The 95949-nt window shown below is 37.9% G+C and carries 107 protein-coding genes, 3 pseudogenes and 3 riboswitches; of the genes and pseudogenes, 76 read left to right on the forward strand and 34 right to left on the reverse strand.

Features of this window, described 5'->3' with window-relative positions:
- Positions 1-167 precede the first annotated feature (167 nt).
- The gene (locus tag CWS20_RS01240) at positions 168-494 is read right to left on the reverse strand and encodes a hypothetical protein (RefSeq protein ID WP_066193576.1); all 327 of its coding nucleotides are present in this window, start codon (positions 492-494) and stop codon (positions 168-170) included.
- A gap of 268 nt (positions 495-762) precedes the next feature.
- On the opposite strand from CWS20_RS01240, the gene CWS20_RS01245 reads away from it, so the two are divergent.
- The 5 genes from CWS20_RS01245 (at position 763) to CWS20_RS01265 (ending at position 5052) form a co-directional block, all read left to right on the forward strand.
- Complete coding sequence (locus CWS20_RS01245) at positions 763-1596, forward strand: alpha/beta fold hydrolase (RefSeq protein ID WP_066193578.1); 834 nt, start codon at positions 763-765, stop codon at positions 1594-1596.
- Positions 1597-1791: 195 nt separating this feature from the next.
- Positions 1792-2505, forward strand: a complete 714-nt coding sequence (locus CWS20_RS01250) for a carboxymuconolactone decarboxylase family protein (protein ID WP_066193579.1) — start codon at positions 1792-1794, stop codon at positions 2503-2505.
- Positions 2506-2523: 18 nt separating this feature from the next.
- A complete protein-coding gene (locus tag CWS20_RS01255) occupies positions 2524-3216 on the forward strand; it encodes a CoA transferase subunit A (protein ID WP_066193581.1) in 693 nt (230 codons plus the stop codon).
- Positions 3203-3862 (forward strand): 3-oxoacid CoA-transferase subunit B, encoded by a 660-nt coding sequence (locus tag CWS20_RS01260; RefSeq protein WP_066193583.1) that lies wholly within the window; start codon positions 3203-3205, stop codon positions 3860-3862. Before CWS20_RS01255 ends, CWS20_RS01260 begins: the two co-directional genes overlap by 14 nt.
- A complete protein-coding gene (locus CWS20_RS01265; RefSeq protein ID WP_066193587.1) occupies positions 3859-5052 on the forward strand; it encodes a thiolase family protein in 1194 nt (397 codons plus the stop codon). Before CWS20_RS01260 ends, CWS20_RS01265 begins: the two co-directional genes overlap by 4 nt.
- A 215-nt stretch (positions 5053-5267) precedes the next feature.
- Here the strand turns inward: CWS20_RS01265 and CWS20_RS01270 are convergent, their stop codons facing one another.
- Positions 5268-5606: a DUF3870 domain-containing protein gene (locus tag CWS20_RS01270; RefSeq protein ID WP_066193589.1), complete on the reverse strand. Its 339-nt coding sequence runs from the start codon at positions 5604-5606 to the stop codon at positions 5268-5270.
- A gap of 329 nt (positions 5607-5935) precedes the next feature.
- On the opposite strand from CWS20_RS01270, the gene CWS20_RS01275 reads away from it, so the two are divergent.
- From CWS20_RS01275 to CWS20_RS01305, 7 genes are all read left to right on the forward strand, one after another.
- A complete protein-coding gene (locus CWS20_RS01275; RefSeq protein ID WP_066193591.1) occupies positions 5936-6868 on the forward strand; it encodes a 3-hydroxyacyl-CoA dehydrogenase NAD-binding domain-containing protein in 933 nt (310 codons plus the stop codon).
- Between the two features lie 17 nt (positions 6869-6885).
- Positions 6886-8211 (forward strand): short-chain fatty acid transporter, encoded by a 1326-nt coding sequence (locus CWS20_RS01280; protein ID WP_066193593.1) that lies wholly within the window; start codon positions 6886-6888, stop codon positions 8209-8211.
- A 22-nt stretch (positions 8212-8233) separates the two neighbouring features.
- The gene (locus CWS20_RS01285) at positions 8234-8911 is read left to right on the forward strand and encodes a cyclase family protein (protein WP_066193595.1); all 678 of its coding nucleotides are present in this window, start codon (positions 8234-8236) and stop codon (positions 8909-8911) included.
- A gap of 89 nt (positions 8912-9000) precedes the next feature.
- Positions 9001-10065 carry a zinc-dependent alcohol dehydrogenase gene (locus CWS20_RS01290; protein WP_066193597.1) on the forward strand — a complete coding sequence of 355 codons (1065 nt, stop codon included), beginning with the start codon at positions 9001-9003 and terminating at the stop codon, positions 10063-10065.
- Positions 10066-10079: 14 nt separating this feature from the next.
- Positions 10080-10766, forward strand: a complete 687-nt coding sequence (locus tag CWS20_RS01295) for a carboxymuconolactone decarboxylase family protein (RefSeq protein WP_066193601.1) — start codon at positions 10080-10082, stop codon at positions 10764-10766.
- 171 nt (positions 10767-10937) lie between these two features.
- Positions 10938-11156 carry a hypothetical protein gene (locus CWS20_RS01300; protein WP_066193602.1) on the forward strand — a complete coding sequence of 73 codons (219 nt, stop codon included), beginning with the start codon at positions 10938-10940 and terminating at the stop codon, positions 11154-11156.
- Positions 11157-11182: 26 nt separating this feature from the next.
- A complete protein-coding gene (locus tag CWS20_RS01305; protein WP_241198673.1) occupies positions 11183-11443 on the forward strand; it encodes a hypothetical protein in 261 nt (86 codons plus the stop codon).
- Positions 11444-11492: 49 nt separating this feature from the next.
- Here CWS20_RS01305 and CWS20_RS01310 read toward each other — a convergent pair whose 3' ends face one another.
- The 5 genes from CWS20_RS01310 to CWS20_RS01330 form a co-directional block, all read right to left on the reverse strand.
- Entirely contained in the window at positions 11493-12788 is a 1296-nt protein-coding gene (locus CWS20_RS01310) for a hemolysin family protein (protein ID WP_066193604.1), read from the reverse strand.
- Between the two features lie 159 nt (positions 12789-12947).
- The gene (locus CWS20_RS01315; protein ID WP_241504122.1) at positions 12948-13316 is read right to left on the reverse strand and encodes a MerR family transcriptional regulator; all 369 of its coding nucleotides are present in this window, start codon (positions 13314-13316) and stop codon (positions 12948-12950) included.
- Between the two features lie 328 nt (positions 13317-13644).
- Positions 13645-14673, reverse strand: a complete 1029-nt coding sequence (locus CWS20_RS01320; RefSeq protein ID WP_101226224.1) for a DUF2804 domain-containing protein — start codon at positions 14671-14673, stop codon at positions 13645-13647.
- Positions 14630-15529, reverse strand: coding sequence for an alpha/beta fold hydrolase (locus CWS20_RS01325; protein ID WP_066193608.1), 900 nt, complete (start codon positions 15527-15529; stop codon positions 14630-14632). Before CWS20_RS01325 ends, CWS20_RS01320 begins: the two co-directional genes overlap by 44 nt.
- Before the next feature lie 193 nt (positions 15530-15722).
- Positions 15723-16556: a lipid II flippase Amj family protein gene (locus CWS20_RS01330; protein WP_066193610.1), complete on the reverse strand. Its 834-nt coding sequence runs from the start codon at positions 16554-16556 to the stop codon at positions 15723-15725.
- Between the two features lie 371 nt (positions 16557-16927).
- Here CWS20_RS01330 and CWS20_RS01335 point away from each other — a divergent pair, with 371 nt between their 5' ends.
- From CWS20_RS01335 to CWS20_RS01345, 3 genes are read left to right on the forward strand one after another with little or no spacing between them, the layout of a single operon-like run.
- Positions 16928-17683, forward strand: coding sequence for a GTP pyrophosphokinase (locus CWS20_RS01335; RefSeq protein WP_066193615.1), 756 nt, complete (start codon positions 16928-16930; stop codon positions 17681-17683).
- Positions 17680-18114, forward strand: coding sequence for a DUF5392 family protein (locus CWS20_RS01340; RefSeq protein WP_066193617.1), 435 nt, complete (start codon positions 17680-17682; stop codon positions 18112-18114). The genes CWS20_RS01335 and CWS20_RS01340 overlap by 4 nt, the downstream gene beginning before the upstream one ends.
- Before the next feature lie 28 nt (positions 18115-18142).
- Positions 18143-18751 carry a TetR/AcrR family transcriptional regulator gene (locus tag CWS20_RS01345; protein WP_066193619.1) on the forward strand — a complete coding sequence of 203 codons (609 nt, stop codon included), beginning with the start codon at positions 18143-18145 and terminating at the stop codon, positions 18749-18751.
- 360 nt (positions 18752-19111) lie between these two features.
- Here CWS20_RS01345 and fosM read toward each other — a convergent pair whose 3' ends face one another.
- Both fosM and CWS20_RS01360 read right to left on the reverse strand, forming a co-directional pair.
- Positions 19112-19531, reverse strand: a complete 420-nt coding sequence (fosM, locus tag CWS20_RS01350) for a FosM family fosfomycin resistance protein (protein WP_066193620.1) — start codon at positions 19529-19531, stop codon at positions 19112-19114.
- Between the two features lie 430 nt (positions 19532-19961).
- Positions 19962-20639 carry a DUF1287 domain-containing protein gene (locus tag CWS20_RS01360; protein WP_066193623.1) on the reverse strand — a complete coding sequence of 226 codons (678 nt, stop codon included), beginning with the start codon at positions 20637-20639 and terminating at the stop codon, positions 19962-19964.
- A 344-nt stretch (positions 20640-20983) separates the two neighbouring features.
- Between CWS20_RS01360 and CWS20_RS01365 the strand changes: the two genes are divergently transcribed.
- From CWS20_RS01365 to CWS20_RS01385, 5 genes are read left to right on the forward strand one after another with little or no spacing between them, the layout of a single operon-like run.
- On the forward strand, positions 20984-21478 hold the full coding sequence (locus CWS20_RS01365) for a GNAT family N-acetyltransferase (protein ID WP_066193625.1): 495 nt from the start codon (positions 20984-20986) through the stop codon (positions 21476-21478).
- Between the two features lie 30 nt (positions 21479-21508).
- Positions 21509-21814 carry an antibiotic biosynthesis monooxygenase family protein gene (locus CWS20_RS01370; RefSeq protein WP_066193626.1) on the forward strand — a complete coding sequence of 102 codons (306 nt, stop codon included), beginning with the start codon at positions 21509-21511 and terminating at the stop codon, positions 21812-21814.
- On the forward strand, positions 21811-22185 hold the full coding sequence (locus tag CWS20_RS01375) for a hypothetical protein (protein ID WP_066193627.1): 375 nt from the start codon (positions 21811-21813) through the stop codon (positions 22183-22185). The genes CWS20_RS01370 and CWS20_RS01375 overlap by 4 nt, the downstream gene beginning before the upstream one ends.
- Positions 22178-22831, forward strand: coding sequence for a cobalamin B12-binding domain-containing protein (locus CWS20_RS01380; protein WP_066193629.1), 654 nt, complete (start codon positions 22178-22180; stop codon positions 22829-22831). Before CWS20_RS01375 ends, CWS20_RS01380 begins: the two co-directional genes overlap by 8 nt.
- On the forward strand, positions 22818-23579 hold the full coding sequence (locus tag CWS20_RS01385; protein ID WP_066193631.1) for an STAS domain-containing protein: 762 nt from the start codon (positions 22818-22820) through the stop codon (positions 23577-23579). Before CWS20_RS01380 ends, CWS20_RS01385 begins: the two co-directional genes overlap by 14 nt.
- Positions 23580-23636: 57 nt before the next feature.
- Here the strand turns inward: CWS20_RS01385 and CWS20_RS01390 are convergent, their stop codons facing one another.
- Positions 23637-24800: a pyridoxal phosphate-dependent aminotransferase gene (locus CWS20_RS01390; protein WP_066193633.1), complete on the reverse strand. Its 1164-nt coding sequence runs from the start codon at positions 24798-24800 to the stop codon at positions 23637-23639.
- A gap of 167 nt (positions 24801-24967) precedes the next feature.
- Positions 24968-25074: riboswitch (SAM riboswitch) on the forward strand.
- Between the two features lie 95 nt (positions 25075-25169).
- On the opposite strand from CWS20_RS01390, the gene CWS20_RS01395 reads away from it, so the two are divergent.
- Positions 25170-25997, forward strand: coding sequence for a MetQ/NlpA family ABC transporter substrate-binding protein (locus CWS20_RS01395; RefSeq protein WP_066193635.1), 828 nt, complete (start codon positions 25170-25172; stop codon positions 25995-25997).
- Positions 25998-26133: 136 nt separating this feature from the next.
- Here the strand turns inward: CWS20_RS01395 and CWS20_RS01400 are convergent, their stop codons facing one another.
- On the reverse strand, positions 26134-26364 hold the full coding sequence (locus tag CWS20_RS01400) for a hypothetical protein (RefSeq protein ID WP_066193637.1): 231 nt from the start codon (positions 26362-26364) through the stop codon (positions 26134-26136).
- Between the two features lie 165 nt (positions 26365-26529).
- Here CWS20_RS01400 and CWS20_RS01405 point away from each other — a divergent pair, with 165 nt between their 5' ends.
- Together CWS20_RS01405 and CWS20_RS01410 are read left to right on the forward strand one after the other, a co-directional pair.
- The gene (locus CWS20_RS01405; RefSeq protein WP_066193639.1) at positions 26530-27150 is read left to right on the forward strand and encodes a TetR/AcrR family transcriptional regulator; all 621 of its coding nucleotides are present in this window, start codon (positions 26530-26532) and stop codon (positions 27148-27150) included.
- A 1-nt stretch (position 27151) separates the two neighbouring features.
- Positions 27152-27820 carry an MBL fold metallo-hydrolase gene (locus tag CWS20_RS01410; protein WP_066193642.1) on the forward strand — a complete coding sequence of 223 codons (669 nt, stop codon included), beginning with the start codon at positions 27152-27154 and terminating at the stop codon, positions 27818-27820.
- Between the two features lie 26 nt (positions 27821-27846).
- On the opposite strand, the gene CWS20_RS01415 is transcribed toward CWS20_RS01410, so the two are convergent.
- Positions 27847-28719, reverse strand: a complete 873-nt coding sequence (locus CWS20_RS01415) for an aminoglycoside phosphotransferase family protein (RefSeq protein ID WP_066193644.1) — start codon at positions 28717-28719, stop codon at positions 27847-27849.
- Positions 28720-28850: 131 nt separating this feature from the next.
- Between CWS20_RS01415 and CWS20_RS01420 the strand changes: the two genes are divergently transcribed.
- Positions 28851-29036 (forward strand): hypothetical protein, encoded by a 186-nt coding sequence (locus tag CWS20_RS01420; protein ID WP_066193646.1) that lies wholly within the window; start codon positions 28851-28853, stop codon positions 29034-29036.
- Positions 29037-29088: 52 nt separating this feature from the next.
- Here CWS20_RS01420 and CWS20_RS01425 read toward each other — a convergent pair whose 3' ends face one another.
- The 4 genes and pseudogenes from CWS20_RS01425 to CWS20_RS01440 all read right to left on the reverse strand — a co-directional run bounded on the left by CWS20_RS01425 (position 29089) and on the right by CWS20_RS01440 (position 31900).
- Entirely contained in the window at positions 29089-29535 is a 447-nt protein-coding gene (locus CWS20_RS01425; RefSeq protein WP_066193648.1) for a PaaI family thioesterase, read from the reverse strand.
- Positions 29536-29584: 49 nt separating this feature from the next.
- On the reverse strand, positions 29585-30157 hold the full coding sequence (locus CWS20_RS01430; protein ID WP_066193649.1) for a TetR/AcrR family transcriptional regulator: 573 nt from the start codon (positions 30155-30157) through the stop codon (positions 29585-29587).
- A gap of 126 nt (positions 30158-30283) precedes the next feature.
- Positions 30284-31503: pseudogene (locus tag CWS20_RS01435) on the reverse strand (MFS transporter).
- Positions 31484-31900, reverse strand: coding sequence for a MarR family winged helix-turn-helix transcriptional regulator (locus CWS20_RS01440; protein WP_083957269.1), 417 nt, complete (start codon positions 31898-31900; stop codon positions 31484-31486). Before CWS20_RS01440 ends, CWS20_RS01435 begins: the two are co-directional and overlap by 20 nt.
- Before the next feature lie 436 nt (positions 31901-32336).
- Positions 32337-32532, forward strand: a riboswitch (cobalamin riboswitch).
- Positions 32533-32790: 258 nt separating this feature from the next.
- On the opposite strand from CWS20_RS01440, the gene CWS20_RS01445 reads away from it, so the two are divergent.
- From CWS20_RS01445 to CWS20_RS01485, 9 genes are all read left to right on the forward strand, one after another.
- Positions 32791-33024 (forward strand): hypothetical protein, encoded by a 234-nt coding sequence (locus CWS20_RS01445; RefSeq protein ID WP_066193655.1) that lies wholly within the window; start codon positions 32791-32793, stop codon positions 33022-33024.
- Entirely contained in the window at positions 33014-34132 is a 1119-nt protein-coding gene (gene mmgD, locus CWS20_RS01450; RefSeq protein WP_066193657.1) for a citrate synthase, read from the forward strand. The genes CWS20_RS01445 and mmgD overlap by 11 nt, the downstream gene beginning before the upstream one ends.
- Before the next feature lie 11 nt (positions 34133-34143).
- Positions 34144-35580, forward strand: a complete 1437-nt coding sequence (prpD, locus tag CWS20_RS01455; RefSeq protein ID WP_066193659.1) for a 2-methylcitrate dehydratase — start codon at positions 34144-34146, stop codon at positions 35578-35580.
- Positions 35581-35595: 15 nt separating this feature from the next.
- Positions 35596-36501: a methylisocitrate lyase gene (gene prpB / locus CWS20_RS01460; protein ID WP_066193661.1), complete on the forward strand. Its 906-nt coding sequence runs from the start codon at positions 35596-35598 to the stop codon at positions 36499-36501.
- Positions 36502-36587: 86 nt separating this feature from the next.
- Entirely contained in the window at positions 36588-36995 is a 408-nt protein-coding gene (locus tag CWS20_RS01465) for a MarR family transcriptional regulator (protein ID WP_066193663.1), read from the forward strand.
- A 441-nt stretch (positions 36996-37436) separates the two neighbouring features.
- Positions 37437-38396 (forward strand): NADP-dependent oxidoreductase, encoded by a 960-nt coding sequence (locus CWS20_RS01470; protein WP_066193665.1) that lies wholly within the window; start codon positions 37437-37439, stop codon positions 38394-38396.
- A 347-nt stretch (positions 38397-38743) separates the two neighbouring features.
- Entirely contained in the window at positions 38744-40018 is a 1275-nt protein-coding gene (locus CWS20_RS01475) for a histidine--tRNA ligase (protein ID WP_066193668.1), read from the forward strand.
- Positions 40019-40514: 496 nt separating this feature from the next.
- Positions 40515-41729 carry an MFS transporter gene (locus CWS20_RS01480; RefSeq protein ID WP_066194313.1) on the forward strand — a complete coding sequence of 405 codons (1215 nt, stop codon included), beginning with the start codon at positions 40515-40517 and terminating at the stop codon, positions 41727-41729.
- Between the two features lie 38 nt (positions 41730-41767).
- Positions 41768-42235, forward strand: coding sequence for a GNAT family N-acetyltransferase (locus tag CWS20_RS01485; protein WP_066193669.1), 468 nt, complete (start codon positions 41768-41770; stop codon positions 42233-42235).
- 41 nt (positions 42236-42276) lie between these two features.
- Here CWS20_RS01485 and CWS20_RS01490 read toward each other — a convergent pair whose 3' ends face one another.
- Positions 42277-43059 carry an SDR family oxidoreductase gene (locus CWS20_RS01490; protein ID WP_066193673.1) on the reverse strand — a complete coding sequence of 261 codons (783 nt, stop codon included), beginning with the start codon at positions 43057-43059 and terminating at the stop codon, positions 42277-42279.
- Between the two features lie 159 nt (positions 43060-43218).
- Between CWS20_RS01490 and CWS20_RS01495 the strand changes: the two genes are divergently transcribed.
- From CWS20_RS01495 to cyoE, 6 genes are all read left to right on the forward strand, one after another.
- Entirely contained in the window at positions 43219-43833 is a 615-nt protein-coding gene (locus CWS20_RS01495; protein ID WP_066193674.1) for a TetR/AcrR family transcriptional regulator, read from the forward strand.
- Between the two features lie 66 nt (positions 43834-43899).
- Positions 43900-44979, forward strand: a complete 1080-nt coding sequence (locus CWS20_RS01500; RefSeq protein ID WP_066193678.1) for a threonine aldolase family protein — start codon at positions 43900-43902, stop codon at positions 44977-44979.
- A gap of 6 nt (positions 44980-44985) precedes the next feature.
- A complete protein-coding gene (locus CWS20_RS01505) occupies positions 44986-45456 on the forward strand; it encodes a GNAT family N-acetyltransferase (protein ID WP_066193682.1) in 471 nt (156 codons plus the stop codon).
- A gap of 561 nt (positions 45457-46017) precedes the next feature.
- Positions 46018-47124, forward strand: coding sequence for an NAD(P)/FAD-dependent oxidoreductase (locus CWS20_RS01510; RefSeq protein ID WP_066193685.1), 1107 nt, complete (start codon positions 46018-46020; stop codon positions 47122-47124).
- Positions 47125-47644: 520 nt separating this feature from the next.
- Entirely contained in the window at positions 47645-48292 is a 648-nt protein-coding gene (gene catA, locus CWS20_RS01515) for a type A chloramphenicol O-acetyltransferase (protein WP_066193687.1), read from the forward strand.
- A gap of 481 nt (positions 48293-48773) precedes the next feature.
- A complete protein-coding gene (gene cyoE / locus CWS20_RS01520; RefSeq protein ID WP_066194314.1) occupies positions 48774-49685 on the forward strand; it encodes a heme o synthase in 912 nt (303 codons plus the stop codon).
- A 30-nt stretch (positions 49686-49715) separates the two neighbouring features.
- Here the strand turns inward: cyoE and CWS20_RS01525 are convergent, their stop codons facing one another.
- Positions 49716-50327, reverse strand: coding sequence for a TetR/AcrR family transcriptional regulator (locus CWS20_RS01525; RefSeq protein ID WP_066194318.1), 612 nt, complete (start codon positions 50325-50327; stop codon positions 49716-49718).
- A gap of 194 nt (positions 50328-50521) precedes the next feature.
- On the opposite strand from CWS20_RS01525, the gene CWS20_RS01530 reads away from it, so the two are divergent.
- The 4 genes from CWS20_RS01530 (at position 50522) to CWS20_RS01545 (ending at position 53785) form a co-directional block, all read left to right on the forward strand.
- Positions 50522-51283, forward strand: a complete 762-nt coding sequence (locus tag CWS20_RS01530; protein ID WP_066193689.1) for an SDR family oxidoreductase — start codon at positions 50522-50524, stop codon at positions 51281-51283.
- Positions 51284-51511: 228 nt separating this feature from the next.
- On the forward strand, positions 51512-52231 hold the full coding sequence (locus tag CWS20_RS01535) for an ABC transporter ATP-binding protein (protein ID WP_066193692.1): 720 nt from the start codon (positions 51512-51514) through the stop codon (positions 52229-52231).
- The gene (locus CWS20_RS01540) at positions 52228-52944 is read left to right on the forward strand and encodes an ABC transporter permease (RefSeq protein WP_066193694.1); all 717 of its coding nucleotides are present in this window, start codon (positions 52228-52230) and stop codon (positions 52942-52944) included. Before CWS20_RS01535 ends, CWS20_RS01540 begins: the two co-directional genes overlap by 4 nt.
- 43 nt (positions 52945-52987) lie before the next feature.
- Positions 52988-53785: a MerR family transcriptional regulator gene (locus CWS20_RS01545; RefSeq protein WP_066193697.1), complete on the forward strand. Its 798-nt coding sequence runs from the start codon at positions 52988-52990 to the stop codon at positions 53783-53785.
- A gap of 197 nt (positions 53786-53982) precedes the next feature.
- Here the strand turns inward: CWS20_RS01545 and CWS20_RS01550 are convergent, their stop codons facing one another.
- Together CWS20_RS01550 and CWS20_RS27850 are read right to left on the reverse strand one after the other, a co-directional pair.
- Complete coding sequence (locus CWS20_RS01550; protein ID WP_066193700.1) at positions 53983-54447, reverse strand: hypothetical protein; 465 nt, start codon at positions 54445-54447, stop codon at positions 53983-53985.
- A gap of 254 nt (positions 54448-54701) precedes the next feature.
- Positions 54702-54860, reverse strand: coding sequence for a hypothetical protein (locus tag CWS20_RS27850; protein WP_157090503.1), 159 nt, complete (start codon positions 54858-54860; stop codon positions 54702-54704).
- Positions 54861-55316: 456 nt separating this feature from the next.
- On the opposite strand from CWS20_RS27850, the gene CWS20_RS01555 reads away from it, so the two are divergent.
- The 5 genes from CWS20_RS01555 to CWS20_RS01575 all read left to right on the forward strand — a co-directional run bounded on the left by CWS20_RS01555 (position 55317) and on the right by CWS20_RS01575 (position 59236).
- On the forward strand, positions 55317-55946 hold the full coding sequence (locus CWS20_RS01555; protein WP_066193702.1) for a class I SAM-dependent methyltransferase: 630 nt from the start codon (positions 55317-55319) through the stop codon (positions 55944-55946).
- Between the two features lie 234 nt (positions 55947-56180).
- Positions 56181-57155: a zinc-dependent alcohol dehydrogenase family protein gene (locus CWS20_RS01560; protein ID WP_411814298.1), complete on the forward strand. Its 975-nt coding sequence runs from the start codon at positions 56181-56183 to the stop codon at positions 57153-57155.
- A gap of 303 nt (positions 57156-57458) precedes the next feature.
- The gene (locus tag CWS20_RS01565; RefSeq protein WP_066193708.1) at positions 57459-58313 is read left to right on the forward strand and encodes a putative RNA methyltransferase; all 855 of its coding nucleotides are present in this window, start codon (positions 57459-57461) and stop codon (positions 58311-58313) included.
- Between the two features lie 61 nt (positions 58314-58374).
- Complete coding sequence (locus CWS20_RS01570; RefSeq protein WP_066193709.1) at positions 58375-58860, forward strand: tetratricopeptide repeat protein; 486 nt, start codon at positions 58375-58377, stop codon at positions 58858-58860.
- 79 nt (positions 58861-58939) lie between these two features.
- Entirely contained in the window at positions 58940-59236 is a 297-nt protein-coding gene (locus tag CWS20_RS01575) for a MazG nucleotide pyrophosphohydrolase domain-containing protein (RefSeq protein WP_066193712.1), read from the forward strand.
- 65 nt (positions 59237-59301) lie between these two features.
- Here the strand turns inward: CWS20_RS01575 and CWS20_RS01580 are convergent, their stop codons facing one another.
- The gene (locus CWS20_RS01580) at positions 59302-60348 is read right to left on the reverse strand and encodes an ATP-binding protein (protein WP_066193714.1); all 1047 of its coding nucleotides are present in this window, start codon (positions 60346-60348) and stop codon (positions 59302-59304) included.
- A 192-nt stretch (positions 60349-60540) separates the two neighbouring features.
- On the reverse strand, positions 60541-62526 hold the full coding sequence (locus CWS20_RS01585; RefSeq protein ID WP_241504123.1) for a bifunctional 2',3'-cyclic-nucleotide 2'-phosphodiesterase/3'-nucleotidase: 1986 nt from the start codon (positions 62524-62526) through the stop codon (positions 60541-60543).
- Positions 62527-63179: 653 nt separating this feature from the next.
- Here CWS20_RS01585 and CWS20_RS01590 point away from each other — a divergent pair.
- The 5 genes from CWS20_RS01590 to CWS20_RS01610 all read left to right on the forward strand — a co-directional run bounded on the left by CWS20_RS01590 (position 63180) and on the right by CWS20_RS01610 (position 67192).
- Positions 63180-64079: an NAD(P)/FAD-dependent oxidoreductase gene (locus CWS20_RS01590; RefSeq protein WP_066193717.1), complete on the forward strand. Its 900-nt coding sequence runs from the start codon at positions 63180-63182 to the stop codon at positions 64077-64079.
- Positions 64080-64182: 103 nt separating this feature from the next.
- Positions 64183-64884, forward strand: a complete 702-nt coding sequence (locus CWS20_RS01595) for a Crp/Fnr family transcriptional regulator (RefSeq protein WP_066193719.1) — start codon at positions 64183-64185, stop codon at positions 64882-64884.
- A 30-nt stretch (positions 64885-64914) separates the two neighbouring features.
- Entirely contained in the window at positions 64915-65613 is a 699-nt protein-coding gene (locus CWS20_RS01600) for a YjjG family noncanonical pyrimidine nucleotidase (protein ID WP_066193723.1), read from the forward strand.
- On the forward strand, positions 65613-66818 hold the full coding sequence (locus tag CWS20_RS01605; protein WP_066193726.1) for a Bcr/CflA family efflux MFS transporter: 1206 nt from the start codon (positions 65613-65615) through the stop codon (positions 66816-66818). Before CWS20_RS01600 ends, CWS20_RS01605 begins: the two co-directional genes overlap by 1 nt.
- A 179-nt stretch (positions 66819-66997) precedes the next feature.
- A complete protein-coding gene (locus tag CWS20_RS01610) occupies positions 66998-67192 on the forward strand; it encodes a hypothetical protein (RefSeq protein WP_066193730.1) in 195 nt (64 codons plus the stop codon).
- A gap of 56 nt (positions 67193-67248) precedes the next feature.
- Here CWS20_RS01610 and CWS20_RS01615 read toward each other — a convergent pair whose 3' ends face one another.
- Positions 67249-68190 (reverse strand): LCP family protein, encoded by a 942-nt coding sequence (locus tag CWS20_RS01615; protein WP_066193733.1) that lies wholly within the window; start codon positions 68188-68190, stop codon positions 67249-67251.
- A gap of 485 nt (positions 68191-68675) precedes the next feature.
- Between CWS20_RS01615 and CWS20_RS29270 the strand changes: the two are divergent.
- A pseudogene (locus CWS20_RS29270) lies at positions 68676-68864 on the forward strand (YueH family protein); the annotation flags it as partial.
- 46 nt (positions 68865-68910) lie between these two features.
- On the opposite strand, the gene CWS20_RS27855 reads toward CWS20_RS29270, so the two are convergent.
- Positions 68911-69069, reverse strand: coding sequence for a hypothetical protein (locus CWS20_RS27855; protein ID WP_157090504.1), 159 nt, complete (start codon positions 69067-69069; stop codon positions 68911-68913).
- Between the two features lie 438 nt (positions 69070-69507).
- Here CWS20_RS27855 and CWS20_RS01625 point away from each other — a divergent pair, with 438 nt between their 5' ends.
- The 5 genes from CWS20_RS01625 to CWS20_RS01645 all read left to right on the forward strand — a co-directional run bounded on the left by CWS20_RS01625 (position 69508) and on the right by CWS20_RS01645 (position 72375).
- A complete protein-coding gene (locus CWS20_RS01625; protein WP_066193738.1) occupies positions 69508-69786 on the forward strand; it encodes an autorepressor SdpR family transcription factor in 279 nt (92 codons plus the stop codon).
- Entirely contained in the window at positions 69786-70391 is a 606-nt protein-coding gene (locus tag CWS20_RS01630; RefSeq protein ID WP_066193741.1) for an SdpI family protein, read from the forward strand. The genes CWS20_RS01625 and CWS20_RS01630 overlap by 1 nt, the downstream gene beginning before the upstream one ends.
- Before the next feature lie 129 nt (positions 70392-70520).
- The gene (locus CWS20_RS01635; RefSeq protein WP_066193745.1) at positions 70521-71324 is read left to right on the forward strand and encodes a class I SAM-dependent methyltransferase; all 804 of its coding nucleotides are present in this window, start codon (positions 70521-70523) and stop codon (positions 71322-71324) included.
- Positions 71325-71507: 183 nt separating this feature from the next.
- A complete protein-coding gene (locus CWS20_RS01640) occupies positions 71508-71945 on the forward strand; it encodes an SRPBCC family protein (RefSeq protein ID WP_066193747.1) in 438 nt (145 codons plus the stop codon).
- 25 nt (positions 71946-71970) lie between these two features.
- A complete protein-coding gene (locus CWS20_RS01645) occupies positions 71971-72375 on the forward strand; it encodes a VOC family protein (protein WP_066193754.1) in 405 nt (134 codons plus the stop codon).
- A 158-nt stretch (positions 72376-72533) separates the two neighbouring features.
- Here the strand turns inward: CWS20_RS01645 and CWS20_RS01650 are convergent, their stop codons facing one another.
- A complete protein-coding gene (locus CWS20_RS01650) occupies positions 72534-72719 on the reverse strand; it encodes a hypothetical protein (protein WP_066193759.1) in 186 nt (61 codons plus the stop codon).
- A 211-nt stretch (positions 72720-72930) separates the two neighbouring features.
- Here CWS20_RS01650 and CWS20_RS01655 point away from each other — a divergent pair, with 211 nt between their 5' ends.
- Together CWS20_RS01655 and CWS20_RS01660 are read left to right on the forward strand one after the other, a co-directional pair.
- Positions 72931-73476: a DUF3231 family protein gene (locus CWS20_RS01655; RefSeq protein WP_066193764.1), complete on the forward strand. Its 546-nt coding sequence runs from the start codon at positions 72931-72933 to the stop codon at positions 73474-73476.
- Positions 73477-73626: 150 nt separating this feature from the next.
- Positions 73627-73818, forward strand: coding sequence for a hypothetical protein (locus CWS20_RS01660; RefSeq protein WP_066193767.1), 192 nt, complete (start codon positions 73627-73629; stop codon positions 73816-73818).
- 235 nt (positions 73819-74053) lie between these two features.
- Here CWS20_RS01660 and pdxR read toward each other — a convergent pair whose 3' ends face one another.
- The gene (pdxR, locus tag CWS20_RS01665; RefSeq protein ID WP_066193772.1) at positions 74054-75484 is read right to left on the reverse strand and encodes a MocR-like pyridoxine biosynthesis transcription factor PdxR; all 1431 of its coding nucleotides are present in this window, start codon (positions 75482-75484) and stop codon (positions 74054-74056) included.
- A gap of 171 nt (positions 75485-75655) precedes the next feature.
- Here pdxR and CWS20_RS01670 point away from each other — a divergent pair, with 171 nt between their 5' ends.
- Positions 75656-76060: a GyrI-like domain-containing protein gene (locus tag CWS20_RS01670; protein WP_066193774.1), complete on the forward strand. Its 405-nt coding sequence runs from the start codon at positions 75656-75658 to the stop codon at positions 76058-76060.
- A gap of 233 nt (positions 76061-76293) precedes the next feature.
- Here CWS20_RS01670 and CWS20_RS01675 read toward each other — a convergent pair whose 3' ends face one another.
- Positions 76294-76638 carry a hydrolase gene (locus CWS20_RS01675; protein ID WP_162840967.1) on the reverse strand — a complete coding sequence of 115 codons (345 nt, stop codon included), beginning with the start codon at positions 76636-76638 and terminating at the stop codon, positions 76294-76296.
- Positions 76639-76873: 235 nt separating this feature from the next.
- Between CWS20_RS01675 and CWS20_RS01680 the strand changes: the two genes are divergently transcribed.
- On the forward strand, positions 76874-77353 hold the full coding sequence (locus CWS20_RS01680) for a hypothetical protein (RefSeq protein WP_066193780.1): 480 nt from the start codon (positions 76874-76876) through the stop codon (positions 77351-77353).
- Between the two features lie 141 nt (positions 77354-77494).
- On the opposite strand, the gene CWS20_RS01685 is transcribed toward CWS20_RS01680, so the two are convergent.
- Complete coding sequence (locus CWS20_RS01685) at positions 77495-78151, reverse strand: hypothetical protein (protein ID WP_066193783.1); 657 nt, start codon at positions 78149-78151, stop codon at positions 77495-77497.
- Positions 78152-78691: 540 nt separating this feature from the next.
- On the opposite strand from CWS20_RS01685, the pseudogene CWS20_RS01690 reads away from it, so the two are divergent.
- From CWS20_RS01690 to CWS20_RS01705, 4 genes and pseudogenes are all read left to right on the forward strand, one after another.
- Positions 78692-79776: pseudogene (locus tag CWS20_RS01690) on the forward strand (bifunctional transcriptional activator/DNA repair enzyme AdaA).
- A gap of 134 nt (positions 79777-79910) precedes the next feature.
- Positions 79911-80531, forward strand: a complete 621-nt coding sequence (locus tag CWS20_RS01695) for a histidine phosphatase family protein (protein ID WP_066193786.1) — start codon at positions 79911-79913, stop codon at positions 80529-80531.
- 498 nt (positions 80532-81029) lie between these two features.
- Positions 81030-82262 (forward strand): amidohydrolase family protein, encoded by a 1233-nt coding sequence (locus CWS20_RS01700; RefSeq protein WP_066193788.1) that lies wholly within the window; start codon positions 81030-81032, stop codon positions 82260-82262.
- Positions 82263-82289: 27 nt separating this feature from the next.
- Complete coding sequence (locus tag CWS20_RS01705; RefSeq protein WP_066193790.1) at positions 82290-83531, forward strand: amidohydrolase; 1242 nt, start codon at positions 82290-82292, stop codon at positions 83529-83531.
- Between the two features lie 199 nt (positions 83532-83730).
- Here CWS20_RS01705 and CWS20_RS01710 read toward each other — a convergent pair whose 3' ends face one another.
- The 3 genes from CWS20_RS01710 to CWS20_RS01720 all read right to left on the reverse strand — a co-directional run bounded on the left by CWS20_RS01710 (position 83731) and on the right by CWS20_RS01720 (position 87350).
- Positions 83731-83901 carry a serine protease gene (locus CWS20_RS01710; protein ID WP_066193792.1) on the reverse strand — a complete coding sequence of 57 codons (171 nt, stop codon included), beginning with the start codon at positions 83899-83901 and terminating at the stop codon, positions 83731-83733.
- A gap of 23 nt (positions 83902-83924) precedes the next feature.
- The gene (gene thiC / locus CWS20_RS01715; protein WP_066193794.1) at positions 83925-85715 is read right to left on the reverse strand and encodes a phosphomethylpyrimidine synthase ThiC; all 1791 of its coding nucleotides are present in this window, start codon (positions 85713-85715) and stop codon (positions 83925-83927) included.
- A gap of 150 nt (positions 85716-85865) precedes the next feature.
- Positions 85866-85980: riboswitch (TPP riboswitch) on the reverse strand.
- Positions 85981-86447: 467 nt separating this feature from the next.
- On the reverse strand, positions 86448-87350 hold the full coding sequence (locus tag CWS20_RS01720; protein ID WP_066193797.1) for a diacylglycerol/lipid kinase family protein: 903 nt from the start codon (positions 87348-87350) through the stop codon (positions 86448-86450).
- 188 nt (positions 87351-87538) lie between these two features.
- On the opposite strand from CWS20_RS01720, the gene CWS20_RS27680 reads away from it, so the two are divergent.
- From CWS20_RS27680 to CWS20_RS01755, 8 genes are all read left to right on the forward strand, one after another.
- Positions 87539-87682: a lmo0937 family membrane protein gene (locus CWS20_RS27680; protein WP_142385359.1), complete on the forward strand. Its 144-nt coding sequence runs from the start codon at positions 87539-87541 to the stop codon at positions 87680-87682.
- A gap of 189 nt (positions 87683-87871) precedes the next feature.
- Positions 87872-88315 carry a MarR family winged helix-turn-helix transcriptional regulator gene (locus CWS20_RS01725; protein WP_066193800.1) on the forward strand — a complete coding sequence of 148 codons (444 nt, stop codon included), beginning with the start codon at positions 87872-87874 and terminating at the stop codon, positions 88313-88315.
- A gap of 50 nt (positions 88316-88365) precedes the next feature.
- Positions 88366-89313, forward strand: coding sequence for a ring-cleaving dioxygenase (locus CWS20_RS01730; RefSeq protein ID WP_066193802.1), 948 nt, complete (start codon positions 88366-88368; stop codon positions 89311-89313).
- The gene (locus CWS20_RS01735; protein ID WP_066193805.1) at positions 89313-90368 is read left to right on the forward strand and encodes an LLM class flavin-dependent oxidoreductase; all 1056 of its coding nucleotides are present in this window, start codon (positions 89313-89315) and stop codon (positions 90366-90368) included. Before CWS20_RS01730 ends, CWS20_RS01735 begins: the two co-directional genes overlap by 1 nt.
- A gap of 15 nt (positions 90369-90383) precedes the next feature.
- The gene (locus CWS20_RS01740) at positions 90384-90950 is read left to right on the forward strand and encodes an NADPH-dependent FMN reductase (protein WP_066193808.1); all 567 of its coding nucleotides are present in this window, start codon (positions 90384-90386) and stop codon (positions 90948-90950) included.
- Positions 90951-91330: 380 nt separating this feature from the next.
- Complete coding sequence (locus CWS20_RS01745) at positions 91331-92107, forward strand: alpha/beta fold hydrolase (protein WP_066193809.1); 777 nt, start codon at positions 91331-91333, stop codon at positions 92105-92107.
- The gene (locus CWS20_RS01750; RefSeq protein WP_066193813.1) at positions 92091-92717 is read left to right on the forward strand and encodes a TetR/AcrR family transcriptional regulator; all 627 of its coding nucleotides are present in this window, start codon (positions 92091-92093) and stop codon (positions 92715-92717) included. Before CWS20_RS01745 ends, CWS20_RS01750 begins: the two co-directional genes overlap by 17 nt.
- Before the next feature lie 2 nt (positions 92718-92719).
- Positions 92720-93409, forward strand: a complete 690-nt coding sequence (locus CWS20_RS01755; protein WP_066193815.1) for an alpha/beta fold hydrolase — start codon at positions 92720-92722, stop codon at positions 93407-93409.
- A 105-nt stretch (positions 93410-93514) separates the two neighbouring features.
- Here the strand turns inward: CWS20_RS01755 and CWS20_RS01760 are convergent, their stop codons facing one another.
- Complete coding sequence (locus CWS20_RS01760; protein WP_066193818.1) at positions 93515-93862, reverse strand: YkgJ family cysteine cluster protein; 348 nt, start codon at positions 93860-93862, stop codon at positions 93515-93517.
- A 191-nt stretch (positions 93863-94053) separates the two neighbouring features.
- On the opposite strand from CWS20_RS01760, the gene CWS20_RS28535 reads away from it, so the two are divergent.
- Positions 94054-94371 (forward strand): hypothetical protein, encoded by a 318-nt coding sequence (locus CWS20_RS28535; protein ID WP_241504124.1) that lies wholly within the window; start codon positions 94054-94056, stop codon positions 94369-94371.
- On the opposite strand, the gene CWS20_RS28540 is transcribed toward CWS20_RS28535, so the two are convergent.
- Together CWS20_RS28540 and CWS20_RS01770 are read right to left on the reverse strand one after the other, a co-directional pair.
- Positions 94312-94833 (reverse strand): styrene monooxygenase/indole monooxygenase family protein, encoded by a 522-nt coding sequence (locus tag CWS20_RS28540; RefSeq protein WP_066193821.1) that lies wholly within the window; start codon positions 94831-94833, stop codon positions 94312-94314. The two genes, CWS20_RS28535 and CWS20_RS28540, sit on opposite strands and share 60 nt — an antisense overlap.
- Positions 94834-94985: 152 nt before the next feature.
- Positions 94986-95522, reverse strand: coding sequence for a hypothetical protein (locus tag CWS20_RS01770; RefSeq protein ID WP_066193824.1), 537 nt, complete (start codon positions 95520-95522; stop codon positions 94986-94988).
- Positions 95523-95949: the final 427 nt, after the last annotated feature.

The following is a 95949-nucleotide window of genomic DNA, read 5'->3' on the forward strand; positions in this document are numbered from 1 at the left end:
TCACACTGGTGGTTTTGATTTATTTTTGTTTGAAGTATTCAAAGAATGCTTGAAAAATCTCGATTCCTTGGAAAAAGAATAGAGTAGTAGCAGTAAATGAAAACATGCCAATCATTAGCATTTTAATCATCTTATATTCCTCCTTGTATTTGAAAAATAGCTCCAAATCAAGAAGTACTGCCCAAATAATTGGATTGATAAAATATTGGATGATAAAATTTTTCATTCCTTACTGTTATATAAGCCAGCTGACATATAAAAATGATGATGAGCGCAGCGCTCACTAAGGTGAATAAATCATTAGGCAGGAGCAATGGATGCTTCTTCAGATCATCTTTCAACAGGGAAGCATCAAGAGCCATATTGGCATTTAATACTGCCTGATGATTGTCGCCGGGCTGATTTGTCCTTGAATGATCTCCAGGATATTGGATGACTAGGCAAGATAAAAAGACAGTTAATAACAGATAAGGCAACGCTTTTTTGAATGTCATCCTCTCACCCTTTCTCTTCAAGTTATTATTCATTATACTCCGATTGAATTTTTTGTAAATAGGAATCTTCTAAGGAGATTTGTTGTTGGCATCAATTGTTATTGCTAGTATATTGACCGGCCTCACTTTACGTATTTTTCATATGAGTTCTCCTTAGGCTAGAAGAATGAAAGTCTAATATAAACATTTTGACATTTTTGAAAATAAGGCGTATAAATTATTTTAGCTGATTCGGCGGCATTCATTTTTAGGAATTGGAGATGTTTATATGGACTTCTATCAAAAAAATATTAACGGAAATACGATCCAAATTGCTGATTATCCGGGTACAAAAGGGACCATTATTGCCGTTCACGGATTGACCGGAAATCATAAGCAAATGCACTATTACGCTGAAAGCTTAAAAGGCGATTATCGCTTTGTAGCGATTGATATTCGCGGCAGGGGAAATAGCGGCGCGTGCGATGAAGAGACGAGCCTGTTTAAACACGCGGATGATGTCATTGGATTAATAAAAGAACTTAATATCGAAAATCCAATTTTAATGGGCTACAGCATGGGGGCATTTATTTGTGCGGTTGTTGCCAGCCGTTTGGATACTGTTAATGGGCTCATTTTACTGGATGGGGCTGCAGCATGCACAGAGCAGCAGCGCAATATTGTTCAGCCTTCATTAGGGAGATTAAGCAAAGAATATCCAACGCAAAATAGCTACTTGGATGAACTGGAAACAATCTATACAAGGCTTGGCGTAACATGGAATAATCATATTCGCAGTGTAGGAGAATATGAGATTCATGAAAAAGATGGACATTGGGAAAATAAATCTGAAGAATCCAGTATCTTAGCTGATTTCAATAGTTTTTATTCATTCGTTCCTAAGGATGTTTGCGCTCAGATTGATTGTCCTGTATTGCTCGTTCATGCCAGCGGTCATATTGGACCGATGGAGCCGTTATTTTATGCAGAAGCATATGGTGACACGAAAACATACACAAAAAATATAGAGACATTTACATCAACGTGCAATCACTACACGATGGTGTTTGAAAACAGGGAAGAAATTAATGAGACCATCCATGCATTTTTGAAAAAAATCTAAATCTTGAGTTGAAATTTTACAAAAATTATGTAGAATAAAATTATATATTGATATTGCCTATTCATTAGCAGTTAAAAAACGAACTTTTTTAATTTGAGCTATTGAACATACTGGCTGCTTTAAACAACCGATGTCCTAACAGGCGCATCTTGTTTAGAGCAGCCTTTTTATTTTATTAAAAGGGTGGTTGAAAGCATGAGTAAAGGATTAGAGTATTTCAAAAATGTATATGATGTCGTGCCTGGATGGGTACAGAAAATGCATAATTATAATCCGGATATATTAGATCATTATACAAATCTTCGCGGAGATATTATGAAACCTGGCGCGTTATCTGTGAAGGAAAAAGATATTCTGCTCGTCGGCATGAATGCAGCAAGACTGTATGAGCGCAGTATGGTCTATCATACGAAAGGGGCCATTGACGGCGGCGCTTCATTGCCTGAACTGGCTGAATACCTTCTCGTTTCTTACTTGTATTACGGAGCTCAAGCGCTAATAACAGGTGTGAAATCGCTGCAATATGCTTGTGAATTAAAGAAAGTCGAAGTGTCTGAATTTAAGGATACAGAGGAACCAGCAGATATATTAAATTATTATATTCAAGTCTTGGGTGAGGAAAATTCAAGCTATGTAAAGAAAGTACTGGAAGCTTTGCAATCTGGTGATCAGCGAGTATTGCAGGAAACGATATTAAGCAGCGGAGCCGTGTCAGCTAAATTAAAGCACATCCTTATGAGCGGTATTTATATTACCGTTTTGAATGGCGAAGAAGCAGGGGAATGGATGGAGAAAGCAAGAAATCATGGCGCAACTGAAAGCGAACTTGCAGAAACAGGTTATATATGTCTGCTTACGGCCGGAATTCCCGCATGGTTCGAAGCGAGCGATTCTTTAATAGAAAAATAAAGAAGTGGGGGACTTAGGATGAAGGTTTATAGTGATGCAGCAGAAGCTTTACAATCAGTTAAAAGCAATCAAACCATTATGGTCGGAGGATTTGGTTTAGTAGGAGCACCACTGACCTTGATTGATGAATTAACTAGAAAAGAGATTGATGGATTAACAGTGATTAGCAATAACTTAGGTGAAAAGGGAAAAGGACTTGGCATTCTTGTTAATCAGAAAAAAATAAAAAAAGGGATTGGGTCATATTTTACGAGTAATCGCGATGTGGGCGACGCCTATCAAAAAGGTGAACTCGAGCTCGAACTTTTACCGCAAGGAACATTGGCCGAGTCAATGAGAGCAGGTGGAGCTGGCCTTGGCGGATATTATACAAAAACTGGTGTAGGTACCGATTTAGCTAAAGGGAAAGAAGAGAGGGTCATAGACGGTATCACTTATGTATTCGAGCCAGCCATCAAAGCAGATGTCGCTTTGATTCGTGCTTGGAAAGCGGATACATTAGGCAATTTAGTTTATTACAAAACAGCGCAAAACTTTAATCCGCTGATGGCAACAGCAGCAGATGTCGTCATTGCTGAGGTAGATGAAATTGTTGAAGCTGGCGAACTATCCCCTGAGGAGATTGTCACACCGCATTTATTCGTTGATGGCATCATCCGGGCGGAGAAAATTTTGACAAAGGATGGTGTGGTTAGCAATGAACAAAAATGACATCCAGGAGTTAATCGCTAAACGTGCAGCACAGGAATTGAAAGGGCGCTGCGTCGTAAATTTAGGCATCGGCATTCCGACATTGGTTGCGAAATTTATCAATGACGACAATGTTTTTTTTCATACAGAAAATGGCCTTCTTGGCGTCAGTGATGTATCAGAGGAGGACATAGATCCGAATCTCGTCAATGCTGGGAAGCTGCCTGTTGGCGAGGCAGTAGGTGCATCGTATTTTAATAGCGCCGATTCATTCGGGATGATTAGAGGGGCACATGTAGATGTGGCAATATTAGGTGTGCTTCAGGCAGACCAGACGGGGTTAATTGCGAACTGGGCTGTTCCTGGAAAAAATATTATGGGTGTCGGAGGAGCGATGGATCTTCTTGTCGGTGCGAAAAAAGTGATTGTGACGACGACACACACGTCTAAAGATGGAAAAAGCAAGATTTTGAAAGAGTGCACATATCCAATTACTTCGACAAGAAGTGTAGATATGATTATTACTGAACTTGCTGTATTTGAAGTGATGGAAGGGCAGCTGCATTGTATCGAATTAATGCCTGGTGTATCAATGGACGAAGTTAGAGAAAAGACAGAAGCGGACTTTATTTCGGATGTTACTGTCGCTGGAGGGAACATGCTATGACCGGTGTTGTCATTATTGATGGGGTAAGAACCGCCATTGGAAAGCTCGGAGGAGCATTGGAAAATGAACCGGTTGATTTTCTGGCAAGTTCAGTCATTGAAGAAGTGATAAGAAGAGCGGATATTCCGAAAGAGCAAATTGAAGAGGTGATACTTGGTCAAGCGAAGCAAAGTGCAGATGCTTCTAACCTCGCAAGGGTGGCCTCGCTGCGTGCTGGATTGCCTGAGGAGATTCCTGGATACACCGTCCACCGTCAATGCGGTTCAGGTGTGCAGGCATTAAATTCTGCCAGTCAGCAAATTCAATGCGGCCTCGCAGACGCCATTATTGCAGGCGGAGCAGAATCGATGAGTACTGCGCCATATTACATGAGAAATATTCGCTTTGGACTAAAGTCAGGCAACGGCCTGCTGCTAGACCCGAATACGGAAAGTCAGCCGGGTTCACAGCCTGTTGAAGATTACGGCCTGCTGACAATGGGGATGACTGCAGAAAACCTTGCAGAAAAATATACTATTTCACGCACTGAGCAAGATGAATTTGCTTTAAGAAGTCAAGAAAATGCACAGAAAGCCATCTCAACTGGTCTTTTTGAAAAAGAAATTGTTCCGTATACTGTGAAAACGAGAAAAGGCAGTATTGAATTTAAACAAGATGAGCATCCACGCGAAACGAGTATAGAGAAATTGGCGAAATTGAAGCCTGTTTTTAAAGAAAATGGCACAGTTACAGCCGGAAACAGCAGTGGAAGAAATGACGGTGCAGCCGCTCTTCTTGTCATGTCAGAACATAAAGCAATGGAGCTCGGACTCAAGCCAAAAGCAAGAGTGATCGCCCAGGCAGCCGCAGGGGTAAATCCTAATTTCATGGGGATAGGTCCAGTCCCGGCAACATTAAAGGCATTAAAGATGGCCAATCTGCAGCTGGAAGATATCGATCTGATTGAATTGAATGAAGCTTTCTCTGCACAAGCTTTAGCGGTGATAAAAGAGCTGAACATGAATATAAAAAAAGTCAATCCGAACGGAGGCGCTATAGCAATGGGGCATCCAATCGGTGCAACAGGCGCCATCTTATTGACGAAAGCCGTCCATGAATTGGAGCGGACCGGGAAGAGGTATGGCCTCGTTACATTATGCATTGCCGGCGGTTTAGGGATTGCTACGATTATTGAAAATCTGCAAATATAAAGAGGGATGACCCCGTGTATTTATTTATGCGGGGCTTTTCTGTGGCCGTTATTTGTAAATGGTGTATCTGAATTGTAAAAGTAGGACTATAGAGAGCGGAAGCGGGGACTACATTAGGAAAGTAGTGCCTGTGCGCGTGCGAAAAAGCAGTACCCGAAAGAGCGTGAAAAAGGAAAAAGGGGAACTACTTTGAGAAAGTAGTTCCCTATATGGCGTTATTCTTCCTCTAGCTGCTTTAACTTTTCATGATACCGTTTATGTGCAGCTTTTAAAGCGACGATGACAGAAGTGGTTGATGGAGCAAAATAATGCTTTTCAATTCGCTTGACTAGAACTTCAAGGTTTGAGCTCATATCAAAGCCGATAATCATTCGTTTGAAGAAATCCTGTGCAAGTCCTGTTATGAAAGTAAATTCGGCATTGATGATTTTATGATTGTTTGAATTTATTTCCAGAACTATGCCGGCATGTTTATATACTTCGTACATTGCACTTCCTTGCGGTGCTTTTGCATAGGCAGTGACTAATACGGAATCTAATTGATTTTGTTCCATAGGAAGGCCTCCTTCGTTCTTTCGTTATCCTAAACAAGTATATATTATCATATTACTTGAAAGGTTTTTAGAATTGAAAAATTTCCATTGACTAAATATATTTTTTAAAATATTATTAATATAATAAAATTAAATGAACGTACCAATCTTTCTGACGAAAAGCGTCTTCTTAACGATGAAACGACCATTTCATTAAACTTAAGGATACCTAGCTTTTCCATTGAAGATAAGAGTCTGTATTATTTCTTATTTTCTATGGAGTAGCTAGGTTTTTTTAGTTATCAGAAAAGGCTGCGTACCTTCATGAACCGCTGTCGGAGGAGGAGCATATGAATACACATCATCTATCTATTGCTGTTATAGGTGGAGGAACAATGGGAGCGGGCATTACTCAGTTATTCGCAAGTAATGGCCATAGAGTAAAGCTGATAGATATTGATACTCAAGTTTTAAGCAAGGCGAAATTAAGAATAAGCGGTGAATTGGAACGATTGGGTTTCGAAAAGACGAATATTGAACAGGTTTTGTCAAATATAGAATGGACAAACAAAATTGAAGAAGCTAATTCGGTATCGATAATTATTGAGGCGGTACCGGAAAAAATAGATTTGAAAATGTCTGTGCTAAATGAATTGGAAAGTGTATGCAGTCCTGAAACGATTATTGCCACGAATACATCGGGTTTATCGATTGATCGATTGGCAAAAGAACTGGCACATCCGGAAAGGTTTATCGGCACTCACTTTTTTATGCCGGCAAATGTTATTCCATTAGTAGAGGTTGTGAAAGGTGCAGGCACTTCTGAAAAAACGATTGAGATTGTAATGACGTTATTGAAGGATAATAACAAAAAGCCTGTGTTAATTAAAAAGGATATCCCGGGATTTATCGGAAATCGAATTCAGCATGCGATGGCAAGGGAAGCCATCTCGTTATTGGAGCAAGGTGTAGCATCAGCAGAAGACATTGATACAGTTGTCCGCTATAGCTTGGGACCGAGATTATTGTTTACTGGACCATTAGAGCAGCGTGATTTGAATGGTTTGGATGTACATTATCATATCGCCTCATATCTATACGAAGAATTAGAAAACCGGACAGAGCCGGCGCAGCTTTTAACCGAAAAGGTGGAGGCTGGTGAACTAGGGATTAAAACAGGCAAAGGGTTTTATGATTGGAATAATCATGATGCACAATCTGTTTTAGAAAATAAAAATGCGGCTATTTTGCAATTAATGAAAGCGCTTAAAGCAATGGAATAAGACGGGGGGTTATTAAAATGGAGAAATTAACTAACTTTTTTACGAATTTAATGAGGAAATATCTTCCTGATGCGTTCGTTTTCGCGATTGGCCTAACGATATTAACGATGATTTTAGCGATGGTCATAGAAGGACAAGCTCCTAAAGATATGGTCCTTGCCTGGGGTGACGGATTCTGGGATTTGTTAGCGTTTACGACTCAGATGGCTGTTATTCTTGCAATGGGATATGTACTGGCAACTGCACCCATTACTGATAAACTGCTAAATAAAATTGCAGCTAAGGTTCATACTCCAAAAGGAGCGATTATGGTTGCCACACTTGTAGGAGCAGTTGGAAGTTATTTAAACTGGGGATTTGGTTTAGTCATTGGCGGCATTATTGCCAGAAAGCTTGCAATGAATGTCAAAGGCGTTCATTATCCACTAATCATTGCAGCTGCATATAGCGGCTTCACTTTTTACGGACTTGGTTTATCAGCGAGTATACCGGTGCTTATTTCAACACCAGGACATCCGCTGGAGGCTTCAATGGGCATTATTCCATTGGCTGAAACAATTTTCTCATTACCAATGATTATTACTGCAATTGTACTGCTCGTTACTTTGCCATTTGTTAATGCAGCCCTTCACCCAAAGAAAAATATTATCGAAATCAATCCTGCATTATATGAAGAAAAAACAGCAGCGGCGCCTAATGTACTTGATGATCATACGTTTGCAACAAGATTGAATAATAGCCGTTTCCTATCATACGCAATTGGAATGATCGGTCTTGTGTATGCAGTTTGGTATTTCGTGGATGGCAATACATTAAATTTAAATATTATTAACTTCATTATCTTGTTCTTAGGCATTATCCTACTTGGGACACCAGCGAAATATATGCAAAGCTTAAATAATGGAATTGGTACGATTTCAGGTATTATTCTCCAATTTCCGTTTTATGCGGGGATCATGGCTATTATGGCATCTTCAGGTTTAGTGGACACGATTGCAGCAGCTTTTGTCAATTTTTCCACAGCAGAAAGCTTGCCATTTTGGGGGATTATTAGTTCTTTCTTTATCAACTTCTTTGCACCATCAGCCGGCGGCCACTGGGTCGTTCAAGGTCCGTTTATGATTGATGCTGCGAAGGAATTGGGTGCATCAATCAGTCAAACGTCCATGTCCGTGATGCTCGGTAATGCATGGAATGATTTAGTGCAGCCGTTCTGGATTCTTCCAGCGCTTGCCTTATCTAAATTAAAGTTAAAAGACATCATGGGATATTTAGTCATGATTATGTTTTATGTTGGTATTATTTATATAGCAGCTTGTCTTATTTGGGGTTACTTCTTATAAAAAAATATCGGAGGGATAATCAATGAAAGTAGTCGATTTATCAGTCCTATTATATGATGGTCTCGTTTCTTTTCCATCACATCCAAAGGTTGTATTCATGGACCATATTACCCATGATTTTTCAAAACCGCGTTATCAAGCTCCTTGCGAAGGATATGCGAGTAAAACGATTATTATGTCAGACCATAGCGGCACACATATGGATGCACCGTATCACTTTTTTAAGGATGGGTTGACCATTGAGGACATACCTATTGATGCGACAATGGGGGATGCAGTACTTGTAGATGTATCACATAAAGATCCTGAACAGCCTGTGACAAGAGAAATGATTGAAGAGGTTGTTGAGAATGATCAATTAAAGATTAAAGAAAATGACATCATTCTCTTTAGATGCTGGCCAGGTGAGTGGAACGGCGAAGGCTTCCATCAATGTAAATCACTTGATCCATCCGTTGCGGGCTGGGTGATTGATCATAAAGTTAAAGCGATTGGCCTTGATTTGCCGAATGCGGACATTAACGAAAATATGCAACGGACCGTTCACCTTGAATTGCTGGGGAGAAATATAATGATTTTCGAAAATATCGTTAACCTAGAAAACCTTTCAAAAAAGCACTTTTATTTTATGGGAACGCCTCTAAATTTAAAAGGAATGACAGGCTCGCCAATTAGAGCGTTAGCCATTGAAGAGTGGTAATTCTATTTTATCGCAGCCAGCTATCCATCAATGAGGGTGAAACCTCCGCTGATGGAAGCTTCACTTTATATAGAGAGGAGCGAACTTAAATGAAAGCAATTGTAAAAAACAGCAGAGGATATGGAATAGAGGTGAAGGATATCCCTTCACCTGTGCTTCAGAAAGATGAAGTGCTTGTAAAAGTGGAGGCTGCAAGTATTTGCGGAAGTGATCTTCACATGTTTGAAGGAATGGCTGCATATGAATGGGTCTCAACGCCTGTCACATTAGGTCATGAATTCGCTGGAAAGGTTGTGGAAGTTGGAAATAGTGAACATGAGCATCTTCTCAATCAAACAGTAGTGATTAATCCATATATACCATGTGGACAATGTCAAAACTGTTTAAAGGGCAATACAAATCTTTGTGATTATGGGGAAGGATCGATGGGCAAGGTACCGGCAAAATCACTGCAATATGGGTTTAGAGAAAATGGCGGTATGGCAGAATACGCAGCGATTCATCACCGCAATGTACTGCCAATCCCTGAGTCTGTCCCCATTGAAGTAGCAGGCATGCTTGAAGCAATCGGGATTGGCGTGCGAGCCATCGAGAGAGCGAATATCCTGCCAGGCGATACAGCTGTCGTTATTGGACCTGGACCAATAGGGTTATCGATGATTGCCTCTTTATCTAATTATGGCTGCGACCGTTTGATTGTAACGGGCTTAACTAAGGATAAAGACCGTTTAAGCTTGGCGTTGGAACTGGGAGCAACAGATATCGTGTATGCGGATCAGGAAAATGTAATCGAGGCAGTGGCAGATCTAACTGGCGGTAACGGGGTCGATCATGTATTTGAAACAAGCGGATTTCATCAATCACTAGTTGACGCTGTACGTCTCTGTACAAAGGGCGGCGAAATTTTATTAATCGGCATTAGCCCGAAGGAAACAACACTTCCTACGAGTGAAATTGTTAGAGGTGAAATGACCGTTAAAGGCGTCTATGGTGTAACAGAGAAAACAATGAAGCGTACAATCTCAATGGCAGCTTCAAATAAATACCCTTATGATAAATTAGTTACACATATCTTCTCTTTAGAAGAAGCAGAAAAAGGTTTTGAAGCAGGCCTTGCCAAGGATGCAATAAAAGTCATATTAAAACCATCATAAGGAGAAGTGGTCTAATGATTTTAAACGGACTTAAAATTTTGGAACAGTACGCTCCGCAGGTGAACCAAGCAGTATCAGTCATCAAGGATGAGGTTTTTTCTGATGGCGAATTGAGCGCAATGGAAAAGCATTTGCTTCTTACAGGAGTATATGCTGCAAGAAGAATGGAAGACAGCATGCTTTATCATACAAAAGAAGCGATAGGATGCGGCGCATCAATTGAGGAAATAGCGGATATTCTGGCTACTTGTATCATTTCCCGCGGGATACCAGCATGGCTGACAGGGGTAGAGGCAATTAAACTAGCAATGGCGTTATGTGAAACTGGAGAAAAAGATTTACTGCAGAAGACAATCCGAGAATTTCAATCAGTTGAGGCATGCATTCGTTATTATGAAAAAGAATTCGATACACTGCCTGATTGGGTAGCACTGCTAAAGGAATATCAGCCCGATGTCCTTTACAAGTATACGAACTTAAGAAATACTTTATTAGTTGACCATCAAGTATCTAGAAAGCTAAAAGAACTGATGTTAACAGCTATTAATATTTGCGACCAATACCGCAAAGGAATCAACATCCATGTAGCGAATGCCCGTCATCTTGGTGCCAAAAATAAAGAGATTGCCGAGGTTTCGCTCCTATGTCTGACAGTTACAGGCATCTCCGGATGGATGACTGGAAGTTCATTAATTGAATAAAATAACAGCTCCGTATCCTTCCGAGGATGCGGAGCTGTTTTGGTTAAAATAGCAGTGACAGGCTGTAACAAAAGGTGCCTACAATATGATGATAGTATGATAGCAGCAAATTTGTTATGATAGTACCATATAAACAGAAAAATTATGAATTTTTAAAAAGAGGTGAAATGAATGACAGGACTTGTAGCAGTAGTGATGGTGTTTTCTATTCCGATTGTTGCAATTGTTTCAGACCATTTTTTAAAAGCGAAAAAAATTAAAGCGAAAATTGTTGAAGATCAAATTAAGCTTGAAAAAATTAAGCAGGAGAACTTCATGCTTGAAACAGAAAAAATGAGAATGGAGCTGGAAAGCCAGCTTAAAATACAAGAACATAAAAAGCTCATCTGAGGAACAATGCATAAGGAGGATGAAAATTGTTGGACCTGTTTACGATACCACTTACCATTCTACTGCTGATATTTATGGCGCTATCTATTATTACAACAGTCAAGAAAAGAAAGGCTGCTGGTGTAACAGGGATAAAATCAGCTTTAACACCGATTTGTTTTTATTCTGTAGCGGTTGTCGCAATCTTTACATTTTGGTTTGATATCATTGGCCTTGTCAGCTGGACACTCATTATCATATTAATGATTTTAGGTGCTTTTTTTACAAAGTATTTACCGGTCAATTAAAAGAGCTTGGAATGTATCCAAGCTCTTTGCTGTAGCGGCCCTCTCATAATTATAGCTTTTTAACTTCTAAATAATGTATTTGGTGGCCGTCTATTTCATTGACTGTAAATAAGTAGCCGTCCATCTCAATTTGGCTGCCCAGTTCAGCATCAAAATTAAGTGTTAAGAACCAACCGCCAATCGTGTCAATTTCGTCATCGGGTAAATCAATATCAAGTAAATGGTTTACATCGTCAATCAGTAATTTAGCATCTAAAATATAATGGCCATCTTTTATTTTACGAATTTCAGCAATTTCATCTTCATCAAATTCATCGCGAATTTCACCGACAATTTCCTCAACAATATCTTCAACAGTGACTAATCCAGAAGTTCCACCATATTCGTCCATAAGAATGGCAAGGTGGATTCTGTCCTTTTGCATTTTAATTAATAAGTCATTAATAGGCACAGTTTCAATGACCCTTATAACGGGGTTGATAAAGTCATGAATGGATGATTTTCTTGCTTCATCCGGTTGAAGATTTGCCGTTAAAAATTCTTTTACGTTAATAAAACCGATAATATTATCTTTATCTCCATCTACAACAGGATACCTTGTATATTGTTCTTCTTTAATGGTTTCCATTATTTCGTCGTATGAATCGTCTACTGAGAAGGTAACGATTTCCGTACGCGGCACCATAATTTCCTTCGCAATTCTTTCATCAAACTCGAATATATTATTCATATATTTTAATTCGTTTTTGTTAATTTCACCGCTTTTATAACTCTCTGACATTAGGATGCGTAGTTCTTCCTCCGAGTGGGCCATTTCCCCTTCAGAGGCAGGCTTAAATCCAAATAGGCCAACGAGGATACGAGCGGATCCATTCAATAACCAAATGAAAGGATACATCATGCGGTAGAACCAAATAATCGGCTTTGCGAACATAAGGGTAATAGCCTCAGCTTTATGAATCGCAATGGTTTTTGGTGCAAGCTCCCCAATTACAACATGCAGATAGGTGACAAGTGCAAAGGCAATACCGAATGAAAGAATATGTGTCAGTGACTCACTTAAATGTAGCATTTCAAACAATGGTTTAAGAAGCCTTTCAACAGTAGGCTCACCTAACCATCCGAGTCCTAACGCAGTAACAGTAATACCAAGCTGACAAGCGGATAAGTACTCATCAAGATGAGTAACAACCTTTTTGGCAGCAAGCGCTCCTTTTTTATTTTCTGCAATTAATTGGTCTATTTTAGACATACGAACCTTAACAATCGCAAACTCAGTAGAAACAAAAAATGCGGTTAAGGCAATAAGTATGAATAGTAAAATTAAGTTTAACGTCGTCGTCAAAATGCTGCAGTCTTACGGTGGTAAGACTTTCACCTCCTAAAGTGGTTGTTCCTGTGGATTACCTAAGCTGATATTCCAGGAAGTGACGAGTAATTAAAAAATGTCTTACATATAAATTGTTCAATTTATATGTAAGCAATGCCTATATCTATTCATTGTTCATTTTAAAAGTAAAAGCAGTGTCTGGATAAGGGACATACTCTCGGAGGAGACATTTTTTTTAATGTACTCTTGACTCCCAGCATCACTCTTATTAAGATGCGCCAATACCTCTGAAACATCTTCCTTTAATCCATTAATTTTTAAACGTAATTCACGTACATCAATCTCTTCTGCTTCATGAACGTCTTTATCTAATAGTTTCTTCTTAATATCGACCAATGACATCCCTTCGCTCTTCCACTGTTCAATTAAGTGGATTCTATCGATCGCGGAATGATCATAGTAGCGGTAATTTGAAGGAGAACGTTCCGCTTCAAGCAGGCCGAGATTTGTATAATGATCAATCGTTCTTTTCGTTAAATTCACCTTAATAGCTAATTCACCAATTTTCAGTTTCTCGTTCCCAACGTAATGCCTCCAAACTATAACGTGATGGTTAAATTATACTCCTGATTCGTTAAATTGACAATACATATGCAGCATCAACCGCTTTTGGATGCAGCAGGTAAACTAATGAGAATTTTACTTTAATAGGAAAACTGATATTTCAGAGCAAGAAACTGGTGCGCGAAAATGAATGAGAATAAAGCCGATATTCATAATAGGAATTTGACTACTAAAAAATGAGCAAAGCAGTCATCGGCAGTTCAGGTTTAGAAAGCTAAATCGTTGAGAGGTCAATCATCCCACTATGTCACCAGCGGTTATAAACCCTCTCTGCAAATCCAAGGAAATCTTTCAACTCGAGAATTGTGCCATCATCAAGCACAACTGTACCATTGAATTTTCCAAATACTTGATGCTGGTCACTGGCTATAATGCCAACCGAGGTATAGTCTGCACGATCTAGTATGGGGGTGAATGCCATTTCGAAACGGCGGTCATTTGAAGTGAAACGCCAAGGCTGAAGATAATGGTGTTTATCCCCACCCATAGGAATATGAAATTCAACTTGATCAAGCTTATGGGCTTTCTCTTCATAGAACAGCATGTTTTCACTAGCAGCCGATGTGTCTCCAAATCCATAGCCAATGTTAAAGCCAACTGTTTTGCCTTTTAGTAAACCTGAAGCAGATCCCCAATACCATGTGTTTTTATAAGTCCAAACACCTCTTCCCCAGTCAAGAGTAGCGAATGAGCCTTCATTAAAATGAAAGGTTTGCTCTCCTAATGAGGCAGTACCTGCGGAGCGGATGCAATTGATTTTTTGATTATAATAAAAAGCCTTTTTATTGTCGGGAAATGGAGTAGCGATGACAATTGAATCTTTAGGTTCATCAAATAATATGAAATCGCAAGAGAAGTCTTTCCCAGCACTAAACTTCTTCATCGAGCATGTTAATCTGCGTTTGTTTCCTTCATGCAAAAAAGCCATTGTTACTCTTTTATCTTTGTAGACAATATCACCTGATTTCGATGAGGCAGGAAGGCCGAGCTTGCCGAGCGTAAACGGTTTAATCACGCTCGTTGTTTTAAACCACGCGCTTTTAAAATCCAGCAAAGAAATACTTAAGAGCCCCATATATGAATTATCGGCGATGGTCAGTGCAACCGCATAGTCCTCATTCATCACCAAATAATAATCCCATTCTTTAATACGGAGGAAATTTGCCTTAATGTCCTTCCGGTTATAGTCTAATAAAAGTGCGGTCGCGTAGCCTTTCTCGGTTAATTCACCATTACTGTTCAGCAGATTTTTTCTCGTCGTTATTCTGTTCTGCAATAGATACGCCTCGCTTTCTTAATAAGGAAAAGGCAATCACCATTGCCTCGAATTTCTCTTGTTCTTCAAGATATGGCATATGGTTGCTTTCTTCAAATATGTATAATCTTGAATATGGAAGTAAAGATGTAATCTCCTCTGAAAAAGGCAGTGGACATTGGGCATCATGACGGCCGCAATAAACAAAAGCAGGCACTGAAGCTTCTCGCAATAACTCCCTGATATCATAATTCGGTAATTCCTGATAGGAATAATAATCCAATCGCTTCGGAACAACCTTGCCGCTGCTTAGCTTGGAAAAATAGCGGTCGAAGTTTTCAGGACGATATAATGACATTTCCGTCCATTCCCGATTGACCTTTACACGCAGTGAACGAGCTGACTGGGGTGACCCCAGAATGGCCATGATTTCTTTTATTCTTTTGTTAAGCGGACTTTCCCTGCAATACATGCTTTCTTGGTGATTCATATAATGCTTCGAAGCCGTCGAGCCGCCAATCATTACTTTTGTTAAGGACGTATTGAAGTAAACACTATAGACAAGCGCAAGCATACCGCCTGTAGAATGGCCCGCAAACCCCCATTGTTCAATCTCCAACGCTTCCCGTATTGCTTCTAAATCTTTGCAGCTTTCAAGCATGCTTAATTCATCATCTGTTTGAGCCTGACATGATGCCCCTGCTTCCTTCAGGTTGACCAAGTAAACTTTAAAATTGGTGGTAAATGGCTCAGCAAAATAATAACCAAGCTCATTAAATTCGCTGTATAAATGAGTGATGCATAGAGGTTCGCCAGCACCTTTTGTGAAAACCTCAAAAGGTCCACGCTTTGTATCAATGATTTCCTGTCTCCACATTGTTAGATTCCTCCAGTAAAAAGGATGGTAGTGATAACATCGATTTCTTCATAACTTGAATTGAATCTATGGTATTAAAGGGTGTAAGTTCCAAATTATTAAATTTTTCCTAAATCGTAATGGTGATCATGATTGTGATAATAATTAAACAAAAATTGTTCTTGTTTAGCCTTCATTTTGATCTCTCCCAAAGTTATTTCAGCATCACAACAAATTTAGCAGCCCAGGCTATATATATTGCGCCTGGAATGAAGAGTAGCTGTGCGAAGATGGTCCCGAATAATCTGGATGTGACCATTGTAACTGAGGCGCCTTTTAAATAATTATAGCTACCCTTACCATTGATGACTGCATCGGCCAATACAGAAATTTTCGGATCAACAAGAGTAGACAGTAGTATGGTGGCAACACCATTAATTAAGCCGGATGCCATAATGGCAGTCGTTTGATATTCTGGTGCGATAACGGAAGCATATAGTGCGGAAAGGACGCCAATCGTATAAATAGATGTGACAGCCATATTAATGAAAAACAAGCGCATTGGAATATGCTTTCTTTCTAATCCTTTAAGAAAACTAATATTGGGCTTCCTAAAAAGAGAAAATGTTCTTTTTATGTAATAAGGTGTGAAGCCTTTCTTGATGAGTGCAGGCACAGAGCCCATCTCCACAGAAAGCTGAATAATCGCCCGGGAAAAAATCGCGACAAATGTCGGAAGCAGCATCGCACCTATGAGTGTCCCGACAGTTGAAGCGCCTATCAGCACGCGATATTGATCGGCTAAAAACCCTTGGACAAATTCAACCGATCCTTCAGGGGCCGTGTCAACTAAGCTTCCGGTGAAAGGCTGTTGAATCATATTCGACATTCTCGATACAATGACAATCGTATTAAATAAAGACAGTGCGGAGGCCAGTAGCTTAACTCGGGCACCTGAAAGCCGAACTGCATAGGCGAGCGTTTCAACGCTATGAATGAGGAGGATAAATAGAGCAATAAGTATGAGTTTTAAAGTAATCAATTCCATTTTAAAAACCTTCTTAATTTTTTCCTCATTATACCAACTATTTCATATAAAAAACATATATTTGTGATAAAAATGTGACAAAGTGTCATATAGATATTGACTTGTGACAAGGTGTCATTTATGATGAAACTATAGCGAATATGACAAAGTGTCATATAGGGAGGCATCACTATTGTGAACAAGCAGTTAAGTGACCTTGTGAAAAAGTTACAATCTCAAGGAATTCGCGCATCCGTTTGTAAAAAGCCATCAAGTTTAAAGAAAAAAGCAAAGAAGCTACCGAATCTTGGATGAAACATTGGATTATTCCCATTGTCAGAAGGAACAATTACGGAAAAAATAAATGAGCAAACTAGAAATGGGGAGAAAAAATGGATCAAAATTTAGTGGACACAAATGAGATATTAAAGACATTAAAGAAAGAATTAATGCGCTTTATGCTTTCTTATAAATTTGCATTGGAAGAAATCAATACGAAAATAGATATATTAAAACAGGAATTTCAATATTTTCACGATTACAATCCAATCGAACATGTGAAATCCCGTTTAAAATCACCTGAAAGTATTTTGAGAAAAATTGAACGCAAAGGTGATGAATTCACGATTGAATCTATCCAAAAAAATATTCGTGATATTGCAGGAGTCAGAATCACATGTTCATTTATTTCAGATATTTATGCAATCAAGGATATGATTGCCAATCAAAAGGATGTAACTTTGGTCGAGTGCAAGGATTACATTAAAAATCCTAAACCGAACGGCTATCAAAGCATGCATTTAATTGTACAAGTCCCTGTTTTTATGTCCGACGGTGAACAGAAAGTATTTGTTGAAATACAAATCCGGACGATTGCGATGGACTTTTGGGCGAGTTTAGAACACAAAATTTATTATAAGTATGATAAAGAAATTCCAGCGTATATGAAAAAAGAATTAAGCGAAGCAGCTGAAACTGCAGCCCAGCTTGATCGGAAAATGGAAAGCATCCATTTAGAAATGAACAAACTGAAGGAGCTTAATCATGATGCAGGACATATAGAAGAGCTGCAAATTTTAAATGAACGTTTTCGTTTACCTGCCCAATTTCTCAATTTAAAAAGAAACACTGGAGGAGGAAAAACATGAATTTTAACCCATTTGCCGAAATGCCCGCCTTTGTACAAAAAGAAATGGAGAAATTGAATGAAAAAATTTCTCCATTTATGAAGAAGGCTTCACGATACGCTTTATTTTCGTTTCCTCTAATTGTTTTCTCAATCATGAATTTAGTTATTCTCATTTTTGCCGTTCCGTATGACGAGAATATGTGGATTACGGTAGGGATTTACGCAGTGTTAGGTGCGGTAGGGATGGCATTATCTAAAGAATCGAAAATCCGCCGCAAGGAAATAGAAAAAATGAGCATGGACTATATTATTGAACGAATTAATAAAAGTGAACATGCTTCAGAACAAATGAAAACAAAATATGTAACCTTAATTAAAGAAAAGCCGATTACTGCCTTGGCGCAATTTACAGCATTTCTGCAAGAGGAGAGAAGACGTTCATATTACTAAGTAAGAATTAGGTAGGAGGGGAGAAACCTTGCCAAAAATCACCTTTTTTAACTTGCCACACGAAAAACAAAAAAAATTAGTTCATGCGGCCAGGCAGGAATTTTCAAGAGTGCCATTATATCAGGCATCAATAACTAATATAGTTAAATCTGCACGGATTCCGAGAGGCAGTTTTTATCAGTATTTTGAAGATAAAGAAGACGCTTTCTTTTATTTGTTAAAAGAACGGGTGCAGGTGAATAAAAATTATTTATTTTCCTTAATAAAGCGGCATGAAGGGGATATTTTTCAAACATTGATTGATTTTTATAAATTAATTATTACCGAAGAGGAAGAAAACTTAAGCTTTCTAAGGAATATTTTTCTGAATATGAATCATCAAATTGAAACAGAATTCGAACGAAGCTTCAGTAATCATGAAGCAAATGAGGAGTTTAGTGAATTTAGCTCTCTCATTGATAAAGACAAATTGAACATTAAAAATGATGAAGAATTTGCGTGCATGATGAAAATTTTAATCTCAGTCATGATGAGAAGCGTCATTGATAAATTTTCCCGGGACCTCACAGAAGACGAGGCTATGCGCCATTTTAACATCGAAATGAACTTGCTGAAAAACGGATTATCAATGAACTAAAAAGAAATGCCTAGCAAGCATTCCTCAGGCTGTAAAAAAAAATGAAGAGCTTGAGTTTTTCCAGGCGCACCGCTCGCTTTCTATTGGTTTGAACGTTGAACATAACTAGCTTCAAATAATGAAAAAAGAGAAGTTGAGTGTGCTCAATTTCTCTTTTTCGTTATGATGCCTTGATTAAATTCACTGCCATTTATGGGAGGCCCGTTTCGTTTTCAACCTTCGATTTTCCTCGGACAGAAAATAGAGTGAAATGCAAATTAGCCTCCAATAATCTAAAAACTGGTTCCACGTCAATCTTGCTTTTTGGTTTTAGAGGAGGGTTTTATCCCAGCCACTTTTCTAAGAACAGAGGCACTCATATTAATAAAACTCCATATGTTTCTTCTCGTTTCGATAATAATTAAGGCGATCTTCCAGCGTACCTGTATGAAATTCAAACTTATGGCCATCCGGGTCAGTGAAATAAATTGATTTTTTATCCTTATCATCGCGTTCTCTGCCTTGAAGTATATGTACATTTAATTGAATAAGTTTATTAAGCATGACATCAAAGTCATCTTCTGCAATCGTAAAAGCAAGATGGGTATAGGATTGATGTATTTCATTTCGGGGGATGTCAGCTTCAAGATTCAAGGCCAACCACAGCCCGTTTAGGTCAAAATATGCGGTCGTCCGGCCTTTAACCAATAGTTTCGCATCAAATACTTTTTGATAAAACTCAATTGATTTCTCTAAATCAGATACTGAAAAAAGCAAATGATTTATTCCTTGAATTTGCATAAAAATTCTCCTTTAAAAAATTATTGTGAAAAAATCACAATATTCCAAATATATACATTCTAATGGTATAATTAATACAGCAATGGATTTGTTATGTCGAAGGCAGTCCGCCCATCCCCAAAGGAGAGGGGGTGCTGCTTTGACAGTTTTTGAGGCTTTGGTATTCGCTTGTACATTTACAAGTTTAATCATGGCTGTTCTGTCATTCAACCACAACGATAAAAAATAATCCACCTAAGCACGATGTGCGGTGGATTTAATCCGTATAGCTGGCTGCCTTAAAGGCTAACCATTCTATTGCAAGATCGGCTGGTGTTGCCCCACCACCGATCTTTTTTAATATATGCAACTCGTTTCCTTTATTATACAATAGATTTTATTTTCTGTGAACAAGCTGGTCTTGTCCGATTTCTAGTTTCAAACAATTTATTCAATATTTCCAACGATAATGACCTGCAATAGGTGTATTAAAAGACGAAAGCTTTACTTCTGCAGCAAATGGGCGGATATTATGGATAAAATAAGGGGTCCCATCCTTTGCTTTTTTGTCAGAAATAATGCCTACATGGTGGAAGTTCCTTTCCATAAAGACGACAATATCACCTGCTTGCCATTGTTGCAAGTTTTCATTATCTCCTGTTATAAGCTCAGTCGTTAAAGACTCAGCGTATCTTTCAAAATAGACGAATTGATTAGGCACACTGCGAAAATCAATATTAGGGTCAGGTTTGCCATCGACTCTCGGATACAAATGTGTGTGTTCAACAATATCAGCATCCATTAAGTCTTTTAAGGTGATATTCGCGCCAAGGAGACCTCTCCAAATCACATCTGTACATACACCTTCGTCACTAGGAGGATAGCCTCTCTGGTAATACCTGCTTTTATAAATTGTTTGCTGTCTGACTTCTTTCCGGGCGGCTTCAACAATATCAAGGGCATCGGGAATCCCATTCTGATTGGCATCAATGGTGGAGTAGTTATCTGATGTATGTATTTCCTCTAAATGAATACCAAGATGATCTAAAATAATCCCGCCTTTAAAGAAATACATAAAGATAAATAATATGAAAATAAAGAGCAAAACAATGACAATCAATTTCTTCATCTAAATCCTCCCATCCATTAAATTGACGTCCATTTCAATTAACAGGTTACAAATATTACTAAAGTTGCAAATGAAAAAATCGTTGTAATTGATAATGGTTCTCATTTACAATAAAGAAAAAGGAAGGGTGTTGAATATGTGCGAAAAAAGAGAGAATTCTTGTCATTCTTCATTCATTTGTTATGATTGTGGATATATAGAAGTTGGAATTTATGAGCCAGAACAATGCCCATGTTGTGGAGAATTGCGGGAAAGTATAAATAATGAATATCCACTCATAGATAAAAAGGAATTTTAATGGGAGAAGTTGAATTAAGCAAGAAAGTATTCCAGGGGGAGTGGAAATGCAACAAAGAATCCAAATACGTCAAATGAACATTTCAGATATACCGCAAATTCAAAGGGTGGCAAAAGAAAGCTGGAATGCAACCTATGAAGGGATCATCCCAATTGATGCGCAAGAAAGCTTTTTATTAGCTGCTTACAGCGAACAAATGCTAACAAGGCGTTTTGAGCAATCTATTCTATTTGTTGCTGAAGCTGATGGTAGAATTATAGGATTTGCAAATTACTCGCAAATGCGAGAATGTGGAGAGGTAGAATTAGGCGCCATTTATTTGCTGCCTGCTTATCAAGGAAAAGGAATCGGCTCAAGCTTATTGAAAACAGGGATAAAGCATTTTGAAGGTGTGAAGACCCTATTAATAAATGTTGCGAAAGAAAATAAATTAGGCAGAAGCTTCTATAATAGTAAAGGTTTTAAAGCGGTTGACGAGTTTGACGATCCATTCGAAGGAGTAATCGTAAAGACGGTTACAATGGTTTTGGAAATTAGATAAACATAGTATTTTTCTTGAGGAGGCTAATCTATGTATACAGTTTTTTCAACATTCGATGTGAATGAAGAAAAAGCAGAGGAAGTGATTGGGATTTATCAAAATCGTTCCCGTCTTGTCGACAGTGCGGAAGGTTTTGTTGACTTTTTTCTCCTGCAAAATGACAAACGGCCGGGAGAATTAACTGTTCAATTAATCTTTAATAATAAGAAGGATTATTTGCAATGGGTGAGAGGCGAGGATTTTAAAAGAATCCATGAGTTAGAAAAAAAATATCCAGATCAGGAATTGGCTGCAGTCATACCGAAAGTCTCACAGTATAAAGTTGTGGCACGATGAGCAGGTTTGAAACGATTGCCGAAGAGGTAACTATAAGAATATACAGAGAAGATTCAACTTTAATTGAGCGGTACGGAAAGCGTGGAAAAGAACAAACATTTACAGATAATCTCCATCATTTGGATTATTTGAAGGCTGCCAGTGATTTAAACAGCACGGCTATTTTTACAGACTATGCCATTTGGTTAAATGGTATATTAACAAAAATTGGGATGACTTCCCAAACTTTAATAGATAACTTTATATATCTTGATGAAGCACTCCAGAACAGTCCTTTTGTTGATCATGCTGAAGCAGCGGTTTATTCCAGATATTTGGCTGATGCTATTCAGGCGCTGCAAAGCATGAAAGGGGAAAATAAATATGTCTAAAGGCGAAGAATTAGCAGGCATTCTTCTAAAGGGATCTGTAACAGATGCGTGGGATTATATAGAGAAGTATAATCATCTGTCGAACCTGGAAATTTATCAAGATATTATAACACCAGCGATGATATATGTCGGGCAATTATGGGAGAACTTTGAAATTACAGTTGCCGATGAACATTTAGCTTCAGGTGTATGCGATTTTATACTTGCAAGACTTGCATCAAAATATAAGAGCAAGAGTGAAGACCATGACGCGCCGAAAGCAATGTTTTTATGTTTGGAAGGAGAACAGCATAATGTCGGTTTAAAGATGACCGCTAGTCTGTTTGAAGAGAAAAAATGGGACGTGAAATTTTTTGGTGCAAATTTGCCTGTGCAATATGCATTGAAAGCTGCAAAAGAATGGGAGCCGGATGTGATTGGTCTTTCAGTATCCATTGCGACACATCTGCCAAAGCTTAAAGAATATACAGAAGTTTTCACTTATCTCCCTAAAAAACCGACCATTCTTGTAGGCGGCAGACTTACAAGCATGTATAACCTGCAAACCTTTGCAGCAAATAATCCGCTGATTATAACAAATTTATATGAATTAAATGAGTGGATAAGCAACTATCAAATGGAGGGGAGGACAAATGCAATTAATTGATTTTGAATTGCCATTGCCATTTTTAAAAGCCAATAATACAGGTCAGATTATCAGCTATTCTTATCAAGCTGAAGAGATATTCGATTTATCACAAGGGGTTCTATTGAACCTTATTGATGAAGGAAGCATAAAGAAGTTTGAAAATGCTCGCGCCATAGCAGGGAAAAATATGTGTTTTGAAGCGAATTTGAAAACAAAAACTTCCCAGATTACCTTGTTTGATGTATATATTACTTGGGATCATGAGCACAATGCGTATATGCAATTTGCTGTAAAAGAAAAAGATAATGAACGATTGTTTGAAAAATTGCAGGAGCTACAAAACAGGCTGGCTGCGACAGACTTTGAACTTTATGAAAAAAAAGAGATGCTTGAACGGACCTTATTAAGACTGGATGAGCTGTCCGGTCCATTTATTCCATTATCTAATTCTATCGCCTATATTCCGTTATTTGGAGACATTACACAAGAGAAAATATCCATTATATCAGAAAGATGTTATCATGCTGTTTCAAACGGAGAGTATTCACTCAATTTAATTGATGTTACATCTGTAGGCTATATATACGATGATGGAGTATTGAAGCTGAAGGAAATGATTAAAGGTTTGCGATTAATTACCGGCGGAGAAGTAAAATTAATCGGAATGAGCCCGAAGCATACACCTATTTTTCATAAATACAATTTTGAATCAATTGTAGAGACAAACCACTCCTTGTCTAAGGTACTGAATATGTCAGTTTCTTAAAACATCTTAAAAGACTACAAAATGCTGATAACTCATGAGTTATCAGCATTTTAAGATTTAAAATAAGTTTAATTGTCCAATTCTATCTACTGCTTCCTCTAATCGTTCCTCGTCGACTAACAAACCTACCCGCACATAACCTTCGCCGAATTTACCGAATCCATTGCCTGCGGCGACCGCAACGTCGGCCTTATCAAGCAGATAATCGGCAAATGCCTCGCTTGTAAAACCTTCAGCTACAGGCATCCAGGCAAAGAATGACCCTGCAGGTGCTGTTGCTCTCCAGCCTATACTTTCGCAAGCTGCAATAAACCTGTTGCGACGTCGTTCATAAAGAGCAACAAGCTCTCTCACACTTGTCTGATCGCCTGTAAGTGCATCTGCTGCTGCCTGCTGTACAGCAGGAAATAGGCTGACATAAAGATGGTCTTGGATAAGATTGATTGCTGCGATAATGGTTGGATTGCCAACTGCAAAGCCCACTCTCCAGCCTGCCATATTATATGTTTTAGAAAGAGTGTACATTTCAATGCCAACCTCTTTTGCGCCTTCTATGCTCATAAAGCTTTGCGGCTTGTCTCCATCAAAGCCAATGGCACCATAAGCAAAGTCATGCAGGATGGCAATGTTATTTTCCTTGGCAAATGCGATTGTTTCTTCGAAAAACTCTTTGCTAGCAGTCGCACCTGTCGGGTTGTTCGGATAATTTAAGTACAATAGCTTTGCCTTTTCTTTTTGCTCGTCTGAAAAGGCAGAGTAGTCTGGCAGAAATTGATTTTCCTCTTTTAACGGGAAAGTATCAAATGTTACATTGGCAAGCACGGCTCCAGATTCATAATCGGGATATCCCGGATCTGGCAGGAGCATAAGGTCGCCCTCATTAAGCAGGCACATTGGCAATTCAACGAGACCGGCCTTGGCGCCAAAAAGAATGGCAACCTCTTTCTCAGGATCAACCTCGACGCCATACTCTCGTTGATAAAATTCTGCTGATGCACGATTTAATTCATTAATCCCGCGAAAAGGAGAATATTTATGTGTAATTGGATCCTCCGCCGCACTTTGCAGTGATCGAACAATATGGGCGGGTGTCGGCTGATCCGGATTACCTTGTCCTAAATTGATTACATCTCTGCCCTCAGCTTTAGCTTTAGCTACTTTACCGACGAGTGATGCAAAAAATTGCTGCGGCAATTGCTTTAAGCGATCAGAAAGTTCCATGCTGACTCCACCTTTGAATGTTATTAATCTTTATACGAACGAATTTTATATCGTAATGATAAAAATGTCCAGTTAAATTTAGGGAAGATTATTTTTAATTTAATAACTTAGAAGATTGACAAATAATCAATAGAGTAGTAATATCATAACATAAAAATTGAAGATAAAGCTTATCCAGAGTGACCGAGGGACTAGGCCCTATGACGTCCGGCAACCCCCAGCAATGGGAAGGTGCCAATTCCTGCAGAATGATTTCCATTCTGAAAGATAAGGCGAAATATAGATTTTAAAATGCCTCTTTCAGATATTGAAGAGGCATTTTTATGTGGTCAATTTCTGGATGAACGCTCTTAAAGGGGGAAAAATCAGATGAAAAAATGGTTAATTACTTTCATTTTAGTCGTAACAGCAGGTTTCCTTGCAGCCTGCGGCGGGTCAGGCACAAGCGGTGACCAGGTTGATGAAACAAAGGAATTAAAATTTGGTGCAACAGCAGGGCCATATAGCGATATGTTAAAGAAAGCTATTATTCCAGGATTAGAAGAGAAGGGCTATAAAGTAGAAATTGTAGAATTCAGCGATTATATTCAGCCAAATAAAGCACTTGACGAAGACGATATTCAAGCGAACTTATTCCAGCATACGATTTATCTCGAGAACTTTGAAAAAGAGAATAATATGGACTTAACGCCATTGGTCATCGTCCCTACTGCACCAATGGGCATTTATTCAAATCAGTATAATTCTCTAGAAGAAGTAAAGGATGGAGCTACCGTAGCCGTTCCGAATGACCCAACCAATGTGGCTCGTGCATTTAACACACTTCAAGATGAAGGATTAATTAAAATCGATGCAAACGCAGATCCACTAACCGTCTCAGAGAAAGACATTATTGAAAATGAAAAAAATCTTGTCTTCCAGCCAATTGAAGCAGGCCAGCTCCCTCGCTCTGTTGAAAGTGCAGACTTAGCCGCTGTCCCTGGTAACTTTGCCTTAGCTGCCAAAATGGATCTTTTAAGCGCACTTGCCTTAGAAGACATGCTTGATAATTACCGCAATATAGTTGCCGTAAAAGCAGAATTTGAAGATACCCAATATGCAAAAGACATAAAAGAAGTCGTTGAATCAGACGAATTTGAAAAAGTAATCGATGAACAATTCCAAGGCTTCGGCAAACCAGAGTGGATGAGCAAATAATAAAAAAAGACCAGGGGGTTCCTGGTCTTTTTTTCGTTTAAACGCTACAGAGGTTAGGCTTTCAGAGGAATAAAACGAGTTTATTCACCTGAAGAAGGTCATGGAATAGTTTTTCCGAGGAATAAAACGAGTTTATTCACCTGAAGAAGGTCAGCTTACATCTTGATGAACCTACTGGAGTTTCATTTTCGTAGCAGATGATGAATTGTTCTTCCCCATTTCTCCATGCATTGCGCAGTACATCAGCGGATTCAGTCATCGCACTTGATGGCACATCTAGAGTGCTGTATTCGGCAAACGCCTCCTGCATGAGCTGATGGGCAATGTAAACCTCTGACTCTTGTCCCAGTTTTATCAAGATGGCCATATTGCTATTTCCTCCTTTTAAAAAAGCTACTTAAAATAAAATAAACTCTTTCGATTAGAGAGAATTAAATTCCTGCAAAAATTATTTATTGTTGCAAAAACTAACCAACGGTTATAAACTAATTTTATAACCATTGGTTAGTTACTAAAAAAGGAGTCATTCAAAATGGGTAAACGATCAGAAGAAACTAGACAGGCCATCTTATTAGCAGCAACAAAGCTGTTTTCAAAAAAAGGATATGAGGCAGTGACAATGAGGGAAATTGCTAAAGAAGCAGGCTGTTCTCATACAACAATTTACTTATACTTCAAAGATAAAATCTCACTTTTACAGCAGCTTTCAATGCCTTCCCTTCAACATTTGTATCAACAACTGAAGGAGATTTCCAGCGATGAATCTATCGCATCCGCAGAAAAATTAAAAGCTATGAGCAGACAGTATCTTTCTTTTTGCTTGGAAAATCAAAATATGTATAGCGTCTTCATTAATGCACGATCTGGAAGAGTGGATGAAGAAAATCCTTCACTTGAGGTTAATCAAATAAGAAATATGATTTTTAAGGAGCTGATCAATGCAGTTAGTGAATGTCTTGAAATAAAGGATAGTGAAACCGCACTTGCTTATACAAGAATTTACTATTATAGTCTCAATGGTATTTTAACGACATACGCTTATATGCACGAGTCTGTAGAGGAGTTAATGGAGCGGCTTACACCTACTTTTGATTTGATGGCTGAAACGTTTATTTTAGGATGCATTGAAAAAATGAAGAAAGGGGAGAGTTAGGATGAAGGTTACGAAAGTTTCGGAACATATTTGGAGCATTAAAGCATGGATGGTGATTCCTGTACATGTTTGGCTGGTAAAGGATGAAGAGGGAATCACACTTGTCGATGCCGGCATGAATAGAATGGCCGGAAAGATTTCGAAAGTGATTAAAGACTTGAATGCAGGTCCGTTAAAAAGAGTGCTACTTACACATGGACATTCTGATCATACAGGCGCAATCAAAGCATTGGCGGAAGAGGACGAAGTGCCTGTATACGCACATTTGGAGGAAATCCCTTATATGGTTGGTGAACGCATTTATCCGCGCAGAAAAAAGCTTGAATTCAATGTTGATAAAAATATTGTTAAGCCGCTTATAACAAATGATCAAGGTGAATTATCTACAATTGGCGGCTTAACTCCGTATTTCACACCAGGCCATTCACCAGGCCATGTCATTTACTATCATGAGATGGATCAAGTAGTTTTAGCTGGAGATCTATTTACATCTAAGAAGGGGAAACTTAAGCCTCCAATGTCCATGTTTACGGCAGATATGGCACAGGCCGTACGGAGCAGTGAAATTGTGAGCGAGCTTAACCCAATCAGGCTGGAAGTTTGTCATGGAGATTCTGTGATAAATCCTGCCGAACAACTTCCAGCCTATCAAAGCAAAAATGCAGAATAAAGAAGACATCTCCTACAGCAGCTCAATTATAAGTTTTGCCGTTTGCTAATTTTCATCAGACCGTCGCTCGGATCGAGGTGTTTGCCCTTTTTAACCGTATAAATCCACTCATGAAACACCGGCTGCAAGCCATAAAATTGACCAACACGCTTTAAAATTAATTCTGTTGGAGCAGTTCCGCAATAGTTTTTCAGCACTTCCATTGTGAATGCTGCTCCGAAATCCCAGTATATCCCGGCAAAATCAAACGCCGGATCACTGATTTGGGCATCAGTAAAATCAATAATCCCTGTTATTTTTTTGCTCTCATCATCATAAATCATATTTGCCGCTGTTAAATCGCCATGAATTACGGTTTTATTTTCCGGATGAAAATCAGCATGTTCGAAAATAAAAGAAACGAGATGCTGTTCCTTTTTTGATAAGAAAGGGAATACGCATTTTTCAAGTGTTTGATATAGATTATTCCAATACTGCTCATTATGAATTTCCTTCAATCCAAACGCCCGCGCTTCACCGACTTCAATTTGGTGCAGTTTAGTCAAAAAATCTCCGAGAAGCTGTGCTGATGCTTTTAAATCCATACTTGAATCAATCAGCGTCAAATTCTTTCCATGAATATAGCGATGAGAGGTGCCGATTCGTTCGCCTTTCTCATTATATAGAAATTCATAGGCTGGAATGAGCATTTTGGGATTTTTGGCATGTAAAAGCTCAAGGAGCCTTTTTTCTATTTCAATGGTTTTTGTAAGCTCAGGCTTCTTTGGCAGCCTAAAGACATGCGCATCATTCACAATAAAAATATCGTTATCCCAACCCATTTGATTCACCGCTATGCTTTCAATTTTTAAATCAGGTATTTGCTCTTGAAGGAGTAATATCAGCTCTTGTTCATTCACCTAAACCTCATCCTTAATCAAACATTTGATTGCATTATTTTAACAATATTTCGTTTATTTATCTATGAAAGAATAATTAAGATTAGACAGGGAAATCTACAAAAAGATATTAAATAAAGGAGAGATGACAAATGAAGAAAGATCATGAAAATCAACTAGATGAAAAAATCATCGCCGCTCAAAATCAAGCACAGCAGTACAATCAAGTGGATGTAGAATTTTCAGAAGATGAAGATGTGCAAAGTGCTGTCGCTAAAAGCCAGCAATTTGAAGTTAAAAATCAACAGCCTACTTATGAGCCGAATAAGCCATTTTAATGTAAATCAGCCCATGTTTTGGGCTGATTTTTTTTATCGATGAAAGGTTACTTTATTTTGTCTGTTTCCGCGAACCAGAGGGATTCCCCTTTAAAATCATGCATGTGCTCGTTGAATGAGCAACAAGGCTGTTTTTTTCATCATATACATTGCATTCAAGCAGCCCGACTGAAGAGCCTTTTTTAATTAATTGGCCGATTGCGCGCAGTTTAGATTTCCATATAGGCTTAAGGAAATTTAGCTTTATTTCTACAGTTGTGAATAGCTCGTCGTCTGCGAGTGTGGTAGCGAATGCATAGCCCATGGCAGCGTCGGCGATATCGCACATGACGCCGCCATGAAGTGTGCCCATGGGGTTATACATGCGTTCAGATGTTTCCATTTCAATCACAACTTTGCCTACTTCGACTTCTGTCACATTCATGCCGAGCAGCTCAGCAATCGGTGCACTTGGGAGATCTCCTGCAGCCATCTTTTGTAAGCCTTCTAAATGTTTCATAACTATCACCTTTTCTTTTTTTTAGAATGAACATTCTTAAAATAATGTACTAATCCAGGCTATTTAGTGAGGAGTCTATGATATTTTCTAGCTTTTCTTTATCATCAGTAGTTTTTACTAAAACCCGAAAACCTGTGAAAGCATTGTGTAGAAATTGAGCGAGGTGTTTAATATCATGATGCGAGCCAATCTCTCCGGTTTGTTGTCCCTGTTCTAATAATTCATTTAGCAGCTTTTCTGTTTTAGAAAAACTGTTTGCCACAAAATCACTGCAGCTTGAATCATGAGGGAATTCCACTGCTGTATTGACGATGAAACAGCCTTTAGGTGTGTGGTCATCGCGGATCATTGCCATTTCAAATAGTCTTCTTATTCGCCTTTTTATGGTAGGCAATTGCTGAATCTCAGCATGGATATTTTTAGATGTGATTTTTTCATACTTTTCCAATGCTTTTAAAAATAGAGTATGCTTATCACCGAATGTATCGTAAATACTCCTTCGGTGGATGCCCATTACATCGACCAAATCCTGCATGCTAGTTTTCTCAAAACCTTGCGCCCAAAAAAGTTTCATCGCCTTTAATAAAACGGCCTCTTCATTAAATTCCTTGTTTCTTCCCATCACCATCCTCCTTAAAAATATCGTAGCATTATTGAGAATGAACAGTAAAGAATTTTCTGGTAACTTAATCTGAAAAGAAAGACTGTATTCTCGTAAAAGAAAAAATACAGTCTCAACTAAGTTGCTTTATACGGAAGCGGAGTGGTGGTTGACTGCGCCTTTTGTTCTGCGCGGATTCTCCTTTTTGCCATGGACAAAATAATAAAGAATGATGGCTACTAATACAATGCTCCCCATATAAACATATAAAAGACTATAGCCTGTATAAGGAATCATCAATCCGAGCAGATAAGGACCAAATCCAAGCCCCGCATCTAAAAAGATGAAAAAGGTTGATGTAGCCAAGCCCATTCGGTGTGTCGGTGTCAGTTTCACTGCAATCGCCTGTGTACAGGATTGCATATTACCAAAACCAAGCCCGATCAATGCGCCGGAGATTAACAGCGTTGCTGCACTGGAGGCAGTGCTTAAAAGCAGCAGTCCCCCGCCCATTAAGATGAAGGCTGGATACATGATAAAATTGGCGCCTTTTATGTCCATGAGCCGACCTGTGAATGGTCTTGAAATGAGTACAGCTACAGCATATACAAAAAAGAAGAAGCTCGCCGCATTTACGAGATCAGCCTCAATGGCATAAAAATTAATAAACGATAAAACGCTTGAATAACAGAAAGCAACCGTTAAGACGACAATCGCAATTGGAAATGCTTTAGGTTCAATAAATCCAGAAATTTTAAAGCCGGCGATATCTGCTTTTTCCAATTCAGCTTGAGTTAATTCCTGAACTTTAACAGTCATACCGATGAATAAAGAAATGATTCCTAAAACAAGGCAGAATGCAAATATCATTTGGAAGCTTGTATGCTGGCTCATGATAAGTCCAATAAATGGCCCAATAGCTGTTGCCAGCGTTGCGCTCATGCTGAAATAGCCGATTCCTTCACCTTTGCGAGAATGTGGAATAATAGATGCGACAATCGTTCCGGAAGCCGTGCTTGCCATTCCAAGTGTGAGGCCGTGTATAAAGCGTGTTATTAGTAAGAAGGTGATTCCGGCGTCAATAAAATATATGCTTGTTACAATGGTAAAAATAATGAGTCCAATCACTAAAGTTTTTTTCGTCCAATCTTATCAATCGAGCGCCCGATGAAAAGCCTGCCGATAAGGGTGCCGATGATAAAGATACCAGTAACAAGGCCGGCCTGACTTGGTGTGGCATCATAGGCTTCTACCGCATAAAGAGCCATGGTTACCATCAATAAATAAAAAATTAATGTTAGAAAAAAGTTGACGGAAGACACGATGATGAAGTCTTTCGTCCAAAGCTTAGCTTTTGACTGTGTCATGTTCTTCCCCCTGATTAATTAAATTTCCACGGATTAACTGCATAATTCGGATTGTATCTTGCTGTTCCTCTGCTGAAACTCCGTTTAAAATATCCATTTCAAATTCGTCAATCGTCACGCGAATCTTTAAGTAAATGTCTATTCCAGCTTGTGTCAGCTGCATTCTTTTTTCGCGTTTATCCGAGCTTGGGATTTTTTCCACAAACCCGAGCTCTTCCAGCCGGTTGATTGTCCGTGTAACAGTTGGTTTTTCAACCCCTTGATAGTTAGCAATTTCAACAAGCGTGGCTGGACCGAATGTATTCAAATAATAAAAGACCGTCCACTGTGCCCTTTGCAGTTGATGTTTGCTGAGCATCGCATTCAGTTTATTTTCAAATGGACGATAAAGCATCATAAAATGGTGAAAAAATCGTTGGCTGGCTTTAATAAGAAAACACCTCTTTAAAAATAGTTATCCTTGGTAACTAATATACTATAACAGATATCATTTCATCATGTCTATGGGTGAATGTAGTAAAAGTATTCAGTGAAATTATAGTAAGGGTTTACATTGTCTTTATATCAGTATTTCTATGTTTGTGAAAAAAACTTCTTGTTTTTAAACCAAAAGCTGTTCAAAATCGTCTAATCATTAGGTAAGGAGGGGAAAGGGTGAAAGAGCTTTATATTGAAGAGATTGGACAAGACAGCTTGTTATTACAGATAGACTGGGCATATCATGGCTAATAGAGTATAGAAAAATTCATACAAAGGATACACATATAAATAATGCACTTCAAAGAAAACAATTGTAAATTTTCTAAAATATTGATATATTGAACTTGTAAAATTAAATAGTTGTAGAAATAGGTGCAGATAGCCAATGCTATTTGCTTAAAAGGGAAGTCCGGTTAGAGACCGGCGCTGTCCCGCAACTGTAATTGTGAGCGATTCGAGTAACACCACTGTTTCCGTTAACATGGAAATGGGAAGGTTCGAAGAGCGATGACCATGAGCCAGGAGACCTGCCTGTTTTAGCAAACATCAATACCTACGCGGATAGGGGGTGTTAAGTGCGAGTTTGAGGTACATGCTATTAGGAAGCATGTTTATTTTGATATTCGTTTTTAACTTAACAACTTCTTTCTGGAAGTTGTTTTTTGTTTTCCAGAAGGGGTTGCAGTTTGTACGAAAATAAAATTTTACCGCAAAAGCGATGGAAGCAATGGACGCTCGTTTAATCAACATAAATTCAATACAAGCCAATGGCAACTTTTTTGCATTACACAATTGGAGGAAAAATAATTGTTTGGAACCGTTCAATATTTTATCAATTCATTGAAATCAACGATCATGATTAATCACAGTGCAGAAAGAGCGTGTTCATTACAAGAAGAATTTGAAAGCATAAAGTATGAGATTGCAGCACTTTCGATAGAAAAGGCAACAATTAATCATTATTTGAATAACGCTGAAAAGGCTTACAGCATCGTCAGGCAGGATGTAATTGGATGGGAGGAAAAGGAAGATGAGCATTGAGGAAAAGTATATTCCCGGTTTAGATGGTGTCATTGCTTCAGAAACGAAGATCTCATTTTTAGATACAGTCCAAGGCGAAATTGTCATAAAAGGGTACGATTTGATTAAGCTTTCTCAAACAAGGGAATATTTGGACATTGTGCATTTGCTTTTGGAAGATCGCTTGCCGAATGTTGAAGAAAAGGTAGCTGTTAATAATAAGCTGAAACAAGCCTATCAAATTCCTAATGGTGTTTTTGAAGTGTTTAGGAATTTGCCTCATGAAACGCATCCAATGGACGGTCTTAGAACAGGGATATCCTCTCTGGCGGGCTATGATGACAAATTAGAAGATCGATCGCTTAAGGTAAATAAGGAGCGGGCATATAATCTGTTGAGCAGTGTGCCAAATATTGTTGCGAATAGCTATCGGATCATAAGGAAAATGGAACCAGTTCAGCCAAAAGAAGAATTATCATATAGTGCCAATTTCTTTTATATGCTGACAGGAAAATATCCATCACCATTAGAGGAAAAAATATTTGATCTCTCACTCGTTCTATACAGTGAACATGAAATGCCGAATTCTACATTTACAGCAAGAGTGATTGCCTCAACCCAATCAGATTTATACGGCGCGCTGACAGGTGCAGTTGCAAGTTTAAAAGGCAGTCTTCATGGCGGAGCGAACGAAGCGGTCATGTATATGCTGAACAAAGCGGGAAGTGTCGCGGCATTTGAAGAGAATCTTTATAAAAAATTATATAACAAAGAAAAAATTATGGGCTTTGGTCACAGGGTCTACATGAAAAAGATGGATCCGAGAGCATTAATGATGAAAAATGCTTTAAAGGATCTATGTGAAAAAGAAGGCAATGACCTGCTTTTACAAATGTGTGAGGCAGGGGAAAAAATAATGGAGAGCGAAAAAGGTCTTTTTCCAAACCTTGATTATTATGCGGCACCGGTTTATTGGATGCTGGGCATTCCTATCTCTCTGTACACACCGATTTTCTTCAGTTCAAGAACAGTTGGATTATGTGCTCATGTTATCGAGCAGCATGAAAATAATCGTTTGTTTAGACCGAGGGTGCTCTATACAGGCGAACGTCATAGTCTACCAAATTAAGGAGTGTTTATATGCTGAAAACAAGTGATCAAAATAAAACGGATATTTTACTAGAAAACATTGCTGATTATGTATTAGAAAAAGAGATTGTTAGTGAAGAGGCTTACCAAACGGCGAGATATGTTCTGTTAGATACGCTTGGATGTGGCATATTGGCGCTTAATTACCCTGAATGCACTAAGTTATTAGGACCGGTTGTTCCAGGTACGGTTGTACCTAATGGCACAAGGGTGCCAGGCACTTCCTTTGTGCTTGATCCTGTGCGCGGAGCTTTTAACATTGGATGTATGATTCGCTGGCTTGATTATAATGATACTTGGCTTGCGGCTGAATGGGGACATCCTTCAGACAATCTTGGGGGCATTCTTGCAGTGGCGGATTACTTGAGCCAAGTCAGGCTATCAGAAGGCAAAGAGCCTTTAAAAGTGCGTGATGTGCTCGAAATGATGATTAAAGCACATGAAATTCAAGGGATACTTGCATTAGAAAACAGCTTAAACAGGGTTGGCTTAGATCATGTCTTATTTGTTAAAGTGGCAACAACAGCTGTGGCAGCGAAAATGCTGGGAGGAAGCAGAAAAGAGATTATTAATGCTGTTTCAAATGCATGGATAGATAATTCCAGCTTACGCACTTATCGTCATGCGCCAAATACAGGCTCGCGAAAGTCTTGGGCGGCAGGTGATGCTACGAGTAGAGGCGTTCAGCTTGCTTTAATGGCCATTAAAGGAGAAATGGGCTATCCGCAAGCGCTATCTGCGCCAGGCTGGGGGTTTCAAGATGTTTTGTTTAAGGAAAAAGAATTAAAGCTGGCACGTGAACTTGATTCCTATGTGATGGAAAATGTTCTTTTCAAAGTATCCTATGCAGCAGAGTTCCATGCGCAAACAGCAGCAGAGTGTGCGGTTAAACTGCACAAGCAAGTGTCAGGCAGATTAAATGAAATTGACCGTATTACTATTACAACTCATGAATCAGCGATAAGAATCATCGATAAGAAGGGGCCGCTTCATAATCCGGCCGATCGCGATCATTGCTTACAATACATTACGGCAATCGGTTTGTTAAAAGGGGATATCCGTGCAGAGTTTTATGAGGATGAGATAGCCAATGATAAAAGAATTGATGAGCTTCGAGACAAGATGGAGGTCATCGAGAATAAACAATATAGTGTTGACTATTTAGATCCGAACAAGCGCTCAATCGCAAATGCGGTTCAAGTCCATTATATTGATGGGACTTCCTCTGAATTCGTTGAATGCGAGTATCCGCTAGGCCATCGTTTCCGTAGAGATGAAGCGATACCAAAGATTATAGAGAAGTTTTCAAGCAACTTGAAAGCACAATTTCCTGCAGGCCAGCAGCGCAAAATTGAAGAAGCCGTTTCTAATCAGGAATCGCTTGAAAAAATGAATGTAAATGAGTTTGTCACCTTATTTTTAAAATAAGAGGAGGTATTTATAATGGCATGGATTGTTGACAAGGCGAAAACGCAATTAGAGCTTGCACAAAGGTTCAGTGAGCTTGTGTCCTCTCCACCAATTTTGCAAATTCCAGGTGCGCATGATGCGATGGCAGCACTAGTAGCCCAAAAAGCAGGGTTTTTAGCACTCTATTTATCTGGAGCAGCCTATACAGCGAGCAGGGGGCTGCCGGATTTAGGGATTGTTACATCCAGCGAATTGGCTGAGCGGGCAAAGGATATCGTAAGAGCAACCAATCTACCATTGTTAGTAGATATAGATACAGGGTTTGGCGGTGTATTAAATGCAGCCCGTACCGCTGTCGAGATGGAAGAGGCAAAAGTTGCGGCTGTTCAGGTGGAAGACCAGCAGCTGCCGAAAAAGTGTGGACATTTAAACGGAAAACAGCTTGTTACAATAGAAGAAATGGTACAAAAAATAAAAGTTATGAAGGAAGCAGCACCGACCTTATACATTGTGGCACGTACAGATGCCAGGGCAGTTGAAGGGTTGGAAGCATCGATTAAGAGAGCGGAAGCTTATCTTGAAGCAGGTGCTGATGCGATTTTTCCCGAAGCATTGCAGTCAGCTGAAGAATTTCGTCTTTTCTCCGAAAGGGTAGCTGTCCCATTGCTAGCCAATATGACCGAATTTGGAAAAACTCCCTATTATTCAGCAGAGGAATTTTCCGAAATGGGCTTTCAAATGGTCATTTACCCAGTTACATCATTAAGAGTTGCTGCCAAAGCGTATGAACAAGTATTTGATTTAATCAAAACCACAGGAACTCAAAAAGATGCGCTAGCTGCCATGCAGACACGGAAAGAATTATATGAGACAATCTCCTATTTTAAATTTGAAGATTTAGATCGGGAGCTGGCAAAAACGATTTTAGAGAAAGAATAATAGATTTTTTGTATTCGCTTGGGCAACCAAGCGTTTACTGCAGCAAAATATTTAAGCAGGTAAAATTTTTTGAGAGGAAGTATTTCATGGATGAAAATAAGGAAAGATCCATTCACCATTTTATTGTAGAAGTATTAAAGAACACTCGTCTCAACAGTCTGCTTATTCATGATGATGAGCTATCAGATAATCTCGTTCTCCTGCTTTACAGATTAAAGCTTGCCGGCTATATGAAGATAACTGATATTTCGGCGGCATTCCATCTCACGCCTGCAGCAGCGACAAATATGTGTGATAAGCTGGAGAGGATGGGACTTGTGGAACGAGTACGCTTAAATGAAGACAGGCGCGTCGTAAGAGTTACCTTGACTAAATTAGGTGCGGAAAAAATATACGCAATGTTTGCCGGGTTATCCATTAGTCAGCTGGAAGTCATTACGAGCAATATAGAGGCAATTAACAATTCAGTAAAGGCGATCGAGCAGATCATTTAGAGAATTTCTGCTTATGAATAGTCAAAAGTCCAAAATTTTATATAACTACCAAGGGGCATCCATTAGCCGAATAGTGACTAATTGGATTGCTCCTTTTTAGTCTGAAAAGTCAGAATGGCGAATGCTAAAAGAATGTAGATTTCATGTAATATAATAATGAATTTTTTCACATTCCTTCCATTATAGCGCTCATTTTTCGCTTTTGACTATATGACAATAATAGAGCAATAAATAATAAAATAAAAAAGATAAAAAGAGTTAAAAAAGCAGGTCTAAAAAGTATAAATGCCCCCATTAACAAAGCCTTCATATATATGCATCGTTAACCCCCTCCTTATTACAAAGACGAAATGAGGGTCACATTGGTTTTAGTCATAAAAATTTTGAAATGCGTTTTGGTTTTGATAATCTGTTTTTAAAGTACATCTGAGGAGGCCCTCTATGATCGGTTTTGGAATTGAACAATACGGTGATGAACAGCAAATTAAAGAGATACATGTGAATACTGGAAAATTAGGTCGCAATGACCTGCTAATATCTATAAAAGCGAGCGGTGTAAACCCCGTAGACTGGAAGGTTCGTAAAGGACTTCTGCAAAATGATTTTCCCTATCAGCTCCCACAGATTCTTGGCTGGGATGCAGCAGGGACAGTCAAAGAGGTTGGAGAAGCTGTGGCTAATTTTCAAGCAGGGAATGATGTCTTTTTTCGGCCAGAGATGGAAAAGCAAGGAACATATGCTGATGAAATCATCGTTCCTTCCAGCCTTGTCGCTCCTATGCCAAAAAATCTTACTCATATTGAAGCGGCATCCCTTCCATTAGTTGGACTTACTGTGTGGCAAGCACTAATAGAAGTGGGAAATGTAAAAGAAGGAGACCATGTATTAATTCTAGCTGGAAGCGGAGGCATCGGCTCATTTGCGATTCAATTAGCAAAAGCAAGAGGGGCATATGTTGCTGCTACGACAAGTAAGAAAAATGAGAACTTTGTAAAAGACCTAGGTGCAGACGAGGTATTATTATATGACAGTACTTTTTTTGATACAATCACCTCTTTTGACTTTATGCTTGATACCCTTGGCGGAGAGGCATATCGTGATGCCATTCGCTGGATGAGGCGCGGAGGAAAAGTAGCAACCATTATTAGTGAACGTGATGCAATTCGACCGGCAAATGTTGATGAATATGAAAAGGAAAAGCTGCTGAAAGTGGAGTTTGTATTTACTCGTCCAGATGGAGAAAGTATGAATCATATAAAAGTACTTGTTGAGGCTGGACATATTCGTCCAATCATTGCATCGGTTTTTCCTATGACAGTCGAAGGCGTTCGTAAAGCGCATCTGACCAGTCAAACAGGCAGAACTCGTGGGAAAATTGTTTTAAACCGGAGAGATGGATGAATTTCACTGTCGTTACTGGCCACTGCTTTTCCGAAGTATTGCCCGTATACCCAGGTTTCATACGATTACGGGCACTGATTTTTCAAAAAAGTTCCATTTTTATTGCTATTCATCAAAAGATATGATAAATTATGTAAAATCAGAGGTGGAAAGCATGAAAATATTCGCAAACGGTTCACAAAACCAACATCATCATATCAAGTAGCCTTGCTAGCCGATTTTAAAACAATCGATATAGGAAGGCTATTTCCCATTAAACCGCATGGATAAAGTGTTAACGCTTATATCTAATGCGGTTTTTTATTTTTTTGCAGAGCCATTCTTTAAAAAATAGGAGGTTTGTAGTTATGAAGAAAATGGATTATCAAAATGTAAAAGGTACACAGGATTACTTGCCAGAGGATGAAGTGATAAGAAGACAGGTGAGAAGGACATTGGAAGATGTGTTCATTTTATATGGATGCAGCCCTTTAGAAACGCCAATTCTAAATTATAGGGAATTACTTGCAAGTAAATATGGTGGAGGATCAGAAATTCTTGAAGAAATGTATACATTATCTGATCGTGGTGAGAGAGAACTTGCTCTCCGCTATGATTTAACGATTCCCTTTGCAAAAGCGGTCGCGATGAATCCGAAGCTGAAAAAACCGTTCAAAAGATATGAAATTGGGAAAGTGTTTAGAGACGGTCCGATAAAAACTGGGAGACTTCGTGAATTCACGCAATGTGATGTCGATATAGCCGGAGTAGATTCTCAAATAGCTGAAGCTGAATTAATGATGATGGCACTGGACGCATTTGAGAAGCTAAACTTGCGTGTAGAAATTCAATATAATAATCGCAAAATCCTAGCTGGCATATTAAATGTTTTTGAAGTACCAGCGGATCAAATAAATAAGGTGATTTTAATTTTAGATAAGCTTGAAAAGGTTGGTCGGGATGCTGTCTTGAAGGAGCTTTTAGATAATGGCTTAACAACAAAGACGATTAAGCAAGTTGAACAATTTTTAGTAGAAGCCGATCTTCGTTATATCGCGGAATATGCGGAGGACAATAATCAGCTGAAGGAAGGCTTGCACGAATTAAATGAGCTCCAAGGTTATTTGGCGTATTTAGGGGTTGACGCTCAATGTGTTTTCAACCCTTTTCTGGCAAGAGGGTTAGAAATATACACAGGTACAATCTATGAGATCTTTCTAGCTGACCGCTCAATTTCTTCCAGCATTGGTAGCGGAGGACGCTATGACCAGGCAATCGGCGGGTTCATTGGCTCAGGAGAAAATATATCTACAGTAGGAATCTCGTTTGGATTGGATGTTATTTTTACTGCAATAAAACAATTATTAAATGAAATGACACCGACTTCAAAAGTGCAATACTATATCGTTCCTCTTGGTAAAAAGAAGGAAGCTATGCTTATTGCGAAAGCATTGCGAGATAAAGGGTTTCCAGTAGAACTTGAAATGAGCGGCAAAAAAGTCGGAAAGGCTCTCGAAAAAGCTAACAAAGAACAAATTCCATATGTCATCATCGTTGGAGAAGATGAGGTAAAGGGCAATAAAATGAAAATTAAAGATATGGTCACTGGAAAAGAAAAAACGGAAGCTTTTTCATTTTCGTGAAATGAATGCAGCATTAATTAGTCATAAGTATCTTATGGCGCCAGAGTTTGAAAAAGTGAAAACAAGATCTTTAGTTGGATTTGTAGAGGTGTCCGCTCGACTCCTGCGGGAGAGAGGCGAGACAGTCGAGAACATGGAAATGCCGCAGTGAAATGACCCTAAAAAGCTAGACACATTATTTATGCAACCATGGACTGAGCCAGGTACTCTACTGTACTTAGTCCTTTTTATTTTTTTGCAGTAAAATGACGAATGGCTCAACTGTGGTGCTATTTGTCACTTTAAACCTCAGTTAAAGTGACGAATCGTTCTATTCAGATACGTAACTGGAACCCGAAATTATGCGTAGTCAGCAAAAAGTTCCTCTATAACATAAACCATAAGTTTCTTATGGCTTATGAAGAAAAATATTCAATAAAAATTGAATATAAAATTCTAAATATATTGAATAAAAGGTGACGAAACGATAAAATGAATGAAAAAGGAGGGAAACATAATCAATTCCATTTTTAAAAACCGTTCATTTCTATTTATTTGGTCAGGAAATGCAATATCTGAGCTAGGCGGCGCGTTTGGAACCTTTTGCAATTCAATACTAATCTATCAGATGACCGGTTCAACAGCTGCTTTAGGAAGCATGTGGCTGCTATATTTTATTCCGTCGCTATTATTGCAGTTGTTTATTGGCCCGTTTATTGATCGCTGGAGCAGGAAATGGCTTATGATCTGTACACAATGGGTTAGGGGATTCATCTTTTTGCTACCGCTCATTTTATTGATGCTGGAGAGTCTTACACCTCTGTCAATCTACATCGTCCAAATGATTATTGGACTAGTCACTCCTATTTATACCCCCGCAAATCAAGCAATGACACCAACGATAGTTACGAAAACGCAGCTTAGTCAAGCTAATTCAATCATCGATGGGACAGTAAGGATCATGACATTTTTAGCACCGTTATCAGGAGGATTTGTCATCGAATTTTTAGGTATTCAATTTACATTCATACTAATTATTAGTTTACTGCTAATTAGCGGCAGTTTGCTGTTATTTGTTTCTGAACCGAGAAGGAAAGAAAAACAGCGAGGCACATGGATGCAGCAATTTATGAAAGGAATCACTTTTTTCTTTAAAAATAGAATCATTGCCTGGCTGGGAGTATTTTTAGCTTTTGTTCAATTTGGCGTAGGAGTGACAATGGTCATTACACTTCCGTACATAACAAATGAATTGTCAGGGAGTTATTCAGACTACGGCATGTTCATGGCCAGCTTTCCGCTCGGGTATATAATCGGTTCGCTTCTTGTCGTGAAAATGAAGATAATTAATATGCGGACAGTCATGCTGTCTTCGCTAGCTATAGGGGGATTGACCTTTATATTTCTTGGGTTGAACAACAGCTTCTCCTTTGCCATTCTAACAGAGGTTTTAGCGGGAATTGCGATGGCAATCTTTAATATCCACAACCTCACCATTTTTCAGCAGGTCGTGCCAAACGAATTATTTGGAAAAGTATCGTCCGTACGCCTTCTTATCATTAGAGGTGTGATGCCGTTAGGTGTTTTATGCGGCGGCTTTGCGGGTGAATGGATAGGAATTCGCGGTTTATACATTATGATTGGAGGTGTCATTGTGATTGTTGCATTTGTAGCTCTATGTCATCCATATTTTAAATTTTTAGAAATAATTGATTTTAAAAGTGATAGATGATAGAATAGGAACAAACGTTCTTTGTGAGGGAGACATAAATGGAACTTATCATCTATGATCAATCGTATAATCCAATCATTCAAACGTATCAGCTGACTGAAGACCAGCTCATGTTTACTGGCACACCGGAAGAATCAATATTAAAAGCAGAGAAAGACTTAGGACGCTACCCCATACTTGCATTAGAAAATGATAAGCTGGTTACTTTTTTTGTTCTTCATATTAATGAGGGGGTTAAGCCATATACTAATAATGAAAAAGCCATTTTAATTCGCGCATTTTCGACAGATACCAGGGAACAGGGGAAAGGGTATGCTTCACAATCTTTGCAGCTTCTTCCACCCTTTATTAAAAGTCATTTCCCTGGAGTTAATGAAATTGTGTTAGCGGTAAATGTAAGGAATATAGCAGCACAAAGGTTGTATAAAAAGTGCGGGTTTGCAGATGAAGGCAAAAGGACGATGGGGCCAAGCGGAGAGCTCATCGTGATGAGCTATTATCTATAACATAATAAAAACGAGCGGCAAGGAGCCGCTCATAATCAAAATTAATATTTGTACGATTGTCCGCCGTCAATCGGTATAACCGTTGCGTTGATAAAGTCTGCATGATTTGATAGCAGAAATGCAACTAAGTATCCCACTTCTTCAGGTTTACCAAAGCGTTTCATAGGATTGACACTGACAAACTCTTTGCCCGCTTCTTCCCAGTTGTCCCCGCCAATTTGTTTAAGAGACCCTTCTACCATTGGCGTCATGATCGCACCTGGAGCAATGGCTTTAACGCTAATACCGTACTGACCGTATTCGATACCGGAGTTTCTCGTTAAACCAACAACGCCATGTTTACTTGCTGCGTATCCTGATTGATTTCCTACCCCGCGGATTCCTCCGACAGAAGCTGTATTGACGATAGAACCGAATCCTTGTTTTTTCATTTCTTTTAATACATGTTTCATGCCGTAGAATACACCATTTAAATTAATATTTACAACGCGATTGAATTCATCAATACCGAAGTCTTCTGTTAAATTTTGTTTTCCTTCAATACCTGCGTTATTAAAGAAGCCATCAATTTTACCGAATTTATCAATCGTAAAGTTCACAAACTTTTCTACTTCTTTTTCTTCAGCTACATTCGCTTCTACCAGTTCAACTACTGCTGAAGGAGTTTCAGAGAGAATGCCAGATTTGCTCTCTTCCAATGCAGCTTTATTCAAGTCTACAAGGACAAGCTTTGCTCCTTCTTTAGCAATTTGACTAGCAGATGCTCTCCCAAGGCCAGATCCACCGCCAGTAATAATAACAACTTTATCTTCAAAGCGTTTCATAATGTATACTACCCCTTTATTGTATATTATGATAAGGTTTTTTTAACCTCAAAATAAGTTTAATTGTATACATGAAGCCCTTCAATCAGTAAAAAAATTGAGAGTGTCGATACAATCAACATATTCTCATAAAGTGTTCATTTCAGGAGGAAAAAATACATGATTGAGCATTCAAGTAAAATATCCAAGCAAGGTGAACGAACAAAGAGCCATTTAAAACAAGCATTTATCGCTCTTGTGAATGAAAAAGGTTATAGTCATGTGACGGTTACCGATATGATTAAACGGGCGAAGTATAACCGCACAACTTTTTATTTGTATTATCATGATAAACAGTGCCTTGCCGAGGAATTGCAATTCGAAATGTTTGCACGCATTAAGGAAAAAAGCATAAGCAAATATGAAAAAGGCAAAACCATTAATATAACGGACATGGGACCGACATCTTTTGAATTAACTCATTTTATATTTGACAATCAGGCTTTTTTTAATTTGTATCTTAAAAATGATACTATTCCCGGCTTATATAAAGATTTGCCTTTGGCAATATATGAAGTTTTGGAAGAAAGCTTCATTCTTTCACCAGTTAATAAGAAGGATATAAACCATGCAGCACATAAATTATATATGGCCCATGGAACAGCTGGCTTGATTATGAATTGGATTAAAACCGGCTACTCCCTTTCAGCAGATGAAATGTCGCAACAATTAATTAATATTCTTCAATCCTTTGCAAAGGAATTTTCTGTTGTCAGCAAGCGTTCATTAAAATAATCTAATCTGCATCATATTTGTGTTATATTAATTACGAACATTCAGAAAAAGGATGAAGGTGAAAAAATGAAGCTTGCAGATTCTTATAAACAGACTCAATATCAATTAGCTGGTCATGGCAAACGCAATATTGAAGTTTTGAAAGAGGCTTTCGATCAAGTCGATGGGGAAATGGATAGCGATATTTATGGAGAAGGTCACGTGATAGAAAGTTTTGAAAGGAAGATAGCAGCATTATTAGGAAAAGAAAGAGCAGTCTTTTTCCCAAGCGGAACAATGGCTCAGCAAGCTGCCTTGCGCATTTGGTGCGATGAAAAGGGTTCGAGGAAAATTGCCTATCATCCTTTATGCCATCTGGAAATACATGAAGAAGATGGTCCGAGGAAGCTGCATCACTTTGAAGTGACTCATTTGGCAGATGAAACGAGAGTCATTGAAATGGATGATCTAATAAATATAGATGATGGTGTTTCTGCCGTATTATTAGAACTGCCGCAACGTGAGCTTGGCGGACGGCTGCCGAGCTTTGAAACGCTTCAGAAAATCTCTGCCTATTGCCGTGAGAAGGGAATTCGGTTACATCTAGATGGCGCCCGATTATTAGAGGTACTTCCATACTATAAGAAAACTGCTTCAGAAGTCAGTAAATTATTTGATAGTGTGTATCTTTCTTTCTATAAAGGAATTGGCGGAATCGCAGGCGCTATATTAGCCGGTGAAGAGTCTTTTGTCAATCAGGCAAGAGTATGGAAGCGCCGGCATGGAGGCGATCTCATTTGCCTTTATCCATATATCATTCCAGCTGACCATTTTTATGAAAAAAGGAAGGATAAAATGGCAGACTATTATGTCTCGGCAAAGGAATTGGCTAAATCATTCAATGCCTGTAATGGAGTGACTACCATCCCCGCAGAGCCCGTTTCAAATATGTTTCATGTTCATCTTCCCTTAAAGAAAGAGGAGGCTGAAGCCTTTATCGCAGAAATACACGAAGAAACCACCATTGGTCTCACTGCTAAAGTACAGGAAAGAGGCAATCAAGTGTATTTTGAGCTAAGCCTTGGGGATAATTATCAATCTATTCCAAAGGATGCATTGGGCCATTTATTCACAGTGTTAGAAAATAAAATGAAGACAAGCGTTTAAAAGGCGATGCGAATCCGAAATGTAATAGCAGAAGATTATTACTATATAGCACCAGTTATTAATGACTGGTGGGGCGGCAGGCAGATGATGGATATGCTGCCTAAGCTGTTTTTTGATCATTTTAATGATACGAGCTTTATTGCAGAAAAGGATGGAGAATACATTGGATTTTTAATTGGGTTCCTTTCCCAGTCAAAGCCCACAGAAGCTTATATCCATTTTGTTGGCGTTCATCCGGAATTTCGCAGCGCTAGCATTGGAAAAAAGCTTTATGAAACATTTTTCAAAGAGGTGCAATTGAGAGGGATAACAAGAGTAAGAGCTGTCACTTCGCCAATCAATCAAACATCCATCTCCTTTCATAATAAAATGGGATTTATGATAGAAACAGGGGATAAGGTCGTGGACGGCCTATCTGTCTATTCTAATTATGATGGGATTGGACAGGATAGAGTATTATTTTTAAAGGATTTATAAGAAAACCTGCACATGCGGCAGGTTTTCTTATTTTGTCTGGAGAAGGACTCAATCATTTGAATGTCCCTTGTATTTATCTGTATTTATAAAATAAAGGCAACAAGTCATTTTTATATAAGTAGAAAAATATGGTAAATTTAAAACGCTTATTAGCGGCGAATCTTGTATCAATGATCGGAACAGGCAATTTTATTTGGATATTTAACGATTTTCGTGATGATTCTGCTTAGCATCATACCTTACTTAGGAAGATTAATTGACAATCATTCTAGAAAAAACAGATTTTTTATATTGTGGTGATAGGTACAGACTAAATTCTATTAAACTGCTTATGCAATCTTTGCTTATTTTTATTATCACGACCTTTTTTGTCAGCAATGATGAAATGATATAAGGTTATATAACACGAACTGTGTTAACTTTGATTTCTTCTCTTTTGCTTATATTAGTGAGCTTAACAAACAACCAGATTAAGGCGTTCTTATTGTTGTTTGAAAATAGTGTATATTATAATTATTGTATGTATTACTCATTTTAAACAAATTAAGGGATTGATTTAATATGAAAATCATAGTTGTCGGTTCTGGAATCGTAGGTTCAAGCACAGCTTATCATCTTGCTAGAAAAGGAATAGAAGTCATAGTTGTGGATCAAGGCCATCAAGGTCAAGCAACTGCAGCAGGTGCCGGTATTGTTTGCCCATGGATCTCCAGTGTCGAAAATGAGGATTGGTATACGATTGCACGACGAGGGGCATTGTATTATCCACAATTAATAGAAGCACTTAAAAATGATGGTGAAGAAGATTTCGGATATAAATTGGTAGGTGCAATTGCGGTGAGTAAGAATGAAGATGAACTGAGCCGCTTTGAGCAGCAAGCATTAGCGAGAAGAAACGATACGCCGGAAGTTGGCACGGTTAAGCGCTTATCGGCAGAGGAAACAAGCAAACGTTTTCCGCTGCTAGATGATGAGCTTCAAGCTGTCTATGTTTCTGGTGGAGCTCGGGTGGACGGCAGGAGCTTGCGTGATGCAATGCAAAGAGCAGCAAAAAAATATGGCTTAACCTATTGCCAAGGAGAGGCTGAGCTTATCGTCTCTAATGACAAAGTCACTGGCGTTAAAGTTGATGGAAAAGAGATTTTTGCTGATAAAGTGATTCTTACAGCAGGTGCTTGGACAAAAGCGCTATTATCTCCATACGGGATAAACCTGCAAATTGAGCCGCAGCGAGGCCAGATTATTCATTTTTCAGTAGCGAATGAGGACACAAGCGAGTGGCCAGTTGTTATTCCACATAGTAGTTATTATATGCTGGCCTTTGATGATTCCCGCGTGGTTGTAGGTGCAACAAGGGAAACTGGAACAGGATTTGATTATCGGCTCACTGCAAGTGGAGTAAAAGAAGTCATTGATGCTGGCCTCGAAATGGCTCCTGGACTTGCAGATAGCACGATCCATCAAATGAGAATCGGATTTAGACCGATGGGACCTGATGTATTGCCGCTCCTTGGTACGATCGATAAATTAGAAAATATTATCATTTCTACAGGACTTGGGCCTTCCGGCATCACGATGGGGCCATATGTTGGTGTGCTTGCTGGTGAAATCGCGCTCGAAAGTAAAATCGATGTAGATTTAAGGCCGTATCATCCTTTAAGAAAGTAAGAAAAAGAGTGGCTGCCTAATTTGAGCCACTCCTTTCTATTGATAAAACACAACCTCATCGATATCCCTCATCTATACCATTGCTCCTGTCCCATCGGTGAAGTGAGTGAAGGGATAGATAGTAAAAAAATGAAAGTAATTTAATGATAGGGGTGCATTTTTGAAAAAGGCAAGGAGATTTACTCTAGAGGAGAAAATACTAGTGATACAACTCTATTTATTGGGAAAGTAAAGTGACGAACAGTGCCCGAGAAGAGTGAATTGTCATTTTAATTAAAATGGTCATCGCTTTTTCCGGTGAGCATAATAAGTGTAAAAACAACGGATAACAGTAAAATGATGATAACGATGGCATATAATATGTTCATAAGGTGCTCCTGGAAGATAGTTTGATAATGACAGTGATTGATCATTTCAGCATGATTCCGAGTAATAAAATAAAAATTAAGGGCTGATGATGGTGATAAGAGCAGTGGATGTGGCCTCCTAAATACAGATTTTAAATTTTAGGAGGCTAACGATGAAATTCAATTTAATTAACCAAAATGACTGGAAAAGAAAACCATATTTTGATTATTATTTAGCACAGGAGACTACTTTTAGTATAACAAGCGAAATAGATATCACACCATTATATTTCCATCTGAAATCGCACAAATTTAAGTTTTATCCTGCCTTGCTTTATATGCTGACAAAAGTAGTAAATAATCATGATGAATATAGAACGTGTTTTAATGAAGATGTGGAACTGGGCTATTGGTCGAGCATGGTGGCGAGCTATACAATATTTAATGAGAAGTCAAAAACTTTCGCAAGCATTTGGACGGAGCATTCCGAGTGCTTCAGAACCTTTCATCAAAAGGTGATTGAAGACATAAGAGCGTATGAAGGAAAAGAGGAACTGTTTCCTAAGAAACCAATCCCTTCGAATTCCTTTCCGGTGTCGATGATTCCTTGGGTAAGTTTTACGGGATTTAATTTAAATATCATGAATCACGGTAATTATTTATTGCCCATTTTTACTGCAGGAAAGTTTATAAGAAAAGAGTCGCGAATTTTTCTGCCAGTTTCTTTGCAAATGCATCACGCAGTCTGTGATGGTTATCATGCGAGTCAATATATCAATGAATTGCAAAAACTGGCTGATGAATATGTGAAATGGATATAAAAAGCGATGGATGGAGACTACTGTAATCTTGAGCGCGCTCCGAAACCATCCGCGTGGTGAAAAGAGCTGAAAGGTAGATAATAGCTTTTTTAATGAGCATCACGCAGTGTTATTGGAGAAATTTACGGAACGGTTATAAATACGATGAATCCAGGTCTGAATTAGGACCTGGGTTTCTTTTAGTTGGCGCATATCGTTAAAGCCTAAGAAACTTTTCTGCAATCAGTCCTAGTAAAAAGCAAACAGCATCTTTATAATGGAAAGGGTTGATTATTTTTTATTTGTTCTTTATGCGAACTGGAATAGTGAGGTTTTACAATCGTCAACCATTTGCTCTTCGATTAAAGGGCTATCTGTAATATTTTTGAATAAATTGTGAAAGGTTCGCAAGGAGAGATAAAATCCTATATAAAGTGTTACAATATAATAGAAATACAATACGGAAGGGAAAGTTCCTTGTGTTATGGAAAATGGTATCAGCATGAATAATTCTGTACAGCAAACACGTCAGCCTGTGACTAAGATATTCGCTGCGACAGTAAAGACTGGGATAATAAAATCCAATCTTTTTCCTATGTTTGCAGGTTTGACGCTCGCTTTATATACGTATGGCTATGGGATTTTTGATAAAATTCCAGAGGTTATTTTTGCCTTGATTGGTTCAATATTAATCATAGGCTCTGCCGGTGCATTTAATAATCTATATGATCGCGATATCGATTCGATTATGGATCGAACGAAGAACAGACCGACTGTTACAGGTGAAATTTCCGCTAAAACAGCTTTGGCTCTGGCGATTGTAATGGGTGTTCTGGGAATAGCCGCGCTTGCAATGACAACTCCGCTTGCTGCGTTGTTAGGCTTTCTGGGGTGGTTTTTTTATGTCGTTCCTTATACGATGTGGACAAAAAGAAGGACGGTTTATAATACTGAGGTAGGCAGTATTTCTGGTGCGATGCCGCCATTAATTGGTTGGGCAGCGATTCATCCGGATATTACTCATCCTGCGATTCTAGGACTTTTCGTTATTCAAGTTATTTGGCAAATGCCCCATTTTTATGCGATTGCAATCCGCAAGCATGATGATTATAAAGCGGCAAATGTGCCAATGCTTCCTGTAGTGAAAGGGATAAGAAGAACTTATTTGCAGACAAATGTATACTTGGTTCTGTTAATCTTAACTAGCTTTTTATTCTGGCCGCTAAGCCCGGGACTGACGTTAGTCGCGTTATTGTTAAGTATCGGCTGGCTGGTTTTAAGCATTTATGGATATAAAAAAATGGACCCAGGCAAGTGGGCAAACGCATTGTTCTTCTATTCATTGATTCATATGACAGTGTTGTTTTCCACGGTAATCATTTACTCTTTAGTGGGTATCCTATTTAATCTTTAACGAATAACGCTTCTGCTCAAAGCAGAAGCGTTATTTTTTAAGTTCAGTATTATCGACTCTTTTTATATGAATATTTGCTCTGTTAGAGGAATAAGAAAGGATTTCGATTAATTGCTCGGTCATATGTGCCGGAGTATACTTAAAACCGCCCTTTACCCAAGAAACAATCAAACCAAAGAGTGCATATACGTTATAGCTTGTAAGCAGTTCGCTATTAATTCTTTCATTTACTTGATCCATTATAATCTCTTGGCTCGTTAACTGTGTAAAGACATGAATGATGCGGTCCTGGAAGCCAGGAAGAACATTGGAATTAACGATCATACTATAAAATTCAGAATAGGAAGCAACATGTTCAAAGATTTTTACCGTTGTAGTGGTAAGTTCATTGATGCTAAATTGGTCAGTGCGCAAATACGGTGCTCTATATGAGGAAATTAAGTCCTCCATCACATCATCAATTAATTCATCCAGCAGTTCTTCTTTCGTTTGAAAATGTTTATAAAATGTACCGCGGTTTAAATCTGCCCGCTGAACAAGATCCGTTATCGTTATTTTTTTAAAATCCTTTTCTCGCATTAATGAGATTAATGCGTCTTTTAGCACTTTTTTTGACTTGCTAATTCTTCTGTCATTTTTCATGAACAAAACACGTCCCATATGTCTATTAATTTTTAATATTGTACAAATTGATATGAAAATATCGATTAATGTACATTTTGCGAACGATTTGCATATTGTTACTCAAATTATAGAAGATTAAACTAAAGTAGTACAAATGATAGCGCTTCATCTTGAGTTTGTATTTTATTTCCAAGGGAAAGGGGTCTTTTATCATGAAATTACAAGATAGAGTAGCGATTGTAACAGGTGCAGCTTCTGGTATGGGCAAAGCCATTGCTGAACTTTATGCAAAAGAAGGCGCAAAAGTCATTGTGGCTGACCTTAATATCGAAGGTGCAGAAGCAGTGGCGGAGGGAATTACCAATGCAGGCGGCACGGCAAAGGCTGTAAAGGTGAATATTGCTAAGCTGGAAGACATCGAAGCAATGGTAGATACCGCTGTAAGTGAATTTGGCACTTTGGATATTTTAGTAAATAATGCTGGCATCATGGATGCATTTGAACCAGTTGGAGATATTACGGATGAAAAATGGGATTTAATTTTTGATATCAATACAAAAGGTGTGATGCGTGCAACAAGAAAAGCCATCCCAATTTTCTTGGAAAAAGGTAAAGGCGTCATTGTTAATACGGCTTCCACTGGCGGGCTTAACGGTGCACACGCAGGCGCTGCTTACGGTGCGTCCAAGCATGCAGTTGTAGGTTTAACTAAAAACACAGGCTTCATGTATGCAAAGGAAGGCATTCGCTGTAATGCAATTGCACCGGGCGGAGTACAGACAAATATTGCATCATCGCTTAAACAGCCAAATGCATTTGGAATGAGCCGTACTCAGCTTGCTCAAGCAGTAATGCCGCGTACAGGAACATCTGAAGAAATTGCACAAGTCGCGCTATTCCTTGCATCAGATGATTCAAGCTTTGTCAACGGTACAGTGATCACTGCAGACGCAGGATGGACTGCAGCATTTTAATTTAAATTATCGGAACACCTTTCCTTTGGGAGAGGTGTTTTTTTTTATGTCTTAGTATAACAGAAAACTGGAGAAAGACGGCTGATAAGGTAAGGAAGATACGAGTAAATAATCACACTCCTTAATTTATCAAGAAATTCTTTAAAAACTCAAAACCACTCATTGACTCTCCCCTAACAGGAGCTTTTACACTGTTAAAGTTCGACAAAAAAAGGAGGTCATAAAACGATGGAAAACGCAATAGAAGTTTCAGGCTTAACAAAGTCATTCGACGGTCATACGGCTGTCAATCATTTATCGCTAAAAGTAAAAAAGGACACCATTTTTGGCCTGCTTGGACATAATGGCGCAGGGAAATCGACTACGATTGACTGCATTCTTGGTACACAAAAGCCGGATACCGGTGAAGTGACTATTCTAGGGTGCGATCCAGCCGCCAATCGCAAGCAGCTTTTCGAAAAAGTCGGCGTTCAGTTTCAGGAAAATGCTTTTCAAAAAGGGCTGAAGATGAAGGAGATTTGTGAGATTACGCATTCACTTTACAAGCATCCAATGAACTGGCGTGAGCAGCTGCAAGCATTTGGTCTCAGTCATCGTGAAAAGGTAAAAGTGACTGAGCTTTCAGGCGGAGAGCGGCAAAAGCTCTGCATTTTATTGGCGATGATGGGGCAACCAGAAGTGATTTTCCTTGATGAGCTGACTACAGGACTTGATCCGCTAGCTAGACGGGAAGTATGGCGAACACTTGAAAAATTAAAGGAAACGGGTGTGACAATTTTTCTTACATCACATTTCATGGATGAGGTCGAAAACTTATGTGATGAGCTACTTGTGCTAAAAAATGGACAAACGCTTGTGTCGGGAACGGTTCAAGAGGTACTTGCTTGTACAGGTACGAAAAACATGGACGAAGCATTTATCCATTTAATTGAGGGGGATGTTCAATGAATACTTTTTGGTTATTATATAAGGCAGAAATTAAATTATCCTTCAGAGAAATGTCCTCGGTTATTTTCGGTTTAATCTTGCCGGCTGTTTTAATGGCGTTAATGGGAATGTTTGCCTATTCGAACGAGGAGCTGAATCTCTCATTTGCGGCCATTGCAACAATTGGATTATGTGCAACCGGCCTCATGAGTTTGCCATTATCACTTTCCTCCTACAGAGAGCAAAAGGTTCTCAAACGATATAAAGTGACACCCATTAGTCCGATGATTCTCCTTTTTGCTCATGTGAGCTATTGTTTCTCTTTAAGCATTTCTTCTATGCTGATGGTATTTGCGGTCGCAAAGTTCGGTTATGGGATGAACTTCATTGGCTCTCCTCTAAAGTTTATCGCTGGTTATTTACTTGTTATGGCAGCGATTCATAGCATCGGACTCATCATCGCCAGTCTGTCGCCAAGTGAAAAGACGACCGGTGCGATCAGCAGTGCGCTCTACTTTCCGATGTTTCTACTATCCGGCGCAACGATTCCGTTTGAGATCATGCCAAGCTTTCTTCAGTCGATTGTAAAAATCTTCCCTCTTACCCATGGCATTGAATTATTAAAAGGAATTGCGCTTAATCAGCTGGCAAATCTTACCTTTAGTTTGACAGTACTCATTCTCACAGCCATTGTATGTCTAATCATATCTATAAAATTTTTTAAATGGGAATAATGTAAGGAAGCTTAATTGCTTCCTTTTTGAAAGGAGAAAACCTATGTATTCCATTGGCATTTTTTCGAAAATGAATCGGATAACGATTAAAACATTAAGATATTATGATCGTGCAGGCATTCTCAAACCTGCACATGTAGATAATAAGACAGGCTATCGTTATTATAGCAGTGCGCAGATTGTAACGCTTCATGAAGTCATGGCATTAAGGCAAATGGGCTTTAAAATTGCAGAAATCAAGGAGGCTATCGAAACAAAAACAGTCAGCCGCATGATTGAAAAAAAACGGACAGAACTGCAAGAGCAGTCTAAAAAGATAAACGAGAAGATTGCTCAAGCTGACTATTACTTGGAAAAGCAAGAATATACACCGCAAATCTTTATCAAAAGTCTCCCGCAAGTGATTGTTGCTTCTACTAGATATATACTGCCTAATTATCAGGCCTTATTTGAAGTTGTTCCGAAAATGGGCGAGAAAATGATTGCAGTCGGCTGCAAAGTTGACCCAATTCAATATTGCTTCCAAATTATACATGATGGGAAATATAAAGAAGAGAATATTGATTTTGAAATTTGTGAAGCCGTAACAGAAATGAAGAAAAATCAAAATGGCTTAATTTTTAAAGAAATAGAAGAAGTACCTATGGCAGCCTGCCTTCTTCACCGCGGCCCATATGAAACGATTGGTGAAACATATGCGATTCTATTTGATTGGCTGGCGCATAATCAATACGAATTGGCTGATAACCCAAGAGAAGCCGTTATTGATGGAATATGGAATCGTAATGATTCGCGCGAATGGCTGACTGAGGTGCAGTTTCCGCTAACTAAAGGAGGGTAGATCAATATGAAGCAATCAGGACCCTATCAAACGAATGTACAGAAGTGTTTAGGAACTAAAGGCAGTTCTTAATTGTGTGAGTAAGAAACCGTACGCTTTCCTTACTTACACAGTTTATATTACACTCCCGCGTACCCATTTTTATTCGCAGTAATTTTACAACCTTTACTTAAAGTCCTTTTTATGAAAAAAATATCTTATTCAATTTCTTTAACACTTACTTCATTTTCTTGGAATGTAATATCATATTTCTTTTCATCCTCATTAATAAATGATACTCCTAAGAAAGCTGGCTCTTTTTTATTTAATTCCTCTAATTTATCATTACTAAGACCTTCATTATCAAATGTCACTTCACCTTTGATTTCTAAAAGGTTATCATCCTCATTAACTGTATTTTTTACATCTTTAATGTTTACGTCTTTAACTTTATCTTCTACCCATGAACCTACAATAGGTTTAATACTTAATGTATCAATTTTTTTACTATCGTTATCAGGGATAATGATTTCAATTTCAAACCTGATGCTACTCTCTGCTCTCTCATTTTCGCTTAACCCATATAAAAATTCATTAATATCATAAGATTGATTTGGGTTTTGGGTGCAAGCTGACAATAATACAAAGAAAGGCAGTAACAATACTAAAAATACCTTTTTCAAATTAACAAATCCTTTCCTTTATTACCAATTCATCATGTCTATAACGCAACATAATCACTCAATATTGGTGCTTGACACCTGCCGTATTCAAGATGGTTTTTACATAATCAGCTTGCAGTTTCTGAAAGATATTAGTCGAAAACTCAAATAGTTTAGTTTATAAATAATTATGGTATAATGGATATATAATACTAAAGACAGGATGCGTGAACACCCTGTCTAGTAACTTATCGCCCAGGCGGGAGGTTACTTAATTACTTGTTTCTCTTAGAAACCACCCGAGACTGGGGAGTCTTTTTACGGGTGGTTTTCTTTTTGGATTTTTTATTAGGAATCTTACTGAATAGAAAGGCAACAAATTGAGTAATTATTGCCTTAGCAAGAGTTAATAGTAAATCCACTAGTACATCCATTGCGGTCACCTCCCTCCAACTTCGACTTAGAGCAAAGGGAAAGCAACCTCCCACCCGAACTATTAAGTTACTCATCTTATTATAGCGTAATTTTTCCATTCTTTTATATGTAATTGAGTTATGGTGAAAGAGGGAAAGTTATTAAAAGCTCTGATTTTATTTGCTGTTGATTGGAGCGGGTGGCGCGAGACTCCTGCGGGAGAAGCTAGCAAAAACTAGCAGCACACGAGAAGAATATACACAGAAAGATTCTGAATTTATATTAAACATTCTCAACCTCGCGTAGAAATTATTTCAATTTTCGAAAATAATGATACAATAGCAGTAACTTAATGAAGAGGACGGGATGAAGATGAAAAATGCAAAATGCACCCTTATAAAAATAAATGGAGAAAAATCAGCTGGGTAATGAGCAAATAAAATGCCCGCTGTTATAATAGGAGGAGCATTTTTAATATGTTAACGAATCAAGGCTTTAATTTATGGGCGAATCAATATGATCAAACCGTTCAATTAAGTGAAGATAATAAAACATATCCTTTTGCAGGCTATAATGAAATTTTAAATATCGTGTTTAATGTAGCGATGCGGCAGCCGCAATCTTCCATTCTTGATATTGGTTTTGGAACAGGTGTGTTAACGAGTCAATTATATGAACAAGGACATCTTATAGATGGATTGGATTTTTCATCAGAAATGATTACCTTAGCTCGAAAGAAGATGCCGGACGCAAATTTAATTGAATGGGATATTTCTAAAGGATTGCCGGAATCGATAAAAGCGAAAAAATATGATTCTATTATAAGTACCTATGCGCTGCATCATTTAACTGATGAGGAGAAGGTGCCTTTTATACAAAGTTTATTACTTCGCCTGAATGATAACGGAAAAATCGTTATTGGCGATATCGCATTTCAGACAAGAGCCGCACATAATCAGTGCAGGGATAGAAGTAAAGAATTCTGGGATGAGGATGAGTTTTATTTCGTACTTGAAGAATTAAAACCACGAATGGCAGATTTCAGCCATAGTACATTTACACAAGTCTCCCATTGCGGCGGTGTAATGGTTCTTTCAAAATCATAAGGCAAGGGGACTCCTGTTCAAATTAGGGGCTCGCTGAAGCCGTTTGGAATGAAAATTACCAACCAAGAATAATAAAGAAGCACAGCTCATCTTTTCTAAGAGTTGTGTTTTTTTGATTTACGATGTTACATTTGATTTATTATAAGAGTGAAACGATAATCGATAACGAGTAGAATGAATAAATTGATTGTTTAATATAATGTGAATAAGAATCTACATTGAGGGGAAATGATTGTGAATTCTGCAAGTGTAAAATACGATCAGTTTGGTGATCCAAGTGAAGTACTGCGGATTGAATATGAACATAAGTCTGCGCCAAAAGACTATGAGGTTTTGGTAAGAATGAAGCTGCGGCCGATTAACCCATCTGATTTAATTCCTGTCAGGGGCTCCTACGCACACCGCATCACTTTGCCAGCTATTCCTGGATATGAAGGAGTTGGCATAGTAGAGCAAGTAGGAAATCGGGTTTCAGCCGATTTAATAGGTAAAAGAGTGCTGCCTTTGCGCGGTGAAGGGACATGGCAGGAAGTTGTGAAAACATCGGCCGCTTTTACCGTCCCAATACCTGATTCAATAAATGATACCGCAGCGTCGCAAATGTATATTAATCCGATTACCGCCTGGGTTACTTTAACAGAGGTGTTAAAGATAAAGGCAGGCGATACTTTAGTAGTCAATGCTTGCGGTTCAGCGATCGGCCATATTTATGCCCAACTGACGAAGCTGATAGGCTGCAGGCTCATCGCAGTTGTGCGAAATGGAGATTATACAGAGCGGCTTCTTCAGCTCGGTGCTTTCCACGTAATTGATACATCCAAACATTCATTAACTGAAGCGATTATGGCTTTGACATATGGTAGAGGAGCAGACGCGGCGATTGATTCAATCGGTGGCGATGAAGGGAATTTGCTATCTCAATGTGTGCAGCCTACAGGCACATTTTTAACGATCGGCCTCTTGTCAGGCGTGCAAGTAGATTGGCGTGAAATCTCCAGCCGGGTAAATGCTAAGCTATTTCATTTGAGACATTGGAATCGAAATACATCCATCAGAACATGGCATAAAACCTTTGAACGGATTATTGATCTTGCAGCAAATGAGAAACTGTTGTTGATGAATATGGTTGCAAACTATGATTTGCACGATATCAAAATGGCGCTACATGCCGTCGAGGAAAAAAAGGAGAAGGTCTTTTTAACAAGCTAAGAGAATCTATAAGAAAATCTCGAGAGCGGAAGCGGTTCCTCAGGGCAAACAACGAATAAGTACATCGTTTCACCGGCTTTGCCAGATAACATAACTGGACTCTCATTTGTTTTTCGCGAGTATGAAAACCATTATAAAGATGGACCACCTATTAAAGAGGCCGTCATTAAAGCATAACCATTCTTTGACTTTCGCAAAAAATTTCCATACACTTAAACTATTATCTCATTTTATTTTTGATCACAGGAGGGAGCCTGTGATTTTTTTTCTTATAGAGTTTTAAGTATGGAAGGAAGTTCATTCATGTCAAAGAAAATAAATAGTGCGAAGAGAATTCAAAAATTGGCGCATGCGTTTATATGCCCATTGTGCGGAAGCCCGGTAAAAGTTGTTGAGCTAAAAAGTTTGGTGTGCGACCAAAGTCATAATTTTGACTTTACGAAGCAGGGGTATTTAAATTTACTTACTCATGCAGTTAAGAGTCATTATAGTAAAGAGCTGTTTCAGGCTAGACAGCAGATTATTATGGATGCTGAACTTTATAAGCCGCTTCATGATGAGTTTGTAGCCATCATTGATCAAATGCCTGGACACAAGGTGGTTGCGGATTTAGGCTGTGGTGAGGGATCGCATTTGCAGAAAATAGTGGATAAAGTAAATGCAAAAGAAATCGATGCAATTGGAATTGATATTGCTAAGGAAGGCATCTTGATGGCTGCGAAAAATTATGATGAGCTTATATGGCTTGTAGGTGATTTAGCGAAGTCTCCGATAGGTAACGGAGCTGTTGATGTGATACTTAATATACTCTCTCCATCAAATTATGAGGAATTCAAAAGAATGCTTGCTCCCGAAGGAGTGGTTGTGAAGGTCGTTCCAGGGGAGAGGTATTTGCATGAATTGCGGGCGTTTTTATATGAGGAGTCCGAATATTCCAATGAGCAAACGGTTTCGCTGTTTAACAGGCATTTTGATTTAGTCCAAACGAAAAGAGTGTCGTATGCTAAAAACTTGAATCAGTTTGATTTAGCCAATCTTGTGACGATGACGCCATTAGCTTGGAAGGGCAAAGAAGAGAAGATAAAACAATTTATGAATCAAACATCTGCAAATATTACAGTAGACTTGGAGCTCTTAATAGGAAGAAAAAAACGATAATCGTGGTCTTCAGCTTTTATCTTTTTATAATGGTAAACTATATAAAAAGGAGGCGAGAGAGTTGGATAAACAATTGTCTCAGGCTATCCATTTAAGGAATATCGGAAGTTTAAAAGAGTCTAATCAAATGTTCATGCAGCTTGTTAAAACACATCCTAATGATGCGAATATTCAATACCAATGTGCATGGAGCTTAGATGTGCTAGGAGAAGAAGCCGAGGCAGTACCATATTATGAGCGTGCGATAGAACTTGGTTTGCCTGACGAAGATTTAGCAGGCGCATATTTAGGCTTGGGTAGTACATATCGGACCTTAGGAGCATACGAACAATCAAGACAGATTTTTGAAAAGGCGCTGGCTGTTTTTCCTGAAAATAATGCGATAGCCTGTTTTTATGCAATGACCTTGTATAATTTGCAGGAATATGAACGAGCGATGGGAATACTGTTAAAAGCATTGGCAGATACTTCATCTGATCGGCACATACATGATTATAAAAAGGCGATTGTTTATTATTCGGATAAGCTGCATAAGGTGTGGAGATAAAGCTTACATCGTGCTCACACTTAAACAGCTATTGGCTTTTTAATAGATTAAATCATTGACATAAAAGGAGCGAGAGAAGATGCTTGATATCGCTGAATTACAAAAGAATGTAAAGGCATTTAGTAAAGAAAAGGGATTTGACCAATCTTCTGTAGAGGCAAGAACATTATTTTTAATGACAGAGGTGGGTGAAGTTGCAAAGGAGGTACTTTCTTTATCATGGGAAGAAGACAAGGATCAAGTTAAAGAGCGATTGGGACTTGAGCTATACGATGTTGTATGGAATGTATGTGAGCTAGCAAATAAGCTTGATATAGATTTGGAAGACGCTTTTAAAAAGAAGATGGAAATTAATAAGTTACGTACATGGGAATAAAAATAAAAAGTGGTTTTGATAGAGATAGTTAAATCTGCATATAACCACTTTTTTGTATAATTGCTTCAAAGAGAAAATCGTATATGGAATGTTGTTCCGCTAGAATCTGATGTGTAGTCTATCATGGCATTGTTTCTTTTCGCAATAGCGAAAGAAATAGCTAACCCAAGGCCCGACCCTTTTTCCTTGGAAGTAACAAAAGGCGTAGAAATCGTATCCATCATGTGAACAGGGATGCCTGTCCCTTCGTCACTGATAGATAAAACAACCTTTCCTTCCGCGAGATAAGTCTTAATATGAACAGACTTATTTGCTTCCATTGCATCAAGTGAATTATTCACCAAATTGATTAAAAGCTGTCTCATTTCACTTTGATCAAGCTCAAGTGCAGGAATCGGATTTAACTGAAGATGAATAAGCTTATCCTCTTTTAATGCCCTTGTTTCCATTAATGGATAGATCGATTGAATAATTGTGTTTAAGCTCTGTTTTTCCATTCTGCTATGCTTATTTTTTGCTATGTCCAAAAATTCGCTAATGATTATATTTACTCTATCAATCTCTTCAATCATTAACTTGAAGATATCCTTATACTTCAGCAATTCTTTATTTTGTGAAACAAGCTGTAAAAATCCTTTCACAGTGGTTAAAGGGTTCCGCACCTCATGGGCAACTCCAGCAGCCATCTCGCCTATGATTCTCAGCTTTTCAAAATAGATTTCTTTTTCATTCTGGGCTTTTTGCAGTGAGATGTCGCTAAAAAGCACTAATATGCCATTTGCATCTGGTATAACTTTTATCTTTAATGTTTTAGCAGATTCCTCGATTGTTATTTCAAATGTAATAGTTTTCTGTGATGAATAAGCATAATTGTAATGTTTAAAAATCTCTGTCCCTATGTATTTTGGAATGATATCCCAAATGCAAGCACCTAACAAATCCTCTTTAGATCTTTCAAGAATGGCTTCACCTGATTTATTAATAAATGTAAACTCCATTTGATTGTTTAAATAATAGCATCCATCAGAAATATTCAACAATAGCTCGTGCATATTAATATATTCAATTGAATTTCCTTCATTGAAGAAGGAAAAATTTCCTCGCGATGTCATACTATAGGAAACGCTCCTCTCAGCAGATATTCAGAAAGATGGGACTTTGCGAAAACTATTTCTATATCTAACAGAATAACATACTTTTAAAAAATTCAAATATATTCTATACATGTTAATACTAGTTAAATTTATTTTTTTTATAGAAAAAACTCCGCATCGCTAATTGTGTACGGAGCTAATCTATTTCAGTTAATTTGTTGGAAACTGGATAGAATACTTCCCAAAGCCATTACTTCCATTACCAATATATTGAATGCCGCTGCCTTCCTTAATGCTGTCAACTGCCTCAGAAGACGATTCAAACGTGAGGTTGGCATGATTGCCAATCGGTGCAAAAGTCCAGTTTCCATCAGCTGATGGGTCGATCGTTCCTTTTTCAAAGATATAATCGATGATGACTTGACGGTTTTCATCCGGATACATTTCAAGAGCTGTCTGGTTTCTTACACCAGGGAAATGGCCATTTGCACGGTAGTTGTTTGTAACAACGATAAATTCCTGTTCAAGATCAATCGGCGCTCCATTAAATTCTAGATTCTTAATTCGATTGGCCTCAGCATTTATTATATTACCGCTGCCGTCATATTTAGCAGGCTCTGTTACATCAATCTCATATGTGACACCATCAATGACGTCATAATTATAAGTAGGAAAGCTGTTATTAATTAATGGCTGCTCACCTGTCACGCTTGGATCAATCTGGTTAAATTGCCCTGCGGACATTTCCAGCCATTCCTTTACATCGGCGCCATTAATTTTTACTGTTGCGATTGTATTCGGGTATAAATACAAGTCTGATACATTCTTGATGGCAATAGTTCCTTCCGGGATATACGTATAGTAGCTTGCGCCATTTCGTCCGCCGGCTTTAAACGGTGCACCAGCGGAAAGAACAGGTGTATTTTCTTCAGCTGTACCTGCAAGCTGTTTATTTGCATACCATACCTGGGCGTTTGTCACAATTTGAATGGAAGGATCATCCTGTACTAATGCAAAGTAGCTATGAATATCTGCCGTTGTTTCGCCAACAGGCTGACGAACATAATTCAATGTACCTTCATGTTCTTTTTTTACTGCCCGCAGAATTGAACGATCTGGTTCAGCTAAACTTTGTTTTGCAGTTTCATCATAGATAGCTCTTAGTTCTGACTGGCTGCCTGTGACTTCCCATTTGCCTCTGCTCTTTGTTAAGGAAAGGTCAATGACGCCAAGGTGGCTTCCCCAGTTGCCCGGCATGACAACAGGCACGCCATTGATTGTTCCTTTTTCTTCATCAATTCCAGGAAGGTTGGCAAAATCCCCCGGAAATAGCTTATGATTATGGCCTGATACAATCGCATCAATTCCATCTACTTGTGTAAGTGCATAAGTTGCATCTTCCGCCATTTCAGAATATTGTGCTTCCCCCATTCCTGAATGAGCTAATACGACAATAATATCTGCTCCTGCTTGTTTCATTTTTGGAATGACAGCCTCTACAGATTTGACAATATCCTTCGTATATACTTTTCCTTCTAAATGAGCTTTATCCCATTGAGTAATTTGTGGAGTAACCGCACCTGTTACACCTATTCTTAATAGCTGTGGAATACCTCGTTCGTCTTTGACAATTTTCTTAATAATTTTATACGGATTAAAGTAATTTTTTTCTTTCCCTTTGTTTTCTTTATATACATTTGCATTTACGTAAGGAAAAGGTGCATCATTTAACACTTCATCAAGAAAATCGAGGCCATAGTTAAACTCATGATTTCCAACTGTTGCTGCGTCGTATTTTAATAATGACATGGCTTTAAAAACTGGATGTTTTTCACCTTTGCGAAGGGGATCAATCTTTGCCTTATAATCTCCTAAAGGGTTTCCTTGAATAAGGTCGCCATTATCAAATAAAAGATTGTTTTTATTTTCTTTTCTCGCTTCTTTTATAAGGGTAGCTGTTTTCGCCAACCCGAATTCATTAGTTTCTTCGTCTTGATAATAATCATAGTTATATAAATGGGTATGTATATCGGTTGTCCCTAAAATTCGCAAATCAACCTTATGCGTGAACTTGTGTTTTAAGCCATTTGTTTCCGCTGCATCGGCTGATCGATTAAATCCTGGCAATGCAAAGGTTGAAAGCAGCAATAGAAATGCAACAAATGTTTTCCCCATTTGGCTGTATTGTTTTTTCAAATCAATTCCATCTCCTTTTATTGTAGAGTAGTGGGATAATCATCCTAATAGTAACTATATTCCGTCTATTTTGAGAATGGGTACAATGCTCCAATTTTTGTAAAAATTTAATGATCTAATTTTAATATTATCTATAAATTCCTTTATATTTATTTACAATCAGGGATTAAAATGAGGGGCAGGCAAGTGGAAAGGGAGTGATCCTGTGCATGAAATAATAGCAAAAGGAATTGCGGTTGCAGCCAGTTAAGAAGCGGGAGAGAGGGTGAAGGTGGATAAAAGACAGAAGATGTTGTTTAAAGCGGTTTGCTATTAGGCGATAAATTCATTGCAGTAATGTTTCCGCTTGATTGCGGTTTGTTTAGCATATTGAAACTGTAGGATAATTATCTAAATTAGCGCATATGAATGATAGGAGACAGCTATGGCGATTCATTTAGACAGTATTCACTTTGACAGGATTAATTAGTTGCAGTTTTATTTCGAATGTGAGTCAGGTTGTATATGCGTCAGCGGGAGAACGGCAATAGTTCATCATACAAGAAGAGGCTATAGAGGGGCTGCTCAAAAAATACAATGCTTAAAAAATGGACAAGAGATTTCATTTAATCAATTAGGTTAAGTAAATTTCTCTGAAGGGATGGACACTCAAGATGTTTGATACCGTCATTATTGGGGGAGGTCCAGCTGGATTGAGTGCAGCGCTTGTTTTAGGCAGGGCGAGAAGAAATGTACTCCTTATTGATGCGGACCGCCCTAGAAATAAAGTAACACGCTATTCACACGGCTTTCTTTCAAGAGATGGAATCTCGCCTTCTGATTTTAAAGCGGCCGCTCATCATGATATTAGCAAATATCCCTCAGTAACAATCAAACGTACAGAAGTGGTGCACGCCAGGAAGAATGATAAACACTTTGCGATTGTCACAATGAATAAAGATGTGTTTGAAGCGAAAAAGATAATTATTGCAACTGGCGTTAAAGAAATTCTTCCTAATATAAAAAGTTTAGGCCGGTTTTATGGAAAAAGCATATTTAACTGTGTTTATTGTGATGGCTGGGAGGTGCGCGATAAACGGTTGGCCATTCTTTCGAGTCATTTGGGGACACTGCAGCTTGTGAAGCTCGTGTATAACTGGTCAAAGAATTTAATTGTATGCACGAATGGCCATCATCCGATTGATCAGAAAACGAGACAAACACTGCAATTAAAAGGGATTGAGGTTATTGAGACTATAATAACAGAGTTAACTGGCGCAGGAGATCAAGTAGAAGCAGTCAGGTTTGCAGATGGCAGAGAGGAACCAATCGAGGCTGGATTTATTAGTCCGGAATGGTGTCATTCCGGATACATAGCAAATGGACTTGGCTGTAAAAAAATGCCTCAAGGCGGCATTATGACTGATGGAATGGGCCGAACAAATATACAAGGAGTCTATGCTGCTGGTGACAGCTCCATTATTTCTCCATCGCAAATTGCTATTGCTGTTGGCGATGGCAGCCGAACGGCGATAGGCGTCAATATGGATTTAACGAATGAAGAGTTTAAATGATAACTGTGCTGCTGCGCAGTTTTTTTATTTGAGATTTCAGGACATATGTCCTTTTCAAATTGTATCTGTTATCTTTTAATAAAAGCGTAAGGGAAGTGTTGGATTGATTCAATCGGCAAATCATCAGCAACTAAAGCTATATTTGAAAAAATTTGCAATCGAAGATGTATTTCCTTCCAAACTGATAGGTGATCTTTCTCTTTGTTATTATGAGCAGGGAGAGCATCTTTGTATGCAAGGGGACAATGCTTGTGAATTATTTATCATAGTAAAAGGAAAGGTGAAAGTATTCACAACCTCATCTGAAGGCAATACGTTAATTCTATCTTTCAAAACGCCACTTGAGCTAATTGGAGACATTGAGTATGTTCAGAAAATCGATATTATTAATACAGTGGAAGCCGTCTCTCCGCTAACTGTCGTTAGAATTCCATATAAAGCTTTAAGAGCACACTGTGAAAATCATCCGCCTTTTTTAAAGTTTATGCTCGGGATTATTACGCAAAAATTTTATGTGAAATCCGATTTTCTTAGCTTTAATTTAATGCATTCAGTGGATGTCAGGCTGGCCAGTTATTTATTGTCACATTCCTTTGATGAGCAGCACTCACTAGTAACTGGCATCCATAGTACGGAAAGTTTGAAGGATGCAGCAAATTTAATTGGTACCAGTTACCGCCATTTGAATCGAGTGCTGCTGAAATTTATACAAGAAGGTTTAGTCGAACGGAACAGTAAAAGCATTGTGATTAAAGATTGGCAGGGGTTAAAAAATATAGCAGGACATTCATTATATGAGAAATGAACAGCATGTGAGTAGAACAGGAGAGAAAAAATGAAACAATATCAATATTTACTATTTGACATCGATGATACTTTATTAGATTTTCAAGCAACAGAGAAAATGTCATTGCAGCTGCTTTTTGAACAAGAGCAATTGCTGTTAACTCCGGAGATTGAAAAGCATTACCGTTCATTTAATCAATCATTGTGGCGTTCTTTTGAAGAAGGAAAAATTACGAGAGATACGCTGTTAAATACACGCTTTGCAACCTTTTTAAAAGAATATGGCAAAGTAGTAGACGGAGCATTTATGGAAAAGAGCTACCGCAGCTTTTTAGAACAGGGCCATCATTTAATGGATGGAGCACTTGATTTAATAAGCCGATTAGCTGATCAGTATGAACTCTATGTCGTAACGAATGGAGTATCAAAAACGCAGGATAGACGCTTGCGCGATTCCGGATTGCACCCATTATTTAAGAAGGTTTTCGTGTCGGAGGATACCGGCTTTCAAAAGCCGATGAAGGAATTTTTTGATTATGTATTCGCACGAATTCCAGATTTTTCTCCAGATAAAGCACTAATTATCGGTGATTCACTGCTCGCAGATATGGCAGGCGGAAAGCAGGCTGGCATGGATACTTGCTGGATCAATCCTGAAAAGAAACCGGATGATATTCATGTGATGCCAACTTATGAAATTCGTCATTTAAACGAGCTTTATAAAATTATCGGAAGGGAGGAAAGGTAATGCTTCATAACCCAACAGGAAAAGAGCGAATGGCGCTTGCTTTTCTTCTCGGTATGCTGGCAACGCTCGGCCCGCTGAATATTGACATGTATTTGCCTAGCTTTCCAAGTATTGCGGAAGACTTGAATGCAAGTGCTTCACTCGTTCAACTAAGCTTAACGGCATGCTTAATCGGGCTAGCTGTCGGCCAGTTAATCATCGGCCCAATCAGTGATGCGAAAGGGAGAAGACGGCCATTATTAATTTCTATCTTTTTATTTGCTCTCGCATCCTTCCTATGTGCTATCGCGCCAAATATCACGACATTGGTTATCGCAAGATTTTTACAAGGAATGACTGCATCTGCTGGGGTCGTTTTATCACGTGCAGTGGTTCGTGATGTATTTAGTGGTCGCGAACTGACTAAATTCTTTGCACTGTTAATGGTGATTAATGCAGTAGCTCCTTTAGTAGCACCAATCGCAGGAGGCGCTATCCTGTTGATGCCATTTGCAAGCTGGGGCACGATATTTATTTTCCTCGGAATCATTGGACTTATTATTGTATCCATTGTTGCATTCAAATTAGAGGAAACCTTGCCCGTGGAAAAAAGGGTGCCAAGCTCGCTTCGGTTTACTTTAAAAACGATGGGCGGTTTATTTAAAGACCGTTCCTTTATAGGCTATGCTTTAATAGTCGGCTTTGTTCATGGAGGAAGCTTTGCCTATGTGTCCGGAACACCATTTGTTTATCAAGGAATTTATGGCGTATCACCTCAAGTGTTCAGCATCCTGTTTGGCATCAACGGCATTGCCATCATTACTGGAAGTACAATTGTAGGGCGGCTAGGAGGCAAAGTGCCTGAAAGAACGCTGCTTAAAATTGCAGTGACTGTCGCTGCATCGGCAACTGCGTTCTTATTAATTATGACCATTATCCAAGGTCCGCTAGCCACAATAGTGATTCCAATATTTATCTATATGACAACAATGGGGATGATCATTACAAGCTCATTTACCTTGGCAATGGAGCATCAAGGCCACCGTGCTGGTAGTGCCAGTGCAGTACTGGGCATGATGCCTTTAATTTTGGGCGCCGCAGTCTCTCCACTCGTAGGCATCAATGAAACCACAGCAATACCGATGGGAGCGATTCTATTCACAACTTCATTTATCGGCTTTATTGTTTTCTATACGTTGACTGGGAGGAAAAAGGCAGAAGGCTGATTAGATTGTTTGTGAGACAGGTGACTGTGCTTATGATCGAACGACCTTGCAAAAGTAGTGCCCGGAAATATAAAAAAGATGAAATCGAGAAGTCAATTAAAAAATTGCAGTATCTATCGTCAAGTTCAGTTATACTGTAAAAAGAATCTGAATATATTAATCTATCAAGGGGTAGTTCTGTGAATAGCAATAATCTAAAAGCATTAGCGATGACTTCATTTTTATTTTTGGTAGCCGGTTTATTTAGTATGTTTAGCCTAGCGCATAATAGCGCAATGTATGATATTAACTTTGTCATAATTGGAGGCATTTTGTTTGGTGCAGGCGTTCTATTGGCAATTATGACGCTCTTTACATTTGCCTTAAAGAAATAGCAAACAGCATGAAGAAAAGCGCGGCATCCATACGATGCCGCGCTTATAACATATAATCAATTAAAAAACTCATTTAAAGCCGATTGATTTTCTTCTAGGTTGACCTCCAAAACTTCGCCGATCCCTTCATATCTTACGGGTGAATAGGTGCCGTCAACTGGTATTCTTATATTTTCAAAGGAGGAGTCTTTTGTTAAGAAACTGGAAGCTAATGAAATTAAGGTGGTGCTTTTAAGATTCGTATTAACAAAAGGCTGGACGGTGCCAACTATTTTTGGCAGTTTAGCAATATTGCCGACATGGTAGATTTCTTCTGCCATTTTGCCGATTACTTCCTGCTGGCGTTCGACTCTGCCAAAATCGTTTTGTGCATCATTTCTAAATCTTACGTAGCCTAAGAGCTCATCACCATTTAGGCTTTGTACACCGGGATGCAGTGTCACTCCAATTCCTTTCGACATTTTCTTCTCCACGTCTACTTCAATTCCATCTGGGAAGGTGACATCTATAACTTTTGAAAAACCTTTGAAATCGATCATGGCGTAGTATTGCAAGTCAATATTGAAGTTCGCTTTGATTGTTTCCCTTACAAGCTCAGGACCGCCTAAAGCATTCGCTGCATTAATTTTTTGCTTTTTGAATCCGGGGATATCAACATATGTATCACGCATGATGGAGGCAATTTTTGATTTGCCAGTATCAGGGTCATATTGTGCAATCATAATGGTATCTGACCGCGATGCCTCTTCCCCTCTTGAATCAACACCTAATAGCAAAACATTAGTTTTTCCTAAATCATCTTCAATTCCATTAAAGTCGTAATTTTCCTGAGGGACACTTGTAAAAGTGTTTGCTTTTTTAAGACTGTTTTTATAGTCGAAATAGGCATAGGCAGCAATTAGCATAAGTAACGTAAGAAAACTGAGAATAAGTGTCCAAAATATCCTGCTTTTTTTCTTTTTTTTCCTCTTAAAATTATCTTCACGCAGTGTGTCCATAAAGGTTTTCTCCTTCGGAAATTTAGAAAAATTCTATTATAATATATCAGAAAACGCAATTTTTCGTCAATTTTCATCAAAAGTCGTTCGATTTCTCAGTTTATTGCTAGGTGATACATTTAAGCGAAAAGGAGTGATTATAATGCTTAATGGCTTATATGAAGCGCATTTACTAATTGCAAAATGGAGAAATCAATGGATAGAAAAAGGAAGGAGCTTTGTAGGATGATCGATTGGTTTTATTAAGGAAGGCTGCAAGTGAAGATAGGTATCTTGATGATATCCTCTTGTACAAATTTGTGAAGTAAATCTATTAAGCTACGTGATGATTTGCTTTATCAATACATAATCTGATACTATGGTCAAAACTAGAATTACCCCTTAGAAAAAAGAAAAATTGCAGGTCAATCACACTAAGGTGGTGAAGTCCATATGAAATATTTACAGGAAAAGTTAAATGTACTCGGTAAAAAAATTCTGATGTTTTTATTATTCATACAGCTGATGAGAAGTATATTATTGCGATACCTGATATTCATTGGTCAGCTGAGGTAAATGGCTTGGCAGAATTTGATGCAAAAGTTAATCACTTAATTGATTCTCTTACTTTTCACTTATACGAAGGTAATTCACAAGAATTAGCACATAGCATTTCGTTGTTAACTGTAAAATAAATAAAAGAAAAAAAGAATGTCTTTAATTTTCATAGACATTCTTTTTCTACTCAATGTTTTTTTCATCCATTGCCTCTTCTAGAAGTGAAATATGCTCTTCAATGATGCTTGTACGAGGATCTTTAGGATTATTCAAATGACGTTTCATATCCTGCAAGAATACAATCTCTCTCTTCATTAACATTCTCTCATTATTCTCAAGCATTCTTATTCTCCTTTAAAACAATAGTAGAAAGGTTATCCATAAATAAATATGTTAAATGACTAGCTATATTCTATATTTTGTTCTGAAAGCTGTTTTTTAATACATTACTACTATAAAAAAACAGGAGAATTTGTCAACCTATCGCTGAGCTTTTTAATCGTAATAAATCACATTTATTCGGCTGAACCACAGAGAAACCGCTCCTATCGTCGGGATAAATCACATTTCGCTAGAAAGCGAGTGGGAAGCATTGGGGAATCCAATATCTTTCATTTTTATTTTTGAAATAAGTTCTTCTACAGCCTGGGGGGAATTTATACTTTTTATAAGGAGAGAATGATCTAAATAGTGAAAATCGCGATTGACATTTATCTCCAATCGCATATAATTTAAGTAATTAAGTAAATACTTAAATAATGAAAGAGGAGGATATTATATTTGTCCATAAATGATTTATTTAAAGCTTTATCTGATGAAAATCGCAGAAAAATATTAGACCTATTAAGAAATGGAGATATGACTGCAGGGGATATTGCTCATCATTTTGAAATAAGCAAAGCTGGAATATCTCAACATTTATCTATTTTAAAAAATGCTGAATTAGTGTATGCCGTTAAAAGAGGTCAATTTGTTTATTATTCTTTGAATGCAACTGTTTTTCAGGAAGTTTTGAAATGGATTATTCAATTTAATTCAAACAAATTGGAGGAGAAATAATGTTTACAAAAAGCTTTATCGTTTTTTTAACCCTAGCATCTATTGGCATGGGTCTATATTTATATAGCATGGATGTGCCTATTAATGAGGTGAAATATGGTGCAAGTGAAATATTATTCTTTAGTATTCCTTTCACAATGTTATTAGTTAATATTCAGCTTTTCATTTTTCCGAAGCTTTTCAAATTTGATGTCTTCACACGCTATAAGAAAGGAATTGAAAGCATTTTCTTATCTTTATCAATCATCCTTGCGCTTCTGTATGTCGGTTTAATTCTTGCAGCAACAGGCAGAGAAGTGAATATACTGCTCTTCATTCCGGTTTGCGCAGGCATTGTACTCATCACTACAGCGAATACCCTTCCAAGATTTCAACTAGAAATACATCAAACTTCCTCAGAATTTACTCAATCAACCAATCAAGCTTGGAATATCATTATTCGACCTTTTTCTTACCCGCTCTTTATCGGCGGAATAGCCATGCTGCTATGTGTATTTCTTCCAGATGCACTGATGTTGCCCGGTTTTCTAGCCATCCTTTTATGTACCTTGCTCATTTCAATAATATATTCATATAGAGCCTATCAATCTTACGTTAATCGCTAATGATAAGCAAGATCAGAAAAGAAAGAAAGCCCATTGGCCACTTCAATGTTTGTACGCCAAATTTAACGGAGTCTATTGAATGCCTCTAAAGCCAAAAAAGTTGGAAAATAAGATAAAAAGGGAGAAAAAATGGATAATATTTTAAAATACTATAATCAATTTGATGAGTTAGGACGACTGGAGCGAGAGCCTGTAGAATTTCAAGTGAACTGGCATTATATGAAAAAATATTTACGTGAAAGCGCAACAATCCTTGATAATGGGGCTGGACCAGGGAAGTATTCTATAGCGTTTGCAAAAGAGGGCTATAAAGTAGCATTAACAGATATTACTCCTAGATTAGTGGAAATAGCTGAGAAGAAGGCAAAGGAACTTGGAGTAGCAAAAAAATTTTTAGGTTTTTATATTGCGGATGCCTGTAATCTGTCCATGCTTGATGATGAGCAATTTGACGCGTCATTAATGCTTGGACCTATGTATCATTTACAGAAAGAGAAAGATCGAATAAAAGCTGTTAAGGAATTGAATAGAGTAACTAAAAAGGGCGGCATTGTATTTGTTGCATTTATGCCGAGAATTAGACATATTCTTACTTCCCTTTTATATCCAGAGAGTTGGAAACCGAATAATCGTATTGATCGTATCCTTCAATTCTCTGAATCAGGGTGTTTTAACCATTCTGATGAGGGGCGCTTTACTGGGGCATATTACTTTGAAATAGATGACATCAATCCATTTATGGAATCGCATGGATTTGAAACAAAGGAATTAATTGGATCAAATATGGGCGCTATGTTAAATGAACATAATTGGGATTATTGGAAGGAAAGAGGAGAGGCTGATAAGGTGATTCAACTTATTAAAGAAAGAGCTTCAGATACTTATACATTGGGTGTATCCTCCCATTTGCTTTATATAGGGAGGAAAAAGTAAATGCCTGATTTAATTATTTGATTAAGGCCGCTCAATCTGTTTTGCTTAAGAAGCACAAGGCACTTCCATGATTTTAGAGGCAATTTTGTTATTTAAAACGAAACGTATGTTCTTGTATTTCGTTGTTTTATGAGATAAGATTAAGGGACAATATAACTAATGAACTTTTTACGGAGGGATGATATGACGAAGGAGTTAACAGTATGCACGGAGACGCTTATTAATGCTCATGCATCAAAGGTATGGGAGGTCCTTGTTAATCCAGAATATGTTGCACAATGGGATGAACTGCCCGAAAACTATCCTGAAGAAAATATGACGGTTGGAAGCAAGGTAGTTTGGAAATTGCCCAATGGTGAACAATCAATTACAAGCATTAGCAAAGCTGTTCCAAATCTCGAATTAGTAATAGATCTTTATGGCACCGCGTGGAAGGTTAAGCCTCAGGCTGGGGAAGTGGCCTATCATTACAATCTTATAGATAAAGACAATCAAACCTTATTAAAGATTGAAATTGGCGATTTTTCAATCATTGAAAATGGTCAGATGTATTACGATGCTTCAATAGAATTTGCTGAAGTTTCAAAAGCTGAAATAAAAAAATTGGCTGAGAGCCTGTAATGACTTAAAGAAAAGGTGTAAACGTATGAAGCCAAACATTGATATGATTACCGTTCCAGTACAAGACCTTAAAGAATCAGAGCGATTTTATCGGGAGCTACTTGAATTGCATGATGAGCAAGTATCTTCGGGTGAGGACCATATTGCATTTTTTTTAGAGAATGGCATCTCACTAGTCCTATTCGAGCAATCAGAGTTTGCGCGAATGACTGAACAGATAGGAGGCATATCGCGCACCTCCAAACTAATCTTAACCCATAATGCAGGCAGCAATGAAGAAGTAGATCAAATACTTCTGAAAGCAAAAAATGCAGGCGCAAAAATCTTAAAAGCGGCTGCAGCAAATGAATGGAGCTATTCTGGTTATTTCAAAGATCCTGATGGCCATACATGGGAAGTATTAGCATGGCTGAGGAGAAACGATGGATAGCTTTTATGTCTGCGTTGCCGTGAGCAATTCTTCTATTTTGGAGAATTGTTTTTTTCTGCATTCTTTCAGCTCAAAATAATAATGATTATTATGTATAATTCAGGTTTCCTGTACCACATGAATGATCAGAATAAAAATCCAGCATAAAGTAAAAAGCTTTATGAAAAACTGGAAGTACAGGAGTTGCACGTGATTTTTTCTACTTTTATAAAATGTATTTTTTTTAAGTCCTCTTTCGTAAATGTTGCGAACTTATTGTAGCAATAGCCGCAGACAGTATAGTTTTGATCTTTTACGATATGTATTTTCTCTGGGTCTTTATCGGTTACAGTTGGATAAACCATTTTTCCTCTCCTTTTTCTACATTTAAAATCAAAAGTTGCAAAGTATAGCTATATGGAATTACTAACCTATTAAATTACATATATTAGTATATTAGCATAATTTTAGTTTAGGTTTAAAAGGTAAATTATGGTTTTTGAGTCATAAATTTAATGAGCTTTGCATTAAAACAGAATGTATTGAGAAAAATACCTATAAAAGGAGGTGTATATATTGACGAATATTTTCGAATCGCTAAAGGATTTCCTTAAGCCGTTAGTAGGCAATAATAATAAAAAACCATTACATACTGGGGAAGTAACAAATCACTGGCTTTTGCTGACGCTATTAGAGGAAGGCGTATCTTTATATGAAATTGGTATGAATACAACTAATAACAAAGAGCTATTAGATGCTTTAGGTGACGGGCTAGCTCTCTCTAAGAAAACGAGTAACAACTTGAGTGCCTTTCTTAAGGAAGAGGGAATTCCGCTTCCGGCAACATCTCCAGAAAAGCCGAAATCCGATTCTCATTCGATTCCTTTAGGAGTTAAGTACTCAGATGATGAGCTTGCCAATTTAATATCTGCGAAGATAGCCGCACAAATCACGCTAATTGGACAATCCTTAGCTATGTCTATAAGAAATGATTCAGCTCAGTTAATGATTGGCGTTTTAATTGAACTTTTAAAATATAGCACCTCTTTTAAAACCCTTATGGAAAGTCATGGATGGTTAAAGATACCGCCATATTATTATCCTCCAGGAACACCAAATTAATTTATGGTGTTCTTTTTATTGTCTAAATGCTAGGGGCGTTTTCAAACAGTAAAAGTGGATGGTTTATTTTACGAAAAATTGGATGGTTAATAATTTTACTAAGTACGTTATGATTTAATTAAGGGAAATTATAAAATAAAGAGGTGCAGCATGCAAATATTGCTCGGGTTAGTCATTTTAATTTTAATTTTTGCTGTGGTTTCTACTTTACTGCTAACTGGAAAGGCAGATGAAAATTACGGAAGCTCAACAAAAAGAAATACAACTAATTTAACGTTAATATATGTGGTCATCATATTTATCGCTTTAGTTGCACTGGCCGTTTATATTTGGCTCATGTAAAGTACAATAGGAAGAAGACCGTCTTAATAAGATCTTTCAAAAAACCGCTCGCTTTCCGCGGAGCGCGCGTCGAGCTGCTTCTTCGCTTGCGCGCCTTTAGTGTCTCGGCTGTTTCGCTACTCTAAGCAGGAGTCGAGCGGTCACCTCTCCTAATTTAACCGAATTTCCATATTATCAACTTCTCTACACTCTGACAGATTTAATAAGATCTGTCATTTTTTGATCACAGCTTCCTCTAAATAGCTGCCAAAGCCTCAGCAAATCTTTTAATGCCTTCATGTATGGTTGCTTCGTTTTCTCTTGCAAAGGTAAAACGGACAAAACCTTTTTCAGACCCCATCGTTGTTCCCGGTACATATATTACACCTCTTTTTATTGATTCCTCGAGCAACTGAATATCACTGACCTCTTTTTTTAATTTGCACCAAATATGGATTCCTCCTTGAGGAATATCAAAGTCAGCTTCGTCTTTTAAAAAAAGCTGGAGACTGGAAACTATTTGATCTCTTCTTTGCTCTAATTGTTTAACTAAGTGCTTAATATGTGATTTGAATTCTCTCGATTCTAAAAAGTCATTTGCGACCCATTGCGAATAGCTGCCGTGACCAAAGTCAACTTGCTGTTTTGCATCAGATAATCTTTCAATCACTGCTCTTGGTCCAATAATCCATCCTATTCTTAGTCCAGAAGCAATTATTTTGGTCAGTGAGCTTATATAAAGTACATTTCCATTTTTGTCATATGATTTAAGAGGCTGTATTTTTTCCCCGAAAAAGGAGGTTAAGCTGTAGGGGTCATCCTCCACAATAGGAATGCCATACTCGGAAGACAATTCAAGAATTTTTCTTCTTTTCGATTCTGGCATTAAAGCACCAGTAGGGTTTTGAAAAATAGGATTGAGAAATATCATTTTAATCCGATGTTTTTTATATAAATTTGTAATTTCATCAGGATTGATACCGTCCTTTTCCGATTTTAAGTCATATGTTTTTATTCCAGCAGACTTAAATATCGGTAAATTATAATGATAGGAGGGATCTTCGATAGCAACGGCATCTCCATGTTTTAGCAGGCATTGAACAACAAGATGCAGGGCCTGCTGCGCACCGGATGTAATAAGGATAGAAGATGCATTTGTCTCAATGTCTCTATATTGGCTGACGTGGGCAGCTAATGTTTTTCTGAGAATTTCATTGCCTTGGGGATGGTCATATCCCAAGCTACCAATAAAAGACCTGCTTGCAGTAATCTCTCTTAGCGAGGCTAAAGGAAAAAGATCCTGAGATAGTTCCCCGCTGGCTAAATTGATAAGCTTCGTCTCAGCAAGCTCTTTATATATTCTTTGCGTAACAGGCAAGTTTGGTAGAAACGAACCGGCTTCAATATATCTGTTCCAGCTAGGCATACGTTTTTTTGCAAGTCCCCAAATATCTTTACTTACAGTGGTTCCGCTTCCTCTGTTTCGATTAATGAGGCCATTGGACTGCAATTCATCATACGCAGCCACAACTGTGCTTCTATTTATGTCAAACTGTTTTGCCAGCCCTCTTTCAGACGGCAGCGACTTGTCAGGTGGAAAAGTACCGTCAGATATTCCATTTTCTATATATGCAGCGAGCTGTTTATAAAGCGGTATTTTAGATTTTCTATCTGGTCTCCATTCCAATTGAAACATCCTTTTTAAGCATTTTATAGTATTATACCATTTTGATTGCATAAGCAATTTTTTGGCCACTTCTTTAATGGAAAATAAAAAGATAGCATCTTTGGAAAGATTTGTTTATAATAAAAAAGAACAAATGTTCTATTTTTAATGAGTGTGAAAGGCGGGAACTTTATGGATTTAAAAATTATTAATACGATTAGGACAAATAATTTTAATGATGAGCGTATGATGGAAAAGATTTCAGACATGTGGAAAAGTGCCTCTGCAAACTTGAATGAGATCAAGCACGAAGGAAGCATATATGGACTATACTATGAATACGAGTCTGATTTTAAAGGCGACTACACATTGAGTGTCGCTATTGATGGGGATGATGGCTTTTCAATAACAATCCCCGATGAGACAAAGTATAAGGTATTCACAGTTAATAAAGACTCTAGCCAAGGAGTATTTAATACGTGGAATGAAATTTGGAAATTGGAAAAAGACGGGAACTTAAACAGGACATATACATATGATTATGAAAAGTATTATATTGATGGCGGCATAGAGATTTTCATTGCTGTCTCAGGATGATCATTAGAAGTGAGTCTATTCGCCAGAGGGATTGTCTCGCTTAGTGAGCTCATCGCAGCACAACGATTGATTTACTGCAGCCTAGTCTGTCTGATTTTAAAGCTGATTATCAATTATAAGCATGCTAGAAAAGCTAGGCTCCCAATGAATCGTAAAAACTTGTAAAAGGTTTTAGGGAAATCATATGAAGTGAAGAACCGAATAAAAGCAGCCCAGATAAAAATGGGCTGCTTTCATTGGGTTTCTTTATCAATTTTATTTGTATCAATAATACCCATTTTGTTAATATGCTGTCTGGACTCTTCATCCCCAAACTTATAGATCATCTCGTAAAGCTTAACCATTGTATAGTCATATTCAGGATTTTGAGACTTCTTATGATATTCCATAAATGGAACATGTGCTCTGACATATGTTTTTAAGTCGGCATCATAATTTTGGCGCATATATCTGTTCAGCTCTGCTATTTGTTCACCGTTAGCATACACTTTAAATTGCCAGTCATGTCCGTCGGCAGTATCCAAAATCGTTCCATTTTCAATATCTATATAATAAGCATTTTGTGTAGACTCCATCATAGCCACTCCTTTTTATAATTTACTGTTAGTTATACTTTTCCCGAATTGCGTATTATCAAACAATTAAATGATTTAGCTAGTGTAAAAGTTTCCGTGTTTTTATTTAATTTTTTTACAAGCTATCCTCATTCGTGTCGTATTCATATATTTTCCATTACAACGGTGTAAGAATAGGATATTTTTGTTTGAATAATGAGAGATTAAGGAAAACATCTTCGTAGAGGAGGGTGTTTCAATGTTCGAATGGAATGACTTAATCACTGCGTTTTGGGCTTTTTTCCTAATACTGCCGATTGTCTCTCTTATTCATCAGTTAGGTCATTGGACAATGGCGAAAGTGTTGGGAGGAGATTCCAATCTCGTAATAGGCAGAGGAAAAACGCTCGTCACTTTTGGACCGATTACTATTAAGAGAATCTATATTGCTGATTCTTCGTGTTCGTATAAAGGGTTGAAGATAAATAACAAACTGGCGCATATTCTTGTACATTCAGGGGGAATCATCTTTAATTTGAGTACTATGCTCATACTAAATTTGTTTATCTCCATTGACATCATTCCAGAGACATCTTATTTTTATCAATTTGGATATTTTTCCGCATACTATGTGTTCTTTGCCTTATTGCCAATTAAGTATAATGACGAGCATGTGAGCGACGGACTGGCAATTTATGAAATATTGCGGGACATTGATCCAAAAGACGTGTTTGATTAACATGATACTATAGCATTTTAGTAACGACTCTTATTTGAAGAGTCGTTTGTTCTGTTTGACTGACTATATGAAAATTAGAGCTGCTGAAAAGTAAATCAACAGCCCAATTTAACAAAACCAAATAGTAAATAAAATGACTGTCTACTCTGTCGTTAGTTTTTTATCAAAGTGCAGCTTTGTTATTACTAAAGTAATTAGTAGAAAGAGTTCAAATCCATTTGTACTTGCAGCGCTGTTAAACGGAAATGGGATGGCACTGCCAATTGTCATGATAACGGAACCAATCAGCATCCACTTCCATTTTGTATATTTATAAAGCAGTATAGCTGTAGCAATTAAGGTGATGCTTATAAAAATAATCATAATAGGTGGACCACTGGCCGATTCAGCTGGAATATATCGGAGAACTCCATACTCCCACACTGGCTTTAATTGAATATCCCAAGCTTCTGTGAAAATTTCTAAAAGAATTAAGATTATTGTATAAAGCCAAGTCATCCATAGGGTGATTTTAGATTTCACCCATTTTATGCCCGTGTGCTGTAATACACTTAGACAGAAGAGGATAAGAGTAGGGGTAACGAATGCATGAACCCAATATCTCAGATAGTTAAGATTTTCAAGCAAAGTGCCGACACCTATAAATCGTCCAAGGGCAACGACAATATTATCAAATATAAGTCCGATAATAACTAAATACACGAAGCTGCTCAAATTAAAAAGCTGTTTTTTATAGAGGCTCCAAACAAACAAAAAAATGTATGCACATGTGAAGAAAAAATAAAGATATAGATCCAATTCCTTTGCTCCTTTAAAAGTATTTAGAATAAGTATATTCCCTTGATTGGCCTTTTTAAGCAAAGTGACATCAAAAACATTAATCAATATATCAAAAAAATTGGTGTTAATTTTTTGGGGTTTTTATTTTTCTCGTTTCTGTATGATATTTTTATTAAAAAGAAATGAGGAATGAACCATGTATGTGAATCGATATGAAACATTCAAAAACCTACCTCATCAAAGAAACATTGATGTTATAGTAGCCGGAATGATTGAGGGAAAAGGAGTGAAAGCCCTGGTAAAGCAGCTTTATTAGTGGCGGTGAAACCGTTCGAACTGAAACTAAAATCCAATGGAAAGCAAGGAAAACGGTCATAGTGTGTGGGACTGAGGTTCCAGTCTTGCTTTAGTAGAGTCGATTGCAGTTTTTTGTCGACTGGAGCAATCGCCATTGTTTGTATTCGTATAAAAGGGGTTAGCGATAACCCTTATTCCAATTTTTAAGCTTAGCAGTTTTTAAAGAATCACTTATATTTCTTTAAATAAAGGAGAAGGAAAATGATTAGTGATCCTCAAAAAATAGATGCCTTTTATAAAATGTTAGTCGAAAAAAATTCCAACTATGAAGGAATATTCTTTGTAGGGGTGAAAACAACTGGAGTGTTTTGCCGCCCAACCTGTCCGGCAAAAAAACCTAAGAAAGAAAACTGTGAATTTTTTCATACAGCACAAGAGGCGGCACTTGCCTACTACCGGCCTTGCAAAAGGTGCCAGCCGTTGAATCATCCGAGCTACTTATCACCTGAAGTAAAGAAATTGGTACTCGCGATTGAAGAAAATCCGCAAAAGAGGTGGAAGGATAAAGATTTTGACGATTTATCAATTAGTGCTAATACAGCAAGGAGGCAATTTAAAAAACAATTTGGAATGACCTTTATTGAATACGCCAGGGCACGCCGGCTTGGAATAGCATTTAACCATATTCGCAATGGTAAACCGATTATTTATACGCAAATGGATAGCGGCTTTGAATCAGGCAATGGATTTCGCGACGCATTTACCAGGACTATGGGGGCGGTCCCTAAAAGAAATGCTGACATCTTGCTTTTAACAGCAAAATGGATTGAAACTATATTAAGTCCAATGATAGCGATAGCGGATGAGCATGGATTATACTTGTTGGAATTTGTTGATAGGAGAGGCTTGGAAAAGGAACTGGAAAACCTGAGAGCAAAGCTTTCTGCAGCAATTATTCCTGGAACGAACGCTATTCTTGAACAATTGGAAGCTGAATTAAAGGATTATTTTGAAGGAGATTTAATTGCATTTAAAACGCCAATCGCTGAACGGTTCGGAACCATTTTCCAAAAAAAGTCTGGGAACAATTGATGAAAATACCATTTGGAACGACGATTCATTATAAGGAGTTAGCAACAAGGGTAGGAATCGATAAAGCTTATCGAGCAGTTGCCCGTGCAAATGGAGCGAATCAAATATCCATTCTTATTCCATGTCATAGAGTCATTAACTTAAATGGTGATCTTGGAGGATACGGCGGCGGCATTCAGAGAAAAGCATGGCTGCTTAAATTAGAAAAACGCGCGCTAGAAAAAAATCATTTATTAGAGAGACAAACAGAATAAATATTGAAAAGAGTGATTCTTAATGAGAGAATCGCGCTTTTTAGTGAAAAATATAAATTAGCAAATTATCAGTTTACTTGTCCTTTGTGATTTAGTAGAATTAATTTTCTAATATTTAACAGAGGAGGAGCTATATGAAAATTTTATTGATCCGGCACGGAGAATCGGAAGCCGACCTTTTGAAGGTGCATGAAGGTAGGGCAGATTATCCATTAACTGCAGAGGGGATCGAACAAGTGAAAAAACTGGCAAATCGAGTATGCAATGAGTTTGCTTTAGAAAAAATTTGGGCGAGTACATTGCAACGCGCAAGTAAAACAGCTGCTATGTTAAGTGAAGTAATTGAATGTAAAGTGGAATACTTAGATGAATTAAGAGAGCACAATAATGGCGACATAGCTGGCAAGCCGCTTAAAGAAGCGGATGATCCTTTCCTGCTGCCTCCTCATATAAAGTGGGGAGCCTATGGCGAAACGAGAATAGAATTTAGAGCTAGAGCCGAACAAGCTCTGTCACAAATACTTGAACAGAGCAAATGCTATGATCAAATAGCCATTGTTTCCCATGGCGGAATGATTTCTAGATTGATCGAGTCCTTTCTTCAATTGCCAATCATTCATAATAAATATTTTCACACCGGTGATACCGGTATTCATCTTCTCGAAATTAACAATCTTGGCTACTCGATTCATTATACTAATTGTACTCGGCATTTAAGGGAGGATGCTTCGAGTAAATTCTCCAACGGATGGTAGATAAGAGGTACGTTTATCATCCTGTCATCTCTGCTTATGTTCAAGGACTAAATCTTTATGAATTTATATAAAACAGCTCTAAGAATTAGATGAAATTGATATATTTTGAGGGTTTATAAAAACAAATGTCGATACTATTTTTTCCCCTATCACAAAACTAGCTTGTATATTCGTTGTAATATGTTTTCAACAATATAAAAAAGTAAAAAAAGCGTAAAAACAAGTAAAGAATTTAGAAAAAATATTATCAGAATATTATTATAATTAAATAAATAATGCTCTAGGGGGATAGGATTGAGGGGGAAATTTAAAGTGTTCGGCTTATTGTTTTTCATATTATTAGTTATTTCAGGGTGTTCAACAAGTAACAATGTTAATTTAGAAAGCAATGATTCTAAAAACGATGTGAAGTTTAAATAAGACCTTATATTTATAACAGGGGATAATTAGCTTAAAATCTATAGCTTCCCCCTTAAAAATCCTTTAGGAGGTATATAAATGACAATTCAATGGTTATTGAATGTGAAACTAGAGAAATCTTTTGACATGGAAGCTGGTGAAATTCGAGGGACGAAAACGGAATTATGTCATTTGAAAATTGAGGATGGCAAAATAATAGAAATAACAAATCAGTTGCCAGACACTCATGAAATGAAATTAGATGGACAAGGTTATTTGCTATTACCTTCATTAAGAGACATGCATATCCATATTGACAAGACATACTATGGTGGTCCATGGAAAGCATGTACGCCTATAACTAATGGCATCTTTACAAGATTGGATGAAGAAAAAAAATTACTTCCAAAACTGCTGCCAACCGCACAAGAACGCGCTGAAAAAATGCTAGAACTATATATAGCAAATGGGCATACGCACATACGCACACATTGTAATATTGATCCTGTAATTGGTTTGAAAAACTTAGAGGCAACGGTGAATGCCTTGAAAAAATACGAAGATGTACTTTCTTATGATATTGTCGCTTTTCCTCAACATGGATTGCTAAGAAGTGATTCTGTACAACTAGTTAAGGATGCAATGAAAAATGGAGCAACATTGGTTGGTGGAGTTGACCCTGCAACTGTCGATCGGAATATTGAACAATCATTATATACAATATTTGATATTGCGGCTGAAAATAATAGGGGTGTAGACATTCACCTCCATGATCCGAACTCTTTAGGAGCTTTTACCTTTGAAAGAATGGCACATTATACTGAACAAACAGGGCTGAAAGGAAAGGCTACTATTAGTCATGGTATTGCTTTAGGGGACTTAGATGAAAGTGAAATAACCTATATAGGAGAAATATTAAAGCAACAGGAGATTGATATTACTACAACGATTCCGATTAATAGACAAACAATTCCGGTTCCACTATTAGATAAGCTGGGGGTTACTGTTTCAGTAGGGCATGATAGTATAACTGATCATTGGTCACCATTTGGGACAGGTGATACCATTCAAAAACTTTCTATTTTGGCGGAACGATTTAAAATGAGTGACGAGCATTCATTATCAACAGCTTTAAAATACGGAACCGGCGGGATTAAGCCGTTAAATGCTAAGGGAGAAAGAGTGTGGCCTAAGGTAGGGGATGATGCAACGATGATGTTAGTGGACGCTTCTTGTTCCGCTGAAGCCGTGGCTAGAAGAGGAGAAATCAAATCACTTTTCTTTAAAGGGAAAAAGGTAGAAAGCAAACTAGAATCAGAGCTTACTATTTAAAATTAATTTACGAAAGGGGATAATATCGTGCAAAAGGAGTTTTGGCTAACGAATGTATTGCTAGAAGTAGGCTATGTAAGAGATGAAAATAACACAATTACCACAAAAACAGACTTATTCCAATTAAAAATTGTTGATGGGAAAATTGTTGAAAAAAAAGAGAAAAACGATAAGATTTCTCCTGAAGAGGATCAAATCGATTGTAAAGGGCTTCTGGGGATACCTAGCTTAAAAGAAATGCATAATCATTTAGATAAAACTTACCTATCGCTAGACTGGAAGGCTTGCAGGCCAGCAAAAAACTTAGAAGAACGGTTGCGGCTTGAAGCAATGGAATTAGAGGAATTATCCACTACTGTTAAACAACGAGCTTCTAAAATGATTGACCTTATCCTGTCTAAAGGTGCATCACATATTCGCACCCATGTGAACATTGACCCGTACATTGGCTTAAAGAATTTAGAGGGAGTAAAAGAAGCGCTGAATAGCTATTCTGACCATCTAACATATGATATTGTCGCTTTCCCGCAACATGGATTATTAAAAGGAGAGGTAATTCCTTTAATGAGAGAAGCCTTAAATTCTGGTGCTACTCTTGTTGGAGGGTTAGACCCAGCTGGAATAGATAAAAATATTGAACAGTCATTATTCGAGGTAATGAATTTAGCGACTGAATTTGACGTTGATATAGATATACATCTCCATGATGGTGGACATGTAGGCTATTATACTATTGACAAGCTAGCTGAGATGGTAGAAGAAGCAAAATGGAATAACCGTGTAGCAATTAGTCATGCTTTCTGTCTTGGTGAAGTTCCGTTACAACAAGCAGAACATATTAGTGATAAATTAAGCAATTTAGGGATATCCATTATGTCCACCATTCCAATCACAAAATCACTACCACCTATTGAATTATTGGATAAAAAAGGCGTGAATGTTCATCTTGGATGTGACGGATTTTATGATTCATGGGGTCCGTTTGGTAACGGAGATGTTCTTGAAAAAGTAACAAGGTATTGTGAGACTTATAGAAAGAGTGATGAACTTTCACTCAGCCAATCTTTAAAATATGCAACCGGTGGAATCACACCATTAAATAAAGCAGGCGAGCCTCAATGGCCAAATGTCGGTGATGAAGCCAGTTTAGTTTTAGTCAGAGCATCCTGTTCTGCTGAGGCGGTAGCTAGAACAAGTAAGAGAGAAGCGGTCCTATTTAAAGGTGAATTTATTAGAGGAGAGCTAAATAACTCTTTAACTTTTTCTTAAGGTTTAGCTAAAAGCTAAGAAGAGATCCCTTTGCTTCTTAGCTTTTGGCTTATTTTATAAATTTAATCTAGACTTTGAAAATGGGTTTGAATCAAGAAGGTTCCATCACAAATTTGCTGATTTTTATATTATCAATATTATTTGGTTGAAGAAAAACAGCTGCTAGTATGAGGTTTTCTCTTTTCTTCAAAAGCATAATTTAATAATATAGAACATTTATCTTATTGCATTTCGCGCACACCTCATAAAAATGATTTCGCTTATAATAATGATGATCACAATAATGCTGAATTTCCTTTAGACGGTTTTCTAAAATAGCAAGGCGTGTTTTGATATGATTAATCTCTTCTTGAAGAATCTCGACATTCATTGTAATACCCCCTCTAAGAAATATTATTGATATATTTTGCTGCCAGATTGCTTAAACTGTTCAGCTTTTTCTTTCAGTCCGTTTTCAATTGCTTCTTTCGTATCAAGGTGGTTATCTGATGCGTATTTACGAATATCTTGAGAAATTCTCATGCTGCAAAATTTAGGTCCGCACATTGAGCAAAAGTGAGCGGTTTTTGCGCCTTCAGCAGGTAATGTTTCATCGTGATATTCAATTGCTCTTTCCGGGTCTAACGATAAGTTAAATTGATCTCTCCAGCGGAATTCAAAACGGGCCTTTGATAAAGCATCATCTCTTATATGCGCGCCGGGATGTCCTTTTGCTAAATCAGCGGCATGGGCAGCGATTTTATAAGTAATCACACCTTCGCGAACATCATTTTTATTCGGCAATCCTAAATGTTCTTTTGGAGTGACATAGCATAACATCGCAGTCCCATACCAGCCAATCATTGCTGCGCCGATAGCAGAAGTAATGTGATCATATCCAGGAGCAATATCGGTAGTCAGCGGTCCGAGTGTATAAAAGGGAGCTTCCTGGCATACCTCTAATTGTTTATCCATATTTTCTTTTATAAGGTGCATCGGCACATGTCCGGGTCCTTCAATCATAACCTGAACATCATGCTTCCAAGCGATTTTCGTTAATTCCCCAAGCGTCTCTAATTCTGCAAACTGTGCTTCATCATTCGCATCAGCAATTGAACCGGGACGCAAACCATCACCTAAAGAGAAGGATATATCATATGATTTCATGATTTCACAGATTTCTTCAAAATGAGTATATAAAAAGCTTTCTTTATGATGATAGAGACACCATTGTGCCATAATAGATCCACCGCGGGAAACGATGCCTGTTAAGCGTTTAGCCGTAAGCGGTACATACCGTAATAGGACACCGGCATGTATTGTAAAGTAATCGACTCCTTGTTCAGCTTGTTCAATTAATGTATCACGGTATATCTCCCAAGTAAGGTCCTCTGCCACTCCGTTTACTTTTTCAAGCGCTTGATAAATGGGGACTGTACCGACAGGAACCGGTGAGTTTCTAATAATCCATTCTCTTGTTGTATGAATGTTTTTCCCTGTTGATAAATCCATAATATTATCAGCGCCCCAGCGTGTCGCCCAGGTCATTTTTTCAACTTCATCCTCTATAGAAGAGCTAACAGCAGAATTTCCGATGTTGGCGTTAATTTTCACATGAAAATTTCGGCCTATAATCATAGGCTCTGCCTCCGGGTGATTGATATTGGAAGGGATGATTGCCCTGCCTGCGGCCACTTCATCACGGACAAATTCTGGCTTCATGCTCTCTCTAATGGCGATAAATTCCATCTCGGGTGTAATGATTCCTTTTCGAGCATAGTGAAGCTGAGTGGCATTTTTCCCTTTTTTCGCACGCAATGGTTTCCGTTTTAAGCCTGGGAATACGTGTTGATGTGTTCGAGGATCGTTTTCATTCCGATAACCATTATCCTGCGGCTTGATTTCACGGCCATCATATTCTTCAACATCACCGCGTTCTTGAATCCATATGCTTTTAATAGCCGGCAGTCCTTTTGCAATATCCACTGCATAATCAGGATCAGTAAAAGGACCACTAGTGTCATAAACTCTCACTGGAGGATTCTCTGCTTCTCCAAAGGTGCCAGTCGTTGGACTTAACCCAATCTCGCGCATTGGGACTTTAATATCAGGTCTGGAGCCTGTTACATATACTTTTGTGCTGCCAGGAAAATTTGCTGTGAATGGATGACTTTGTTCGTTTAATGAAGTTACTCGCTTTGACATAATTATTCTCTCCCTTATTTTGTAATAAAGGACAAGATATAGAACATAACAAGCGGAAAAGCGGAGAAATATCCTAAAAAATACATAAAAAAGCCGGTGTCCAATAGATGGATGGACCCGGCTAATATGTATGCAGAAGTAGTATTGCTACAATAATCACTCTAACTTCCCCACGCTGGTATGAACCAGATCAGGTCCTAAGAGTCAAGAAACTTCAACGTGTTTCTTTCTCAGCCCAACTCATTGGACTCCCCTAGTTATTTATTATTCAATTTGATTTTAGTATATATGAGACTTTAAAAAAAGTAAAAGAGAAATACAAAAATAATAAAATATGACTACATATACTTATTAGAAAATAGTTGAGCAAGAGCTATATTTAAGGAATTATAGAGCCGGTTTTTATATTACGTATTTATGATTGATATTAAATGAGGACTTGTTAGTGTTTTTTTTATTAATTGGGGAATTCCAGCTTTGGCAGTTATTGGCGGTTTTATTTTAAATGAAAAAAACTGATAGATAGTCTGCAATGAGTACCTTATTGGCACCCACTATGACAGTGAAGAGTGTATAGCGATAAATATAAAGAGTTATTCGAATCGCAAACGACGGCTATTTTAAAAGGGATACAATCAAAACGGAAATAACGGATTTATTCGAAGGAAATATATGTTTGTCCTGAAGATATTTCAGCTATCATTGGATATCTTCAGGACAAATTAATGTATATTAATCTTTAAGTGGAAAATCACCAACGACAACTGTAAGATGACCAGGCAGGACAGAAATTTTTGAGGGGGTTTCGTACTTTATTTCCCCATCGCAATCTATTCTTTGTTGAGGAGAGGCTTCAATTTCAAGACATTCTGCACGAAAGAATAGTAAATCTTCATTGCTATCTTCCGGAAATTTATTTTGAATTTGGGATTGCAGCCAAGTCCAAAAGTGTTGAATAGACGTTTGCTTAATAATTAAAACATCCAGCTTTCCATCCTGAATCTGTGCACCAGGGAAAAATGTTTGCATTCCTCCTAAGTATGAACCATTTCCAATGACCATCATAACTGCTTCGCCATCAAAAGATTTTGCTTTACTGTCCACTTTTAAATGGAAACGCTCATTTTGAAAAATCATTTTTGATGCATGAATATAATAAGACATTTTTCCGAGCAGCTTTTTATTTTCACTTTCGACGTTCTTTGACACTTCTGAGATTAAGCCAATACCCCAGAAGTTGAGGAAGTATTGATCATCATATTTACCTACATCTACTTTTTGTGTAGCTTTGTTTATAATTTGTTCCACAGCTAATAAAGGATCCTGATTCATTCCGAGCGTTCTTGAGAAATCATTGCACGTTCCGCCAGGTATTATAGCAAACGCTGGCCTGTTCTCTAATGGACAAAGCGCATTAATAATTTCATAAATTGTACCATCTCCGCCAGCACCGATCAGGAGATCAATCTCTTCTGCTATTTCCTTTACGATTTCAGCGCCTTCTCCAGCTTTTCTTGTTTTAAAAATTTTCACTTCGGAAAATGCTTCTAAAAGCTTGGAGTGAATTGTATCGACGATTTCAGCTAATTTTTGATTTCCTGCATGAGGATTTAAAATAAGTCCTACCTTTTCCATTCGATACCCCTCCCTCGATTGTTTTCAATACATTCATCCTACAGAAAAAAAAGCCATGATACTAATTATACGTACTATTTATTTCTGATTTTTCCTAATATAAAATGGCTGTTTAATATCAAAGCAGTTAAGGGTATATAAATACAAACATCATAAATAAAAGTAATTAACTTTTGGAGGTATTTATTATGCTTTGGACAATATTTTTAATTATTTTAGTACTATGGCTTTTAGGTTTTATTGGAGGGGTTGGTGGAGGACTTATTCATTTGCTCCTTGTAATCGCACTCGTCGTACTTATTTTCCAATTGATTACTGGACGAAGAGCTTAGACTAAGTAAAGTATGCTAAATTAGAATATTTATATAGCTGAAAAAAGCCAGGGTGTGATTGCCTTGGCTTTTTCGCTTGTTTGAACAATAATAGATAGGTCAAAATAAATATAGTTTTAATTCAAGATATTTTTCTTGCTATTTTATCAATTGAGTGGTAAAGTGATAGTGAAGAATGGGAGTGATATTATGCAATATAATACGCGCGGAACATTAATATGGCTGCGACTGCCTCATTTCATTCATCAAAGCAACTTGCTCTCAAATGATTTTTTAAAGCAATTTGATTTAACAACTGCACAATTCGATGTGCTGATGCAAATTTTAACCTATGAACCTTTGACCCAATGTGAGCTTGCTGAGAAAGTTACAGTCACCGAAGGCGGTATTTCGCGTATGCTCACTCGCCTGGAAAAGGACGGTCTTATTGAATGCAAGCAAGATTGGAAAACAAACACGATTTCATTAACGAATAAAGGGAAGGCTAAACTGGAAAAGTCATTCGAGGATCAACTCGCATTCCAATCTTCGTTTTTTGACGAGTGCCTATCTGAAGAGGAACAAAAGACCTTATATTCGCTCATGTCACGCGTTCATAAAAGTAGTGAAACGAAAAAATTGGCGAATAGGTAATTTTTTTACCACTTCACTTGATTAATCAATCGATATTAGGAGGGCTTATTATGCACAAGATATCAGGACACCATCATATTTCCATGATTACAAAAAATGCGAGACAAAATAACTATTTTTATCGTGAAGTACTTGGTTTACGCCGCGTAAAAATGACAGTGAATCAAGATGATCCATCAATGTATCACTTGTTTTACGGGGATAAAACGGGGAGTGCCGGAACAGAGTTATCCTTCTTTGAAATCCCGCTTGTTGGACGCACATACAGAGGGACCAATGCTATCACCCAAATCGGTTTACTCTTACCTACTGAAGCGAGCTTGCACTTTTGGGAAAAAAGGTTTGAAGCATATGGAGTTCAACACGGCTCCATCACGACCTATGCAAACCGACCAGCCTTGCACTTCGAAGATGCAGAGGGATTGCGAATGGTGCTGATGGCATCAAATGGAGAGAAAATTGAGCATTGGGAAACGTGGGAGAAATCGGATGTGCCTGCAGAACATCAAATTATGGGAATGGGAACAGTGGAAATAACTGTGCGCCGAGTAGATAAACTAGCGCGAACACTAACAGAATTGTTTGCCTATACAGAAATATCACGAACCGAGGAAGAAGCGGTTTTTCAATCGATTCAAGGTGAAGTGTTTGGGGAAATCGTCGTGAAATATTTAGACGGCCCTGCTGAAAAGCCGGGGCGGGGCAGCATACATCATTTGGCGATTCGCGCCAAAGACGATGAAGAGCTGGCATACTGGGATGAACAGGTGCGGGCAAGAGGCTTTCAGTCGACTGGAGTTGTTGATCGTTACTACTTTAAAAGCCTATATTTCCGAGAATCAAATGGTATTCTATTCGAAATAGCAACAGACGGTCCTGGATTTACAATCGATGGAGATATCGACACACTTGGTGAAAACTTGGATTTACCTCCATTTTTAGAAGAACGCCGTGCAGAGATCGAGCAAAAACTTAAGCCAATTGAGGAGGATAAATGATGGAAAAATATCGTATCAATCCATCCAATGGAATGGAATTCGGACTATACTCTTTAGGAGATCACATAGAAAATCCGCTGACAGGTGAAAGAATTTCTGCTCAACAGCGCATTAAGGAGCTAATTGAAGCGAGTAAACTTGCAGAAGAAGCTGGTATCGCAGTATTCGGAGTTGGCGAGAGCCACCAAACATACTTTACAACCCAAGCACACTCGGTTGTTTTAGGCGCCATTGCGCAGGCCACGAGCAAAATTAAAATATCCAGTTCAGCGACAGTGCTTAGTGTATCTGATCCTGTGCGGGTATATGAGGACTTTGCCACAATCGATTTAATTTCAGATGGTCGTGCCGAAATCGTCGCTGGCAGGGGCTCGCGTGTCGGCGCCTATCATTTGCTAGGGGTGGATTTGCAAGATTATGAGGAAATATTCGAAGAAAAATTGGAATTGCTAAAGAAAATAAATGAAGAAAAATATGTAACCTGGCAAGGTGAATTCCGTCCGCCGTTAAAAAATGCAGAAATTCTGCCGCAGCCTCTTAACGGCCAATTGCCAATATGGCGTGCAGTCGGAGGACCTCCTGCAAGCGCTATTAAAGCGGGATACATGGGAATTCCTATGATGCTGACTACATTAGGCGGGCCGGCAATCAACTTTAAACATTCAGTTGATGCTTATAGAGAGGCAGCTGAAAGCAGCGGCTTTGATTCAAAAACACTGCCAATTGCCACAACAAGCTTATTTTATGTTGCCGATACGACGAAAGAAGCATTACAGGGCATGTATCCGCATATTAATGGCGGTTTCCAGGCGATCCGCGGCGGCGGCTATCCAAAACAGCAATTTGCCCAAGCGCCAGATACGCGTGATGCATTAATGGTCGGCAGCACACAGCAGATTATCGAAAAAATCCTTTACCAGTATGAACTTTTTGGAATGCAGCGATTTATGGCCCAAATTGATTTTGGCGGCGTGCCATTTGAAAAGATCATGAAAAATATAGAAGTCATTGGGAATGATATCATTCCGGCGATTAAAAAATATACAGCTAATTAGATGGGAGAGAGCATCATGAAAATAGTAGCGCTTGCTGGATCTATCATCGGTTCCAAAACAAAAACAGCAATGATAAAAGTGAGAGAAATGATTGAAAACAAATATCCGGAGCATGAAGTAACATTATTGGATTTAGCTGACTATACACTTGATTTTAGTGATGGACGAAATTACTTTGAATATGATGGCGATACTAAATATGTAACAGAAACAATCATGGGGGCAGATGCTATTATTATTGGAACACCAACCTTCCAAGCATCTATCCCGGCCACACTTAAAAATATATTTGACTTGCTGCCAGTCAGCGCCTTTCGGGATAAAGTCGTAAGTGTTGTCGTTACAGCTGGTACAGCGAAGCACTATTTAATGGCGGAACAGCAACTGAAACCTATTTTATCTTATATGAAAGCACATATCGTTCCTTCATATGTATTTATCGAAGAAAAAGATTTCTTGCGAAAGGAAATTGTAAATGACGATGTCCTCTTTCGTCTAGAAAGATTAATAGAAGACACAGTATTAACCTCTGAAGCTTATGAAATCATTCGTGCGCAAAAAGATGAAGAATATGATTTCTAATCGATAACCTATAGAAAAAAAGCTGAAGAAAAGCTCATTTCATAATCAAAATGATGAGGTGACGGATGTTCCCCGCGGCTTACACTAGCTTTATAGCTGGTGAGCGTCGAACCGCTTCGCAACCAGGAAGTGCCCGGAAACAAGAGAAGCGTCAATGCAGACACTACTTCGCAAAGTGTCTCTACTGTCTTAAAACTCCCTCAGGAGTCGAACGGATGCTTCACCAAAAGAATTAATTTCTCAACACCCTTTGGCTGCTTTGGCAGCCTTTTTGATTATAATACAGAATGGTTTTTACAATTTCTTATATTTTATATTGACTAAACGTTCATTCAATAATAAAATAAAACTGAAAATTCAAATAAAAAAGGTGGGGTAGAATGGATTTGACTTATGAAGTAAACGGCAAAGGCAATCCCATTGTTCTAATTCACAGCGGTGGTGCTGATATGAGGGACTGGACTTATTTAGCGCCGCTTTTAGCAAAGGAAAACAAAGTGGTTACATTTGACGGCCGCGGTGTAGGTAAATCTCCAATGCCTAATAAGCATGTTAATTATGTTGAAGATTTATTATCACTTATGGATTATTTAGAAATTAAGCAGGCAACCATTATAGGTCATTCTATAGGAGGTCAAGTTGCTACAGATTTTGCTCTTAATTACCCCGAAAGAGTGACAAAGCTTGTAGTAATTGCTCCTTCTTTATCAGGTTTTAACTACTCAAATGAGTTTAACCATCATATGAACAGCATTATAGAAGCTGCCCCAAATATTGACAAAATGTTAGAGATTGCACTTCATACTCCAACTTATCAAGTCGTCATCAATAGCCCGCACAAAGATCTCACAGTACAAATGCTTCGTCTTCATTTTCAACATATTCTTCAGTGGCCTCCCGACCTATGCATAAGCTGGCCTCAGCCGCCAGCAAATGAACGTTTAGGAGAATTAAAACCAAAAACATTATTTATTATAGGCAAGCAAGAAATACAAGATAATTTTCTTGTAGCAGAGCGGTTTCAGGAAGTACCCGAAATTCGTTTCGTTGAAATAGATGATGCTGATCATCTAGTGACACTCACTCACCCTGAAGAGCTGTATGAGAAAATTACTAGCTTTATGGAGGATAGAAATTTATATGCCAAGAACACCTGAAGAAAATGATCGTATCCGCAAACTTTCAAAAGACAAAATATGTGCTGCAGCTATGGAATTATTTATTAAACAAGGATATTATGCCACGTCGATTAATGATATAGCGAAACAGGCAGGTATTTCTAAAGGGTTACTATACAATTATTACAAAGGAAAAGAAGAACTGCTGGCTGAGATGGTTGTTGCCAGGACAAGAGAAGTGATAAAAGTGATAGAAGAAGCTTCCGCTATTGAGATTCCAAGTAAACAGCTTGAACATATTGTTGAAGGAGCGATTAATAATATCCAGCAAAAACCTGATGTCCATCGATTCTATTTACATTTGCAAACACAGCCAATAGCTGACGAGGAATTGATAAAATACAGCCGATTGCTTATTGAAGAAAATGCAAGAATGTTTGAGGTGCAATGTGAAATATTTGAAAGGCTTGGAGTAAAGAATCCGCGGCAACGTTCGTTGTATTTTTCAACCGTGCTTCAAGGCAGCATGCTGATGATTGCTACTTATCCTAACAAGATTCCTATCGCAGAAATCAAGAAGGAGATTATGGCTGAATTTTGTAAAGAGCCTAATGTAGAAAGTGTGAAAACCGGATCAAGGAGGAACTGAAAATGGAAATAAGGGCGAATCAAATTGATTTGAATGGTCTTACCTTTCAATACCGTGAATGCGGAGAATCATCTGCGCCACCTATTGTAGCACTCCATGCGATGGGCAAAAGTGCAGATTCATGGGATGAAGCAGCTGCTATTCTAGGAAAAAAATATCGTGTTTTAGCATTAGAACAGCGCGGGCACGGCATGAGTGCCAGAACAACCAATTACTCTTTTGAATTGATGTGCGATGACTTGCTGCATTTTGCCAACAAGCTGAAACTAGAAAGGTTCACGCTTATTGGACATTCAATGGGCGGAACAGTTTCCTATCTTTTCTCGGAAGCATTTTCTTCAAGGATAGAACGATTGATTGTGGAGGACACGCCGCCTCCTTTTCCTGATAAGCCGATTGAAATACCATCAAGCCCTGTTGCTCCTCTGCCGTTTGATTGGCAGGTTGTGACTGCAATGATAAAGCAACTTAATGAACCGAATCCTGATTGGTGGCAGAACCTTCCGAATATAAACATGCCAACTCTTATTATAGGTGGTGGTTCCAGCCACATTCCTCAAAATAAATTGCTTGAAGTTTCTAAGCTTATCCCAAATTGTGAATTAGTGACGATAGGAGATGCAGGACACTTTGTGCATGAAACACATTTGCCAGAATTTCTAGCAGCGGTAGAGCGATTTCTAGATTCGTGATAGTCGGCACTCAATCATAGTTTTAATAGAGATAAGGAGGTTAAAACAATACTCATAATAGAATTTTCGAAACTATTCTATTATGAGTGCCGGTTTGGCAATGAATCACGTAAAGTCCTTCCAAGTAAAATCCACACTTAATATACCAGCAGGTGGTTCACTAGCATGATATCTTTTTGTAGAAGCTGTACTGGGGCTTTTAAAGCAAACTAGATTTTGATAAAAACCAAACGCTTTGCAAATGGAAGGGCGTGCTGAATGAATCCCGCAACGATTATTTATTTCATCAAAAAAAATGCATGTCCCTATATAACGATTTTGGTTTTTTAATTCCAAACGTTTTTTGACAGGCATTTTTCGAATCTCTTTTTGTATTTTCTTTCGTTCATTTTTAGTTATAGGTACAGGGCCACAGCACATTCCTTTACAATCTTTGCAAGGTAAACTTTCCATATACATCATCTCCAATTATGTTAAGTTATTTCTAATAAACTGGCAGGCACAACAAAAAAGCCTTTAGAATGGCTCAATAAGCGCCGGTCTAAAGACTTTAATCAATATATTTTAGTTATTTCAAATACACATTCTCGTAGAAGTTATTACCTATATTATACCATTTATATTTATCTATGGCAATGATATAGATGAAAGGGAGACGGCATGCACGAAACACACTGCTCAAGATTAAGAGAAAGATATTTTATGAAGCATCTGGTTTAAGCGGAACGGCTCTATCTGTCATCGTTTTACTTGAAAAAAAGCTCTATAAGCTTTGTCAGGCTGTTCGAACCATTCAGCAATACAATCTGCTTTCGAACGATCATTTGCCGCCTGAAGCAGTAATTGTACGACATGCTGTGGCAAGGGCTGCAGCATTGCATTCGTCCATTCCGTTACTTCCTTTACATGCTGCTTTGTTCGATTCCAATAGGATTCCAGTTCGCATCCTTGTATTGTATTAGTGTTTCATACAATTGTTCGGCACAATAAGAAGCAAGATTGCAGCCTTGGCCTGTAATAGGATCATTCAAAAATACACTGTCTCCACAGCCTACAATTAACTTTCCTTTTATAACAATATAGGGTTTTCTAATGACTGGAGTTATGGCTTTTTGGAGAAAACCTTTATCATCACATATTAAAAAGTTCTGTTCTTCCATTCTGTTATAAATATCAGGAAAATACTGTTTAATAGTATCTATCATTTTTTGCGTAAATGATCCTTTATTTTTCACAGTTTTAAAAACATCCAATTCACGATTTTGGGTGGCCATAATGAATAAAATGTTGACGGGTACATGTTCTGTGAAGGCGGGTATTTCAAACATTTCACCTGCTTCAGGAAGAATCGTTACACATACTCCGAGAGGGGGATTGGGTTTTATGCCTTTGAAGTATCCTACGATGCATTTTCGCTGAGGCATATTGAAAGGAGGTAGCTCTTCTTCAGTTGGAAACGGAAAAAGAGGTTCATTCTTGCCCGTACAATCAACAACTAAATCAAACTCATCTACTAGGTGGTTTGCACTTTCCTTATCGATTTTTTGATTTAAGTGAAAAGAAACACCTTTTTCTATTAAATCATTTGTTCGGCAATTTTTGTTAACTCAATCAATCGTTCTTCTTCTGTAAGTTCTTTATTCAGAAACGATATAGTATAAGAAACGTTTCCTTTATTAAAACTTAATGAATTATTCCCATAGTATCCTTTAATTTCATTATTGATATCTACTTCTCTTGTACCTTCATCATTTAGATTAACTTCTTTATTAAATACTGAAATTAGGATCGATTCTTTTCCATCTTGAGAGGCTGCTTGAAATTCTGTCATTAGTTCCTCACCACCATGTTTCATATCATTAATAACAGGTGGTTGAAACTCTGTGTCTTTAATGGGCAAAGAGTTTGGTAATTTGACTTCAAAAGGTAATGCTTTTAATCCATCTTCTAAAGAGTTTGCCTCATATGTTATTGGTATGTTTTTTTGTTGTTCTTCTGTCACATCCGACATTTCTATTTTCACTAATTTTGAAGTATCAAACTCACTACTTGTATTACTTTGACATCCAACCAATGAAAAGATTAACAACGAACTAATCATTATTTTTTTCATTAAAACCCTCCTGAATATATTAGTGTTATTTCCAAAATACGTTATTTTAATTAAATTATACGTATCAAAAAAACACAATAGTAATTTTTTTACAAATTTAATTTATCGACCATTCAACACTGTAATTAGTGTAGCAACGAAACCAAAAGCGGAGATTAGAAATCAATTAATATTAGACAAGTTTTTCACATATAAGTAAGCAATACTATACAATTTATTCTTTTCATGTTCTATGAGTTCCTGAAAAGCCATTTTATTACCACCTTGAGCCTTCTTCACAGTTTCAATTAAATTCTATTATTAGACCTGAAAATTTAATAAAATGATTCATAAAAATTTAAATGATACAAAATTACAATTATTTCAGTTCCACGATGTAAATGGGTAGGTTACCTTAGTTAAATTGAATCAAAACCACCAGTGTGAA

This window comes from Cytobacillus horneckiae, assembly GCF_002835735.1.
Classification (GTDB): domain Bacteria; phylum Bacillota; class Bacilli; order Bacillales; family Cytobacillaceae; genus Cytobacillus; species Cytobacillus horneckiae.

Coding starts and splice junctions, on each gene's coding strand:
- CWS20_RS01675 (WP_162840967.1), bottom strand. CDS start 76,638: ATGATGGAGTCTACACAAAATGCTTATTATATAGATATTGAAAATGGA.
- CWS20_RS01255 (WP_066193581.1), top strand. CDS start 2,524: ATGAAGGTTTATAGTGATGCAGCAGAAGCTTTACAATCAGTTAAAAGC.
- CWS20_RS27680 (WP_142385359.1), top strand. CDS start 87,539: ATGCTTTGGACAATATTTTTAATTATTTTAGTACTATGGCTTTTAGGT.
- CWS20_RS01720 (WP_066193797.1), bottom strand. CDS start 87,350: ATGGAAAAGGTAGGACTTATTTTAAATCCTCATGCAGGAAATCAAAAA.
- CWS20_RS01325 (WP_066193608.1), bottom strand. CDS start 15,529: ATGTGGAGACAGGAAATCATTGATACAAAGCGTGGACCTTTTGAGGTT.
- CWS20_RS01725 (WP_066193800.1), top strand. CDS start 87,872: ATGCAATATAATACGCGCGGAACATTAATATGGCTGCGACTGCCTCAT.
- CWS20_RS01290 (WP_066193597.1), top strand. CDS start 9,001: ATGAAAGCAATTGTAAAAAACAGCAGAGGATATGGAATAGAGGTGAAG.
- CWS20_RS01735 (WP_066193805.1), top strand. CDS start 89,313: ATGGAAAAATATCGTATCAATCCATCCAATGGAATGGAATTCGGACTA.
- CWS20_RS01295 (WP_066193601.1), top strand. CDS start 10,080: ATGATTTTAAACGGACTTAAAATTTTGGAACAGTACGCTCCGCAGGTG.
- CWS20_RS01340 (WP_066193617.1), top strand. CDS start 17,680: ATGAATTTTAACCCATTTGCCGAAATGCCCGCCTTTGTACAAAAAGAA.
- CWS20_RS28535 (WP_241504124.1), top strand. CDS start 94,054: ATGAAAGGGAGACGGCATGCACGAAACACACTGCTCAAGATTAAGAGA.
- CWS20_RS01495 (WP_066193674.1), top strand. CDS start 43,219: ATGATTGAGCATTCAAGTAAAATATCCAAGCAAGGTGAACGAACAAAG.
- CWS20_RS01490 (WP_066193673.1), bottom strand. CDS start 43,059: ATGAAACGCTTTGAAGATAAAGTTGTTATTATTACTGGCGGTGGATCT.
- fosM (WP_066193620.1), bottom strand. CDS start 19,531: ATGCAAATTCAAGGAATAAATCATTTGCTTTTTTCAGTATCTGATTTA.
- CWS20_RS01475 (WP_066193668.1), top strand. CDS start 38,744: ATGAAGAAAATGGATTATCAAAATGTAAAAGGTACACAGGATTACTTG.
- CWS20_RS01660 (WP_066193767.1), top strand. CDS start 73,627: ATGCAAATATTGCTCGGGTTAGTCATTTTAATTTTAATTTTTGCTGTG.
- CWS20_RS01390 (WP_066193633.1), bottom strand. CDS start 24,800: ATGGAACTTTCTGATCGCTTAAAGCAATTGCCGCAGCAATTTTTTGCA.
- CWS20_RS01740 (WP_066193808.1), top strand. CDS start 90,384: ATGAAAATAGTAGCGCTTGCTGGATCTATCATCGGTTCCAAAACAAAA.
- CWS20_RS01380 (WP_066193629.1), top strand. CDS start 22,178: ATGTCTAAAGGCGAAGAATTAGCAGGCATTCTTCTAAAGGGATCTGTA.
- CWS20_RS01280 (WP_066193593.1), top strand. CDS start 6,886: ATGGAGAAATTAACTAACTTTTTTACGAATTTAATGAGGAAATATCTT.
- CWS20_RS01250 (WP_066193579.1), top strand. CDS start 1,792: ATGAGTAAAGGATTAGAGTATTTCAAAAATGTATATGATGTCGTGCCT.
- CWS20_RS27855 (WP_157090504.1), bottom strand. CDS start 69,069: ATGCTTGAGAATAATGAGAGAATGTTAATGAAGAGAGAGATTGTATTC.
- CWS20_RS01580 (WP_066193714.1), bottom strand. CDS start 60,348: ATGACATCGCGAGGAAATTTTTCCTTCTTCAATGAAGGAAATTCAATT.
- CWS20_RS01645 (WP_066193754.1), top strand. CDS start 71,971: ATGAAGCCAAACATTGATATGATTACCGTTCCAGTACAAGACCTTAAA.
- CWS20_RS28540 (WP_066193821.1), bottom strand. CDS start 94,833: ATGCCTCAGCGAAAATGCATCGTAGGATACTTCAAAGGCATAAAACCC.
- CWS20_RS01630 (WP_066193741.1), top strand. CDS start 69,786: ATGTTTACAAAAAGCTTTATCGTTTTTTTAACCCTAGCATCTATTGGC.
- CWS20_RS01470 (WP_066193665.1), top strand. CDS start 37,437: ATGATCGGTTTTGGAATTGAACAATACGGTGATGAACAGCAAATTAAA.
- CWS20_RS01405 (WP_066193639.1), top strand. CDS start 26,530: ATGGGTAAACGATCAGAAGAAACTAGACAGGCCATCTTATTAGCAGCA.
- CWS20_RS01535 (WP_066193692.1), top strand. CDS start 51,512: ATGGAAAACGCAATAGAAGTTTCAGGCTTAACAAAGTCATTCGACGGT.
- CWS20_RS01275 (WP_066193591.1), top strand. CDS start 5,936: ATGAATACACATCATCTATCTATTGCTGTTATAGGTGGAGGAACAATG.
- prpB (WP_066193661.1), top strand. CDS start 35,596: ATGGCATGGATTGTTGACAAGGCGAAAACGCAATTAGAGCTTGCACAA.
- CWS20_RS01680 (WP_066193780.1), top strand. CDS start 76,874: ATGTTCGAATGGAATGACTTAATCACTGCGTTTTGGGCTTTTTTCCTA.
- CWS20_RS01240 (WP_066193576.1), bottom strand. CDS start 494: ATGACATTCAAAAAAGCGTTGCCTTATCTGTTATTAACTGTCTTTTTA.
- cyoE (WP_066194314.1), top strand. CDS start 48,774: ATGAATAATTCTGTACAGCAAACACGTCAGCCTGTGACTAAGATATTC.
- CWS20_RS01260 (WP_066193583.1), top strand. CDS start 3,203: ATGAACAAAAATGACATCCAGGAGTTAATCGCTAAACGTGCAGCACAG.
- CWS20_RS01605 (WP_066193726.1), top strand. CDS start 65,613: ATGCTTCATAACCCAACAGGAAAAGAGCGAATGGCGCTTGCTTTTCTT.
- CWS20_RS01505 (WP_066193682.1), top strand. CDS start 44,986: ATGCGAATCCGAAATGTAATAGCAGAAGATTATTACTATATAGCACCA.
- CWS20_RS01600 (WP_066193723.1), top strand. CDS start 64,915: ATGAAACAATATCAATATTTACTATTTGACATCGATGATACTTTATTA.
- CWS20_RS01710 (WP_066193792.1), bottom strand. CDS start 83,901: ATGAATGTCGAGATTCTTCAAGAAGAGATTAATCATATCAAAACACGC.
- CWS20_RS01335 (WP_066193615.1), top strand. CDS start 16,928: ATGGATCAAAATTTAGTGGACACAAATGAGATATTAAAGACATTAAAG.
- CWS20_RS01700 (WP_066193788.1), top strand. CDS start 81,030: ATGACAATTCAATGGTTATTGAATGTGAAACTAGAGAAATCTTTTGAC.
- CWS20_RS01540 (WP_066193694.1), top strand. CDS start 52,228: ATGAATACTTTTTGGTTATTATATAAGGCAGAAATTAAATTATCCTTC.
- CWS20_RS01650 (WP_066193759.1), bottom strand. CDS start 72,719: ATGGTTTATCCAACTGTAACCGATAAAGACCCAGAGAAAATACATATC.
- CWS20_RS01640 (WP_066193747.1), top strand. CDS start 71,508: ATGACGAAGGAGTTAACAGTATGCACGGAGACGCTTATTAATGCTCAT.
- CWS20_RS01430 (WP_066193649.1), bottom strand. CDS start 30,157: ATGGGAAGAAACAAGGAATTTAATGAAGAGGCCGTTTTATTAAAGGCG.
- CWS20_RS01465 (WP_066193663.1), top strand. CDS start 36,588: ATGGATGAAAATAAGGAAAGATCCATTCACCATTTTATTGTAGAAGTA.
- CWS20_RS01400 (WP_066193637.1), bottom strand. CDS start 26,364: ATGGCCATCTTGATAAAACTGGGACAAGAGTCAGAGGTTTACATTGCC.
- CWS20_RS01545 (WP_066193697.1), top strand. CDS start 52,988: ATGTATTCCATTGGCATTTTTTCGAAAATGAATCGGATAACGATTAAA.
- CWS20_RS01510 (WP_066193685.1), top strand. CDS start 46,018: ATGAAAATCATAGTTGTCGGTTCTGGAATCGTAGGTTCAAGCACAGCT.
- CWS20_RS01575 (WP_066193712.1), top strand. CDS start 58,940: ATGCTTGATATCGCTGAATTACAAAAGAATGTAAAGGCATTTAGTAAA.
- CWS20_RS01245 (WP_066193578.1), top strand. CDS start 763: ATGGACTTCTATCAAAAAAATATTAACGGAAATACGATCCAAATTGCT.
- CWS20_RS01760 (WP_066193818.1), bottom strand. CDS start 93,862: ATGGAAAGTTTACCTTGCAAAGATTGTAAAGGAATGTGCTGTGGCCCT.
- CWS20_RS01270 (WP_066193589.1), bottom strand. CDS start 5,606: ATGGAACAAAATCAATTAGATTCCGTATTAGTCACTGCCTATGCAAAA.
- CWS20_RS01590 (WP_066193717.1), top strand. CDS start 63,180: ATGTTTGATACCGTCATTATTGGGGGAGGTCCAGCTGGATTGAGTGCA.
- catA (WP_066193687.1), top strand. CDS start 47,645: ATGAAATTCAATTTAATTAACCAAAATGACTGGAAAAGAAAACCATAT.
- mmgD (WP_066193657.1), top strand. CDS start 33,014: ATGAGCATTGAGGAAAAGTATATTCCCGGTTTAGATGGTGTCATTGCT.
- CWS20_RS01425 (WP_066193648.1), bottom strand. CDS start 29,535: ATGAAACATTTAGAAGGCTTACAAAAGATGGCTGCAGGAGATCTCCCA.
- CWS20_RS01265 (WP_066193587.1), top strand. CDS start 3,859: ATGACCGGTGTTGTCATTATTGATGGGGTAAGAACCGCCATTGGAAAG.
- prpD (WP_066193659.1), top strand. CDS start 34,144: ATGCTGAAAACAAGTGATCAAAATAAAACGGATATTTTACTAGAAAAC.
- CWS20_RS01285 (WP_066193595.1), top strand. CDS start 8,234: ATGAAAGTAGTCGATTTATCAGTCCTATTATATGATGGTCTCGTTTCT.
- CWS20_RS01300 (WP_066193602.1), top strand. CDS start 10,938: ATGACAGGACTTGTAGCAGTAGTGATGGTGTTTTCTATTCCGATTGTT.
- CWS20_RS01370 (WP_066193626.1), top strand. CDS start 21,509: ATGTATACAGTTTTTTCAACATTCGATGTGAATGAAGAAAAAGCAGAG.
- CWS20_RS01485 (WP_066193669.1), top strand. CDS start 41,768: ATGGAACTTATCATCTATGATCAATCGTATAATCCAATCATTCAAACG.
- CWS20_RS01365 (WP_066193625.1), top strand. CDS start 20,984: ATGCAACAAAGAATCCAAATACGTCAAATGAACATTTCAGATATACCG.
- CWS20_RS01525 (WP_066194318.1), bottom strand. CDS start 50,327: ATGAAAAATGACAGAAGAATTAGCAAGTCAAAAAAAGTGCTAAAAGAC.
- CWS20_RS01440 (WP_083957269.1), bottom strand. CDS start 31,900: ATGATGCTTTATCGTCCATTTGAAAATAAACTGAATGCGATGCTCAGC.
- CWS20_RS27850 (WP_157090503.1), bottom strand. CDS start 54,860: ATGGATGTACTAGTGGATTTACTATTAACTCTTGCTAAGGCAATAATT.
- CWS20_RS01770 (WP_066193824.1), bottom strand. CDS start 95,522: ATGAAAAAAATAATGATTAGTTCGTTGTTAATCTTTTCATTGGTTGGA.
- CWS20_RS01695 (WP_066193786.1), top strand. CDS start 79,911: ATGAAAATTTTATTGATCCGGCACGGAGAATCGGAAGCCGACCTTTTG.
- CWS20_RS01615 (WP_066193733.1), bottom strand. CDS start 68,190: ATGGACACACTGCGTGAAGATAATTTTAAGAGGAAAAAAAAGAAAAAA.
- CWS20_RS01385 (WP_066193631.1), top strand. CDS start 22,818: ATGCAATTAATTGATTTTGAATTGCCATTGCCATTTTTAAAAGCCAAT.
- CWS20_RS01420 (WP_066193646.1), top strand. CDS start 28,851: ATGAAGAAAGATCATGAAAATCAACTAGATGAAAAAATCATCGCCGCT.
- CWS20_RS01750 (WP_066193813.1), top strand. CDS start 92,091: ATGCCAAGAACACCTGAAGAAAATGATCGTATCCGCAAACTTTCAAAA.
- CWS20_RS01375 (WP_066193627.1), top strand. CDS start 21,811: ATGAGCAGGTTTGAAACGATTGCCGAAGAGGTAACTATAAGAATATAC.
- CWS20_RS01555 (WP_066193702.1), top strand. CDS start 55,317: ATGTTAACGAATCAAGGCTTTAATTTATGGGCGAATCAATATGATCAA.
- CWS20_RS01635 (WP_066193745.1), top strand. CDS start 70,521: ATGGATAATATTTTAAAATACTATAATCAATTTGATGAGTTAGGACGA.
- CWS20_RS01360 (WP_066193623.1), bottom strand. CDS start 20,639: ATGAAGAAATTGATTGTCATTGTTTTGCTCTTTATTTTCATATTATTT.
- CWS20_RS01395 (WP_066193635.1), top strand. CDS start 25,170: ATGAAAAAATGGTTAATTACTTTCATTTTAGTCGTAACAGCAGGTTTC.
- CWS20_RS01500 (WP_066193678.1), top strand. CDS start 43,900: ATGAAGCTTGCAGATTCTTATAAACAGACTCAATATCAATTAGCTGGT.
- CWS20_RS01755 (WP_066193815.1), top strand. CDS start 92,720: ATGGAAATAAGGGCGAATCAAATTGATTTGAATGGTCTTACCTTTCAA.
- CWS20_RS01730 (WP_066193802.1), top strand. CDS start 88,366: ATGCACAAGATATCAGGACACCATCATATTTCCATGATTACAAAAAAT.
- CWS20_RS01330 (WP_066193610.1), bottom strand. CDS start 16,556: ATGGAATTGATTACTTTAAAACTCATACTTATTGCTCTATTTATCCTC.
- CWS20_RS01565 (WP_066193708.1), top strand. CDS start 57,459: ATGTCAAAGAAAATAAATAGTGCGAAGAGAATTCAAAAATTGGCGCAT.
- CWS20_RS01530 (WP_066193689.1), top strand. CDS start 50,522: ATGAAATTACAAGATAGAGTAGCGATTGTAACAGGTGCAGCTTCTGGT.
- CWS20_RS01410 (WP_066193642.1), top strand. CDS start 27,152: ATGAAGGTTACGAAAGTTTCGGAACATATTTGGAGCATTAAAGCATGG.
- thiC (WP_066193794.1), bottom strand. CDS start 85,715: ATGTCAAAGCGAGTAACTTCATTAAACGAACAAAGTCATCCATTCACA.
- CWS20_RS01745 (WP_066193809.1), top strand. CDS start 91,331: ATGGATTTGACTTATGAAGTAAACGGCAAAGGCAATCCCATTGTTCTA.
- CWS20_RS01670 (WP_066193774.1), top strand. CDS start 75,656: ATGGATTTAAAAATTATTAATACGATTAGGACAAATAATTTTAATGAT.